A 115343-nucleotide genomic window follows, 5' to 3' on the forward strand; every position below is an offset into this window, starting at 1 on the left:
ACCGGCCATCTTTGCTGCAATGGCTTTGGCGTACTCTTTCGGGTGCGGCGGTGTTTCATCTTTGTAGGTAACACCCAGACCACCACCAACGTCGAGGTGACTGATTTCAATGCCCTTGGCCGACAGTTCATCCACCAGTTCCAGTAAGCGGTCCAGCGCATCCACAAAAGGGCCGGTTTCGGTAAGCTGTGAACCAATATGGCAGTCCATACCTACCACGTTAAGGTGTTCCAGGCTGGCTGCCAGGCTATATACCTCTACGGCACGCTCACGGGCAATGCCAAACTTATTGGCCTTTAAACCGGTAGAAATGTACGGGTGAGTTTTAGCATCCACATCGGGATTAATGCGCAGCGAGATAGGTGCCTTTTTGCCCAGCTTACCGGCTACCGCATTGATACGCTCAAGCTCCGGCTCCGATTCTACGTTAAAGCAGTGAATACCTTGTTGCAGGGCAAACTCGATCTCTTCCGGGGTTTTACCCACGCCAGAGAACACTACCTTGCTCATGTCGCCGCCGGCCTCAATAACACGGGCAAGTTCGCCGCCTGAAACGATATCGAATCCAGAACCCAGTTTAGCCAGTACGCTCAGCACACCAATATTGGAGTTGGCTTTTACCGCGTAGCAAATCAGGTGCGGATGATCGCCCAGCGCATCGTTAAAGGCGTGCCAGTGACGCTCGAGGGTGGCACGTGAATACACGTATAACGGGGTGCCGTACTGGGCGGCCAGCACCTTTACGTCAATGTCTTCAGCGTGCAGCGATTGGTTTTTGTAACTGAAGTAGTCCACTAGCGAGAATCTCCGGATGTATCAGGAGTCGAGTCGTCAGCAGGTTCACTATCACTGGCCGGCGGTTGCTCCGGTAAATATAAGACGCCGCGGTATCCACAGGCCGAAATACTCAGTAACAACACCAGTAATAATGCAACACGTTTTGCCACGCACTCACTCCCCAAATAAAAAGTGCCGATATCATCGCAGAGGGAGATTAAAATGCAAGTGACATCAAACGTTCACGGGTCTTTGGACCAAAATTTACCTGTTTCCACAGTGCTTCGCACAGCGGTTTGGTGTTGTGCCAGTCACCGGCCACAATCCAGTCGAGCATAGGGGTTGGATCGTCGGGGAACTGCAACCCTTCACTGGCCGGCTCCAGTAACCACTCTTCCACGGTATCCGTATCGAGTTGGTAAAGGGGCTGACAGAGGCCCAGTGACATCAGGGTTTTGAGGTTAGAGAGTTGTTCAAACTGGCCGTTCAGGGGTTTTACCAGCAGTTTCTTTTTCAGCTGCAGTGATTCACTGGCCAGTTCAAAACCGCCGTTGCTGATCACACCGGAGCAATGTTGCAGAGCATGGCGGAAGCCCGGCTTAGAAGGCGGGTGCCATTCGATGTGCCCTTGCGTGTGTTGCTGTTTCACCTTGGGGTGAAAGCACACAAAGTGTTGCTCGGTGAGCGGCTCCAGCAGCAACTGAATATCGTCGAGCTCTTCAAAAGGCAGGTATACCAGCGTGTGGCTGTTAGCCGGGTGCGGCGCCGGTTTATCTGTAATAAATGGCGGTACTATGGGTTTTTCAAAGTGAAACCAGTGCACGCCTAACTGAATGTCAGTGGGGGCAAAACTGCGCAAGATAAGCTTATCAGTAAAATGCTCACTGGCGCGGGGAATATCGTGACTGAAAGCCGCCTGATGACTCACCGAAATCGAGGGGAGCCCCTGACGCCGGGCGGCCCAGGCGGTAACGGGTTCAAAGTCGTTCAGCAACAGGTCGTAACTGCTCACATCAAGTTGTCGGATATCCCGGTATAACTGCAATGGTTTAGCGTTTTTCAGCGTTTCCCACTGACTAACCTGCCCCTTGCGGGTGGCAAAAGTCAGACCGCTGAACGTGCGATACTCACCAAAACATTCCATGTCGAAATAGTCATCGGCCGCGCGACCAGAAAAAACAAAATCTACGTCAATGTCATCACGCTCAGCCATGGCCGCAGCCATAATCCGGGCACGGGCAATGTGACCGTTGCCGGTACCTTGTACGCCATAGAGTATTTTCATGTTAAACCAGAATAGTCAGACTCAGTTGGGCAATGGTGAGGCCCAGCAAGGCACCAGCAATTACATCTGTAGGGTAGTGCACGCCCAGCAATATGCGGGACAAGCCAATCAGGCTCGCCCAGGTGTAGGCAAGCAGTGCGAAAGAAGGGTAGTAAAACGCGATGATAGTAGCCATTAACCAGGCCGCAGCGGTGTGACCGGACGGCAGGCTGAATTTATCAGACGGCGTTACGTGAGCGGTCAGGTTTGCCAGAAAGTCGCACGGGCGAGGACGTTTAAGCGCCTTTTTTAATACCACATAAATTGGTAGCTCAAGGCCGTACGCCATCAGTGCAGTGTAGAGAAAAATCTCACCGTGCTCAGGTTCGAAGCACATCAGCAGCAGGCCAATAACAAAATACAGGTAACCATCACCGGTGCGTGACAACCAGACAATAGCCCGGCAATCGCGGTGCTTGGTCAGATCGTACAACCAGTGAAAGATTGCAGTATCGTATTTGGTTAAATTTTTCAGGCCCATCCCACGCGGCTCCTTTTCATCAACGCTATCAGGTTAAAAAGTGTTCGTGAAACACAAGTGACAGTTTTGCTAAAGGTTTATGACAGCGGCTGGCAAAGGCAGGAGGTTAGAGCGAAATCAAATTTTTTGTGAGTAAAATCAATTTCTGCGCTAGGCGTTATCACTGTTAGAGTGCTATGCTAAAACCCGAAAACCTAGCTTACCAACAGGGTACAAACATGGACTATAACACTTCTGAGTTATGTGATTTATTCGCCGATAACGTGGATGTGGTCGATCCCATTTTCACCAGTTATGGCGGTCGATATTCCTTTGGTGGAGAAATTGCCACCGTGAAGTGTTTTGAAGACAGGGAATTAATCGACCGGGTACTCACCGAACCGGGCGATGGCAAAGTACTATTAATCGACGGTGGTGGCTCGCTGCGCCGGGCGTTGTTTGATGCTGAATCTGCGCAGTTGGCAGTAGAAAATAATTGGGAAGGCATCGTGTGCTATGGCTGTGTTCGCGAAGTCGACAGCCTGTCTGATTTTGACCTCGGTATTCTGGCGGTTAATTCTATTCCGGTGAATGCCGACAGCCAGGGCACTGGTGATATTGATGTGCCGGTTAATTTTGGTGGGGTAACCTTTCTGCCGGAGGATCATCTGTATGCCGACAGTACCGGCGTTATACTCTCACCAGAGCCGCTCGATATTGATTAAGCCGGTGGCATAGCCACCTCTACAGGCCGAGCTGCCTTACAGGTAATGTCCTCGTTCGGCGTGAAAAACTTCATTCTATAGAGCTGAAAAAACACCACATCCTGGGTGAATTCAGCTCGTTCACCCGGCTATCCGCTGCGGGCAAAAATCTTAACCTTTAGTATACTGTGGGTATCAATATAAATACCTAAATTCCGTTTGTCTTGCGATAACATACGGTTCACGGATGATGTCTCTGAGCTGTACAGGGAGCTGTAAATGATTATTGGTGGCTTTAACGCGCCACGACTACCATGTTGAAAGCAAAAACAAAATAAGGTTTACAGTGAGTAAGTTTGAACTCCCTGACAACAACTATACTCTGCAAGTTAAGCAGCTTATCGAAGAGGTTTATCCTAAAGACGATCGGCTGGAGTCGGTTTACAGTGACGCCAGACAATATTTTGCAGAGGGCAGTGCCCGGCAGTCAGCACTCGCAGAGTTACAGAAGCAGCTTACCCGTGCAGAACAGCAGAAAAAAGGTCAGGCAAAAGCCGAGCAACTGCGAAAGCAGATCAAAGACATATCCGCCTCCCACGAAGATGGTCGCTATCGGCGTGTAGAGCGACTGCATTCGGTGGCCAGTCAGCTGATTAGCCTGTGCGAAGGCGAAAGTTTTGAAGATACCCAGATGTTAAGCTCCAAATTTCTCGGTACCCTGATGCTCATCACCCGTGGACCAGAACGCAATTTTGCGAGCCTGCACCAACGTTTAAAGCCACTTTATAAAGCCGTTCTGGCTTTAAGGCTGGTGGATAAGGTGCACGACATGGATGTGCACAACAACCGTTATCTGCGTTATCTTAAAGATTCGGTATTACGCTTTAAGGGCGACCGTGAACATCATGAAAAGTGGCAGCAAGAAGTGGCCATTCCCATCATTAGCTGCGCCCTGTTGCAGGACATAGGCTTACAGTCACCTGAGGCCCTGTCTATTTTGCATGGCGAAGACAATAAACTGGATGAGTTTCGCGTGCTGGATGAGCCTAGCCGTAAACAGTTGCTTAAAATTAATTTTACCCAAACCCTGGAATACCTGAAAAATGGGTTGGGGATGCCGCGTTATATTGGCAACGACAAAGCCGAGCGGGATCGTTTTGTGCAGCGCCATACCGCCCTTAACGGCTTTATGCAGACCCTGATGAAAGACACTTATTTGTCTAAAAACGGGGTGGGGGAACTGATAAAAATACCGCAAATTTACACGTCTATTGTGTTATCAACCAAACCGGATTTTTCCAGGAAAAACCTGCCTAAAGGCTATGTGTTTATCGAACAGCTGGCCAAAAAGGGCGCACTTAACGCTGAGTTAGCCAAGGCATTTGTGCAGATTGTGGGATATTTCCCTCTTGGTTTTGGCGTGACCTATATTCCGCGCAATGAAAAGGGCATCGACCGGGAGCAGTACGAATGCGCTATTGTGACGCGTTTAAACCCGCCCCATCCTGCCGAGCCCGTAGGGCGCCCGGTCACCAGAAACCTTTCTTACATTAGCTCTGGTAGCGACGAAGTCATCAAAAAGTCCAGCAATCTGTTTTTCCCGGCGAATCGCAAAAAGTTAATGCGCATCGGTCGGGAGCGACTCATGGAAATTATGAGTCAGTTGTCCGGTAACTTCTCGCCGGAAGCTGTTGACGATCTGATCCCTGCCTTCTGGGAACCGGCAGACTATTTTTCGTTTAAGAAAAATCAAAATCTTTGGAATAAAGTCCGTTAGGTCGATTAGTCGGCTGGTCATTGCTTTACCTGGTGGTCAGTTTCGCCTGGCTACTCATCCGTTTTTCCCTACTTCTCACTTATTAGCGTTCCATTGAGTGCAACTCATTAGCAGCAGTAAATATTGATCTGAATCAAAGTTCGATCTAAATTTTCAGAAATTACTGAAACTTTAGAAGATAAAAATGAACATGTCACCGCTGGTCACTTCTGCTGTTATGCATTTTGGGGAAATGGGCAATCGTTGGGGATTTAACCGCACAGTTGGTCAAATTCTCGCGCTCATCGTATTAAATGAAGAGCCATTGTCTGCGCAGGAAATTGCTGACGCGTTAAGTATCTCAAGAGGGAACACCAGTATGGGTCTTAAAGAGCTGCAATCATGGCAGCTTATTAAGCAACATCATGTACCGGGTGAACGGAAGGAGTTTTTCGTTCCGGCGGGCACTATCTGGGTGCTGGCTAACCGGGTGTTCGAGGAACGCCGTAAGCGGGAGATCGACCCTACCATGTCGCTGCTGCGCGATTTGATGATGGACACACCAAGCGGTGAAAAAGACATTGCCGTTCAGGCCCGCTTAAATGAAATACACGATCTACTCGAGTCGGTGACAGCCTGGTCTCAGGAATTACAGAACCTGGGCCCGGAAAAGCTCGACACCTTAATGAAACTCGGCGCCGGGGTTGGCCGCATTCTTGAGCTTAAAGACAAGCTTCTGCCAGCCAAATCTAACTAACCAGGAGCCCATTGTGGATGCATTGTTACTGTCCAGGCTACAGTTTGCCCTGAACATCAGTTTTCATATTCTCTTTCCTACCATCACTATCGCGCTGGGGTGGTTCTTATTTTATTTTAAACTGCGCTCAAACCTGAGTGGGCATCCGGTATGGATGCGGATTTATCGTTTCTGGGTACGGGTATTTGCCCTTACCTTCGCATTAGGCGTTGTGTCGGGCGTGACCATGTCTTTTCAATTCGGCACCAACTGGCCGGGTTTTATGGAAAAAGCCGGTAATATCGCCGGCCCGCTGCTGGGCTATGAAGTGCTTACCGCATTTTTCCTGGAAGCGACTTTTCTGGGCATTATGCTGTTTGGTATGCGCCGGGTGCCTAACTGGTTACACACGCTGGCAACCTTTGTGGTGGCTGCAGGTACCACGTTATCAGCCTTCTGGATCCTGTCACTCAACAGCTGGTTGCACACCCCTCAGGGGCACGAAGTCATTGATGGGGTAATCTACGCTAAAGATTGGTCGGCCATCATTTTTAATCCTTCTTTCCCTTATCGGTTCAGCCATATGTTGCTGGCTTCCGGACTCACTGCCAGCTTTTTAATTGCGGGATTATCGGCCTATCGTTTACTTATCGGTGATAACAAGATTGCCCCGAAGCTGGCCCTTAAAACGGCCACCTATACAGCGGCAGTGTTAATTCCGTTACAAATTCTGGCCGGTGATATGCACGGCTTGAACACGCTTGAGCATCAGCCACAAAAAGTGGCAGCGATGGAAGGGGTTTGGGAAACCGAGCAAGGCGCACCGCTACTGTTATTTGCTATTCCCGACGAACAGGAGCGAACCAACCATGCCGAGCTTGCCATTCCTAATCTGGCCAGTTTCATCCTTACCCATGAGCTGGATGGTGAAATTAAAGGTTTAAATGAATTTCGCGGCGAGCATCCGCCTGTAGCGCCGGTGTTTTACTCTTTCAGGGTGATGGTTGGTATGGGCGTACTCATGCTGTTTGCCGCCTGGGCGGGTGCTTATTATCTGTTTCGTAGGGGTGAATTACCCGACTGGTTAGGCAAGCTGTTTATCGCTATGAGCTTTAGTGGCTGGGTGGCAACCCTGGCCGGCTGGTATGTCACCGAAGTAGGTCGTCAGCCCTACCTGGTCAGCGGCGTTTTGCGTACCGCTGATGCCGTCACGGGTTTGCCACCTCAGAATATCGGCTTGTCATTCACCCTTTACGCGGTGATCTATGCAGTGTTGATGGTCGCTTATATCCGCACGTTGACACTGATGTGTCGCAAGTCTGTGGGTATAGAGGAAATAAGCAAGGGAGATGCTGATGAACGACACACCAATAAACTCGATATAGCCAGCAGCAACGCCTAGGAGCCAGACATGCCATTTGAATCACTTTCTGTTACCGCGCTGGGCAATATCTATCTGGGATTGTTGGCACTCGCGGTATTGTTATATGCCATTCTCGACGGCTACGACCTGGGCGTAGGGGTATTGTTTCCACCTCGTAATGAACAGTTTAAAGACGACATGATAGCCTCCATCGGCCCCTACTGGGATGCCAACGAAACCTGGTTAGTGCTGGCGGTGGGCATTTTGCTGATTGCCTTTCCCGAGGCTCATAGCCAAATACTGCAAACACTGTATTTACCGGCCACCTTTATGTTACTGGGGCTTATTCTGCGTGGCGTCTCTTTTGATTTTCGCGCTAAAGTACCTCAGAACAAAAAGCCCAGGTGGGATACCTGCTTTAAATACGGCTCAATACTCACCACCTTATCCCAGGGCTACATGCTGGGTATCTGGGTTACCGGTTTGCGAACCGATATCTATGCCCAGGGCTTTGCCTTACTGGCCGCTTTTGGGGTCACTGCCGCTTATGCGTTTATCGGCGCCTGCTGGTTGATCCTCAAATCGGAAGGGGATTTACAGGCCAAAGCCTTTTACTGGGCTAAGCGCTGCCTGCTGGTGCTGGCCAGCGGTATACTGGCTGTCAGTTTGCTTAACCTTACCTTGCATGATGAAGTGCGGGTGCTGTGGCTGGAAAGCCCGGTAGGCTGGGTGTTAATGACTATCCCGCTGACCTGCTTTGCCCTGTTATTACTATGCAGTGTGGTACTTAAAAAACTGCCCGCCGCTGGCGGTAAAGGTGAATGGTTACCCTTTGCTATTGCCTTGTTGATTTTTGGCTTATGCTTCGCTGCGTTTGGGATCAGTTATTACCCTTACGTGGTGCCAGGAAAGCTGGCGTTTATGGATGTGCTCAGCGATGGCAACTCATTGCGTTTTCTGCTGGTGGGGGCGGTTGTGGTAGTGCCCTGCATTTTAGCCTATACCGTGCTGGTGTATCGCATTTTTGCCGGAAAATCGGAAAAGCTCTCCTATTATTAGGCGCTGTTATCTTCGGTTGATATTTACCACCGGCGCTCTTTTCAAGTCATAATGGCTCTATAGGGACAGGGCTATTTGAGAAGAAAGCCGGTGTGACAACTGCTAAACCGGACTAGTCTGGTAACTGACTGTTTTCAGGCGATTTGGATACCCTTGAATTCAATTAAATGGTACAGTTGTCAGCCATAATGATTTTAATTGTTATCACCTTCGATACAGTTAAAATACAGTACGACAGAAAATAATAAGTGCCAGGGAGGCAATTATGCGCTTATCTAAATTAGCGGCAGTCATCGTCGCAGCAATCTCGGTATCAGGATTATCAGCTTGCGGTGGCAGCTCCAATTCTTCGGGTCCAGCACCCACGCCAACACCTACACCGACCGGGCCATCCTGGCAACCAGGCGTTTTTGCATCAGCATCATCGCTGGAGGCGAAGTGCGAATCGCCACGAACCGGTGTTGATCCTTTTACCGGCCAACAGTACCCCGATGCGGCTGGCAGTAGTTTAGAGGAAAAACTCTGGCTGCGTAGCTGGACTAATGAAACCTACCTCTGGTACGACGAAGTAGAGGATAACAATCCGGCTAATTATTCGGTGTTGGGATATTTTGACCAGTTAAAGACGACCGCGACCACGCCAAGCGGTACGCCAAAAGATAATTTCCATTTTTATCAACCTACCGATGAATACAATGAACTGACCCAAAGTGGTGTTGCTTCAGGTTATGGATTCGACTGGGAGTTTGTGCGAAATACCTCGCCAAGAGAGTTAGTGGTCAGATTTGCCGAACCAGGCTCACCTGCTGATTTAGCTGGCATCCCAAGGGGCGCGTCAGTAAAGCTGGTGAATGGTATAGACTTTGTCAATACCAACAATAATTCCGATATCGAAGCGCTAAACGCAGCGCTATTCCCCAGTGATAATGGCACCACTACCCGTTTTGTGTTTGAACTCGTTAATGGTGATGAACTGGCAGTGGATGTGACTTCTGCAGATGTCGAGGTATCACCGGTGCAGCACGTTCAGGTATTGGATACGCCTGCCGGCAAAACCGGATATTTTCAGTTCAATACCTTTATCCGAACCGCCCAGTATGACCTGATTGACGCTTTTGATGGATTTATTGATGAGAACGTCACCGAACTGGTTATTGACCTGCGTTATAACGGCGGCGGCTTATTGGCGCTGGCATCTCAGCTGTCTTACATGGTGGCGGGGCCTGCCCAGACCAACAATGCTTATTTTGAAACCTTGCAATTCAATGATAAATCGCCAAACAGGGATCCGGTTACCGGCAGTGTTATTCAGCCCACGCCCTTTTACAGCAATGAAATAGACTATAATGCCGGCCGTTTACTCAGCGCGGTGCTACCCAGCCTGTCATTAACCCGGGTATTCGTATTGACCACCGGTGCGTCTTGCTCAGCGAGTGAGTCAGTTATCAATGCTCTGCGTGGGATCGACGTAGAAGTTGTCCAGATAGGCTCAACCACCTGCGGCAAGCCCTATGGCTTTTATCCGACTGACAACTGCGGTACTACCTATTTCTCCATTCAGTTTCAGGGTATAAATTACAAAGGGTTTGGTGATTATGCCGATGGCTTTATTCCTACCGAAACGCCTAACTATGGCTATGAGGTACCTGGTTGTGCTGTAGACGATGACTTTAGCCAGCCGTTGGGCGATCCTGCTGAAGGCATGCTTTCAACGGCACTGGCATATGCGGAAACCGGGTCCTGCCCTCAGCCTGTCAGTCCTGCACCGGTGTCACCTGATGCGGTTAATGCACAGAGTTCGGAGTCTTCACTGGCTATTGAAAATCCATTCGCCCTCAAGGAACGACTCATTTTGCAAAACAAAATCAATGAGCCGATTGTTACGGAGCAAGAGTAATGCAAAAGCTAATCCGGCTTTGGGCCTGTGCGTCACTGGTATTAGCCAGTGGCTGCGCACAAACGAGTGATAATGAGCTTTATCCTGCCACGGTGAAAAGCCTGACCAATCAGCAGAAAGTGCAGATAGAGAGGGTAATTAGTGATTGGTTTGGTGGAACCAAAGTCACGCTGGCTGACGATGTGTTCACAAACTCTTCGTTAGTGACCATCGAGCGACGAGAGCACCTGGATAGTTTGGGGAGACCCGTTGAAGGCCGCCATAACAATCAGGCTTACGCGTTCACCTTATATAAAAAAGGCACGCTGTGCCTGCTGAGTAATAATGCAACGGGCCAAAAGATTGTGCTTGATAATCTGGAGTGTGTGGCCACAGAGCGTTAATAAGACGCTCAGATAAGCATTAATTTGGCTTCTGAGCGCCTGCGTTTATTTGGCAAACACTTCATTCAGATAGTGCGCAATGCGGATGCCGGCCTGCTGCAGGCGACGTTTTGCGGTGGGGATATGATCGTAAAGATAATCATAGGCCATGCGGTTGGCATCTTCGGGATAGATGGTGTCACGGATTTTAGTGCTCTCGGTGATCCACACTTCTGGATCGGTTGAGTGCCAGGCTTCTATGTCTTGCGCTGTGATCTTTTTATCGAGCCAGTCAGTCCATTCGGTATAAGACAGCTCTTTCTGCCCAATCATTTGCGAATCCCACACGCGGTGGAGGTTGGAATCTTGCCAGAAGAACCGTACTTTGACATCGTTACCACCACGATCGGTGCCGTTCCCAGCATGAAGGGGCTGATGCAGGTCGCCAATGATATGCACAATAAAGCGCAATGCCAGCTGTTTGTCTGCTTTAGATGCCTTGCTGTCTTCAAGTGTTGCGCGGAATTTTGTTAAGGCAGTAAAAGCATCGCCTTCTTTGGGGGCTTCTACTTCATGGTAGTGCTTGCTCTCGGGAACGGTAACGTAATGCCAGGGGGAAGCGGTCTTCTGCCAGAACTCCGAAGGGTTCGATTTCATATCGTCAGGGTATGTGGAGGCTTCTGCGAGCGATTCGAGCGGTAGCAGCGCTGCTATCTGCTGTTTGGCTTCGGCAGAAAGGTGGCGCTCGGCAATGGCGCCGGTAACGCGGTGGCCGGTTTGGCCCCAGCCAAAAGCTGGCAGGCTTAATACTGATGAAGCTATGAGAAGCAGTGCAACAGGGGCGTTTTTAGCGCGTGTTATCATTTTAATTTTCCTTTGCAAATATAAATCCGTCGGGTTACTTGTTTTGATAGCCCCAGCGTTCCATCAATGACTGCTCTACGCCTAAATGGTCGAGTATACGCGCCACCACAAAATCAATTAAATCACTGATCTGTTGGGGCTGATGATAAAAGCCGGGCGAGGCGGGCATGATAGTAGCGCCCATTTGTGACAGTTTGAGCATGTTTTCCAGGTGAATGCTCGATAGCGGCATTTCCCGGGTTACCAGAATCAGCTGCCCGCGCTCTTTAAGTACTACATCTGCAGCACGCTCAATCAGATTGTCACAAGCGCCTACCGCGATGGAAGACAGTGAGCCGGTAGAGCATGGACATACCACCATCTGTTTGGGGGCTGCAGAACCAGACGCTACCGGTGAAAACCACTCCTCTTTCCCACAAACCCGAATTTGTCCGGGCGTAGCGTTGAAGCGCTCGGTAAAAAAGGCACTGGCTGCTTCGGGCTGAGTCGGAATCTTGAGGTCTTCTTCGGTAGCAAAAACCACTTTAGCCGCAGAAGATATCAGTACAAATACGTCATATTGAGCCGCAACCAGTTGCTCCAGTAAACGAAGTGCATAGGGCGCACCTGATGCGCCGGTGATTGCCAGGGTGATGGTTTTTTTCATGGTAACTCTCAGGCTTTACCCGCTAATACATCCAATAGCTTGTTATGGATCCCACCAAAACCGCCATTACTCATGATTAATACATGATCGCCGGGCTGGAGCATAGTCGCTAACTGATGAATGATAGCATCTACGCTACGAAATACCTGTGTGGGCGCACGACTGTGCTTGGCCAGCTGTGCCATAGACCAGCCCAGATTATCCGGTTCAAACAATAATATCTCGTTGGCTTCCTGCCAGGAGTCGACCAGCACATCTTTATGAATTCCCATTTTCATGGTGTTGGAACGGGGTTCCAGCACACCTATGATGCGGGCATCGCCGACTTTCTTACGCAGACCATCCAGGGTCGTTTTAATGGCGGTAGGATGATGGGCAAAGTCGTCGTAAACGGTGATATCTTTCACGCAGCCGCGCACTTCCATGCGCCGCTTAACATTCACAAATTCGCTCAATGCGGCAATGGCTTCCGGCAGTGTTACACCGGCATGATGGGCCGCCGCTATGGCCATCAGGGCATTATCAACGTTGTGCTGACCCAGCAGCGACCAGTTAACCGTGCCAACCTGCTCGTCCTGATAAAACACATTAAACGCTGAACCGTCTGCATTAATCAGCTCGGCATGCCAGTGGCGACCAAGATATTGCTGTTCACTCCAGCAGCCTTTGTCGAGTACGGCGGCAAGGTTGTCATCACTGTCGGGCGAAAGTACCAGGCCGGTGGCGGGTACAGTGCGTACTAAATGGTGAAACTGTGTTTGAATAGCAGCTAAATCGGCGAAAATGTCTGCATGATCGAACTCAAGATTGTTCATTACCAGAGTGCGTGGGCGATAATGAACAAACTTCGAACGCTTATCAAAGAATGCGCTGTCGTATTCATCTGCCTCAATCACAAAGAACGGGCTTTTGCCCACCCGGGCGGAGATACCGAAGTTTTGCGGAATTCCCCCAATTAAAAAGCCCGGTTCAAGCCCGGCGTATTCGAGTATCCAGGCCACCATGGAAGACGTGGTGGTTTTACCATGGGTGCCGGAAAGTCCGATTACCCAACGGTCGGTGAGAAGGTTATCCAGCAGCCATTGCGGGCCACTGGTATAAGGCAGGTTGCGGTCAAGCACGTATTCTACGGCCGGGTTGCCACGCGACATGGCGTTGCCGATGATCACCATGTCCGGTACCGGTTCAAACTGAGCCGGGTCATAGCCTTCGGTAAGGGTAATCCCGAGCGCCTCAAGCTGGGTGCTCATTGGCGGATAAACATTGCGGTCTGAGCCTGTGACAGTGTGTCCCAGCGATTTGGCAATTGCAGCGATACCGCCCATAAAACTGCCACAAATTCCCAAAATGTGTACGTGCATTAACTTTCCTGCGCTAATTTCATATCCGAACACTTTACCAGATGCGCACGGTGTTGCCTAAACATCTGATTTCCTTTCAGGGGTGAGTCAGTTTACAATCTAACCAGAGCATCATGCTCAAGGTTCAATTGCTGCCACGCGGCAACGGAGAGAACCAGCATTATCGACCCGTATAGTGCGACAATACCCTACATAGAAAAAAAGGCTTACATAAACCATGAAAAGACTTAATTCACAAATGCAACAAGATGGCGCTCCGCTTGAACTCATTTTGCTGATCCGTACACTGTTGGCGGGCTGTAAAGAGATTTCGTTTCGGGTGAGTCAGGGCGCTTTGGCGGGCGTTTTGGGTTCCACTCTGAGTGAAAACGTTCAGGGCGAAACGCAAAAAAAACTGGATGTGATTTCAAATCAAATTCTTAAGGATATTCTTAAGGAGTCGGGTTATGTAAAAGCGATTTCCTCAGAAGAGGAAGATGACGTGGTGCCCTGTCACCCGGATGGTAAATACCTGGTAAGCTTCGACCCGCTGGATGGCTCCTCAAACACCGAAATTAACAGCCTGATCGGCACCATCTTCTCCATTGCCCATGCGCCACAATGGATGGAGCCGGATGATCCTGCTGCGTTCCTGCAGCCTGGCAGTCAAATGGTGGCGGCCGGGTATGTACTGTATGGTCCGTCGACCATGCTGGCAATGACTACCGGTAAAGGCACGCATATCTACACGCTCGATAAAACCCACGGTGGTTTTCTGTTAACTCACCCGAATATTCAGGTGCCGGAGCAAACCGCCGAGTTCTCTATTAACGCTTCTAACCAGCGCCACTGGGAGCAGCCTATTCAAAACTACGTGGCAGATTTGCTGGCTGGTACCGAAGGACCGCGTGAGAAAAACTACAACATGCGCTGGGTAGCCGCCATGGTGGGCGATATTCACCGCCTGTTATGTCGTGGTGGTATTTTTATGTATCCGTACGATAAGCGCGACCCGGGCAAGCCAGGTAAACTGCGCCTGTTGTACGAAGCCAACCCCATGGCATTTCTGATGGAGCAGGCCGGCGGTCTGGCCTCAACCGGTGAAGGGCGTATCATGGAGGTGATGCCGGAGGAAATTCATCAGCGCGTACCGGTTATTATCGGTTCTAAGGACGAAGTTGAGGCCTGTCTGAGCTATTACGACTAATTGGTTAGGCAAAATAAATCCTAAGTATGCCCGATACGTCGGGCAACAGGTTTTTATTTTTTTCGGTTAGCCTTATACTTGACGCAATTTTACTATTAACGAAAGGACAATCCCGTATGAGCTTAAACGCCGTACCAGCAGGCAAGAAACTGCCTGACGAAGTGAACGTAATTATCGAAATCCCAGCGCACGCTGATCCGGTAAAGTACGAAGTAGACAAAGACACTGGTGCTATTTTCGTAGACCGCTTCATGGCCACCTGCATGCACTACCCAACTAACTACGGTTATGTAAACAACACCCTGTCTGAAGACGGTGACCCGGTTGACGTGCTGGTTATCACGCCTTTCCCTCTGCTGGCAGGTTCTGTGATTAAGTGTCGCCCTATCGGCGTATTAAACATGACTGACGAATCAGGTAAAGACGCAAAGGTACTGGCTGTGCCAATCGACAAGCTGTCTACCCTGTATCGCAAAGTGTTTGAAACCTCAGACGTAGAACCTCTGTTGCTTAAGCAAATTGAGCACTTCTTCGAGCATTACAAAGATCTGGAAGAGGGCAAGTGGGTGAAAATTGACGGTTGGGCCGATGCCGCTGCCGCTAAAGCTGAAATCGTATCGAGCGTTGAGCGTTACGAAGCTGAAAAGTAAGCACCACGCTTATTGATGAAGGGCTCGATTCGTCGGGCCTTTTTTATTTGGAGAACCTATGTTGCGATTGATACTACAACGTGCAGCTTCGCTGCTGTGCTGCCTGATACTCGTTTCTGGTATGGTAAATGCCCGTGAAGTCAAAGAAGTGTACTGGGAAGACCTGGTGCCGCCTGATTTCAATGAACTGGCACCGCAACAGGCTACCGATCACAACAACAAGATGGCTCAGTTACAACCCGATGCGCCGGTAGTGGATATTTACAACGGCGAACGGGTAAGAGTTCCGGGATTTATTGTGCCGTTAGAAGGCACGGCTGAACTGACTACCGAATTTTTGCTGGTGCCGTTTTTTGGTGCCTGTATCCATGTGCCGCCACCACCTTCCAATCAGATTGTGCATGTTAAAATGAACGAAGGGGTGCCGGTAGAGAACCTCTACGATGCGGTATGGGTTGAAGGTATTTTCTCCACCACGCGATATAGCAGTGATTTGGCTGCGGCGGGCTACAGTATGCAGGGCGAAGCAGTTCATCCCTATTAGAGAGTAATAACGCTAGATCTGTACAAAAAACGTGCTAATGTGAGAGTCTCACTCTTTCACATCAGTACAGTATGAAAAATCCCATCACGTGGTTCGAAATTTATGTTGATGATATGCCCCGGGCCACGGCGTTTTATAGCTCGGTGTTCGCCATCGAATTAAACGATTTGCTGGATCCCACCGGGCCACCTGATAACTCGCTGCAAATGAAAGCCTTCCCGTCTGACATGGAAAGCCATGGTGCTTCCGGGTCGCTGGTTTGTGTTGAAGGCATGCCGGCTGGCCAGAACAGCGTCCTGGTTTACTTTTCCTGTGAAGACTGCGAAGTGGAAGAATCGCGCATTGAACCTGCTGGTGGCAGCATAGTGCGGCCTAAATTTTCGATTGGCGATTACGGTTTTATCACACTGGCAAAAGACACCGAAGGGAATATGTTTGGCTTACATTCGTTAAGCTGAACAGCTTTTGTTTAGGGTGAGTAGTGGCGCTAACTTTAGCCAAATGCCAGCCACAAGCCAACGCCCGCCATTAACGTACCCGCAATACGGTTCATGATGCGCACGTTGCCGCTTTGCATTAGCAATGAACGTAAGGTTCTGCCGCCAGCGGCATAAATCAGCAGACAGCCAAATTCCAGGGTAAGAATGATGGCAATCAGGCTGGTTAATTGCGCGGCCAGCGGTTGACTGGCGTCCAGAAAGGGCGGTAGCAACGCAACAAAAAAAGCCCAGCCCTTCGGGTTGGCAATGGCAGTAATAAAGCCTTGTGCGATTAATTGAGCCCGGGTGGCTCCCGGACCATCCACAGCGTGCTTCAGAGCCATCCTGCCTTTGGACAGCCATAGCTGGGTGCCCAGATAGAGCAGGTACAGTCCGCCAGCATATTTAAACAGGGTAAACACGTTCGGGTAGTTTAACAGCAGCGCCGCTACGCCCACCGCCGAAAGAGTCGCCACCAGGCCAACGCCGGTGAGTTCACCAAGCATCATCCATAATGCGCGTTTTACGCCAATGCTCATGCCAAGTGTCATGGCCAGCGTCATACACATTCCCGGTGTCACAGACACAAAGAAAAAAGTCGGTACAAACACAGACAGTAGAGCCCAGCTCATGGAAGGTTTCCGGTTCAATAAATCGAGGCGGGAAATTGCCAGAAAAGTTATTAACTGGCAACCTTTCTGTTGCAGCAATTATGGTTTGATAAACGGGTAATTCGCCGGGCTGGTCAGGCGAATTACCCGCAGTGCTTATTCTTCGCTGGCTGCTTCAGCCTCGGTTTTCTTAGCCTTTTCTTCGGCTTCCTGCTGTTGTTTTAACTCGTCGATAAAGGTTTCGTATTGCGCCTGCATTTGCGCAATATCACGGTCGATATCGGTTTGCCAGGTTTCACCAAAGTCACTGGTGCTGACGATTTGGCCCTGATCGCAAAGGAAATACAGCGTATTGCCGGTAGTAAGTTGTGGCAGTAGCGAATGGCAATTGTCTTTGGCCACGCCATGCAGTTGCCAGCTACTGCTGTCATCTGCGTTGCTCAGTGCGGTGGTGGCAATACGGATTTGGCTCTTTTTGCCGCTGGACTTTCGGTTACGACTAAGTGTGATGACTTCATTGTTGTCGGTCAGTACCGGTAAACTTACATCTGCCTTAATATCACCAAATAAACTCAGGTTGCGGTTAATGGATTGCCAGGTCTGGCCGTCATCAACACTGATTAATTGTGAACCAACCCCATCCCACTGGCTTACCTCAACGGCTACCAGTGTGCCATTGGCAAGTTGTGCCATATTGCGCAGGGAGGTACTTTTGTCAGTCGACCAGCTATTATCTGCCGGATTATAGTCGTGACGCTTGTTATCGTTGAAAATGCGCAGGGTGCCTTGTTGGGTTATGGCCGCAAACAGACCACCATTCTGGATAAGCCAATCGTTAGGATCTTTTTTCACGTAACTACCAACTTTCTGCCAGGGCGTATTTAAGTTGTTAAACCTGTATACCTGATAGTGTTTGGCAGAACTGGTCAGGGCAAAGTAATTATCGGCTGTCTGGCCCATCCAGACAATCGCTTCATCGGCATCTACTGGCTTGGTTAACTGCCATTGTTGCCAGTCGGAAGACACAAAAAGCTGGCCTAACTCGCCCCCCACGGCTACCTTGCCGTCGATTTGAAGCGCCGCATAGAGCTGTGAGTTGGTTGGCAGATTATGGGTTGTCCAGCTACCGTCTTGCTGGATTGCCAGGCGACCAAATTTAGCCGCCAGAACGCGTTGTTGCGTTGTTGATAGTACAATGGGGCTGGCCGCCAGAGCATTTTCAGTTGCCAGAACACTGAGCTTTTCACGCAGTGGATCCAGTTCATCGGTTTTCCAGCTTTGGCTGGCTTTGCCACTTAGCTGTAGCTGAATTTGCGGATACTGGGGCAGCACGATACTGCCTAAATCTGACGCTTCAAATACCCGCGTTACGAAGGCTTTGGATGAGGTGGAAGTGCTCCAGAATGAGCTTTCTTTAATGCTAAGCAAAGGCTGAAACAGTACAGAGCCAAGGTCAGTGAGCGTGGTGTCACTTACCGCAAATTCACCGGCGGCAGAGAATACCGGCATAGAAATCCACGACGACATGTCACCACCATTATAATAGCTGTACAGGTTCGAAATCATATACTCGCCCGGCGGCATGCTGCCGATAAACAGCTGACTGTCTACCGTGCCCTGATAAACCGGCGTTAACTCATAGACTTCAGGATCCCAGTCGACCTTATCTTCGTCGATGGTTTTACCTTTCTTTTCGGCTTTCTCTTTGGCCTGGGCGATGGCAGCGGCTTTAATCGCGTCCATGTTATCTGTTCGAACCACAATCACTGCTGTCCAGCCTTTATGTAATGGCGCGAGCCGTTCGGCATTGTTGATAACCTGTAAGGCGACAACCCCGTGAGAGGCTGGTAATGGCTGATTTTTGGCGATAGCGGTGGAGCGAATGTCATAGGTGGCGCAACCGCTTAGCATGCTGACTAAAAATGCGGCAACAAGCAAAAAACTACGCATGATTTTATCCTGTTGAAATTATTGTTCCCTGGGTTATAGCTCAGGCCAATGACCGTAAAGAGACTCCCTTAACGTCATCCTTCTGAGCAATTGCAAGAATATACGGCAAAGTTATTGGTAAAAGCGAGTGAATCTGCATTCCCGGCAGAAAATTTTGATATGAGCGGGGCCTACTGCCATGGAGGATTTTCGGCTCCCTTAAGCTTTCCTTAAGGTTTGATTTTTACACTGCTTAGCAGTTAATCGAACACAGGGTTTTAAAATGGGTCGTATCCGAGCCTTGGCAGGCGTTATCAGTTTATCTGCTGGTCTGCTTTTCACTACTGCCAACCTGGCCGTTGCCGCACAACCAGCGCCTGAGCTGGTGCTCAATTTAACCAGCCAACAAGTAAATTTATCTGACTATCAGGGGCAGGTGATTTATCTGGATTTTTGGGCCAGCTGGTGCAAGCCATGTCAGCGCTCGTTCCCATGGATGAATGAAATGCAGGCCAAATACGGTGAGCAGGGTTTTACCGTTATTGCCATTAATCTAGATAGCGAGCGTAAGCTGGCCGATGAATTCCTCGCTAGATTGCCGGCGCATTTTCCGGTTGCCTTCGATCCTGATGGTAATTCTGCACAAACTTATAAATTAAAAGGTATGCCTACCAGTTATCTGATTGATAAAGCCGGTAATCTTCGAGTCGCCCATCAGGGCTTTCACGTTGAGAAGCAAGCCAGATACGAGCAGGAAGTTAAGGGCCTGTTGTTGGCCGAATAGGAGTTCAGTATGAAACGAAAATTAGCCGCTATTTTAGCCCTTGTGGCTGTCGCGCAGCTCAGTGGTTGTGCGTCCCTGGGAGTTCAGCCCTGGGAGCGTGATCTACTGGCCAAGGATGAAATGGCACTGGGCGCTGAAGGCGTTGATTTAGGTCTTGATGATCACATTTATTTCAGTAAGGAAGCCACCAGTGGCGGCCGTTCATTTGCCGGAGGCGGCTGCGGATGCAACTAACAAATAAAGCTTCGGTAGCAACAGCGCTGGCAGGAGCGGCCTGCGCATTACTTGGTACACCTGCGGTTCAGGCTGAAGAGGATATGCTCAAAGACTGGAAATTTGATACCGCTATTTTGTACTACGGTGAGACTGACCGGGTGAGTCTGGCTGAGGGCGTTGTCAACGCCACCAAAACCAACGACGATGACAGCATCTTTAACGTTAAACTGGTTATCGATACGCTGACGGGGGCTTCGGCCAATGGCGCGGTCGCTCAGCCTTATGCTCAGACCTTCTCACGTCCGTCTGGTAAAGATGGTTACGTAGTGAATGCCGGCGAAACGCCCCTCGATGATACGTTCCGCGATACCCGCGTACAGGTTTCCAGTTCCTGGATGCAGCCTTTTGCTGATACCTGGCGTGCGACGGGAGCGGTTAATGTATCAACCGAGTACGATTACTTGTCTTTGGGTTTAAGTGGTCTGTTGGAAAAAGATTTATTTATGCGTAATACCACGTTGTCGGCGGGGTTATCATTCCAGTTTGACTCCATCGACCCGGTAGGCGGCACGCCTGATGCTTTAACCAGTATGCTGGTCCCGACCTACATCGGCGACGACGTTGGTGAAGGTGAAGACGAGTTTGAATGGGATGATGATTAGGAGGAAGGCGAAAACAAAACCGGCTCTGAGTCGAAAACCACAACGGACTTAATTGTCGGTGTTACCCAGGTCATTAACCGTCGCATGCTGATGCAGTTTAACTATGGATTAAGTGTGGTCGACGGCTATATGACTGATCCTTACAAGCTGGTGAGTGTGGTAGATGGCGCCGGTATGACGCAGGATGTCATTTATGAAGGTCGCCCGGATTCGCGCACCAAGCACAGCTTTTTCTGGCAAACCAAATATGCCCTCGACAGTGGTGTTGTGGATGTTTCGTACCGTTTTGCTACCGATGACTGGGAAATTGATTCACACACCATCGATTCGCGTTTCCGGTTTAATTTGGGCGACAATAATTACATTCAGCCTCACTTGCGGTACTACCAGCAGAGCGCGGCGGAATTTTATCGTCCGTTCCTGAACCAAAACGATCCGATGCCGATGTATGCCAGTGCCGATTATCGGGTTGGCGAAATGACGGCGTATACCGTTGGGCTTAAGTACGGGCATAAAATGGAAAACGGCCATGAGTGGGCTGTGCGGGCAGAGTATTATCAGCAGGATCCGAAAAATGCCGGTTTTGATGAACCTGGTGTGCTGGCTGATTTAGACCTTTACCCCAGTGTGAAAGCCGTTATATTACAGTTTAACTACCATTTTTAAGGTAAGCAGACTGTTTTAATGGCCACTCAACAAGCCGATACCGCCAGAACCGGAGGGCATTCCGAGCTGGCGGTCTCCATTCAACCACAAGACGGCTTTATGCTTGGCACCTTCGATGCCATGGCCAGCCCTTGTGAAATCCTTATTGAAACTGGCGATAAGCATCTGGCCCGGCATATTACCCAACTGGCTTGTAACGAAGCGAAACGGATTGAATATAAGTACAGTCGATACCGAACCGACAGCGTGATTAGCGTCATCAATAGCAGTTATGGCAAGCCCGTCGCTATCGATGAAGAAACCTTCCGTTTGTTAAGTTTTGCCAATACCTGTTTTCAGCTCAGCGAGGGTATGTTTGATATTACGTCGGGGATACTGGGCAAGGTCTGGCACTTTGACGGTTCTGACCGTTTACCTTCGCAATCAGATATTGATGCACTGTTAATGCTTGTTGGCTGGCAACGGGTGGAACTGACCGCCGGTACCGTTACTCTCCCGGCAGGCGTGCAACTGGATGTTGGCGGGATTGGTAAAGAATATGCGGTGGATCGTGTTGCTGCACTGCTTTCTGAAAAGGCGCCTGAAGTGTCGGTGGTCGTCAATTTTGGCGGCGATATTCAGGTTACACGCCGGCGGATGAACGACGAGCCCTGGTATATCGGCATTGAAAACCCACTCAAGGATGAACAGGGTGAAACCTTGGTTAACCCCAATCCTGTTTAAGAAATTGAACTAAATGCCTGTTCCCAGATCGGATCTTTCGACCAAGAACGATTCAATCAAACAAAAGGAACAGGCATGAAGAAGTTAGTAGAATTATTTTGCGATGTCGATGATTTTTGCAAAGTGTTTATCCCTCAATGGCAAAAGCAGCTGCTGGAAGACGGTACTCGAAAAAGACAACGAGCTTGCCGTATGTCAATGAGTGAAATGATGACCATTATTATCGGTTTCCACATGTCACATCATCGTGATTTTAAGAATTATTACTTGGGGTATGTTCACGCTTTTTATCGTAAAGACTTCCCTGTTCTACTCAGTTACACGCGTTTTTTAGAAGTGATGCCTCGTACTATTGTCCCCATGTGTGCCTATTTTAGTTCGCTTAAGGGCAAGCCTACAGGCATCGAATTCATTGACTCAACGAGTTTAAAAGTCTGCCACAACATTCGCATTCCCAGACATAAAACCTTCGACGGAATTGCACAAAGAGGAAAAGGCACCATGGGCTGGTTTTATGGTTTCAAACTACACTTAATCGTCAATCATCACGGCGAAATAGTCGCAGCAAAAGTGACGACGGGTAATGTTCATGACACAAAACCTGTTGAGGAATTAGCTCAACATTTACCGGGTAAATTGTACGGAGACAAGGGCTATTTAAGCAAAGCACTTGAAGCTAATTTATTTGATAAAGGCGTCGAACTTATCACCACGGTTCGCAAAAATATGAAAGCAAAAGCGATGTCTTTATGGGACAGAGCAATGCTTTCAAAACGCTTCATTATTGAAACCATCAACGACCAATTGAAGAACATTTCATTCATTGAGCACTCAAGACATCGCAGTATGAACGGTTTTACGCTTAATCTGATGGCAGGCCTGGTTGCTTACTGCCTCAAGGAAAACAAGCCATCACTTGATATTACTGATGTTGAGCGTAATTCAATGGTCGTGGCTTAAGCCGATCTCGGGTTTGGTTAAAATTTTTCAGGGTGGGTTGGCGACCAGTGGTGATGCCCGTCGGTACCTGCTGCATGAAGGCAAGCGTTATAGCCATATACTCAACCCCAAAACCGGTTATCCGGTTGAGGAGCCGCCGCGTTCTGTTACGGTTGCGGCAGATTCATGCACGCAGGCGGGGCTGCTGGCAACCCTGGCACTGTTACAGGGGAAAGGGGCTGAAGACTTTTTAGCCAGTCAGGGCTTAACGCATTGGGTATACCGCTAAAAAGAAAGGAGCCTGAAGCTCCTTTCTGTGTATTGTAATATGCTTATATCCGCTAATCAGCGAGCCGAAGAAACATAAACAACAACAGGTTCGTCTGAACTGCTGGTTTGTGCCAGATCGTTTATCGTTACCGACGGTTTGGCTTTATTGCCATAAGCACTGCGATTGTTGAGGTACACGAAAGTGTCCTCAGCGCGATATTTATGCGCAAATTTTGCTACCGACATATCGTTACAGGTAATGCGATTAATATTCTTTCGTACTGCATCGCCCATCCCCATACGGAATAATCGCCCTTTCATTGCATCTAAGTCATTGTTAACTGCGCTGACGCAAAGTTTAGTTTCCGGGTTATTGTCGGCGGCGACAAACTGATAATCCTGTGCCTTGAGCTGGCTGGAAACCGACAGTACGGCTATCACCCCAGCTAATTTGAAGTAGTTCATTAGTTACCTCCAATAGAAAAAAATCCTGGTTACGATAGGCACCTTCGCATCCTGAATTATTTTTACATCGATAGGCAAAGTTAATGCGTAAGGTACTTACCCACACAGCTCCATCTGTGTTCTTCAACTATAGTTGTAAAACATTTGTTAATAAAGTTTTTGGTGGCGAAATTCCGGCAGCTCGTCTTATTGGTTCCCGACATGGATTAATTGAAACGAGTTCGGCTGTCGGGTGAGGCGGGAAGAGCAAAAGGACCTGTAATTTCAGCGGTAAATCTGCTCGGCGCGGTTAAAAAGAACCCAGGACGTTAAAATGTATTTATCATTACTCACCGGTACCTGGCCACGGTGGGTATGAGTAAAATAAGCCGGCGCTATCACCATGCGGCCCGCTTTTGGCTGAATGGATTTATTCTGATAATAAAAGTCAGTACTGCCGCCTTCTTCCACGTCATTGAGGTAAAACATAAAAAGCAATATGCGATGTAATGGTTCGTTGTGTGGAGCCTGAGGAAAGACTTCTGAGTGCCAGTAGGGATAACCGCCTTGTCCTTTTTCATAGCGTTGGGCGTTAATGTCGCCGGTACGAAACAGATGGCGCATTAATCCCGGCAGTGCAGGGACACCAAGTTCAGCAAAGTTATCGGCGGTGAGCTTAACCGGTTGACCGGTTTGCGGATCGGGCAGGGTAAGCCCCAGCGGACCAACAATCGCGAAATAGTATTTTTTCAGGTAATCGTGGATGGCATTGCCAACGGCTTGCATCACCTGAGCTCTCATCGGGGCAAACTCACTGGCCTGACTAAACGAGACATCCAGTGAACGCTTTTTATCGGTATCCACCCCTCCGCCAGTACGACCAGTTTGTAACTGCTTACTCTTATTGAAGGCATCTATTATCTGCTGGCATAGCGCCGGCGCTAACGCATCGTCGAGCACTTCAATAAAATCCGTCATGATTACTTTTCCTGATATAAGTGGCTGGCTAATTTGTCGCGTATGTCAGCAGGGATGGGTGACGCTTTGCCTGCCGCGTAATCAAAATGTACCATTGTGGTGGAGCCGGATGCACAGCATTGTTTATTTTGCCATGCCTCCTGGTAGGTTTCGAATGAACTATTACCAATGCGCTTTACCCAGGTTTTTATTGTTACCGGTTTGCCATAATAAAGTTGGGCGCGAAAATCGACCTGGTAACTGGCTAAAATCAAAGGCCAACCGTCCACTTCCAGGGTTGGCATAAACATTTTAAATAACGGCGCACGGGCTTCTTCAAACCAGACCACCATAACCGTATTACCTACATGGCCTGCGCCATCGGTTTCGCTAAAGCGAACCGTTAAATCCGTTTCAAACATGCGTCACCTATTTCAGCATGGGTTTTAAGAATCGCCCGGTATGGGAAACATCGCTGTTGGCAATATCTTCCGGCGTACCCTCAGCAATAATTTGTCCGCCTCCGGAGCCACCCTCCGGGCCAAGGTCAACAATATAGTCAGCGGTTTTAATCACATCCAGATTATGCTCAATCACCACCACGGTGTTACCGTGATCCCGCAGACGATGAAGTACTGCCAGTAACTGTTTGATGTCGTGGAAGTGCAGGCCGGTTGTCGGCTCATCCAGAATATACAGGGTTTGGCCAGTATCCCGTTTCGACAGTTCTTTGGCCAGTTTTACCCGCTGTGCCTCACCACCGGATAGCGTGGTAGCCGATTGGCCCAGACGCACATAGGATAACCCTACGTCCATTAGTGTTTGCAGTTTACGGGCGATGGCCGGAATAGCGTCGAAGAAATGCCGGGCATCCTCAATGGTCATTTCCAGCACTTCGTGGATATTTTTGTCTTTAAACTTAATTTCCAGGGTTTCGCGGTTATAGCGCTTGCCTTTACACACATCACAGGGCACGTATACGTCTGGCAGAAAGTGCATTTCTACCTTGATTACTCCGTCGCCCTGACAGGCTTCGCAACGTCCGCCTTTTACGTTAAAGCTAAAGCGGCCCGGCTTGTAACCCCGAGAGCGCGCTTCCTGGGTACCTGAGAAAATCTCCCGGATAGGGGTAAAAATACCGGCATAAGTGGCCGGGTTAGAACGGGGCGTGCGGCCAATAGGGGACTGGTCGATATCAACCACTTTATCGAGCAGATCCAGACCTTTCATCGACTTATACGGCGCGGGTTCACTGGTTGTGGCTTTATTTAACTCACGTTGGGCAATCTTATAGAAAGTATCATTCACCAGAGTCGACTTGCCCGAACCGGATACCCCGGTTATGCAGGTCATAACGCCTGTTGGTACCCGCAGCGTGACGTCTTTAAGATTGTTGCCGGTAGCGCCAGCTAATTCCAGCCACTGCCCGTCCTTAGCCGGATTGCGCACGGCCGGAATCTCAATTTTCTCTTTGCCGGATAAATATTTACCGGTAAGCGACTGTTCGTTACTGACGATATCCTCAAGGCTGCCCTGGGCAATGATTTCACCACCATGGACGCCGGCGCCAGGGCCAATATCAATGATAAAGTCGGCATCACGAATGGCGTCCTCGTCGTGCTCAACTACCAGTACGGTATTGCCCAAATCGCGCAGGTGCGTAAGGGTTTTCAGTAGTCGCTCATTGTCGCGCTGATGCAGGCCAATTGACGGCTCATCTAACACGTACATAACGCCAACCAGGCCCGCCCCAATCTGGCTGGCCAGACGAATGCGCTGGGCCTCACCACCAGATAAGGTTTCTGCACTGCGTGACAAACTCAGGTAGTTGAGTCCGACATTCACCAGAAAGCGCAGTCGGTCGAGGATTTCTTTCAGTATCTTATCGGCGATTTGTGCCCGTTGCCCGGAGAGTTCCAGGTTTTCGAAAAAATCAAACGCACCGGCAATCGACATATCGGCCACGGTCGGCAGGTTAGTCTGGCCGATAAACACATGACGGGCTTCGGTGCGTAAACGCGTTCCACCGCAGCTGTTACAGGGCTGTTGACTCAAAAATTTAGACAGCTCTTCGCGCACCGTATTTGACTCAGTTTCGCGATAACGGCGTTCCATGTTAGGGATAATCCCTTCAAAGGGGTGCTTACGCTCCATAATATCGCCGCGGTCGTTGATATAGCGGAAATTTATCGACTTGCCTTTTGAGCCGTACAGCACAATGTCACGGAACTCTTTGCTCAGCTCGCCAAAGGGCGCAGTGAGGCTGAATTCATAATGATCGGCAACGGCCTGGAGCATCTGAAAATAGTAATAGCTGCGTTTGTCCCATCCGCGAATGGCTCCCCCCGCCAGACTTAACTCATCATTAACCACCACTTTGAACGGGTCGAAGAATTGTTTGGTCCCTAAACCGTCGCAGGTACCACAGGCGCCCGCCGGGTTGTTGAACGAGAACATGCGAGGTTCCAGTTCACTGATACTGTAGCCACAGTGAGGGCAGGCGAAATTGGCCGAGAACACAATTTCCGGTTCGCTGCTGTCATCCATGTAGGCCACTTTGGCGTTGCCGTTGGCCAGTTGCAAGGCGGTTTCAAAAGACTCTGCCAGGCGCAACTGCAAATCTTCGCGCACTTTAAAACGGTCGATCACCACCTCGATGGTGTGTTTTTTATGTAAGTCGAGCTCTGGTGGATCCGACAAGTCGCACACTTCGCCGTCAATCCGGGCGCGAATGTAACCCTGGGCAGCGAGTGACTGCAGGGTTTTTACGTGTTCGCCTTTACGGTCCTGAACGATAGGCGCCAGCAGCATAAGCTTGGTGCCTTCCGGCATCGCCAGTACTTTATCGACCATCTGCGAAATGGTCTGGGCATCCAGTGGCACATCGTGATCCGGGCAGCGTGGCGTGCCCACTCGGGCGAACATTAAACGCAGGTAATCATATATTTCGGTAATAGTCCCCACGGTTGAACGGGGGTTATGTGAGGTGGATTTCTGTTCGATCGAAATCGCCGGAGACAGGCCTTCAATATGATCCACATCGGGCTTTTCCATCATCGATAAAAACTGGCGGGCGTAGGCTGATAAGGATTCCACGTAACGACGCTGACCTTCAGCGTAGAGCGTGTCGAATGCCAGGGAAGATTTACCCGAACCCGATAAACCGGTGATAACTACCAGTTTGTCGCGGGGAATGGTGATATCGATGTTTTTGAGATTGTGCGTACGTGCACCGCGAACTTCTATTTTATCCATTCGAACCAGTTCAGAATACAAAAGAAACAGTATGCCATATACCCATGTCGCGGGTATAGGCTGTGGTGGTATGAATATGGTGCATCGGATGTTTAAGATCAGTTGCAAGCATACCATTCACCGTATTGGCTCAATTTCGTACAAAGACCACCAGGCTCTAGAGGCTGTTGATCTTTGAACATTATTTGTTCAGCAGTACATTGGTAGCCACATCATCATGAATGCCAATGCGACTGTACTGCTATAGTTTCGAGCTAGCTTGTCGTATCTTGTTGATATTGCCCGGTACCTTTTTATCCTCAAAAACGCGTTTTCAACAAGATGCCTATATCGATACAGGCACCAGTCCATATCGTCATTACCTAATTTGTTATTTCGTTTGCGTGGAATATTGGCATCTGCTCCACTTTCTTCTACGTAAGCTCTAAAAGCTTCACTGTCATAGCCTTTATCAGCACAAACAATATCGGCTTGTGGGGAGTTTATTATCAGACTTTGTGCATGTACGATGTCGTTCACTTGACCACCGGATAGTTCAAAATAAACGGGCAGGCCACCGCTATCTACCGCAAGGTGAATTTTCGTTGAGTTACCACCTCGACTTTTTCCGATGGCCTCATCTTGTTTACCCGCTGCACCGCTACTATCCTGATGCGCTTTAACTATACTACCATCAAGAAACAACCATTCTGGGTCACCCTCGGAGGCTAAGCTTTCAAATAACTTTTGCAATATGCCTTTCTTCGACCATAAATTAAATCGTCGGTAGACCGTATTCCAGAGACCAAATTCAGATGGCAAATCCCGCCACTGAATGCCGGTACGCATTCGGTAAAGTATGCCCTCCAGGGTATTTCGGTGCTCATATTTGTTATAGACTCTGCCACTCTCCTTTAGCAGTACTTTTAGGATTTCCCACGCATCATCTGTTAACATCGTTCTTGGCATAGCAACATTACGGTTAATTATTTTTGGCGAAACAATTATACCTCGTTGCTATGCCGGCTGCTTTTCATACAAAGATCAACAACCTCTAGGGACAGGCACTTAAATTATGCTACAATTCGCGCCTTTTTTAACCCCCAGAACAGAGAAGAAAGTACCTTGAACGCCATTGAAGTCCGTGCCGCATTAACGCTTGCCGTTGTTTACGTACTGAGAATGCTAGGGTTATTTATGGTCATGCCGGTTTTGGCGGTGGCTGCAACTGAGTTTAAAGACTACTCGGTGATGCTGGTGGGCGTGGCTATTGGCGGGTATGGATTAACGCAGGCAGCGCTGCAAATTCCCATGGGCATGTTGTCGGATAAATGGGGGCGCAAACCGGTTATTTTGCTCGGGCTTTCGGTGTTCGCTCTGGGCAGTATTATCGCCGCCATGGCCGATTCAATGATGTGGCTTATTGTCGGGCGTATTCTGCAAGGGGCCGGTGCTATCGCTGGTGCCATTATGGCGTTGGCTACCGACGTTACCCGCGAGCAACAGCGAGCCAAAGTGATGGCGATTATTGGCATTGCCATTGGTTTTTCGTTTTATATTGCGGTGGTGATAGGGCCATTGATTGCAGAGAGCTGGGGACTGGCCGGGGTATTCTGGGTCACCGGCATTCTGGCATTGTGTTGTTTGCCGTTGGTGAAATGGGCAGTGCCTGACAGCCCTAAACAATTTAATGCCGATACCCTGCCGCGCATGGATCAGGTATGGCAACTGTTTACTTCTCGTGATTTATGGCGTCTGAATGTGAGCGTTATGCTGCTGCATATGATGATCACGCTGTTGTTTGTGCAGGTACCCACCACTATGGTGAAGCTAGGTATGCCGCTGGACAACCACTGGACAATCTATCTGCCGGTATTATTGGTATCGGTATTTTTACTGGCCATGATGATGCGCAGCAGTCGTGGCCGCACGCCACGTTCTATGTTGCTGGCGGCGGTAATCATGCTTGGCAGTGCCTTTGCACTGTTACCTTCGGCGGGGCAGAGCTGGTGGTTACTGGGCGTTGGCCTGCTGATATTTTTTACCGGTTTTAATTATCTCGAAGCGAATTTTCCGGCGCTGCTGTCGACCATTGCACCGGCTGGCCAGAAGGGCACCGCCATGGGCATTTATGCCAGCTTTCAGTTTTTCGGGGCGTTTCTGGGCGGCATTCTTTCCGGTGTTGTTACAGCGCAGGCAGGCCCCACTTCAGCCTACTATACCGGTGCCATCATTGCCGTAGTTTGGTGTGTGATAGTGGCGGGTATTCGCGCTGGCGAAAAGCTCAAGCGAGTGGCGCTTACCGTGCCGAACACTATTCAGCCTGAGGCTAGCCAGTTAGCCGAGCTGGACGGCTTAAACGGGGTTATGGAATATGTTTTTGATGCCAGCCAGAGCCAGTTATACCTGAAAGTAAACGGTGAGTTTGATGAGCTCAACGCCCGGGCTGTTATCAGGCAGTGGAGTTAACCGCTGCCACTCGGATGGCCGAATCGCTGCGGCTATTTTGCAACCGCGGGACGGACATGAAATATCCCCACCTCAGCATTGATTACTTCTACCTCAGTACCGGCAGCGATAGGCTCATCACATTGAACGGACCAACTGATACCCGAGTATTTATGGGTACCAGGGGCTTCGGGAGTGATTGCCTCTGACAGGCGAAACCGCAAGCCGTTGAAATCACCGTTCACTGTTTTCTTTTCTACCTGTTGCTGCATTTGCTTAAGCGGCTTGTAGAGCACCAGCGCAATAATAGCGGTTAGCACCGCACAACAGAAAAAGGCATTTATATAGGTTGCCTCCAGCACGCCGGTATAAAAAATGCCAGCGGTGATAAGTGCTGCCAAACCAACAAAAAACAGCACAAAAGTGGCAAAACCCAGTATCGCCACTTCAATGATTAACAACGCTAAACCGGTGACTACCAGTACCGTGGTGACATTTTCGTATATCCAGTCCATAGGCGTTAGTCTTTGTTGTTCATTTTATTGATGATAGCCATGGCCTGCGTTACCAGGCTGGCCGCTTCAGTATTACCGTCGGGTAGCAACACAATGGACGACTCTTTGGCAATCGCCTGCTTGGCTTCTATGGCTTTGGTAGCCAGATCGAGCTGAATAGCTTTTTGACCTTCTTCTGTATCGGCGGCTTCACCCACCTTACGTAATGCCTCGGCCTGGGCTTCGGCTACCGCCAGAATCGCCTGGGCTTCACCTTCGGCCTTGAGTACCTGTTCAGTTTTATCGGCTTCAGCAGCCAGTACCACTGACTGTTTAGCACCCTCCGCACGGTTAATTGCGGCCTGACGATCACCTTCTGACTCGAGGATTTGCGCGCGCTTCACCCGCTCGGCTTTCATCTGCGCTTCCATAGCTTCCATTACCGAGTTAGGCGGCACGATGTCTTTAATTTCGTAACGCAGCACCTGAATACCCCAGGGGCCACTGGCATCGTTAATGGAGGTAACTATGTTGGTATTAAGCTGGTCGCGCTCTTCAAAGGTTTTATCGAGCTCCATTTTGCCCAGTTCCGAACGCATGGTGGTTTGCGCCAACTGGGTAACGGCAAATACGTAATCGTCTACGCCGTAGGTAGCTTTATAAGGATCCAGCACCCGGAAATACAGCACACCGTCGACATGCAGTGAAATGTTGTCTTTGGTAATGGCGCTTTGTTCCGGTACGTCAACCGCCTGTTCTTTCAGTGAACGGTCGGCAGCAATACGGTCGATAAAGGGCACAATAAAGTTCAGGCCAGCTTCTTTAGTTGACTGGTATTTACCAAAACGTTCAACCAGATAGGCCCGGTTCTGTGGTACAAACTTGATGGATGATTTAAGTAAAATCACCACAAATATAAGAATGAACAGTTGCGGAGTGAGAATATAGTCCAGTAATACTTCCATGATTTACAGCCTCTAACTATTTTGACTTATGGAGCTTACCCCAATCCTGGCAAACAGGGTACTGGCTATTTGTATCAAGGCGTAACAACCGTGCTTTGGATCAGGCATCCTTTACCTGCAGCAGGTCCCACTTGTTGCCATACAGGTCCTCAAAAATGGCTACGGTGCCGTAGTCTTCATCGCGTGGCGCTTCTATGAACTCTACGCCCTGGCTTTGCATAAACTCGTAGTCGCGCCAGAAATCGTTGGTTTGCAGAACAAAGAGCACCTGATCGCCGGCCTGATTGCCCACAGCAATCTTATCCATTTTCGAACGGGCCAGGTTGAGCATGATGCCGGTGGAGGATAAACCGGGTGGGTGCAGCAATACCCAGCGTAAGCCGTTTTTATGTTTTTCGTTGGCGAGGAGCGTAAAATGGAGCACCTCAGTAAAATATGTGATAGCTTCATCATAGTCGTCTACCAGGATGCCAACGGCATTCAGGCTTTGTATGCGATCTGTCATGGCAATGTGCTCCGAAACGTTACATGCCTGATATAACGTGACAGATTTGCCCCAATATAACCAGACTTTGCCCTGAAAATGTGTTCATAAGCAGGCATTTGTTAACGATTAGTGTATTGAGGCTTCTTTTTTTTAACTTATAGGTTGTGTTAGACCACCAGTTCACTTTATTATTTATAATATAATAGTAACAAAGGGTCTTTACACTCATGTCAGTATCAACTCAAGTCGCTGCTAATGCTATTCGTATGCTTGCAGTGGAAGCAATTCAAAAAGCCAAGTCAGGTCACCCTGGTGCACCAATGGGTATGGCAGACATTGCTACCGTATTGTGGCAGCAATTTTTACAACACAATCCGGCCAATCCTAACTGGGCTAACCGTGACCGCTTCGTGCTGTCTAACGGCCATGCGTCTATGCTTCAGTATGCCTTACTGCATCTAAGTGGCTATGACCTGCCAATTGAAGAACTCAAACAGTTCCGTCAGCTGCATTCAAAAACCCCGGGTCACCCGGAGTATGGTTACACTGCCGGTGTTGAAACCACAACCGGGCCGTTAGGCGCTGGTATTGCCAATGCCGTAGGTATGGCTATCGCCGAGAAAACCCTGGCTGGCCAGTTTAACCGAGATGATTTCGACATCGTTAATCACTTCACCTATTGTTTCCTGGGTGACGGCTGTCTGATGGAAGGTATTTCTCACGAAGCCTGTTCACTGGCCGGCACATTGAAGCTGGGCAAACTGATTGCGTTCTGGGATGACAACGGTATTTCTATCGACGGTCATGTAGAAGGCTGGTTTACCGACAACACGCCAATGCGTTTTGAATCTTACGGCTGGCACGTGATTAAAGGTGTGGACGGCCACGACGAGGCGGCATTACAGGCAGCGATTGAAGAAGCGCAATCGGTTACCGACAAGCCGACTCTTATTTGCTGTAAAACCGTTATCGGTTTCGGCTCACCCAATAAATCGGGCAGCCACGACTGTCACGGCGCGCCGCTGGGGGATGATGAAATCGCTGAAGTGCGTAAGCAACTAGACTGGTCGCACGGGCCGTTTGAAGTGCCAGAAGATATCTATGCTAAGTGGGATGCTAAAGAAAAAGGGAATACCGCGGAGCAGCAATGGGAAGCTAAGTTCGCCGAGTACGCAGCGGCTTACCCACAACTGGCCGCTGAGTTTGAGCGTCGTGTAATCAAACAGCAGGTGCCTGCCGATCTGAACGAAAAGGCCGACACTTATATTCGTCAGTGCCAGGCTGATATGAAAGACATGGCTACCCGTAAAGCCTCGCAAAACGCGATTGGTTTCTTTGCTGGCCAGCTACCTGAAATCATTGGCGGCAGCGCCGACCTGGCGGGTTCTAACCTTACCCTGTGGCCTGAAGCAAAAGGCATTCAGGATGATGCAGCCGGCAACTACGTGTTTTACGGTGTGCGTGAGTTTGGCATGAGCGCCATTATGAATGGTATTGCCCTGCATGGTGGTTTTGTGCCGTTTGGTGCAACCTTCCTGATGTTTATGGAATATGCGCGTAATGCTGTGCGCATGGCTTCATTAATGAAAGCGAAGTCGATTTTCGTTTATACCCACGACTCTATTGGTCAGGGTGAAGACGGCCCGACTCACCAGCCTATCGAACAGCTGGCTAACCTGCGCCTGACTCCAAACCTGACTACATGGCGCCCATGTGATGCAGTGGAAACGGCCGAAGCCTGGCGCCAGGCGCTGATCAAAGAAGCGGGTCCAAGTGCGCTGGTATTTACTCGGCAGGGCACCAGAACCATGGCGCGCAGCGAGAGCCAGTTAGCCGATGTCGCCAAAGGCGGTTACGTGCTGAAAGACTGTGCAGGTACCCCGCAACTCGTGCTGATTGCTACCGGGTCAGAAGTCGCTTTAGCTGTGGATGCCGCGGCTAAGCTGGCAGATGACGGCGTGGCAGTACGAGTCGTATCTATGCCTAGTACTGAACAGTTTGATGCGCAGGATGCGGCCTACAAACAGTCACTGCTACCAGCTGGTGTACCAAAGCTGGCTATCGAAGCCGCCCATACTGACTTCTGGTACAAGTATGTTGGTATCGAAGGTGATGTAGTAGGTATGCAAACCTTCGGTGAATCTGCACCGGGCGGCGTACTGTTAGAGCACTTCGGTTTCACCGTAGAAAACGTAGTAGCCAAAGCCACTGCATTGTTAAATTAACTATCCTCTGCTGCCAACAGGCCTGAGCCTGTTGGCATCCCGGTTTCGCTTCGCGAAGACCGGTACATTCCAAACAGTCTTACTATTTTAAAAAATCCAGTCATTCCGGCCCCCGAGCCGTGATCTCCCAATAGTTCTGAACCAGCTTAGACAACCTTTTCAGGGGATCCCCGCTCAGACGCATGCGGGGATGACGGAGGGTGCACTAATTTGTGGATGTAATTTGTGGACAGTCACTTTATGCACCCTAATTTGTGGACAGTCACTTTATGCACCCTCCTTCCGACTCTGACGCCGGGATCTTCTTATAGCTCTGAATCAGCTTAGACAACCTTTTCAGGAGATCCCCGCTCAGAGGCATGCGGGGATGACGGAGGGTGTGCGTGCGGGGATGACGGAGGAGTTGTGTGCGGGATGACGGAAGAGGAGCTGTGGGAGTGACAGAGGAGGTGGTGCTGGGGTGACGGAGGAGGTGCGTGCGGGGGATGACGGAGGAGGTGCGTGCGGGGGATGACGTAGGAGGTGCGTGCGGGGATGACGGAGGAGGTGCGTGCGGGGGATGACGTAGGAGGTGCGTGCGGGGATGACGGAGGAGGTGCGTGCGGGGGATGACGGAGGAAATGTGTGCAGGGATGACGTAGGATGCGTCTGCCTGATGGGTAGACGTGAATACGGGCGCGTTAGCGCTTTTTAGCTTTTCATTTGGTTCTTTGTATCGCGAAATATTGTTACCGGTCAGAACAAGTAAAAGCGTAGAGCCATCATGGATGATGGCTCCGGTCAGGAGGGCAGGACGCCCTCTCTGACCGATAGGTTTTACCTGACCGGTGACAGTATGCTCCTTCGCGATTAACGAACTGGAGGAAAGCTGTTGTGAAGAGCAAAGGGGAGCCATCTCCCCTTTGGGTGCAGTCGGCACCCCGACAAGATGTGGAGACTGCTAGCGGTATCAATCAGTATTTTTTAATGAGGAAACACCGGAATAACGGACAATAGATAAATCATACAAATGAGCTGGTTATTTTTTAGTCGTATTCAACTGATGCATATCAATGTTAACTACCGTCAATAGCGCTACAGTTGTACCCCTGACTGAACTTTGTTATACCTAAAAGAGACCCTGCAACCTAAAATAAAAATAATAAGTTCAGCGTTGCCTTTAGAAAAGTTTTCTAATTTAATTTTCAACCGTTCACGGAGGAAAAGGCAATGGCCATTTCTGTCGAAACCTTAGCGAAATACGGCATCAACGATGCCGCCGAAATTATATACAACCCCAGTTACGAGCAATTGTTTGCCGAGGAAACCCGTGATGATCTAAGCGGTTATGAGCGTGGTGTGGTGACCGAGTCTGGTGCCGTGGCAGTAAGCACTGGTGTCTTTACCGGTCGTTCTCCCAAAGACAAATACATTGTTGAAGACGAAGTCAGTAAAGAACACATGTGGTGGGACAGCCCAGCTGCCCGCAACGATAACAAACCCATTAGCCCGGAAGTCTGGGCCGACCTGAAAGCGTTGGTGGGAGAACAGTTATCCGGCAAGCGTTTGTTTGTAGTTGACACGTTTTGTGGTGCCAATGAAAGCTCCCGCTTAAAAGTACGATTTGTGATGGAAGTGGCCTGGCAGGCGCATTTCGTTAAGAACATGTTTATCCGCCCGACAGAAGAAGAACTGGCCAACTTTGGCGAACCCGACTTCGTAGTGCTTAATGGTTCTAAAACCAGCAATCCCAAGTGGGAAGAGCACGGTATGAACTCAGAAGTGTTCACCGTGTTTAACATGACCGAAAAAATGCAGGTCATCGGCGGTACCTGGTACGGTGGTGAAATGAAAAAAGGTATGTTCGCGATGATGAACTACTACCTGCCACTGAACAACATGGCTTCTATGCATTGCTCTGCCAATATGGGCGAAGAGGGCGATGTGGCAATCTTCTTTGGTCTGTCTGGTACTGGTAAAACTACCCTGTCTACCGATCCTCACCGCCGTTTAATTGGTGATGATGAGCATGGTTGGGATGAAAACGGCGTGTTTAATTTTGAAGGTGGCTGCTATGCCAAAACCATCAACTTAGACCCGGAAAGCGAGCCGGATATTTACCATGCTATCCGCCGTGATGCGTTGCTGGAAAACGTTACCGTTGATGACAATGGCGTAGTGGATTATGACGATAACTCGGTAACTGAAAACACCCGTGTTTCTTATCCTATTCACCACATCGAAAATATAGTGAAGCCGGTATCCAAAGGCGGTCATGCCAAGAAAGTGATTTTCTTAACCGCTGACGCGTTTGGTGTGTTACCGCCGGTTTCGAAACTGGATCATGCGCAAACTCAGTATCACTTCCTGTCGGGCTTTACGGCTAAACTGGCGGGTACTGAGCGCGGTATCACCGAACCCACACCCACCTTCTCGGCCTGTTTTGGTAAAGCGTTCTTAACCCTTCATCCAACCAAGTACGGCGAAGAGTTAGTCGCGAAAATGGACGCGGTTGGCGCTCAGGCATATCTGGTTAACACCGGTTGGAATGGCACCGGCAAACGGATCTCCATTAAGGATACCCGCGCTATCATCGACCGTATTCTGGATGGCTCTATTGAAGAGGCAGAGTGCCATACACTGCCTATTTTCAATCTGCAGGTTCCTGCGTCGCTGCCAGGGGTCGACCAGGATATTCTGGATCCGCGTGATACTTATGAAAGTGCTGATGAGTGGTACGAAAAGGCCTCGCATCTCGCAGAGTTGTTTATTGATAACTTTGAGCAATTTGCGGTGAATGATAAAGGCCGGGAGTTGGTAAAAGCCGGTCCTCAGCTTGAGCCGGTTGCCGAACAGGCATAACCACAGCCAGAAAGAAAAAAGGCCGCTATTTTTGAAGCGGCCTTTTTGTTTTTTAATACTGCCAGTTTACTGACAACATATAGTTACGGGGGGCACCGTAATAACCTTGTTCCCAATACAGCGACTTCAGATACTTTTCGTCGGTGACATTATTCACGTTAGCAATAATGGTAATACTATCGTTAACGGTGTAACTGGCCATCATGTTCACCAATGCGTAAGCATCCTGTTCAATCACGATGTCCTGACCGGCATTCGCATAAGCGGCAGGTACCTGGCCCACATTGCGCGAGGTGGCTTCCTGCCAGCGAATAGACGTACCGATTTTGAGTGCCGGTAATGTCTGGAATTGATAGGTGGCATTTACGTTAACCAGTTTCTCAGGGGTATAATCGGCAACAAGCTGGTCACCATCGAGGTCGAAAAACGTCAGGCCCAGGCTGGTTTGCAGGCCGGGCAGAATTTCACCGGCTAAGTCGACTTCCCAGCCTTTAGAGCTCAGGCCATCTGCTTCGCGGTAAACCTGCTCTTCCACACCGGATACCGGGTTGGCGGCAAAGCCATCGTCAACCGCAACATTTACCTGATCAATATCGAAATACGCTACGGTAAGCAATGCATTACCGTCCATCAGAGACGCTTTAACCCCTAACTCTTTTGACTCACCGGTAATTGGATCGAGGCGGTCAAAGTTGGCATCCCGTTCGGTTTGTGGGGTAAATACCTCGGTGTAGCTAAAGTAGGTGTTGATGTCGTCATTAATGGCGTAAACCAGACCACCGTAAGGAACAAACGCGTTTTCATGGAGGGTCTCGTCGATGCCATAGGAGATACCGGTGACTTCCACCTGGTTAAAGCGTCCGCCGGCTAATAGTGACAAGCTGTCGGTTAAAGCAAAGTTACCACCAAAATATACCGCGGTTTGTTCTTCTTCTACATCACTGCCGGTAGCACCATCGGTAAATTCTGGCAGCGGCGTGTTACCAGTCCAGTCTTCCATGGCTGGCAGTAACGGAAAGCCGTTGCCGGTATGGAAGTCATAAAGAGACTGATCGGTGTAAGCGACTTTGGCATAACTCGCTCCCATCATTACCTGATGTGTCTGGCCAAAAGCATCGAAGAGGCCGTTCAGATAGATATCGGCATAATCGTGCTCATCATCCAGAGTATATTCGCTGCCATAGCCAATCAGGCCCAGACCGGTTTCAGGATCCAGCAGCGTAACACCGGTATCCGCATCGCGAGATACGTAAGTGTAAAACAACTGTGTGTCTTCGTCGGTCTCTATGTGCGTGTAATCCGCTTTAAGTGACCAGCCCTCGGCCAGTTGCTGTTCCAGAAACGCGAAATAGCGGGTGTCGGTCACATCCCATTGCGACCAGTCGGCAGAAGTGCTGGTACTGGTGTCGAAGTTGGTTGGTGTACCATCGGCGTAATACAGGGTTAACGCGCCCCACATGTTGCCTTTGGCATCGCTGGTTTGCTGACTGGCGCCAACCGTTAACTGAGTGGTGTCGGTAAGGGCAGCACTGATAACGCCGTAAGCCACGGTTTTATCTAACTCGTAGCGGTCGAGGTATGATTCTTTGTCTTCTTTAACTACCACCACGCGGGCGCCTACTGAGTCTGATAAAGGTGCTGATGCATCAATGTCGAGGCGCTTGGCATTCCAGCTACCCAGTTGGCCGCGGGCTGAGATTTGCGTGTTCTCGGTGGGCTTTTTGCGCACGTAGTTGATAGTAGCAGAAGGGCTGCCGGTGCCTGTCATCAGGCCATTAGCGCCGCGTAACACCTCAACCCTATCATAAATGGCGGTGTCGATATCACCATGCACGTTGCCGCTTAATACCGGTAATCCCAGACCGTCGACCTGAAAGTTGGTCACGTCGAAGCCGCGGGCAGTAAAGTAAGTACGGTCAGTTTCGACTTCCTCTACGTTGAGTCCGGTGACGGTATCGAGTACCGCATTGATGTTATTTAACGCGAAATCATCAATCATTTCCTCGCCAATTACACTGATCGACTGAGGTAGGTCCTTAATATCTAAATCCAGTCGCGACAGGCTATCGGCTTTTTCATACAGGTAATTATTTAAGCGCTCGCCGCTAACCGTGAGCTTTTCAATATCCTCATCGTCAGGTACTGCGTTTGCGTTGGCAACGCCGGCTGGCAAAGTAAGAGAAGTAAGCAGGGCGAGACTAATCGCGTTGTATTTCATTAATAAACCTAATGTAAATGATAATAGTTCGCATTATTATATTTGTATCAGGATAAAATGCAACCATCCCACCTGGAAAATACTGGAGAGGATGAGCGCTGAGGTTGTGCGTAGCCCGGCCTTTCGGGCGACTCAGGCTGGCGCCGGTGCTTACACGTCGGGTGGGATGGCCAGCATAACGTTGTCGACCAGCGTACGATTTTAGTAACATAGTGTGTGCGCATCTGCCCGAACAGATGCGCTGCGCTAGTTACCACTTATTGCAGGTTTTGTACATTTTCCAGGCGGTTGGGAAACAAAGAAGATGCCATCATTAAAGACATGGCAAAACCGGGTCCTTCATTGTCGAGTATGCCGGTAGGCAGATAGTAAAACTGCTGCCCTTCAGCCCCGTACAGCGCGGCATCAATAATCTGCCATTTACCTTTATACCAGACTTCGGTCCAGGCATGACCAAACGCATCAGCTGATTCAGCATAAGCGGTGATCACCGTGCCTATGGTTAATCGTGCAGGCATGCCTAAACCTCTCGCCAAAGCCGTTGTCAGGGTGGCAAACTCAGTGCAGTCGCCAGAACGTTGCGTAGCTACCGTAGAGGCCAGATTGAACCCATGAATATAGGTCGGCTCATTAATGTACTCACTCACATAGGCGGTGATTGCTTCCAGCTCGTCGGTATTCGTGCGGGTTTTGGTAAACCCCTCGATAAATGCCCGGGTTGCCGGTTCGTTGGTATCAATAACAAAACTGGGCTGCGCATATTTACTCTGAATCGCGCCGGTAAACATCGGCTGATGGGCTAATCCGACCGCCACGGTGTTATTACTCAACTGTTCTGTGGTCACACCGCTGTAGTTGCTCAGATGTTTTACCAGCGAGGCGGCCTGGCGCGTTTCTACCTCCAGGTAAATAGCGTTCGTTAAAGCGCCCGACTGGCTGGCACTCATTGTCAGCGGTATCTCAGCCAGTGAAGGCACTGACTGTGCACTAACGTTTATTGAAAACGTTAGTGCCAGGGTGGTCAGGAGTTTTTTCATGGCATTACCGGCTGGCCTTTGCTGTACACTTTTTCAAGTTTCAGCTCGGCACCGCCCTGAGCAATGGAGCCTTTTTCAAAGGAACCATTCTCTGTGGCCAGGTATTTAAGGGTAAGCGGGCCAAGATCAAATTGTAAATTGGCGTCGGGCAGTTCGTCGATTTTGGTAAAGGTAACTGAAAAGGCTGAGGTTGGGTCGGCATCAGAAAGCCAGATATGATAATCGGCTGATGGTGCATCGCTGGCCAGCAATAGCGCCGTTTCAGTGTAATTACCGAAACTCGACAATAACCAGCTGTTGTATTCCAGAGTCGCGCTGACTTCTTTACCCTGCATCTGGCCTGTTACCTGCCAGGCATCTTCGGCAGAACTAATAGCAAACTGTGAAGCCAGCTGGCCATTTTCAATGGTATATTCCTGAACGTTAATAAGTGAGCCATCGGGGCGGCTCCATTCCAGTGTTTGCGAATCTGAGCGTGATACCGCTACCTGGTCCACCGGGGTAATCATGGCATCGCGCAACACGGTTGCAATATCGCCGTCCTGATCAATGGTGTGCTTTTCCTGAGAGTACCCCACCGGAATACCATTAATGGTCATTCGGTAGGTGGCTTCATACAATTCTGGTTGCTTATCGTTAGCCGTAAAAGCCTCTACAAAACTGGCGAATACGTCGTGGAAGGCCTGCTGATAGCCCATTTCATTATGCACACAAATTTGCAGGCTCTGGCTGGTCTGTGCTGATAACCCTTTTAATACGCCGGCAACCTTTTCGCTGCCTTCGCCTAAGTTATACAAAGTGTCTAATTGCAGGAAAGGCGTGTCTCCAATCATACCCATATCCAGACCCAGCGTGAAACGCCCGGATAAGGGTTTTCCGTTAATCTGCTCCGCGCCGCCAAGGCTGTGTTCCACAATGGCATGCAGGGAGTTGGCTGCGCCATCAAACTCTAAAAAGGCGTAACATTCCACCGGTGAGTCAGAGCCGATATCCATAGTGTAATACCATACGTCGGTGCTACCGCTGTCTTGTAACACGGGTTTGCCTTTTACCTGGGCGTCGACATTCAACCGTTCGATAACCATTTTTCCGCTGGTTTCGACACTGGTTTCTCTGGCCATGGATTGTTGGAACCAGTCAGGAAAATCGGCCAGGTTAATCAGGTATTCAGCATTGGCATTAACCGAGACGGTAGCAGGTAACAGAAAAAGGGCGGCAGACTTTAATAACTTCATAAAGCTCATTCCTTGTTAATGGTGGGACATCCTAAAACGGAATTAACATACTCATTTATTGATGGTTTGACCACCTTATTTTTCACCCGGCTAAGCCGGATGTTCATCATCGGTTTGGATGAGCTCGTCGTTTGTGGCCTGTATTGTGGTTTAATCGCTATATACTTAAATGGCAATAAATCTAAAAAACAGGTGGAGCAACTATGCGGTTTGGATTAGGGACTAAGTACTGGTTACTGGTAATTGGCTTGTTGATGACATCGGCACAGGCTGAGGATGAAAAGCACACTGTCGAAGCACCGCAGGCATTCATCACTGATCACAGTGGTAAGTTTAACGGTCAGAAAGTTGCTTTCAGGGCTACTGCGGGCGAGACCTATCTGCGCGATTTAAAAGGCGAACCCAAGGCCAGCATTTTTTCCTTTGCATATACGAAGCATAAAACCGAAACAGCCAAACGGCCGGTTACCTTCGTGTGGAATGGCGGGCCGGGGTCGGCTTCGGTATGGCTGCATATGAGTGGCCTGGGACCGGCTTTTGCTGAAGTGCCTTCGAACGCATCCCATCCAGGGTTACCGCCTTATTTACCTAAGAGCTCAAGCAACTCAATCATCGACGTCACGGATTTGGTCTTTATCGACCCGGTCGGCACCGGATATTCCCGGGCTCTCGGTGAGTATGAAGGTAAAGCGTTCTGGGGACTTAAAGAAGATGCGCAGTCGATGGCTGAGTTTATCCGTACCTGGATGACTGAGAATAACCGATGGGGATCGCCGATTTTCATTCTTGGTGAAAGTTACGGTACCACCCGCGCTGCTTATGTGGCCAACATACTGCAAAAAAACATGAAGATTAGTATTAACGGGCTGGTGTTTGTTTCACAGGCGCTGGACTATCAGGGCTCATCGCCGTATATCCCGGATAATATTATCTCCTATGTTACCTATGTGCCGACCATGGCTGCATCCGCTTTGTATCACGGTAAAGTCACTCCGGTACCGCAAGATAAACAGGCTTTTCTGACGCAGGCGCGTCAGTTTGCCAGTAACGAATTGTTGCCTGGTTTGTTTGCTGGCAATCGGTTAAAGCCTGAACAAAAACGCCAGCTGGTTGAGCGCCTGGCTTACTTTACCGGCTTAAGTCCTCAATACGTTGAACGCGCTGATTTGAGGATCAGCGCGCGCCGCTTCGCTAAACAGTTATTGCGGGATGAAAGCAAAACCGTTGGCTTACTGGATGCGCGTTACTTAGGCGAAGAGCGCGACGATCTGGAAGACAGCACCAAGCGTGATGCAGCATCAGATACCATCTCGGCTGCCTTTAACAGCGCCCTGCAGGTGTATATGCGTAACTCACTCAATGTCGACTGGGAACGTCAGTACCTGTCGCCGGCAGACCCGGATCTCAGACGTTACTGGCGTTATCGTACCAGCAAAGACGGTAGTGCCTGGGAGCCAACTTACGTTACTACGGCGGGTTACTTGTCTGAGGTATTACGGATTAACCCACAGTTGGATGTGTTGGTAGCTTCGGGGTATTACGATCTGGTCACGCCATTTTTTGATGCCGAATATACCCTTAATCGCCATGCAATCAACGCAGAGCAAATCTGGTATAGCTATTATGAAGGTGGGCACATGATGTACGTGAACGGCGAGGCGAAGGTTGAATTGTTTAACGATGTTCGTCGCTTTATTGAGGGGCATACACTCACTAATAAATAATATATATTTATTGGGATTCGTATAATAAAAAGCGACTAACAGTTACCTGTCAGCCGCTTTTTTTTAATGAGTACGACTGATTATTTGGCCAGGTCAGTCAGCATCGTTTCCAGTGTTACCTGGTCTTTAGCAAACTGGCGAATACCCTGAGACAGTTTATCCGTTGCCATGGCCTCTTCGTTCATATCCCAACGGAAAGTTTGCTCGGTTAACGCTGCCGGTGCCGCTTTAGGTGAATCAACCGGTGTCAGCTTACGCGGCAGGTCCGCATCAGTGTTGGCCAGTTCATCCAGTAAGCCCGGGCTGATCGTCAGACGGTCGCAGCCAGCCAGTTCCTGAATTTCACTGATATTACGGAAGCTGGCGCCCATTACGATGGTGTCATAACCGTTTTCTTTGAAGTAGTTATAGATACGGGTAACCGACTGCACGCCCGGATCCTTAGCACCGCTAAAGTCAGCATCTGGCTGATCGGCTTTATACCAGTCAAGAATACGGCCAACAAAAGGTGAGATAAGGAAAGCGCCGGCTTCAGCTGATGCGCGGGCCTGAGCAAAAGAAAATACCAGAGTGACATTGGTTTTAATGCCCTGGGCTTCCAGAATGCGCGCGGCCTGGATACCTTCCCAGGTAGCGGCAATTTTAATCAGCACGCGGCTGGTATCAATGCCCTGATCACGGTACAGCGCCAGCAGGTGATTGGCTTTTTCAACAGTGGCCATGGTATCAAAGGATAACCGCGCGTCCACTTCGGTAGAAACATAACCCGGTACCTGTTCCATGAGCTTAGCGCCAATCAGTACCGCCAGTTTGTCTGCTGCAACTGCAGCAACGTCATTGGTAGCGCCCTGATCTTTCGCCCATTTTACCGCTTCGATAGCCAGCGGACGGTACTTTTCAATTTGCACGGCTTTTAACAATAGCGAGGGGTTAGTCGTCGCATCCTGTGGTTGATACAAAGCAATCGCTTCAAAGTCACCGGTATCGGCAACCACAGTAGTCATAGATTTAAGCTGTTCTAACTGGGTAGTCATAGTTCTTTCCACTCTTAAAAATTCAACGGTTTGTAAGTTTTTTCAGGCCTTGGAAGTTGCGCTTAACAGCCGTAAGTCGGCAACTGTACCAACTTCTGCGCTGGCTATTTATTCACCAGCTATACTGTTAATATTAATTTTATATTACCTTTACATTTGCCTATTATTGATATTATCATACAATTAAAATTTATTGGCTAATTTTGTTAGCAGTGAGTGGAATTAAAATATTATGTCTCGTTATACATTAGGGCTGGATTATGGCTCTGATTCGGTCAGAGCCTTATTGGTAGATGTAACAACCGGCGAAGAGCTGGCCAGCCATATGGTAAATTACCCGCGTTGGGCACAGGGCCGTTATTGCGAGCCTGCCAAAGATCAGTATCGTCAGCACCCTCAGGACTATGTGGATAGCCTGGTCGAAGTGGTGAATGCGCTGTGGTCTAAAGTACCTGCCGGTACGGCTGATAAAGTGGTTGGCATGAGCTTCGATACTACCGGGTCTACACCTGTGGCAATTAATGCGGAAGGCGTGCCACTGGCATTAACCGAAGAGTTTAAAGAAAACCCCAATGCGATGTTCGTATTGTGGAAAGATCACACGTCGTTGCGAGAAGCCGGCGAAATCACTAAGGCTGCCAACAACAACGATGTTAACTACCTGGCCTATATGGGCGGTATTTATTCGTCAGAATGGTACTGGGCCAAAGCCTTGCACATTTTCCGTCAGGATCCGGCAGTTAAAGCGGCTACCTATAGCTGGGTTGAGCATTGCGACTGGATGACTGCATTGATGTGTGGCACTACTCATCCTTCACAATTACAGATGGGCCGTTGTGCAACCGGTCATAAATTGATGTGGAACGAAGCCTGGAACGGCTTCCCGCCAAATGACTTTTTTACGTCGGTTGATCCGCTGCTGGATGGCCTGGTGGATACCCTGAACCCGGCAACTCAAACCAGCGATCAGGTCGCCGGTGAGTTAACGGCCGAATGGTCTGAAAAACTGGGACTGCCTGTGGGGATTAAAGTGGGTTATGGCGCATTCGACTGCCATATGGGCGCGGTTGCTGCCAATGTTCGCGAAGGCGTGCTAACGAAAGTGATGGGGACATCGACCTGTGACATCACGGTAACCTCTTACGAAACCATTGGTGAAACCTGTGTACGCGGTATCTGCGGACAGGTAGATGGTTCGGTGATTCCTGGCCTGGTAGGCCTTGAAGCCGGTCAGTCAGCGTTTGGCGACCTGTATGCCTGGTTTAAAAACCTGGTGCTGTGGCCAACCAATAATTTACTCCACGAGCTGGTGGAATCCGGAGCAGATGAACTGGTAGATAAGATTGAATCGCTGACCTTACAGCGCTTGTCTGCTGCAGCCGCTAACCTGCCGGTCAGTGCCAAAGATATTACTGCGCTGGATTGGGTTAACGGCCGCCGTACACCGGATGCCGACCAAACTGTGTCCATGGCATTAACTGGTATCAAAATGGGTGCCGATGCCCCGCAATTATTTAAAGCGCTGGTGGAGGCTACTGCGTTTGGTGCGCGGGCGATTACCGAACGCTTCCGTGAGGAAGGTGTACCCATTAACTCGGTAGTCGTGATTGGCGGCATTTCGAAAAAATCAGATTACGTAATGCAAACCTGCGCCGATGTGTGGAATTGCCCCATCGACGTACTGGAAAGTGAACAGAGTTGTGCCCTGGGCGGGGCCATTATGGCTGCTGTAGCGGCTGGCGAATACCCAACCGTCGCCGAAGCTCAGCAGGTAATGGCGTCGCCTGTTTGCAAACAATATCTGCCGGATGCATCGAAAGTCGGTATTTACGACGAGTTGTACCAAAACTATCAAACGCTGGGCGACTATGTCAGTGGAGGTAAAGCATGAGCTACACCGAATTAAAACGGGAAGTGTATGAAGCCAATATGGAGCTTCAGCGCCGTAATCTGGTGATTTACACCTTTGGTAATGTGTCACAGGTTGATCGGGATAAGGGTGTGGTGGCTATAAAGCCCAGCGGCGTGTCTTACGATCAGATGAAGCCGGAAGACATTGTTATCGTGGATATGGAAAATAACATCGTGGAAGGCACCATGCGTCCTTCTTCTGATACCAAAACCCATACCCACCTTTACCGTGCATTTGACTCGATTGGTGGTGTAACACACACCCACTCAACCTATGCCACAGCGTGGGCACAGGCGCGCCAGAGCATTCCTTGCCTGGGCACCACTCATGCTGATTATGTACATGGTGAAATTACCTGTACCCGTGACCTGACCGATGAACAGGTAAACGGTGACTACGAAGAAGAAACCGGGGTTCAGATTACTGATGCCTATGTGGATCGCGACCCGGCCGCAGCACCGATGGTAATCGTTGCCGGCCATGCGCCATTCACCTGGGGTAAGGATGCAGCACAATCGGTATATCATGCCGCGCTGCTCGAAGAGATTGCCAAAATGGCTTATCTCACAAGGACTTTAGATCCCAATGCCGCTGTGCTCAAGCAAGCCGTATTGGACAAACATTATTTACGCAAGCACGGTAAAAACGCCTACTACGGCCAAGAGTAACTCTACCTGCAAGCCCTTTATTAATAGAGGACAGATTTATGACTACAGCACAAAAAGAAGTATGGTTTATTACCGGCTCTCAGCATCTGTATGGCCCACGCGTACTTGAAGAAGTCGCAGGTAACAGCCAGGCGCTGGCCGCAGGACTGAACGAAAACAACCTGCCGGTTAAAGTTGTTTACAAAGACACCGTAAAATCAGCAGCTGAAATCCATCAGGTTTGCCAGGCGGCAAACAGCGATGCCAACTGTGTTGGTTTGATCCTGTGGATGCACACCTTCTCGCCGGCCAAAATGTGGATTGCCGGCCTGAACGAACTGCAAAAGCCATGGTTACACCTGCATACTCAGTTTAACGCCGGTCTGCCGTGGAGCAGCATCGACATGAACTACATGAACACCCACCAGAGTGCCCACGGTGACCGTGAATTTGGTTTCATCGGCAGCCGTATGCGTAAAGAGCGTAAGGTAGTGGTTGGTCACTGGCAAAACCCTAAAACCGTCGCGCAGATTGACGGCTGGTGCCGTGCAGCATTAGGTTGGGCAGAAAGCAAGTCACTGAAAGTGGTGCGCTTTGGCGACAACATGCGTAACGTAGCGGTAACTGAGGGCGACAAGGTTGCAGCACAAATTACCTTTGGTTACGAAGTGCATGCTTACGGCCTGCAGGACTTAGCGGATGTGGTTAACAGCATTAGCGACGGCGACGTAGCAGCGCAACTGGACGCTTACTATCAGGAATACGACGTTAGCAAAGAACTGCTGACTGACGATTATCAGCGCGATCGCCTGATGAAAGAAGCCCGCCTGGAACTGGGTATGGAGAAATTCTTCATCGACGGTGGTTTCGGTGCTTTCACTAACTGTTTTGAAAACCTTGCTGGTCTGACTGGTCTGCCTGGTCTGGCCACTCAGCGCTTAATGGCCAAAGGTTATGGTTACGGCGGTGAGGGTGACTGGAAAACAGCGGCTATGGTACGCACCATGAAAGCGATGGCGCAGGGCCTTGAGGGTGGTTGTTCTTTCATGGAAGACTACACCTATAACTTCACTGATTCAGTGGATCAGGTACTGGGTGCTCACATGCTGGAAATCTGCCCGTCAATTGCCGGTAAGAAGCCTCGTCTGGAACTGCACCGCCATACCATTGGCGTGAAGTGTGACGTGCCGCGTCTGTTGTTTGCAGCCAAAGCGGGTCCTTCTATCAACGTATCGCCAATCGATATGGGTAACCGTTTCCGTATTCTGATCAACGAAGTAGAAACCGTTGAGCAACCAGAAACTACACCACACCTGCCGGTTGCTTCAGCGCTGTGGGAGCCTAAGCCAAATCTGGAAGTAGCAGCTGCTGCCTGGATCCATGCTGGTGGTGCGCACCACGCTGCGTACAGCCAGGCATTAAGCTCAGAAGTCATTGAAGACTTTGCTGATATGGCTGGTGTTGAAACTGTCGTTATCGACAGCGATACCAACCTGCGCAACTTCAAGTCGGAACTGCGCTACAACGCGGCTTACTATCAGCTTAAGCAAGGTATCTAATCGACCTGTTGGCTCATTGCAAAGATGAGCCAACATCATTGTCATACCAGTCATAGTAATATAATCGCAAGTAGCGCATGTTACATTGCGATTTTATTTTATGACTTGTACAGATTGATTAGGAGTACTCATGGTCGACTTAAGCTCTTATAAGGGCATTGTGTTTGATATGGATGGCACGTTGGTAGACTCTATGCCAGCGCACATGGAAGCGTGGCGGGTGACCTGTGAAAACTACGGTTATCCCTTTGATCTAGATTACATGTATTCACTGGGTGGCGTACCGACAAGACAAACTGTGGTGATTCTGAATGACAAATTCAATATGGATCATGATCCTACGGAAGTAGCCCGTTATAAGCGCGAAAGCTGGGAAGCAATGAAACTGGAGCCGGTGATCATTGAGTCAACCATGGCTGTGTTTGAGCACTATCGCCCTAAAATGGCAATTGGTATCGGTACCGGTGCCGAGCGCCCCCATGCCGAGCATCTGCTTACGGCCCATGGCCTTCTTGAGCGCATCGATTCGTTAGTCACGGCGACTGATGTTACCCATGGCAAACCTCATCCGGAAACCTTTTTAACCGTTGCGCAGCAAATGGGTGTTGAGCCGTCTGAGTGCGTGGTGTTTGAAGATACCGAGATTGGTCGCCAGGCAGCCGAGGATGCGGGAATGGACTGTATTATGGTTAACAACGGCGAAATTCAGGTCTGATAGACTTGCATTTCCTATGTTAATTGTAATATAAAAGTATAAAAATTATTATGGGAATGTAAATTATGCCATCGTTATCTTTCTCCGGGGTTCGCCCTGCGTTTTTCTCCCGCTCCGGTAAACAGGCCAAATGGCTGCTGGCCGGAGTACTAACACTGACATTTGGCTGTGCCAACCAGGTTATGGCCGACAAGCAAGGACAATCTATGACTACCACTCCCAGTGCTACCGTTAGCGCGTTTGGTTCGCTGAGCGACGCGACCCCGGTTGAAAAAGTCATTCTTAAGAACAGCAATAATGTGGAAGTTGAAGTGATCAGCTTCGGCGGCATTATTACCCGTATCGTTACCCCGGATGCCAATGGCGAGCTGGGAAACATTGTATACGGCATGGAAACCATTGAAGAATATGAAAATGGCAACCCATATTTTGGCGCGCTGATCGGCCGCTATGGTAACCGTATCAAAGATGGCAAATTTACCTTAAACGGTACCAAGTATCAGCTTGCTACCAATGATGGCGACAACCATCTGCACGGTGGTGTGCAGGGTTTTGATAAGAAAGTCTGGAAAATGGCCCCGTTTGCAACTGCTAACAGTGCTGGTGTTACGCTGACGCTGGTAAGCCCGGACGGCGATCAGGGCTACCCGGGTGAGCTGACTACCGAAGTCACTTACACGCTGACCAACAACAATACGCTGGATATGCAATTTATCGCTACCACCGATAAACCAACCGTAGTGAATCTCACCCAGCACTCGTATTTCAATCTGGCTGGCAAAGGCACCATCTTAGATCACGAACTACAAATCAACGGTAAATATATCACGCCGGTAGACGGTGGCCTGATCCCCACGGGCGAGCTTGCTCCGGTGGCAGGAACCCCTTTCGACTTTACCTCACCTAAAGCCATTGGCCGCGATATTGAAGCCGACAACGAGCAACTGGCGCTGGGTAAAGGCTACGACCATAACTACGTGTTAAAAGAACAGGTAGACAATGAGCTAATCGAAGCGGCTACCGTTTACGAGCCTACCTCAGGCCGGGTTCTGCGGGTACTCACCGAAGAGCCAGCAGTACAGTTTTATTCAGGGAACTTCCTGGAAGGGGCTACCGAAGGCTTTGGCCAGCAGCATATTTTCCGTGGTGCTCTGTGTCTGGAGCCGCAACATTATCCCGACTCGCCGAATCAGGCTGACTTCCCAAGCACCACTTTATTGCCGGGCGAAGTTTACTCAACGCGAATCGTTTACGCCTTTGACACAAAGTAAGTCAGCGTTAAGTCATTAATCGTAACACCCGCTCCCTGGCGGGTGTGGTAACCCAGATAGAGAGAGCAATCATGATTTCAAAGTCGCTTAAACGACTTGGTATTGGTCTGTTGGTCATGTCTTCCCTTGCCGGTTGTAACAGCACAGACAACGAAGAGGTCACAGAAACCAAGGTGAATGTCGCGACTGAAGCATCGGGCATTTTCACTAACCCCTTGTTTCCTAATGGCGCCGATCCCTGGCTGGAATACTGGGATGGTAACTATTACCTGACCACGACTACCTGGACCTCGCAGTTAGTGATGCGTAAATCGCCAACGCTGGCAGGTTTAGCTGATGCGACGCCGGTAAATGTGTGGTCATCTACCGACCCTGAGCGTTGCTGTAACTTCTGGGCGTTCGAATTCCACCGCTTAAAAGGGCCAAACGGCTATCGCTGGTACATGATGTACACCGCCGGACAGGACGGCACGCTGGATTATCAGCACCTCAACGTGCTGGAAAGTGTAGGTGATGATCCTATGGGGCCTTATCAGTACAAAGGCGCACTGATGCCTGAAGTGTGGAATATCGATGGGAACTATCTGGAACACGACGGCAAGCTCTACGTGATCTATTCACAGTGGCGTGGTGATACACAGCTGAACATTATTGCTGAAATGGAAAACCCGTGGACGCTGAAAGACCAGGAACATATGGTGCTGACCACACCAGAGCTGGACTGGGAAATCAGTGGCCGTAAGGTTACCGAAGGGGCTGAAATTCTGCAGCACAACGGCCGTACTTTTATGACCTACTCAGCCAGTTTTTGTAATACACCGGATTATAAGCTCGGCTTACTGGAGTTAACCGGTAACGACCCGATGAATCCTGACCACTGGACCAAATCGCCTGAACCAGTTTTCAGCCGCACCGAAACGGTATTCGGTCCTGGCCATAACGGTTTCTTTACCTCACCGGATGGTAGTGAAGACTGGCTGGTGTATCACGGCAATGACTCTGTTGAGCATGGCTGTAGTGCTACCCGGTCATTACGCGCCCAGAAATTTACCTGGTCTGAGACCGGCGAGCCTGAATTTGGTGAGCCTTTAACGCCGGGCGTAGAAGTTGCGCCGCCATCGGGTGAGAACGGCCCATTGGTAACCCGTGTACAAGGTCAGCGTTATCAGTTGGAGAATGCAACCAGTGAGCTGTGTCTGGATATCTCTGCCGACCCGGAAGATAACCGCGCAGTGCAACGTCAGTGCGCCGGGACTAACGGCCAGTGGGTGCTGGACTCGACCACCGACGGTTTCATTCGTCTGGCTAACCGCGAAGACAGTAAATTCCTGGAGGTGGCCAATTGCGCTACGAGCGACAATGCCCGCGTGCAATCGGCGGCCTGGCGTAACAACTACTGCCAGCAATGGAAGGTGGAAGCCGGTATCGATGGCAATGTTACGCTGAGTAACCGTTATTCGGGTAAACCTCTGGCAGTTGCCGGGTGTTCTGCGTCGGCCAATCAGGCAGTGCTGCAGCACAATACCGACAGTGCCTGTAATCAATGGCAGCTGCGCCCCATGGGTGAAGTGGCCCTGATGAGCCAGCAAAGTGGTAAGGCGCTGGCGTTGAATGGCGATAATATTGAACAGCAGGCCTTTGATTATCAGGCAGAGCAAAGCTGGTTATTTGTGTCAACCGATACGGGCTATCTGTCGCTGAAGCAGGACGCTGACAGTGAGTTATGTGTGGGTGTGGATGCCAACCAGGTCGTCCCGGGTGCCAACATCAGTATGGTGAACTGCGAAGAGAAAACGGCGCAGTGGCGTTTAACGCCGAAAGACGGCGGCGGCATGATGCTGTTTAACCGCTATACGCGCTTGCCGCTTGGCTTAACCGACTGTGGTCTGGCTGAAGGAACCAATATTGCGCAGCAGCCTGATCTGGCCACACGCTGTCAGATTTTCCATCTGCGCGAACCACAGTAAGTCATTACTTTTTAAGTACCTTGTTGTTCAAAGGGGGAGTACCGAGTAGGGCGGTGCTCTCCCTTCTTTCTTTGGAACTCCTTAAACCACGAAGCAAATGCATGACCCTGCATGATTTTTTACGGTTTTACTGGTACGCTTAAAGCAGTTAAGAGTTATCCAGGGAAAGGCATGCGTCGTTTTATCAAAGCCTCCATCATTACCGTCATCGCAGTGGTTATTACCGGTTGTGTGATCAACGTCACACCGGGCAATCTTATTTATCAGTCCACTAAAACCGAAAAACTCAATCTTACTCGCTTCCAGGAGCAGGCCTTTAAGGATGATATGTCGGTGGCACTTAAAGCCGTAAGTCTGAAAAGCGAGCAGGGGCATACCCTGCGGGGCATTCAGGCACTTTACCATGGCGCGAAAGCCAATATTCTGTTGTTTGGTGGTAACGGCATGACCATTAATCAGTCAGCCAATATCGTGCATCGGTTTGGTGCCATACCGGCCAACGTAATCTGGTTTGATTACCCTGGGGCGGGGATCAGTGATAAACCAGCTAAACTCGACCCTGAAGCCATGATGGCTGATGCGCTGGCAATATATGACTTTGCTGCCGATAAACTGCGTAACGATAAGCCGTTTATTGTTCACGGCATTGAGCTGGGGAGCGCCGTGGCCGCCAATATTGCATTGCAGCGCAGCCCGGATGCGCTGGTGTTAGAAAAACCCATTGTTAACCTCTCTCAGCTTATCAATGACAATTCACCGGGCTGGTCTGGCTGGTTTACCCGGATCAAACTGTCTCCCAAACTGGCGGCGGTGGATAATGCCTATCAGGTTGGTAGTTACCAGGGCCCCTTGCTGATTTTGGTTGGTGAAAAAGACCTCACCACGCCACCCAAATACAGTCAGATATTGTACCGGGTATCGCCATCGGACAATAAAAATCTGGTGGTTGTGGAGGGCGTTGGCCATGACAAACTTATGCGGAGTCCTATCGCTGTTGATGCCTACAAAGCCTTTGTTGCCGGTTTGTAACTATTTAGGCGGATTAACACTGCGGGTGAAAACCTGACGGGAAACATGGATAACACCCAATAGTGGTCGCACAGCCATACATTAGCTGATAATCTAACCGCCAGGTAAGTAATTAGCGCCGGTCTGCAAAGACCGGGGCGCGCGTTGGAATATGGAAATAACACATGGCATTTACTGGCAAAGTCGAAGTGACGCCATCACAATTTGTCACAGGTAACGCAGATATGCGTTCAGAGGAAGAAGCCAAAAAGCTGCAAAAGCAAAAGTGGTTAGTGTTAAGCTTAACCTTTCTGGTGGTATTTGCTGCCGCGCTGGCGTGGATTTGGTCTCGGCCAGAAATTTATCAGAGTCAGGCCATCGTCCATTTTAGTTATGCTCAGCAGCATAACACCGAGCAAAGCACCGTACCGGTCGAGCAAATCACCCTCAACAACCAGCGCCTTAGCAGTAATCGTGTGTTTAATGATTTGAGCGCCCGCTTACTGGCCTACGATTCACTGTCTCTTTCCCCCGAGCAACTGGCTGGTATGCTGAGCACCGAAGCCAATACCAGCAGCCGTATAATCAGCCTGTATGCCAACGGAGAAGATAAAACCCTGTTAAAACCGGTTCTGGAGCAATGGTTAAATCTGTACCTTGAACAACTGTCGGCCGAAACCATCGCTAACACCGAAGAAACCATCAGTGTCGAACAGGAAAAACTCCTCGCGCTGGAAGAAAAGATTAATGCACAACGGGCTGTGGTACAGGCCTTTGGTGAAGAAAATAATATTGTTTCGCTGGAGCGTGATGAAAACCGCGTGCTGGCGAAAATTAAAAGCAAAGGTGCGGCCCTGGATGAGGCCGAATCTATGCAGGCTGAAGCCGAGGCAGAGCTGGCTACCGTACGCCAGAGTATTGCCAACGGCGAAATGGTCTTTCACCCTAATGATAAAGCACGCATGGATAGTCTCTATGCCGTGATTGCCGAAGTAGAATCTGAGCTGGCCGAACTGGCCGAAAATTTTACCCCCACTTACATGAACATGGACCCGGAAATCGTTGGCAAAAAGCGCAAGCTGGAGGAACTCAGGGGTAACTATGACAAGACGGTAGCCGAAAGTCAGCAGCGCTACCTGGAGGAGCTCAAACGAACGGTAACCTCTTCCCAGCAAAAGCAACAGCAGTTGGATAGCGAACTTAAACAACTGTCGCTTGATGCCCAGGCCTTCAATCAAAAGCTAGAAGAATATGCCCGTCTCGACGGTGCTCTGGAACAGTTACAATTACAATCGCAGACGCTGCGGGATCAACTGGTACAGGCAGAGGTGCAAAAACCTATGCAGCCTACCATCAATATTCTGGAGCAGCCCTTTGAACCGGACTTCCCCATAGCGCCACATTACTGGCGGGATTCTGCCATCGCGCTGGTGGTAGCAATTATTCTTGGTTTGCTGGCATTGCAGCTGTTCAGTTCGATTCATCGCCAGCAAACTCCTGCGCCGACCTTTACCAGCTATAACGTGGTGCCTAATCAGGGACTGACCCTGGAACAGCAAATGGCAGCCCATCAGGCGCTTGAAAAACAAAAGGTCTCTCAGTTAGGACACCAGCAGGCGCCAATGCAACTTGGTCATGAGGCGCCGGCGAGTAATGCCCGGTTACTGAGTGAAAAAGACTGTCTGGGGCTATACAAAGCCGCTAATCGTGACGGCAAACTGGTTATCGCGCTGTTGCTCAGCGGGGTAGCACCAGAGGAATTACCTGAAGTACGTTATCAGGACGTGCTGGTGGAAAAAGGCGCGCTTAAGATCCATGGTGATTTTGCCCGGACTCTTGACCTCTCCAATGAATGCGTAGGCCTATTGTGCGAGTCAGAAGGCGACCCTGAAGCTACCGTATTGAGCAGCCGTCTGGATGCCAGTCAGTTAGATCAGATGATCATAAACGTGGCACACGACGCCGGGCTGCCATACCCGGATCAGTTTTCAGTGGCAGCGTTAAGGCATACTTATCTGACATTCCTGGTCGCTCAGGGGGCACGCCTCAACGATATTGAACAGGCCGCGGGGTTTGTACCGCCGGCTGAGCTGGGCCTTTACCGGCAGGTAAACCGCAACGGTAATGTGGTAGATATCGACAGTCTGGAAACCCGCTACCCACTGGCTAACCCGTAAACCATGCTTACTGCTGGCAGCTGATGGTAAAATACCTACCAAGCAGTGCTGGCAGTGTCGGGCAGGGCTCATATACAATATGGCCCTGTTCGTTTTATTCCGGCAATGCTTTGCATAATTCCGTTTTAGCTCTGCGCCAGCGAGAGCTGGTTCATTCAACCCGCCCGTTTCTGGCCCGTGGGGGCAAGGTCGTTCGCTGTGACGACTGCTTGCTACCAACTGCCAATTGTATTTGTGAGTATGTGCCAGAGCCGCAGGCTAACAGTGCTTTTGTGTTCCTGATGTACAAAGGCGAATGCTACAAACCAACTAATACCGGGCGACTGATTGCCGATGTGGCAAAGGTGAATCACGCCTTTACCTGGCATCGCACCGAACCATCCCCGGAGTTTTTGGCGTTGCTAAACAACCCGGTCTATCAGCCGTTTATCATCTTTCCCCACGAATATGCTGAGCCTGAGCGACGCACTCACGCTGTAGCGGATAACGGTAAAGTGCCCTTGTTTATTATGCTTGATGGGACCTGGCGTGAGGCGCGAAAAATGTTTCGTAAAAGTGAGTACCTTCAGCACCTGCCAGTGTTGGGGATAAAGCCGCAAGTCAACTCTGAGTATAAATTACGCGAGGCCGCTCATGCTCATCAGTTATGTACCGCAGAAGTTGGCGTGGAAGTATTAAAACTGGCCGGGGAAGCGAGTGCAGCTCAAACGCTGGCGCATTACTTCAACGTTTTCCGCCACTTTTATGTGAAGGGTAAGCCCCATCTGACCGACCACTTAAGTGCCTGTGAACTGGGCCTGAGTGAATAAAAAAACGCGGCCACTTAGGACCGCGCTTTTATCCTCTGCGAAGCCGCTTATTTCAGCTCTGCAACAACAATCGACTTGGCTGGCAATACCAGTTCGTCGAGATCACTGCTGAATGACGCAGGTTTTACAACCTCCTTGGCGTCAAAGGTATTTTTGGCAGTAATGGCATCTGCAGTAAGGATCTGACCAACCAGAGAGGAATAATCACCGTTGTCAAAATCCAGTGCCACCTCGGCTTCATTGGCCGGATCTAAATTAACCAGGGCAATATACACCTTGCCATCCTGACCCTTAGCAATAGAGGCAGTGACCGCAGGTAACGACTGGTCACCCTGTTTATACTCGCCACCGTTGATGGTGAAAGGGATCGACGTGGCATCCTGAAACACCTTATACATGCCGTACACATGGTAGGTGGGCGTCAGTAGCATGTCGCCACCATCAGTGAGGATCATGGCCTGCAGCACGTTAACCATCTGCGCGATATTGGTCATGTGTACGCGTTCGGCATAATGGTGGAACAGGTTAAAGTTCACCGCGGTTAAGACCGCATCACGCAGGGTATTTTGCTGATACAGAAAGCCCGGCTCACGGCCTGGCTCGGGGTCGTACCAGGTGCCCCATTCATCCACATAAAAGCCCAGTTTGCCCTCAGGATCGTTGGCATCGAGTTTAGCGATATTGTCCTTGAGGTACTTATCCATGCGATAGGTACGTTCCATGGTTTTAAACCAGTCGGTTTCGGTAAACTCGGTGGCGTGACCTTTGTTCGACCAATCGCTGTTAGGCAGCGTGTAGAAATGGTAACTAATGCCATCCATGTTGCGTTCAATACTGGCGCTTAACACATCAGTCCATTCGGTATCTTCAGTATGACCGCCACTGGCCACCAGTTTTGGCTTTTTGCCCGGTGGGGTTTTGATAAAGGTGGCAAACTGGTTATACAGGTCAACGTAGTACGCCGGTGACATATGACCACCACAGCCCCAGCTTTCGTTACCAATACCAAAATAAGCGATGTCCCAGGGTTCCTCGCGTCCATTGGCCCGGCGTTGATTGGCCAGCGTGGAGTTTTTGTCTGAGGTCATGTATTCAACCCACTCAGCCATTTCACGCACGGTGCCGCTGCCCAGGTTACCATTGATGTAAGCATCCGCCCCGAGCAGTTCAACAAAGTCGAAAAATTCATGGGTGCCTACGGCATTATCTTCTTCTACACCACCCCAGTGAGTATTTACCTTAACCGGGCGTTCCGCCGGGTTGCCGATACCATCACGCCAGTGATATTCGTCGGCAAAACAACCGCCGGGCCAGCGCACCAGAGGTACCTGAATATCGCGCAGGGCGTTGAGCACGTCATTGCGGAAGCCTTTGGTATTGGGAATATCTGAGTCATGGCCAACCCAGATACCTTCGTAAATGCCCCGTCCAAGATGCTCGGCAAACTGGCCGTAGATATCCTTGTTAATGGTGGCGCCTTCTTTACTGAGGTCGGCAGTGATGCTCACATCATGCTGTTTGGAAACACAGCCAAATGATAGGCCAACCCCGAGCAGGCCACAGGCAACTAGTTTTAACTTCATCATTACTCCTTGTTATTTCTGCACGCCTTCAGTGGTCATAATGACCCGTTTCAGAGTGCCGTCTTGGTTGTAATATAAAGGTTCAATGGCCACTGAGCGACGGAAACGACCGCCGCTAGCCTGGCCGTCTTTAGGCGGCAATGCGCCGGTGTGATAAATGAAATAGCTCTTGCCCTGGTACTCAATGATGGACTGGTGATTGGTCTCTGAGTTACCGGCAACTTCGTTAAGGATACCCTTGTATTCCCATGGGCCATGAATGCTTTTACTCATGGCATAGCAGATCTTCTCCGGGAATTCACAGGCGTAGCTGAAGTAATAATTATCGCCTTTTTTATGCACCCATGAGGCTTCGGTATAATTGGGTACGTCGATGGTTTTTATCTCGCCATCAAGTTCCAGCATGTTGTCTTTGAGTTTGACGTACTTAGGCATCAGGTTGCCAAAGAACATGTAGGCATCGCCGTTTTCTTCAATAAAGATTGCCGGGTCGATATCGTCCCAGTCATTTGGCGTATGGGTTGTCATATCATCGGTAATGAGGGCTTTGCCGATAGCGTCTTTAAACGGGCCGGTAGGAGAGTCTGAAGTGGCCACACCGATTGCGAAACCGGGTTTGGTTTCATCGTGCCGTACTGTGGTGTAAAAATAAAATGTGCCGTCTTTTTCCACCATGTGGGAGGCCCAGGCAAAGCCGGGTACTGCCCACTCAAAGTCAACGCCTTTCATAATCGGCCCATGAGCTTTCCAGTTCACCATGTCGGTGGAGCTATAGGCCAGCCAGTCATGCATTTCAAAAAATTTGTCGTTATTAGGCGCTTCGTCATGGCCGGTGTACAGGTAAACGGTGTCGTTGTAAACCATGGCTGCCGGGTCGGCAGTGAATACGTCGGTAATGATAGGGTTATCAGCGTGAACAAATGCAGAAGCAACAATAAGGCTGACGGCGGATAATGATTTACGTAACATAAAAATTCCTTGCAGAAAAAAGAGGCGAGCAGGCCGCCCCGTAGCTAAGTATTATGGGTTAGAGAACAGCTCGAACACTTCATCACCAGTGAGAGTTTTATCGTAAACGCGCAGTTCGTCTACCTGTCCCTCAAAAAGTGCATCCTGTTCAAAATAATTAATACCAAACAGAAAGTTACCAGGATTACCGGTAAACAGGTCCGGGAAGTCAGTACCGGTAAATTTAGCTTGACCGTCAATGTACACAACTACATCACCGTTGTTCACACTAAAAACCAGATGCGACCAGGTATCCAGTGGGATCTTCTCGCTGGTGGTTCCGTCAAACCAACTGCCATTGTTGTTACTCCACAGCATGGTATTGTTATCCCAGCTTACTGGCACCAGGCTGAGCCAGCTATCATCGTCAGTACCGGCAAAAAAGGTCGGCGTAAACTGACTGTCTGCCGCCGGGTTGACCCATAGTGATACGGTGTACTGGTTGCCGGTTATTAACTGACCAGGAAATCTAATGCCGCTGGTGCCATCCAGTATCGCAGCACTACCATTAACGCCGTCTACATAGTCGATATTGGCACCAGAACCGGTGTATACCGAACCGGTACCTGAGGCGTCTTCAAATACATTATTGCTGTCAGACAGTGAATTGTCGAAAGCGTAATGAGCCAGTAAACCTGAACCTGAGTCGGCTCGGACCGTGATCTCAAATGTACTTGTTTCGGTGATTGTATCCAGTGAAACAGTCACAGTAAGGCTAACCGTTACGTCACCGTCAGCGGCTGTTGGCCGGGTGACCGTGCCGTCTGTAGCGATGTATTCAGGGTGCGATGAGCTCCAGTTTAATGTAGCACCCAATAACCCTTCTGTGGGCAGCGTAACACTGGATGTAACGACTTCTGTAAACTCAAAACTATCAATAATGGCCGTTACTGCCTGGTCATAATCAAAGACCGGCATTCTTGTTCCCCACAAGGCGTTACCGTTGTCAGAGACAAGCGTGAACGCAGGCACCAATAGTTCTTCCTGCTCATGCCATTGCCACAGGGTTTTGCCCGTGAAAGACGTAGATGAAGACTGTATTGTTAATGTGTTATTTTCGAGTGTGTAAGTACCTTCTATTGCACCTGTTACATTGCCCTCGTTGTCTATAGTCAGATATTCAGCTTCATTGACGGTACGATTAATGCTTTTACCGTGGTTTATGACCTGGTAAATCCCCAGAATATCTTCCTCATCGACAATATTTTCACCTTCTACCGGTGAGTAACGGTGTGGGGCAATTAGTGGCCAGCCATCGTCGCTAAATAACATCTCATGCACGCGTACTTCATGGAATTCACCAGAGTTAGGGAATCGGGTATGGAAAAAAGTCAGATAAGTGTCCAGTTCTTCGGCATAAATTGCAGAGCCGTGGCCCGGAGCCATGTAGCCATAATCAGTACCTGACAAGCCCAGTTCTGACGCAAATTCAAAGCCTCCGATAACCTTGTTGCCATAAGGAGCAATAGCTTCATATCCGCCAATAGCACTGATCATGCCTTGTCCAAGAGAGTCGACAAACGGGCCATCAGGCGCACGAGAGCGCGCCACTCGCATGTTATAACCACCGTTCTGGTCGAAACCGCCGTAAGACGTAAACAGATAATAATAGTCATGCTCGGCGTTATAGAGCATAAACGGCCCCTCAATGGAGGAGTAGTTACCGCCGGTTAACTTAGTACCATAGCTGGTTGGATCTAATGGCAGGCCTGTTTCTGGACTCAGCTCCATAATAAAAATACCGCCGGAATAAGAACCATACACCATCCATAAACGGCCTTCCTTGTCGAAGAATACATCCGGATCGATTGCATTTGGGTGAATATTACCGTTGTAAGTTTCACCATTAATGCCGGGGCCTTCACCATCACGTTGGCCGCTTCTCAGGATTAATTGGATGTTTTCATAGGGGCCTTCCACGCTGGACGATTTTGCCACACCAAGATATGAACGGGAAATACAGTTGCCTTCTGGCGCCTGCGCGCAATGGTTATAGTAAAAATAGAAATTACCGTCTTCAAGTTGAATGACATCTGCCGCCCAAGAGCCTGCATAGCCGTCGGTCCATGCAATACCTTCAGCCGCTTGTTCAGCGTAGGTGTCAAATAATGGATTTGCATCATTCACCAAATCCGCAACGCGGGTCCAGCGGGTTAAATCTGACGTTCTGGCTGAGGATAAATGAGAGCCGAAAACATAGTACTGATCGTCAGCTTTTACCACAGAAGGGTCGTGCACCCCGATATCAAAAAAAACGGGCGCTTCGCTGACAGTTGGATTGGGTGTAGGGCCTTCATCACTGCTCCCTCCACCCGTTGATGGGGGATTTGAGCCTCCACCTGAGTTATCTGGCTCAGCGGCTGGCGAACCACCAGAGCCGGAACCTCCGCCACAGCCAGCCAGCACCGACAATATAATCAAAGATAGAATTGATTTACGCAACATTCCAAGTCCTCATAATTTAATACTATTGTAATATAAAAATTCTACACAGAGAATATCACAGTTAAATCGGGTGTAAATAGTATGTTAAGGCTTTAAGGGTTTTGGATTTGCTAACATTATAAGTGTGCGCTTTTTAGCCAAACTATTCCTCTGACTAATAATAGTTATAAAATTATAAGTATTTGAATAATATTTATTTTTATTGTTTTTGTTGACCGGTGGTCATGCGCATTTGCCATGGTAAGTTAGGTGCTGAACACAACGTAAAGACATAGTTCTGATGCAATTATTGTTAAATTGTTAACATTATCACGTTGACAGCGCATATATCATACAATACTATTATTGTTAATAACATTAAGTTAACACATGCTCGACAACATAATTGGAAGCCAATGCATTTCAGCAATGGCGATTTCAGTACTGACATCTGTTATTTGATTAAGCGGATGATAATAAACTCGGAGAATACACATATGTTCAAGCGCTCGCACATTGCTTCAGCCATTGTAATGGCAATGTCATGGCAAGCTTCATACGCTCAGGACACCAATAGTCAGGAAGAAGATACTGTAGAAGTCATCGAAGTGTCTGGTGTAAGAAGCAGCCTTAACAAAGCTATTGCTATTAAACGTCAGGAAAAACAGATCGTTGATTCTATTGTTGCAGTTGATATTGGTAAGTTTCCAGACAACAACGTGGTAGAAGCCCTACAGCGTGTTACGGGGATTCAGGTCACTGACCGCGGTGCTGGTGAGGTTAATACGGTAACTATTCGCGGTTTATCCGATGTAACAACAACCGTTAACGGGCGTAACATTTTCACCTCAGCAGGTCGGGCAGTTGCACTTGCTGATATTCCGGCTGCATTGCTGGAAAGTGTCAACGTATACAAGACGCGGTCAGCATCACAAATTGGTAGTGGTATTGCCGGTCAAATTGATGTGAATACACAGCGTCCGTTTAACTTCGATGGCGCTGCGGTCGTGCTGGCTGGCCGGATGATAAATCAGAACCAGGCGGATAAAACTGATCCGCAGTTCAGCGCACTGGTCTCCAACCGCTGGGAGCTTGATGGTGGCGGCGAGTTTGGTGCATTATTAAACGTGGCTTACACCCGCACTAACTTCCGTGACCAATCCATTACGGCGGGTGCCATGGTACCCTTTATGACTGAAGATCCGGCAGATGGTTTTACGCCACTGCAACGAATCTTCCCGGATGCCTGCGCCGGTGGGTGTTGGGAACCCGGGCTTGAAGAAGGCCTCCCTTTCGCAGACGGTTCAACACTGGATATCAATGGCGTAGATACGCCTTACTATCTTGCCCGGGATGCGGTTTTTGGTTTTGACGGTAGAGGGAAGCGTGAGCGTCCAGCGGTCAATCTTTCATTACAATATGCGCCAAACAGTTCTTCGGAGTATACCTTTGAAGCGTTTTACAACGGCTTCCGTACTGAGAACTTTACCAGCCTGAACTTCTTTTTCGTTGATTGGTGGGGCAACGTAGACCCGAACGATCCGATTGAAACGATCCCTGGTACTAATATTATTCAGTCACGTTTTATCAATGATGCCTTTAACTTCAACTCTGCTGACTATGTAGAGTCCAGCACTGACAGCTACCTGTTTGCACTCGGTGGTAAATGGTACATCAATGATGATTTTACCCTTGAGTCAGAGATCTATTATCAGGATTCTGAGTTTGAGACCGATTTTCTTGCGTTACGAACTAATGCCGGTCAGGCGCGTCTGTTCCATAACATCAACCCAACTGGCAACGGGATCCCTGCCGTTGAGGTTATTGATGGCAGTGTAACCAACCCGGCGCAATATTCAGTTGCGGAAATGTACGACAACGGCGGTGCTTCCCAGGGCGATTCTCTGACGTTCACGGTTGACGGTGAGTATGTTTTATATGGTGATTTCTTCCAGTCTTTAGACTTCGGTTTGTTTTATGACAAGCGGACTGCTACTGAAGGAAGCCGGGAAATCAGTGGTAACGCTGGTGGCGCACCGATGACTGACTTTGATGAATCCTATTACCGTAGCAACAGTGGTTTCTTTGATGGCAAGGCCAATTACCCGGATTCATGGGTACTGATGGATGCTGCCAGAGCCTTTGATGAGCGCGAAGTATGGCGGGACCGTTACGGCTTCACTGGTAATCCATTGCTTGAAATGTTTTACAACTTTGATATCGAAGAAACAACAATATCACTATATGTCGAGTCGGACTTCGAGACTCAGCTAGCAGGTTACAAAGTCGATGGTCAATTGGGTTTACGATACGAAACCTCAGAAGCAGATATGACTTTCTTTGACCGTGCACTTGATCCAACATCAGCTGATCGTGACGATTCCGCACTGTTACCCAGTGCGATGGTTCGCTTCCACATTACCGACGATCTGATTGCTCGTTTCTCTTACACCGAAACCATTCGCCGTCCAGCGTTTGGACAGCTTAATTCGTATATTACTTACTTCCCTGACGTAACTAACATTGGTTATGGCACAGCGGCGAGTGGTAACCCTGATTTGGATCCGGTTGAGTCGGTGAATCTGGATTTCTCACTGGAGTATTACTTCGGGGAAGGAAATACTGTTTACGCAACGTACTTTAACCGTGATATCGAAGGCCTGGTTTACGACTCGGTACGTAATATTGTGGCCCAGGGTCCGCAGGATGATTCACCTTATCCGTATATCCTGAGTCAGCCTGATAATACGTCGAACGCAACGTTAAGTGGTTTGGAACTGGGTACGGTGTACTTCCCGGAAGGCCTGCCAGATGTGCTTGATGGTTTAGGTGTCCAGGCAAGTTACACGATGCTGGATTCAGATCAGGATATCCCTATCTTTGACCGTACTACGGGTGAGTTAGAGCGCTATATTTCACAACCAGTATTTGGTGTGTCCGACAGCTCTTACTCGGCAGTACTGATCTATGACAAAGGGCCGTTCGATATGCGTTTGTCGTATGTATGGCGTGAGAACTTCTTACGTAACTACGAAGCGCGTTCATTCGCTAACCCGTTACCTATCTGGTCGCAGCCTGAAAAATCACTGGATCTGCAGTTAACTTATGACGTTACTGACGAAGTTACACTGACCTTTGATGCAACCAACATTACTGAAGAAGTGTTCTCTCAATACTACCAGTATGAAGATACGCATAACTTCTCTAATGCCCTCTATAGCCGCACCTTTGCACTGGGTGTACGTTACAGAATGTAATGCTTATCAGTAGCTAAAATATTGAAAAAGCCCGATAATGACGTCGGGCTTTTTTTGTTAACAGGTTGCGCAGATAGAATGTTAACAAATTCCAATGCTTACAAATTCCCTTTCCTGAATATCACAATACGGCTTGTTTAAATTGTATGATGATAGTATATTTGCTGTTAACATTTGGTTTGCAAATGCAGCGAATCAGGGGCTAATAAATTGCTCTTAGTCTATTATTAACAGTCCGTGCTATAAGGGCTGCAAGTCGGAAGCGTGGTGGTATGGTTTCACAAAAATTAACCCGGTTAGAGAAGATAGGCTTCGGCGCCGGTGATATGGCGGTAAACGTCGTTATTTCTTCGATGATGTTAATCATCACATTTTTCTACACTGACGTGTTTGGCTTAAAACCCTCAGATATGGCATTGATGTTTTTACTGGTGCGTATTCTGGATGCGGTAAGCGATCCGCTAATGGGCATGGTAACTGACCGATATACCAGTCGTTGGGGGCGTTATCGCCCGTATTTCCTGTTTCTGTCGGTGCCCTTTGGTATCTCGGTATTTCTGACTTTCAGTACGCCCGATGTGGATTATAACGCCAAGCTGGTGTGGGCTTATTCAACCTATATTTTCGTTACCCTGATGTTTACTGCAGTAACGATCCCCTATATTTCCCTGATTGGCGTAATGACCTCCGATCCTAAAGAAAAGCTATCGGCAAACGGTTATCGCCTGTTCTTTGCTAAGGTCGCCGCCTTTCTGGTCACCATTATTGTGCCCTGGATGGCTGGCGCTGATTACTGGGAAGGCAATCTGGCGGCTGGCTATCAAACCGCCATGGGCTTAATGGCGGGTTTAGCCGTTGTAATGTTCCTGTTTTGTTTCTTTGCGACCACTGAGCGCCTTGAGCATGAAGTAGAAGAGAAACCCTTCTCAGAGCAACTATCGCTATTACTTAAAAATGATCAGTGGTTAATTTTGTGCGGTGTTTGTGTGCTTGGGACAACCGGGTACGTTGTGCGTGGCTCGGTAGCACTGTACTACGCCAAATACTACCTTGGAGGTGATGCCGGCTTACAGTCTATGTTCCTGTCTACCGGCGTGGGTGCCGCTATTCTGGCCATGGTTGCCTCAACCTGGATCACCAAACGCTATTGTAAAGTGAAGTTGTTCCGGTTCAGCCAGATGGCTGTTGGCGTGCTGAGCCTGCTTATGTATTTCGTGGTTGGTCCTAATGATGTGGCGCTGGCTTTCATTTTATTTTTCTTAATCAGCTTCGTGGTTGATTTACACGCGCCCATCTTCTGGTCAGCCATTGCTGAGGTGGTTGACTACGGCGAAAGCAAAACCGGTAAACGAGTGGCTGGTCTGGCTTTTGGCGGCATTTCATTTTGCCAGAAAGCCGGTATGGGTGTTGCCGGTGCGCTGGTGGGCTGGTTGCTGGCTTACTTCGAGTACGAAGCCTCTGCCCAGCAGAGTGAGTTTACGTTAATGGGGATCGTGCTCATGCTGACCATTATCCCGGGTGTGTTTCATTATCTGGTGGGCTGGTTAATGAACCGCTATAAGATCACCGATGACGAATACAAATCACTGTCGGCTGTAGTTCAGGCAAACCGCAAAGCGGCATTAGCCAATGGCGAAGCGCAGCTTAACAGCAATGATCAACACAATGCCGATATGGCATCTGGTGTCAAGTAACGTCGCAAGACATGCAACGATTACCCAAACGCTTACAGAAGCGACGCCGGGTCTGGCTGGTGCTTAATCAGCCCCCGGCGATCGCAGCCTCTTCAGTCAGGCGGAAAGGGATTAAACGATATAAAAATGGCGAAGCGCTATGAAGATAAATACAGTTAAACACTGGGGTCTGGCGCTTTGCGTCAGTGCCGCCCTGGCAAGCCTTAATGGTTGTAGCCAACCTGCTAATCAGCAAACTTCCGATGCAACCAATGTCACAAGTGTGGCAGAGCCAACTTACTTATCCGCGGCCGATAGCAGCCTGTTTGATTTGCAGCAGGTGAGGGTAACGGATGGTCCGTTTGCCCATGCGATGCACACCAACGTAAATTACCTGCTGGCCATGGAGCCTGACAGGTTGCTCGCACCTTATTTACGTGAAGGTGGTCTGGAGCCGAAAACCGATTCTTATGGCAACTGGGAGAATTCAGGGCTCGACGGGCACATTGGCGGACATTACGTGTCGGCACTCAGTCTGGCCTATGCTGCCACCGGCGATCAGGCGTTATTAAGTCGCCTCGAGTACATGCTTGACGAGCTAAAGCGAGCTCAGGATGCAGGCAATGGCTATTTAGGCGGTATCCCGAACAGTGCGGCCATGTGGGCAGAAATCAAAGCAGGTACGATAAAAGCCGGCACCTTTAGTCTGAATGACCGCTGGGTCCCGTTGTACAACATTGATAAAATTTTCCATGGTTTACGGGATGCCTATGAAATTGCTCATCAGGAACAGGCGAAAACCATGCTACTGGCCCTGGGCGAGTGGATGCTGGATATCACGGCCGGGTTAACCGACGAGCAAATTCAGCAAATGCTAATTTCTGAACATGGTGGTTTAAATGAAGTGTTTGCCGATATGGCCGCCATCAGCGGTGATGAGCGTTACCTGACGCTGGCGCGCAAATTTACTCATCAAAGCGTTTTACAACCCCTTACTAAGTACCAGGACAAACTCACTGGTATGCATGCTAACACGCAAATCCCTAAAATCATTGGTACTTTGCGGGTGGCAGAATTAGACGATGATCAGGTTTGGGCTGATGCCGCGAAGTTTTTCTGGAACACGGTGAGTCAACACCGCAGTGTCAGTATTGGCGGCAACAGCGTGCGCGAGCATTTTCATGATGATGACAATTTTACTGCCATGGTAGAAGATGCTCAGGGGCCTGAAACCTGCAATACTTACTAATTCGAAATAAAGTAAGCGAACATTACCCGGAGATATAAGCCAAATCCGGATGGCCAAAAAACGATTTCAATAGTCGTGGCAATTTTTGCAAACGTCGAAGCTGCCGGTAAACAGTGCTCCGAAGTTGTTCTTTGCTGTTAATGATCTTTTTACCGACGTGATGGTATTTGATATAGCCCCAAACAGACTCGTCAGGATTCAGCTCCGGCGAGTACGGCGGCAGGAAGAACAACCTGAGCTTGCCGTCGAGACTCTCAACATAGTCTCGAACCCGACGAGCATGATGAACCGGGTGGTTATCGAGGATCAGGAAAACCGGCTTGTCAACGTCTTGCACCAGAGCCTTGAGGAAACCAAGAAACGCATCGGTGTTCATGTTGCCCTGAATGGTCTTAAAGCGAAGCTCGCCGCGAGGCGAGATGGCCGAGATCAGATTGATGCTGAAGCGACTGCCCGTATTACGGATGATCGGAGTTTCACCCCTGGGTGCCCAGGTGGTGCCACTGTGATAATCAGACCGAATGCTGGCTTCATCGCCGAAATAGATGGTGGCGCCGACTTTTTTTGCTTCCTTGCGAATTTCCGGGTAGGTCTCTTCTTTCCATTGTTTCACGGCCTCTGGCTTTTGCTGGTAGGCCCGATGCAGGGGTTTCTGAGGCGTCAGCCCCAGGTTTCGAAGCAGACGACCGACCGAGACATCGCTTAACCGGACGTTGAACTTTTGCCGGATGAGCTCACGCACTCGGCCCCGAGTCCACAGGGCAAAATCAAACTTCAACTGGTCCGGCGTAAAGGTCGTTATCCAGATATACAGCTCCCGGATCTGAGCACCGCTCAGTTTCTTGGGACGACCGGAAATCTGCTTGGCCTTGAGCGCGTCAAAGCCACCCTCGCGGTAGGCAGCCAGCCATTCATAGATTCGTGCTCGGCTCATCCCCAGCGCTTTGATGACGACTTCTGGACTCTCGCCATCCATGACCCGTTGAACGGCGCGAACGCGAATGGCTTCTAATGTTTTGTGATCAAGTTTACGACCGTCATCGTGGCGCATGTGTGTAAATATCCGATAAGCTTGGCGAACGGAGCCTACATTATAAATGATGTTCGCTTACTTTCGAACCCATTAGTATAACATGATGAAGCTCAGTAAAATGCTGTTTCTGAAAACCGGAGAACAGCGCTATCTTGAGTTTTATGAGCGCGCTAGCTACAACCATATCTTGTCCAGTCAGCACCCTGAACACGGCGGCCTGGTGTATTTTACTTCCATGCGCCCGGGTCATTATCGCATGTACTCCTCGGTGCATGATTCCATGTGGTGTTGTGTGGGATCAGGGATTGAAAACCACAGTAAGTATGGTGAGTTGGTGTTTACTCATAAAGATGATGCAGTATGGGTTAACCTGTTTATGCCAGCCACTCTTAACTGGCAGGATAAAGGCGTTATTATTCAGCAACGCACCCGCTTCCCGGATGCTGACGGCGTGACGATTGAGGTCAATCCTGGTGACCAGGCGACAACTTTTGCCCTCAATATTCGTCAACCGGAATGGGCCACTGACGACCTGACAGTAGCGGTTAACGGCAAGCCGGTAGATGCGCCGCTAAGTAATGGATACCACCAGATAAGCCGTGAGTGGCAAGCGGGCGATAAAGTCTCGTTTTCGTTAAATCCGGATCTGCATGTTGAACAGCTACCGGACGGTCAGGATTACTACTCGGTACTGTATGGCCCGGTTGTGATGGCTACTCCGGTAACCGCTTTTGCCAATGAGCAGCTCAATTTTGTGTCAGATGACAGCCGCATGGGTCATGTAGCTGCCGGGCCGGTATGTCCGCCGGAAGCGTTACCCATGATGCTTGGTGAACCACAGGCATTCCTGTCAGCCTTGCAGCGTCAGGATAGTAAGGCCCTTGCTTTTACGGCTACGGGTCATGTGGGCATTGCCGATCCGATTGATGCCGCAGCGCCAACCACCTTGATACCGTTTTTCCGTCTGCACGATTCCCGCTATCAGGTATACTGGCCACAGATGAATGAATCTGGCTTTAATGAGTTTGTTACTGAAGCCAAGTCCAGGACGGCCCTGGCTGCCGAGCTGCAGGCCAAAACGGTAGATCAGATCACCCCGGGAGAGCAGCAACCGGAAGTCGAGCATGATTTTAAGAGTGAGAGCTCTGAATCAGGCGTTTATAAGGGGCGGCACTGGCGTCATGCCCATGCCAACGGCTACTTTCAGTATCGGTTAGCCAATCCCGAATTGCGCGCTAAGACTTTACAAATCAGTTATTCAAAAGACGACACTAATCGCCAGTTCAACATTCTAATCAATGGTGAAACGCTGGCTCAGGTATCCTTACCCGTAGGTGCGCCGGATAGCGACTTCTATCATGTCGACTACCCGTTAACCGCAGCGATGAAAGCGGCAGAATCCTTGGTGATCCGCTTTGAAGCGGCGCCGGACTCGATGGCTGGCGGGATTTATGGTATCCGCTTACTCGCGGAGTAAGCGAGGGGTTAGACAATAGCAAAGCCGGTCGTTCAGATCGGCTTTTCAGGTTTTATTATGGCAAAAAGAAAACAATCCAAAGGGTCCCGTGGCAGCAATAAAAACCTCACCGAGGAAGTGCTGACTAAATTTCAGCAGCGACAAGACGTTATCGCCCTGTCATCGGGTTTGCTGTATCGCATTATTGAAGACGCCGAGGGTGCACAGCCATCGATGCAAGACCGGGTAAAGGTTCATCAACGCATCAAACTGGGTGATGGAAGCGTTATTGATGATACGTACAAAAAAGGGTTACCTGAAGAGTATGCGGTAAGCGAAGCTATCGAAGGCTTGCAGGAAGGCTTTCAGCTTATGCACGTGGGCGCTCGTTATGAGTTTGTCATTCCCCCGGAGCTGGCCTGGGGGAAGCGCGGTAATAGTGGTGCAATTGGCCCTAATGCGGTGATGATTGTGGATGCGAGAATCATTGCTATTGAATAACGATAGTCAGCGATTCATCGCTAGCTATCAAACCTACATCATCTATCAGGCATTCAAGGCCCCCCTTGTCTGCTAAGTCCTTCACACTTTATAAATACGGCGACTGACTCAAACAATAAATATAACTAGACTAAATAAAGGGATGAGCAAAATTGACTGATAAGTTAACTACTTGTTAATTTTTCTTAGCTGGTGTATGGTTGAAATGCTACCGGTGGCATAAGGTGTAGCAAAGCTGGTTGAAAAGCACAGGCGAGCCCTGTGACGGTGAATTTTTACCTGATAAAAGGCAGGAGGTAACAGGATGAAGGTTGTTATCGGGATACTCTCTATCATGATTCTGCTGAGTCAGGTTGATGCCTGCCGGGCGCAAACTGACGTCGCTTTCGATGGCGCGCTGGGATTTGGCCAGTTCACCCAGGGCGGTAAGGGAGGAGAGCGCTATATTGTGACCTCGCTGGCAGATGATCCGGATTCACCCCAACCAGGAACTTTACGTCATGCGTTCAAGCAGAAAGGGCCGCGTATTGTTGAGTTTGCCGTATCCGGTGTTATTCACCTCAAAGCGGAGCTGGAAATCCAGCAGGGTTATCTGACGGTACTGGGACAAACGTCCCCCGGCGGAATCGTGATTACCGGCGCGCAGACCTCCATTAAAGCTAACCAGGTGATCCTGCGTTACCTGCGTTTCAGGCCCGGACATTTGCAGGGCGAGGGCGATGCCCTTACCGCACGCAACCAGCATCACATAATCATTGATCACTGCTCGCTGAGCTGGGCCAATGATGAAGTGGCTTCTTTTTATAATAATCAGCAGTTTACCCTACAGCATTCAATCATCGCCGAGAGTTTAAGAAATGCTGGGCATCATAAAGGCAGCCATGGTTACGGGGGGATTTGGGGCGGTGCTAAAGCGAGCTTTTTACGTAATGTAGTCGCCCATCATGACAGTCGAAACCCGCGAATTAATGGTTACCGACTCAAGCCAGAATATCCCCAGCAAGAGGCGTTAACCGATATTCGCAATAATGTGTTCTTCAACTGGGGAGACAATAGTGGCTACGGAGCGGAAGGCACGCGTTTTAACCTGGTAAATAATTATTATAAACCCGGACCTGCCAGCGAGGACATTCGCTTTTTCGAACTCTGGACCAAACCCGAATTACCCCCGACCCGCGCCTTCATCAATGGTAATGTCATGGCTGGTTACGCCACAATAAGCCAGCACAATGAACAGGGTATAGCGCTTAAAAATCAAAAGAAACTAAATCGTTCAGACGTTACTGCGTTTTTTAAGGCAACCCTTGCGGATAATCCCTTCGCCATCGAGCCGTCACAAACGCTGACTGCAGAGGCCGCTTATCAACGCCTGATCATTGATGGTGATGTGGGCGCTAATAAAAACGCTGGTGGCCGCTTCAGCGACTCGGTGGATACCCGCTTGCTTAGTGAAATTCGCACCGGCCAACCTGGTTTTGGTACCGGATTGATTGATTCAGAACTCACCGTTCTGGCACTCGGTGGCTGGGCAACCTATCAACAGGAGTTTACTGCTCAAAACTAACTGGTTGTCTTCCTTCCTCCTCGCAGAGGCACTGACACGCAGTGCCTCTAAGCAATTCCGTAAAATACTCTTGAGCCTCAAAAAGTTTTAACAAGATGTGAATAAAATGTTGATAGCATGTTTTTATTGGTGCTATATTGCCACCGGTGGCAATGGTTTGGTGTGTTATGCCTGTTTTACGTGTCATTGACGAAAATTATATCGCACTCGTTTACACGACTTACCCATCGTGTCTGGAGAAAGAACATGAGAACATTTCGATTAAACGCGGTAATGGCCTGTCTGGCGTTAAGTTTGCCCGTTTATGCTCAGCAAGCAGAACAACAAAATAAAGCCGCTGACACGCAACCAGCTTCCACCGAAACGGAACAAGCTGCCAGTACCGAACAACAGGATCTAGAAATTATTCAGGTCAAAGGGGTGAAAACCGCTGACCTGAAAGCGCGGGATCTGGAACGCATGAAAGATGGCTTCAGCTCCGTCATCTCTACTGACGAACTGGGCAACTTTGTTGACCAGAATGTGGCAGAGTCATTGCGCCGGTTGCCCGGCGTAACCCTTCAACGCAGTGAAGGCGAAGGTAAATTTGTCGCCGTCCGTGGTCTGGGCCCGAGCTTTGTAACGGTTAATATGAATGGGGCGGAAATGGCCGGCGCCGGTGAAGACCGCGCGGTTGGCCTTGATGCCATACCCGCTGACTTGTTGGGTACCATTGAGGTATTAAAATCACTGACCCCGGATCAAAACCTTAACTCAATTGGCGGTACCGTAAACGTAAAAGCTATTTCAGCCTTTGACCGTGGCAAGAGTACTCTGAACCTGAAAGTACAGGATGCGTACAACGAACTACGTGAGTCCCATTCACCGCGATTTAGTTTAAACGGCACCCAATTATTATTTGATAATACTATAGGACTGGGCTTCGCTCTGTCCTATGAAGACCGCGAAACGCTGGTTGACGAAACCCGCCATCACAGCTCCAATGAAATGAAATTTTATCAGGCCGATTTCGGGGTTAGCGATGAAGACATCGATGCCGGTAATCTCGGCCCTGAAATCCTCGGCCCTGCACAGCTGGAATACCGTCGTGAAATTGCTGATCGCACGCGTACTGCGGGGGCATTAAACGTTGAATATCAGCCATCAGAGAACGCTTATTATTATGCCAAAGGTACCTACACTAAATATGAGGATGGGGACTTCGCATTACGTGAATTCTACGATTTTCAGGATGCAGGTTCTTTTGGTAACGAAGAGATCCTGTTTGTAAATGGCGATACCAAAGAGTTTATTCTGTCGGATATTGATGTCTTTCATCAGCATTTTATTCAGGAGAGTAGTAACGAAACCACTACGTTCAGCCTGGGCGGCAGGAATACATTTAATGATACCTGGGTTCTGGATTACGAATACGCTAAATCTAAGTCAGAAGAAGATTCCCGTGGTGACCGCCGGGTACAATTTCGCGAACGCGACCTAATCGTTTACGGTCAGGGCGGCCGCCGCAACATCAATGCCCGGGTAATGAGCCCTGAAGAGGCCGCAGCGTTTGCTGGCTTGCCTTATTCCGAAGGTATGTTTGGCAATGCTGCGCGCGGCGATGCCAGCGACCTGAATAACTGGGACTTCGACAACCTGTTCCTGGAAGGCGGCTTACGCATCGATGACCTGGAAAGCTGGCAGGTGAATCTGCGTAAGGATGTGTACAACGAATACATAAACTACGTGAAAGTGGGTGGATTGTTTACCACTCGTTATTACGCCCGGGATAAGAACCGCTGGAGTTTTGACCCGTCGCCAGAGGACTGTAACGACGACCAGGCATGTATTGATGCAGTGAATTCAAGTCTTGCTGACTACCCAAGCGCGGTACCGGCGGGCAGCGACTTCCAGTATCCCTTTGAAAGTGCCGCCATCGTTGATGCTATTGTAGACGTAACGCGTCAAACCGTAGAGTCAGCCACTAATGGTGAAGAATCGATTGAAAGCACCAAGGGTGACTACACCATCGATGAAGACACCAAAGCGTTGTACGCCATGACAGAGTTCCCATTAGGCATGGACGCCACCATCATTACCGGCGTGCGCTGGGTAGAGACAGAGTTTGCGTCCACCGGGTTTATGTCGCTGGAAAATGATGATTTTGAATTTAACGGCGCTGGCAACGGTGAGCTGGATATTGCCATTCCACTGCCGGAAGCCTCGATAAAATACTCTGAATTTTTCCCCAGCGTGCACCTGCGTTATGAACCCACTGAGAACATTCTGGTGCGCGGTGCTATCTGGAGCAGCTTTACCCGCCCGTCATTTAGCCAGGCCCGTGCCTATGCAACCTTCGACAGCGACATTGAGTTGTGTCCGCCCGGTACCGATAACTGTGACGATTCTCAGGGCGGCGCGAGCATTCGTCAGCTACAGGACTACATTCTCGCTTCCGACAACACCCTGGATGTGGGTAACCCCAACCTGACGGCCATGACATCGATAAACTATGATGCGTCGTTAAGCTGGTATGCCAGCGAAGACTTGTTTATGGAAATCGGCCTGTTCTACAAGGATATTGAAAACTTCATCATTGAAGTCAACGGTATCGGCATGTCTATCGCCGATCTGCCGGTGCGGCTACCAGTCAATCAGGTCACGGAATTTGTTATTCCTCAGGACCTGTTCATGGATGAAATCAATATCACCTTAAACGGTGATAAAGCCAAGGTATACGGCGTTGAGCTGAGCTATAGCCAGTACTTTGAAAATGGCTTGTTTATTCAGTCTAATGCCACTTTCCTCGACAGTGACGCCAGGCTCGACGACACCGTGCGTCAGGGCAGTATGCCGCTGCCAGACCAGGCCGATCAAACCTTCAACCTCACCGTTGGCTGGGAAAACGAAGTCTTTTCTGCACGGTTGATCACCAATTACCGCTCGGAAATTCTCGAGCAAATCGGCTCATGCCCGCTGTCAGCACAACTGGATGATGTGAAGGGCTGTAAAATCTGGGGCGATCAGTATCAGGCCGGCTACACCAGTTTGGATGCCAAATTTAAATACGATCTGACCGAAAACGTTCAGTTGTATTTTGATGCGCTTAATCTGACCTCACAGGAAGATTTACGCTTCTTTAAAGGCAATGAATACAGCGGTGGCAACATCCTGTATCAAAAAGAAGTGTACGGCCAGACCTATCAGTTAGGTGCCACGATCAAGTTCTATTAAACGATAACGAGGCTTTGCCTCTGCACAGTTAATTGAAACGGGAACGTGGCATCAGGGTCGGACACTGCTTTGGTGCCGCCAGGCCGCACTCCCGCACTATCATCCTGGGAGGGTGAACATGAAAAAGCTCAATCGCATTGCTGCTCTGGTGGGTAGCGCCGTATTGGTAACCGGTTGCGGATTTGAACAAACCATCAATGTAAAGGAAGAGCCGGCACCCGCGCTGACCGGCCAGTTTGTTGACGCCCCGGTAGGGGGCTTAAGTTATAGCTCAGAGTCTTTTCCCGACGGCACCACTAATGAAAATGGTGAATTTTCTTACTTTCGTGGTGATCAGATAACGTTTTCAATCGGTGACTTTACATTTCCTACCGTGCCGGCATCCAGTTTACTAACGCCGCTGGCACTGTTTCAGACCGATAACCCGTTTAATCCGGCAGTCGTTAACACCCTGCGGTTGTTGCAGGCGCTGGATACCGATGCCGATCCCACTAACGGTATCAGCATTTCTGCTAATGCCGCGGCCGCAGCGCAAATGTTACTGGAGGAAGGCGAAACTGTTGAGTCATTCTTCGCTCAGGATAGCGATGACTTTGCTGCCGATGTAGAGCCTTGGCTTGCCACCGCGGGGGGCAGCACCACGTTAACAGACTATGATGATGCGGTAGCGCATTTTGTTAACTATCTCGAAACCGAGTATGGCACCCTGCTGACCAATGCCATTAACGTTGAGCTGATAACCGGCACCTTATACAACACTTATATTCAGGGCAGTAGTGCGGTGAAGTCGGCTATTACGTTTACACCGGACGACGCTGTCGGCCTGACAGGTTCGTTTAGTTACGCGGAAGGCGAAGTGACTACAACCGGTACCTATGGCTTCGCTTTTGGTCGCCGGGCGCTGGTACTGACCACCGATACCAGCACTCACTACCTGGTTTCGCGTTCGTACAATACGGTTAACCAGGTATACAGTTTATGCTGGTTTGATGATCCTACCCAGGCAGTAGCCAGTTTAGTGCGGGCCTGTGATGCCGGCGAGGACCCGCAGGATAACCTGTTGGTTCTCACTGAAGAACAGGCCGATCTGGAACTGATTGCATTAGAAGAACAAGCGTCTAATGTTGAGCCTGCTTTGGCGGAAAGCTTTGATACCGACATTACCACTTTCTTCTCGTCGGGTTATAAGCGTTTAACCGATGATCCGAATAGCAGCGCTATGTACTTTAAAACTGGCGGTAGTCCGGTCATCGACCCGGAGCTGGGCCAGCTTAATTTGTCTGGTGCGCGCTTCACTATAGGTAATACTACGCCTGGTGTTGAAACGACCTCATCAGATACGGTGGGAACCGGTATTTTTAATATCAGCGAAGGCTTTACCATTAGCTTTGATGTGATTTCCCATACCAGTGCAGGCAGCCTGAATGTATACGTGGATAACAACACCACCAGTCAGGGCAACTCCGTACATGGCGGCGCCAGTAAGTTTATTGGGATGAGCATCAGCGAAGAAAACTTCCCGATTGGTCAGCGTTTTACATACACCTATGAGCCCGGCACCGATGTCACAGGATTACCTGCAGATGACCCGGATGCGCGCATTTTAGACTCGGCTATCACAAACTCGTTCTTTCAGTTACGTACCGACAGTTCCGGTAATATCACCATTGATAACCTGACCATCGAGACGGTGGCCGATGCTGTGGATGCACCTGAAGTACCGGAGGAGCCGGAAGAACCCGAAGTGCCTGAGCAGCCTGACATTCCGCAGGTGGATTTACCGCTCACCTATAACTACATTGGCGTGACGGAGGATATCTTCTCTGATGCCTTTGCCAGCCTGGTTAACAGTACTGGTGAAACCCTGCCACTTTACTACCGTACCGGCGGCACCGTGATGGTCGTGAGCGATGGTCTGCAAATCGATTCAGGTCGCTTCACCATTGGTAATTCCGTACCGGATACAGAAACCACTGCCGATGACACCATTTTCACCGGTGTGCTTGATTTGAGTCGCCCTTATAAAGTCGTGATGGACATTGTGTCGGTAAACGATACCGAAGGTAACAACAAGTTCCAGATTTATGTGGATAACAACACCAGTAGCAGCAGTAAGTCGGTACATGGTGGTGAGTCACGTTTTTATAGTGAACTGATCAATACCCTGGAGCCGGGCACCACGCTGGAAGTAGAAGGGTTGGTGGCATCGGAAAATTCCTTCCTGCAACTGCGCACTGAAAGTGGTGGTATTGTGGTGATTAACAATCTGCGCATTGAGTATATTGAAGATGCCAGCATGTTTTCCTGCGAAGATGATCCGAGCCTGTATTTTTGTGATGACTTCAGCAGTGGTAATACCGATAACTGGAACCTGCTGGCCCAGCCGGATAATACCGAAGGCGCTATCGGCAGCTTTGATATTTATACCAGCGATACCGGTAACGACATGCTGCGCTATACCGCAGGTGGTGCCGGTGGTGAAATTATTCAGCTCACCGATGAAGCTATGGCGCAGATTCCGGAGACGGCCGACTACTTTGTGGAAGCCCGCATTCGTCCGCGTCAAAACAGCACTACCGCCAATAAACAGCTTTACTTTACCGCTCGCTATGACAGCGCCGGTAACTGGTACGGCGGCGGTTTAAATCTGCAGAACTCATCAAGCAGCACCCGGGTGGAAATTGCCATCAGTACAGATGGTTCAATTAATCGTCCGGTTCAGGCCAGTACGCCTTTGTTACTGGGCGAAAAAGACGGCACCGACGGCGTTTGGTACCGCGTACGTTTCGACCTGGTGAGTGACACCCTAACGGTTTACCTGGACGGCGAGGAAATGGGTTCAATCAGTGATACAACCTTTACGGCTAAAGGACTGATTGGCATGTTTACCAATAACCGTTCCTTTGAAATGGATGATTTCAAGGTAGGCGATCCGAGCGTGAAGCCGGTGCAACTTACCCTGGACTATAAAGACACAGAATGGAACGCCACAACCACAACCGACCCGCTGATCGTGTATGTCACTGCCGTGCAAAATGATGGCATTACCGATGATACCTTTACGGTCACATCGTCAGATGAGAGCGTGGTGAGTGTGGCTATTGACGGCCCCAACGTCACCCTTACACCTGCCGCTGCAGGGAGTGCCACGGTAACCTTTACGTCAGGTTCCGATCCTACCCTGGTGCGCAGTGTTGAGGCATTGGTGACCGAAGGCTTCGTTATGCCAACCGGTGATTACGGCGACCTCACGGGCAGAACTTCTCCTGCAATTGCAGCAACCAATGCCTATGTAGACGGCCGCTTGTTGATTACCTTTGATAGTGCACCAGTGCTGGCTGAGGTTGGCGAAGTACGCATCTACGATGCGGCCGACGACACGGTGGCCGATGTTATTACCCTGGGTGGTGATATTGATGCACTGGGCTACGCCGGACAGGATCGACTGCGCCGGGTAAATTACCGCCCATTTAAGGTGGATGGTAACACCCTGACTATCGTACCGCACACCAACGCCCTGGATTACGATAAAACCTATTATGTGGCCATTGGTGAGGGTGTGGTTACGGGAACCCAGCTTAACGGCAGTGATTTTACCGGTATGGGTAAAACGGCTGGCTGGCAGTTTACCACCCAGAAAATAGGGCCGTCAGGCAGCGAGGTGACCGTAGATGATGACGGAATGGCAGATTTCAGAACCGTACAGGGCGCACTTAACTACGTAATGGAAAATGTGGCAAAAGACACTGCGGCTACGATTACCGTTAAGGCCGGTATGTACAATGAGCTGCTGTACGTGCGTAGTAAGAATAACCTGACCATTGAAGGCGAGGATCGCGACAATACGGTTATTTACTATGACAACTACGAGTCCTTTAACGGTGGCACCGGCGGCAGCGAAGCGCCGGGAACCGGCACACCAAACGGTGGGCGTAGCGTATTCCTGGTAGAAAGTGCCGATAATCTGGTGCTGAATAACTTTACCCTGAAGAACAGCCATACCCGCAATAACGTAGACTCGAATCAGGCCGAAACGATTTACTTCAACAGTAGTCATCGCCTGATTGCCAATAATATGAACTTTATCAGTGAGCAGGATACGCTGCTGCTGAAGGGCTACAGCTGGTTCTACAACACGCTGGTGGCCGGTAACGTTGATTTCATCTGGGGCTATGCAACAGCTGCCTTATTTGAAGATAGCGAAATCCGCACTATTGGCGACTCGAAGTACGGCAGCGATGCCACTTCACCAGGCGGCTATGTGCTGCAGGCGCGGGTACAAAATGCCGATGATCCGGGCTTTGTGTTCTTAAACAGTGACTTTACCCATGGCCCGGGGCCGCTCGGTACAACCGTTGAAGCCGGTTCTACCTATATTGCCCGTAGTGGTGGTAACAGTAACTACTACGACAACATTACCTTGGTTAATAACTCCTTTGGTGAACATATTGCTGCAGTGGGCTGGGCCTATAATGGCATTAATGGGCAGCCACAACCTACCCCGGATCCTGCTACGGCAAATGCCGGCTGGCGTGAATACGGCAGTATGGACAGCCAGGGTAATGCGCTGGATCTGTCTGCCCGGTCGGGTGGTTACCTTCTGTCGGAGACAGAAGTGGCTGATTACAGCACTCGTGCCAGCGTTTTTGCCGGCTACAATGACGGTGCTGGCTGGGAGCCTCAGCCGCTGGATGCGCCGGTCATCATCGAAGAAGTCACCGATAAAGGTTTTGCCAGCCATAACTTCGATATTACCGGTGGCGCTGGTGGTATGGTGGTCACAGTTGATACCGGGGCGAAATTAACCGCTGCGCTTGAAGAAGCCAGCAACGCCAATACCCCGGTGACCATTTATGTGGATGGTGTTATTACCGATGCCAACAATGATGGCAGCGGTCGCTCCATCGAAATTAAGGATATGGACAATGTTTCCATTATTGGTGTGGCCGATCGCGGTGAGTTTGACGGCATTGGGATTTCGATTCGCCGGGCCAACAATATCATTATCCAGAATCTTAAGATCCATCATGTCTTAACCGGCGGTAAGGATGCTATTTCCATTGAAGGTGATGATGATGGCTCAACCACCAGTCATATCTGGATTGACCATAACGATCTCTACAGTACTTTAGATGTGGATAAAGATTTTTATGACGGTCTGATTGACTCCAAGTCTGGCGCGAAGAACATCACTATTTCCTATAACTACCTGCACGATCACTGGAAAGCCTCGTTACATGGCCATACCGATGATGAAAGTAGCAGTAATGACAGAGACCGGTTGATTACCTTCCACCATAACCGCTTTGAGAACATTGAATCGCGTTTACCACTGTTCCGCTTTGGCTATGGTCATCTGTACAACAACTACTACAACAACATCAGTTCTACCGGTATGAATTCGCGTATGGGGGCAGAGCTACAGATTGAGAATAACGTGTTTGAAAATACCCAAAATCCAATCGTGTCGTTCTACTCAGCAGAGATAGGCTACTGGAATACCTCGGGTAACCTGTTTGGTACCGGCGTTACCTGGACGTCACCGTCAGGCAGTGACGTGGTAGCCGGGCCGGATGCCACACCAACCAGTAGCTACGAAGTGCCATATACTTACACGCTGGATGAAACCAGTATTGTGAAAAGTAAGGTTATAAACCATGCGGGCGTGGGCAAAATTGACCAGAGTGATTTAGATATCCCGGCCATCGAAGATGATAACGGTGGCGGTAACGGGGGTGGCAGTAATGAAGGCACCGATGTCACGCTACCTTACAGCGAAGACTTCAGTGCGGCAGACGAAGATACGTTCTTCAGTGCCGATTACAAGTCACTTCCGGAAGACAGCTCAATGCCACTGCATAATGTGACCGGCGGCGGCAGCGGTATCGTGGTGGCCGATGGCCAGATTACCCTGACCAGTGCACGCTTTACGATTGGCGATACCATGCCTGAGACCGACACCGCCGACAGCGATACCACCGGTCGTGGTGTGTTTGATCTGAGCCGCCCTTACAAGGTGCTGGTGGATATCGTCAGCGTAAGCGACCCCGACGGTGATAACAACTTCCAGATCTACGTGGATAACAACACCAGTAGCAGCAGTAAATCCTGGTTAGGCGGCAGTTCTAAGTTCTATGCCACTCTGATTAATGAACTGACTATCGGTACCCTGGAAGTGGAAGGCCCTGTGGCTGGCGAGAATGCGTTTATTCAACTGCGTACAGAAAGTGGTGGAACGGTTACGCTGGATAACTTCCGTATCGAATATATCGATTAATCAGCCTACGGGGGAAACCCGTGATTAATTAAAGCAATCCGCAGTGCTGTTCCAGCCTGCGGATTTTTTTGTATCCGGATTATTAGCCGTAAAAAAAGATTGATAACCCGTCTTGTCAGACGTTTGTGGTGTGGCCCGAAGCTATTCGATATAAATCTATATATTTCAGTAATTTAAATTGCTTTTGGGCGTACCGTAGAGGAGCTCTGAAATCGACATAAAAACAAAATAGTATACGATTTTGAAATTGTACTGGCAATTATTACAGTATTGTCATATAGTTAATAAGGCAACACAAAACGGAGGATGTCATATGAAAGCTTTTAAACGATTCTTCAAGCGCTCACATCCATACACTGTTGCCTGGTATTTAGGCCGGAAGAATACCCAGAAAATCTTCAATTGTAAGATTAAGAAAAAGTCTGAACTACTCGACGAACAGCATGGATAATGCTTGAAGGCATAAAGGCTCCCGTACAGGAGCCTTTTTTGCGGATAGAAGCAGGCTTTCTCAGCACTGCTTTTTAGTTAGAGCACACCTTTATTCAGCACAAACTTTAGCGCCGTGACCGGATGTCCATTTCAGGGCATCTTTGATCAGGGTGATATTTTCCGGTACGTCATACATTTCTTCGCGGTGACCAATCGCGGTATACATCGCGCGGCCCTCATTTACGCAATGTTTCCAGGCGATAGGATGAACGCCGCCCATGGCCAGATCGCCCGGTGCATAGCTGTCTTCATCAATGGTGATCACGTATTCAACCCCCTCTAAATCGGGCTCAGCCGCAAACGAGTACCACTCGTCTTTAATTGACCAGGTGTCTGGCAGTGACTCAGCAATATGCGCCGAATTCTCGTGAGTGGTGAGTTCGGCTAACTGGAACTGGGGATCCATAGGGTGGCCTATAAACTGTACGCCAAGCAGGGCATCGCGATACCAGTCCCAGAAATAAATGGAGTCGCCCCCTGAGGCATGAACGCCAAGGAAACCGCCACCGTTATTCATATAGTCTTCGAATGCAGCACGCTGCGACAAGGTAAGCGTGTCACCGCTCACGTTGTTCCATACCACTACATCAAACTGAGACAGGTTTTTCGCGTTAAACGCGCCGCCGTTAGCGGTAACGGTAACGCCATAGCCCATTTCTTTTGACATACGCGTGAGCGCTTCGGTAGCGGCAGTCACGGAACGACCGTGGTCGTAGCCGTTGATCTTTTGATACACCAGTACCTGCACCGCGGCATCATCAACGCTGAAATACTGCGGCTCAGCATCAAAACGGGCGCAACGAGCAGCTTTAACGGCTTCGGTTACCGGCAACGCGCGAAGCTCGGCATCCAGTTCAGCCAGGCGCGGCTTAGCCGGATCGGCTCTGGCGATAAGTTGCTCCAGTGTCAGTATGGTGGCAAAAGAAGGCATCTTTTCGCTGAGTAACCAGGCTGGCAGAGTTTCAAACAGTCCCGGGTAGTATTTTTCGGCAATAGCCCGCGCTTCCGGGCGGGTCATTACATCATAAGCAGGCAGTTGCACGCTAAATGCCGTATCGCGTAACACACAGTCTGCGACGGCGGTTTCTGCCATGGTGACATTCGCATTAAGCAAACCGGCAGTCAGCACGGCGGCTCTGGTTAGCGGATGTTTGATAAGCTTGTTTAATTTCATTGTGGTTTACCAGGGCCAGGGTGTTGTCCAGGCTTTATCGCCTTCGTTATAAGGAATGTCGTAATAGCCGCCGGGCACATCTGAGTGGCGCAGTACCTGGGTACCGCCCACTTTGGATGAGAAGAAGCCAAAAATAACCAGTTGTTTCATCAGCGTGAAGTAGTGTGGCTGCTCTGTAAAACCAGCGCCACCCCATTGAGTTTCTTCGCCTTTGTTAAACGCCATGGCTTCAACATCAATGGCCGTGATCAAATCGGACTTTTGCACTGCTGTCAGGGTCGCAAAGGGTTTGCCGTATAGCGTTTTACTGCGTGATTCAATGTCGGCAAAGCCTGCTTCAAACAGTTTTTGTTGCTGCTCGTTGTAGCACTCGCGCACCATGCCAATGAAAAATGGCGGTACGCCGGCGTCTTTAGCTCCGGGGGTGTCGGTGCGCGGAATAACCACTTCACACAGCTCGGTAATGAGCGCCACCGTGGCGTCATCAAAGCCAGCTTTGCTTACCGGTAGCAGGTCGGGTTGTTCCTCCCAGACTGCCAGTGCCGGAGCATTAATCAGGCCGGCGCCGGTTGAGGCGGCAATCAGCTTTAACAGCGTGCGGCGGTCCATGGTTGATGATGAGTTTGCCATTACAGGTTCCCCCGTTTTAATTCTTCAACGGCAAAGTCTGCTGCCCGGGCGGTTAACGCCATGTAGGTCAGAGACGGATTGACGCAGGATGATGATGTCATACAGGCACCGTCGGTGACGAAAACGTTCGGCGCGTCCCATACCTGATTGTGTTTATTCAGTACTGAGGTTTTTGGATCCCGGCCCATACGAGCGGTACCCATTTCATGGATCCCTTTACCCATATGGTAGGTACTTTCCCACGCCTGTGCATTTTCCAAACCGATGCTATCAAACATTTCTACAATGTCTTCTTTCATGGCTTTACGCATTTTGATTTCGTTATCACGGATTTTGGCATCCATTTCCAGTACTGGCAGGCCCCAGGCATCAGTGACTGTCTTACTCAGGCTGACCTTGTTACGGTGATCCGGCAGTATTTCGCCGAATCCCACGGTGCTCATTGTCCACTTACCCGGCTCGCTCAGCGTCTGTTTCAGGGTTGCGCCAATGCCAAGGCCATCGGCGTCACGATTAAAGCTTTGACGTACAGCGTTACCCTGGAAGCCAAAGCCGCGCAGGAAGTCTCGCTTGTCACTACCCCAGTTGGCGAAACGAGGAATGTAAATACCGGTAGGGCGTCGGCCATAAACATATTTGTCTAAATGGCCCGGAATATCCGCCGTGCCACCTAACATATAGTGGTGATCCATGACGTTGTGGCCAAGCTCACCAGAGCTTGAACCCAGACCGTTGTCCCACACATCACGGGCGGAGTTCATCAGAACCCAGGCTGAGTTGAGGGTCGACGCATTCAGAAAAACAATCTTACTCTTATAAACAATGGTTTCTTTGGTTTCCGCATCGATGATTTCGACACCGGTAACGCGTTTTTTGTCTTTGTCGTAGATGAGCTCTTTTACAATCGACATTGGACGCAGAGTAAGATTACCGGTTTTCAGTGCCGCCGGCAGGGTAGCCGACTGAGTACTGAAGTAGCCGCCCCAGGGACAACCTGACCAGCATTTATCCCGGTTCTGACATCTACCGCGGCCCTGTTCCGGGCGGTGCTCGGTAATGTGGGCGGTACGGCCCATGATCATGTGACGCTCGCCTTTGTATTGCTTTTTCAGGCGCGCAGCCAGGTCTTTCTCTACGGCGTTCATTTCAAACGCGGGCAGGAAGTCACCGTCGGGCAAAACGTCCAGACCGTCTTTGTTACCAGAGATACCGGCAAACTTTTCTACGTAGCTGTACCAGGGAGCAATGTCGTCGTAACGAATTGGCCAGTCAATGGCTACGCCTTCTTTGGCGTTGGCTTCAAAGTCCTCCGGGTTAAGACGATAAGACTGACGCCCCCATAACAATGAACGGCCACCCACCTGGTAAGCGCGGAACCACTGGAAAGGCTCTTTTTCAACGTATGGCGAAGTTTTAGGGTCCGCCCAGGCGCCCATAGTAACTTCGTTAAAGGGATAACCCTTACCGCGAGCCATCACCGGTTTAGACGCCAGTGCTTCTTGACTTGGGCGACCATGGTGAGGGTAATCCCACAGGTTTTTATGGGTATTGGTGTAGTCCTTTACGTGCTCAACGTTTTCGCCACGCTCCAGCATTAATACCTTCAGGCCTTTCTCGGTGAGCTCTTTGGCTGCCCAACCGCCGCTTATTCCGGAGCCAACAACGATGGCATCATAAGTGTTATTAACCATTACTACCTCAGTGCTTATAACAGCGAAGTGAGGCTCGTCGTCAATTGTTAGGGGGCTTAACTAATTGGCCAAAGATACTCCTGCTGTAAGCATATTTGAAGCAAAAAAATAAAAAAATTAACATTTGTTTATCTTTTTATGTGCTGCAGGGCAGGTAAAACCTGGTCTGCGCCACTGCGCCGACCATAAATAGCGATTCGTTAACATTCGCTGTTAATGAATCACTACCAGGGAAAAAAGAAGGGAATAAGAAAATAACAGCAGGCAAATACCCAGAGCAGCATAGGACTGCCGAGTTTAATGAAGTCGACAAACCGATACTTGCCCGGCTCCACAATCAACGTAATGATGGGCGAAGCAATAGGCGTCATAAAGGCCGCTGATGCAGCAAATAGCACGGTCATCGCCAGCGGGTACGGCGATACGCCCAACTGCTGGGCCACGCTGATTGCGATAGGCGCCATGAGGACTGCTGAGGCAGTATTGGATAAAATATTGGTCAGCAAAGCAGTAATGGCGAATAACAGGACCAACAGGGTTTGCGGGGATGCGTCACCCGCTGAGCCTATCATACTGCTAACAATTATATCGGTACCGCCGGTTTGTTGCAGGGCGTCAGCCAGGGGTAACATACCGGCCAGTAATACCAGGCTTTGCCAGTGAATGGCCCGGTAAGCGTCTGCGGCGGTAAGGCAACGGGTAATGACTGCCGCGATTACTGAGATTAACACGGCTGCCACCAGCGGCATCCAGTTAAAAACCGAGCTTAGTACCATAAAGGTCGTGATGGCCAGTGCTACCGGCATGCGCCGGAATGCCGGTACTACATCGGCAGCTTCGGCGGGCGTTTCCAGCACCACAAAATCGTGGTTTTGCTGTTGAAGCTGCATAATTTTAGCCCAGGGGCCGGTCACCAACAGACAGTCAGATGCTTGCAGCTTTTGATTCTGGTAGTCATCCAGGGACTGGCGGTTACGTCTCACGCCAAATACATCCAGGCCGTAGTGATCGCGGAATTTGGCCTCCCGCACCGACTTGCCAATAAGCTTTGATTCCGGGTGAACCAGCACGCTTTCAGCGCCGAACTCCCAGCTGCGATACTGGGTTTCCAGTTGTGAGGGGTGAAATGGCATAAGCATGACCTGGCTTTCCACCGGTGCCAGTTGCTCGGGCGGAATAGCGACATGCAGCACATCCCCGGCATGCAGTACAATATCCGGCGATACACCGGCCTTTAACTCCCGCCAACCCCGAACACGCTGGGACAGGTCAAGAATGCGCAGGCCGTAATTATCGTACAAGCCGCTTTGGGCAATGGTTTTTCCGTGCAGAGGGGATGCTTCGTCGATGCGCAGGTATACCAGTTCGCGGTTAACCCGGTAGTCGTCCCACAGGGCTTTAATTGAGCGCTGGGCAGATTGACGCTCGGTTTTACCGTTGTTTGGTAGCCACTTACGACCGACCAGCAGCATATACAGCATCAGGCCAGCAAGCACGACCAGCCCCGGCATCGTGAAAGTGAAAAAGCGCAAGGGCTCATAGCCCTGAGCACCTAACTCGCCGCTGATCACCAGGTTAGGCGGTGTTGCAATGAGGGTGAGCATACCGCTCACCAGTGCCGCGTAAGACATGGGCAGCAGTAACTGACTGGCACTATTGCCGGTTTGTTTGGCGATACGCATAACGATAGGAATAAAAATGGCCACTACCGCCGTAGAGCTCATTACGGCACTTAAAATGGCGCTGGCAAGCATAAGCATGATTAACAATTTATTGGTAGAGCTATGACTGTGCCTGCCTATCCAGTCACCGACAAAACGGGCCACACCGGTGCGGTCGAGCATTTCGCCGACAATCAGCAGCGCGCCAATAAGCACTACCACCGGGTTACCAAAGCCGGCCAGTGACTCCTTTACCGACAATACGCCGCCTAACATAAGGGCCAGCACTACCGTGATAGCTATCATATCGTAACGCACGCGATTGCTGGCCATTAACAGCGCGGCCAGACCAATAACCAGAAATACATAATGAGCATGCCAGGCATGCGGAATAGAAAGCATGGGAACTCCCGCGACACAAACCCTGTGAAACCGAGAACAGAGAAGAAAATTTGTACCATCAGAATACTGAAATAACGTATGGAAAAACAGTGGGCTGGATCAATAGAGTAGGAAAAACTCCCGTGCGCGTGGATCTGTCATATCCATTGACAACGCACGGGAAGCTGAAGAAAGATTATTTTGTCAGAAGTTCAGTGGTGCGTTTGTTGAGGTCGGCCGGGTCAACTACTGGCCAGTCATTATCCCAACTAATCGGCAGAATACGCAGCTTTTGCAACCCGTTATCGGCTGTTTCATAGGCGTGTAACACCAGGTAGTCCTTACCATCGAAGGTGTACGCCGCATTGTGCCCCAGGGCTACCCAGTCGTCGTTACCTTCAATTACCATGGTGCCGCCGCCTTCCATTAACGACTTGCCATCACGGTCGAGGTACGGACCGGTAACTGATTTGCTGCGTCCTACGCGTACGTTATAGGTGCTGTCCATACCGCGACAACATTTATCAAACGACACAAACAAATAGTAATAACCGTTTTGTTTAAAAATATAGGGAGCCTCGATAGCGCCTTCGCCCGGATCTGCACTGTCGGCAACATTGGAACCGGGGCGGCTGGCAATGGAGTACCACTCCTGCGGCTCTGCCAGACGCACTAAATCATCATCGAGCTTAACCAGTTTGAGACCATCCCAGAACGAGCCGAAGCTCATCCATGCATTGCCTTCGTCGTCTTCAACAATTGCCGGGTCGATGGCATTCCAGTGATCACGATGCGGCACCGATTCCACCACGATACCGTAGTCTATCCATTTGTAGTCTGGTGACTGTGGATCGAGACTTTCATTTACGGTTACGCCAATGGCCGAAGTGTTTTTACCAAATGCCGAAACTGAGTAGTACAGATAAAATTTACCGTCTTTCTGGTAAATGTCTGGAGCCCATAGGTGACCGTCGAAACTCGGTGAGATACGTTTGGCCCAACTCGGCTCATCGGGAAACACGCGCCCGGTCAGGGTCCAGTTTTGCATATCCTTGGATTCGTAATAGGTGATCCCCGGCCCGGTACTGAACACATAGTAAGTATCACCGGCTTTGGTCATTACCGGATCATGAACCTCCACCTGTTTTGCCTGGGCACCACAACCCATTAAAAAGGCAGCACTGAGTAAGCTTGCTAAAGCTACGCGCAATCTGGTTGCACTGGTTTTCCGTTTACGGCTTTGAATCATTTTTACCTCTGAAAGCACCTGTAAAAGAACTTGCTTAGTGTAGCAATAATCATGTTAAATATGTAATACAATATTAATAATTGATTAGCAACTGCGCAACCGCAATTGCCCGTTCATTTTTAAATTAAGGACTCGCTATGTTGTTTGATTTTAAAACCATACTGCGCACCAGCCTGAGCATTGCCTGTACCGCCTTTGTAGCGTTAAGCGCCGCACCGGTGGTGGCAGCTCCGCTTGAGCCTATTGATAATCCTATCGTGGTCCAGCGGGCCGATCCCTGGATTGTACAACACGAGGACGGTTGTTATACGTTTATCGGCACCTCACCTAAGTTTGACGAAATAGAGCTGCGCGCTGCCTGCCGGCTCAATGATTTGAAAATTGCCGAGCCGAAAGTCATCTGGCGCAAGAATGACAAGGGGCCGATGAGCGTAAATATCTGGGCGCCGGAATTACACGAGGTGGACGGCGACTGGTATATCTATTTTACCGCCGGCGATGTGGATGCGCCCTGGAGTATTAGAATGTATGCGCTAAAAAATACCGCAGCGAACCCAATGGACGGAGAATGGACCGAAGCCGGTCGCATTCAGACCCCGGTTGATTCTTTCTCGCTGGATGCCACAACCTTTGAACATGGCGGCAAACGGTATCTGGTTTGGGCCCAGCAGGATGCTAAGCGCAGTTACAATTCGGCGCTGTGGATAGCCGAAATGGACTCGCCTACCTCAATTAAGTTCGACACAGTCACCTTGTTGAGTGAGCCTACTCTGGATTGGGAGGTGGCCGGTTATAAGGTTAACGAAGGAGCCGCAGTGCTTGTTCGCCACGGCCGGGTGCTTATTACCTATTCGGCCAGTGCCACCGATCACCGCTATGCTATGGGATTGCTGTGGGCCGATGAAGACGCGGATCTACTCGATCCTGTCAGCTGGCATAAAAAAGCTGAGCCGGTATTTACCACCAATGCAGCGGTGGGCCGCTATGGCCCCGGCCACAATAGTTTTGTAAAAGCCGAGGATGGCGAAACCGACCTGATGATTTACCACAGCCGTGATTATAAAACCCTGCGCGGGACGCCACTTACCGACCCTAACCGTCACGCCAGAGCCCGGGTAATTTACTGGGATGCGGAAGGATTTCCGGTATTTTTCAGCGATAAAACTGACTAATCGAGCACAAAGAATAGTGCCACCGGCACTACTACCAGACTGGCAATATTGCCGAGTAAAACAATCGACGCCACCGTGTGTGGCGCCTGTTTGTAGCGCTCTGCCAGCATAAAATTGAGTACGGCCGGCGGCAGTACAGAAAACAACACAAAATACGCCGTATGTTCGCTAGATAGCCCTGCCAGCAGGGCAAACGGGTAAGCGACCATAAAGCCGGTTAGTGGCCCGTATAACCCCCAGAACAAGCCGGAACGCCAGTCGGCAAAGTCCACATCGGTCATGCGAACCCCCAGTGCAAACAACATCAGCGGAATGGAAATCTGCCCCAGCATGTCGATGGGTGTGCTTATCCACATCGGCAATGACCAGCCGGATAAACTCCATACCAGCCCGGCTGCGGTAGCCATTACCATTGGGTTGGTTGCCAGCGTCTTTAGCTGAGCTTTGTCATGCAGGATGTAAACGCCCAGCGAGAAATGCAGCAGCGTACTGACCAGAAACATGGCAATAGCCGCACTTAATCCGGCTTCACCAAAGGCCAGTAAGGCCAGGGGCAAGCCCAGGTTGCCGCAGTTGTTAAACATAGTGGGCGGAGCAAAAATTTTGGGCGACACCCCCAGCCATTTACACATCGGCAGCGCCAGTAAGCCGGAGCCGATCACCATCAGCAAAGTCCCCAGCATTAGGTCGAGATAACTAAATAAATCAAAAGACTTAGATGCCATGACAGAAAAAATCAGTGCGGGCACAAAAATATCGATGTTGATGCGATTGGCCACCCCCATGTCTGAGTCGGTTTTGCGGGCATAAAGAAATCCCACCATCACCATGGCAAATAACGGAAAAACGGTGGCAAAGATGCGCTCAATAATGGGCAGTAAAGCAAAGCTGTCTGACATGACAATCCTGTCTGAAAATAGCGAGACTAACCGTAAACAAAAACACGGAAATTCAGAGTAACGTTATTACCCGGTGGATACCAACAGATTGCGACAGATACCGAAGGATAGTCGTTAGCTCCCCAAAACGCCCGGCGTCGTAAGCAATACGTCGACCGACCTGTATGGATGGATTGCGAAAAGCGAGCGCACTGCACCAAAAAGTTCCATTGGCTAAGAGTAATGGGCAATTTTTGTCGCTTTTTTTTACAGCTTCCCCCGGCCTGAATTTTAACTATATGAAATTTCTTATGTAAAAAACTGGCCCTTTCCTTGCTGTGTAAAAAATGTACAGCAAAAATAACTTTTCTATTTTTCCGGTTTAGTCCACATAAACCGCCATTAAAAGGAATTAATGATGAAATTAAACTCCTCACTGCTCTGCGTAAGTGCATTATTTCTCAGTGTTGTTCATAGTGGCCTGGCGGAAGACCTGCCATCCCCGGTGGTTGATTCGGATTACCATTATAATGGCGCGCCGGATGAAGAACTGGTTGAGCTGGGTCGCATGTTATTTTTCGATAAAATCATGAGTGGCAATCAGAATATTTCCTGTGCAACCTGCCACAACCCCCTGACATTCAGTGCTGATGGTTTGTCACTTGGCGTAGGTGAGGGAGGTAAAGGGCTGGGGCGTTATCGCGATACCGGTGAGGGAGATGATGCGGTTGAGGGGCGAATTGGCCGTCATGCGCCACATCTATACAACCTTGGCGCTAAAGAGTTTACTCATATGAACTGGAATGGCATTCACTTTGAAGAGAATGGGGTGGTGAATACCGCTGCCAATCGCGATACGCCACCAGACTTGCATAACGTGCTGGCGGGCCAGGCATTGTTTCCTATTCTTAATCAAAACGAAATGCTTGGCGACCCGATTGAGAATGAAATCGTCGCCCGTTTGATTCTCTCCCGTAACAATAGTTTCCCACCGCTTTGGAATGCTTATATGGAGCGGCTGCGGGTCAATCCGGATTATGTTCGTTTATTTGATGCGGCTTTCGATGATGTCCGTCGTCCGGCAGATATCAAGATTCAGCACTATGCGAATGCGGTGGCCGCGTTTCAGACCGTCGCTTTCAGAAGTGATAACAGCCCCTTTGATGCTTACCTGCGCGGTGATTCTGAGGCAATGACCGCTCAGCAGGTGCGTGGTATGGATTTATTTTACGGTGCAGCTAACTGCAGCAGTTGCCATAGCGGTAAATTTCAGACTGACCACCAGTTTTACGGTATTGCTATTCCACAGGTAGGGCCGGGCGGTGAGGGGCGCACGCCTCATCAGGACCGTGGCCGAGCAGAAGCAACCCGAATGGATGAAGACTGGGGTAAATTCAGAACGCCGTCGCTGCGTAATGTGGCCTTAACTGCGCCCTATGGTCATACCGGAGCTTATGCCACGCTGCGTGGGATAGTAATGCATCATCTTGATCCACTCACAGCACTGGAAAACTATGATCCCAGTCAGTTGGTAAAACCTTCCCGTGAAGATCTGGATGAAGGTGATTTGATTGGCCACGATGACCTCAGTCTACGTCAGATAGTGATTGATGCTAACGACTTGCAACCGGTCTCGCTCACCGCAGCCGAAGTTGATGATTTACTGGCATTTCTTGAAGCATTAACTGACTTAAGTGTTATGGAAGATCTTGAGTTGATTCCACAAAGTGTTCCCAGTGGATTGCCGGTGAAAGACTAGATCTTCGATTTCTTCAGCTACTCGCTCAGCAAATTGGCGCCCTAATGTCAGGTAATCCGCGGATGTATAGTGCCAGCCGTCATCAAGGTGGGTAAAGCTTTCAGTGACGGTAACCAGGGCTGCGCAGCTATCCTGCTCAACAAAGTCGAGCTGTGCCTGCTGAACCAGACTGCCCCAGTTCATTCGCAAACCGTCTTCGGGATCCAGTCCTGAATCAGTAATTTTGCCTAATACCACCGGTAAATCCGGGTTGCGAAGAGCGGCTCTGAACAGCGCCATCATCGTTTTCAGATTTTCCAGATAGCGATTGGCGGTTATTTCGCTGTCGTAGGCATCTGACTCGCCCTGCATCCAGATAATCCCTGCGGGGATAAGAGTGTCAGGCTCACCGTCGCCATCGATATCCCGGCTGGCAAAAGCATTGCTGAGTGTGGATAAAAAGTGATCATACTGGTTTATGCCATTGCCACGGCGATAGTCTGGGTACCAGTTGTTACCCACCCCATAACCGAGGGCAGAGCCGCCCAGTGCATACTTAATCAGAGCCACCTTTTGTTGAGGATTCAGTTTGGCAATCTGATGGCCAAAACTCAGTTCCGGGCCGAAATAGTCTGAATGCTGATTGGTGTTGCCATCGGAATAAAACTGTCGGCCGAAGCCCGGTTGCAGTGTATCCCAGAGGCCAAGGCCGCCACCAGGTTTAAAGTCGGCTACCGGATTGCCCTGGAAAACGGGCACTGATTTAAGTGGTGCCCGATAATTGGCTGGCAAATCGACATTTTCACCAAAGCCTTCCATGTTTGATTGGCCGCCAAGGTAGTAAACCTTATACGTGGTTGCTGTAGCAGGAAATGTTACCAGTAACATTAAGGTGAGTATCTTCAGCATGGCGTCAGTCCGGGGAGTTTTTGCTAGTTTGGTGTAGATAAAGAAAAGCCGGTGACGATGGCACCGGCTTGGTCGTTTACCAGAAGCGGATATAAATAAAAGCTGTGATACCCAATATACCCACGGTATGGATGTAATCCCACTTATCCAGACCATCGACCACTTCTTTCATGGTACCTTTGCCCAGTGTTCTGAACGTAAGGCCCTGCAGTTTCTCTTCACTGGCCGCTTTGGTGAACATACTCACCACAATCATGATGACAGTCACCAGGACGAACAACAGGATACAGTAGTACAGCCAGTTCATCTCCACAATCCAGGCAAAGCTGGTGTTGGCCAGGCTGTCTTTGAATGGCAGCATGACCAGTCTGATCATACCCAGTACAAAGCCCGAAACCAGGCCGGCATAACCAGCGGCCGGCGTAATACGACGGCTTACCAGGCCAAGCAGGAACACTGCTGCAATCCCTGGGGCAATAAGCGACTGTACGCTCTGCAGATACTCATACAACACATCGGCGATTAAGCTCATCACCGGGATCCACAGGATACCCAGAATAACAATTACGATAGTGGCGAGACGGCCCACTTTAAGCAGGTGCTTTTCGCTGGATTCAGGTTTGAACTTCTTATAGAAATCGATGGTAAACAGCGTAGCAGAAGAGTTGAACAGTGATGCCAGTGAACTCATCAGCGCGGCAACCAGACCGCCGATAACAATCCCTTTAACGCCTGAAGGCAGCAGTTCAGCAACCAGTGTCGGGAATGCCTGGTCGGCGCTGGCGTAATTGATAATGCCTTTTTCCTTAAGGGCCACAGCAATCATGCCCGGGAACAGAAAAATAAACACGGGTAATAACTTCAGGTAACCGGCAAACATGGTACCGCGACGGGCTTCCTTAATGCCTTTAGCAGATAGTACACGCTGTACGATGTATTGGTCGGTACACCAGTACCAGAAACCAATGATGAATGAGCCGAAAATGATGCCAGGCCATGGGAAGTCAACATCGCTGGCTGAGCGAATCAGATGCAGATTAGCGTCGTTAATACGTTCTACTTCAGACCAGCCGCCAACCTGATCGAGGCCAACGACCAGGATTACCACCGAACCGATGATCAGTACCGGTGTTTGTAATACCGAGGTCCACATGATGGCTTTCATGCCACCGAGTACGGTGTAAATACCGGTAATGATGACCAGGCCCAGCGCCGATATCCAGAAGAAGTCGATTCCCCAGATACTGTCAATGCCAAGGATAGTTTTAAACGCAATACCGCCGGCATAAACCGTTACTGCAACCTTGGTTAACACGTAACTGACCAGTGAAATCACCGACAGGAAGGTACGTGAAGCAGAGTTGTAGCGGCGTTCCAGGAACTCCGGCATGGTGTAAACTTTACTGCTCCAGTAGAAGGGCACAAAAACCCAACCAAGCAGCAGGATGATCCACGACTGCAATTCCCAGTGAGCGAGCGCCATCCCCGACTGGGCACCGGAACCAGACAGGCCAACCAAATGCTCAGAGCCAATATTTGAGGCAAAGATTGAGGCACCAATCACCAGCCAGCTTGCATTACGACCGGCAAGAAAATAATCAGCCGTATCTTCTTCTTTTTGCCGCATGGACATCCCGACCACGCCAAGTAACAAAATAAAAAAACCAGCCAGAACCAGCCAGTCGAGTGTACTTAATTCAACCATGTAATAACCCTGATACCATGATGTCAGCTCAAAATAATTAAAAAAATATTATATTACAATATGGGTAATGAAAAGCTTTTTGTTAAAACAGCGTTAAATTCCATAATGGCGTTAGTAGATTGTTTTTAGTGCTGGATCAATTTTAAACGCTTGCACGTTGGGGGCTTACAACTCTATGATGTGAACAACTATATTAACAATAAAGCCAACAGGTACCACCGATAAATATGATATTATCCGTGGTTATGGCCGTAAGCAGAAAGATTATAATCCATGGCGCGAATTGAGAATTTAAACCTGTCGCAACGCGTTACCAATGAATTGGGTAAAGCGATTATTGCAGGAGTCTATGGCGAGGGCTCTGGCCTTCCAACTGAAGCTCAGCTTTGTACCGAGTATGGCATTAGCCGTACAGCAGTGCGCGAAGCAGTGAAAATGCTGGCAGCTAAGGGGTTAATATCGTCCCGGCCGCGCCAGGGGATTCGGGTTGAACCACCAGAAAACTGGAACTTATACGATACCAGTGTACTGGGGTGGATGTTTGAGAGCAGCCCTTCATTGCTGGTATTAAAAGAGTTTTTGCAAATGCGCCTGGCCATTGAACCACAGGCGGCAGCACTGGCAGCTAAACACGGCTCACCGGAAGCCATCGCGCAAATCGAGGTGGCCTTAAATGCCATGGATAACGCTGCACAAACCGACGGTTCTATCCATCAGCCCGATGTAGAGTTTCATACGGCCATATTACTTGCCAGTGGTAATCGTTTTTTCTACCAGCTTCGGGATTTCATCAGTACCGCTTTAAATGTAAGCTTCCAGTATACGACTAATGCCAAGGACAGCCTGCAAACCATCGCCGACGAACATCGCAAGATTTATCAGGCAATCAAAAATGGTGAAGCAGAGCGAGCCAAAAACATGATGGCGTATCTGATAGATGAAGCAATGGCTTATATTGAATTGAAAATTGCTGAATCTGAACTGTCAGCGTAACGAATTTTTATTTAACAACGAAAGTTGGTGTTTACTGAGCCATCATCTATGGTGATTTTTTTATGACCCAGTCGTCTGATACTTCGGCCTGTTATCCAAGCCTGAACAACCGCAGCGTATTTATTACCGGCGGTGGAACAGGTATTGGCGAGGTTATGGTGGAACGATTTTGTGCACAGGGAGCCCGGGTGTGTTTTGTTGATGTCAATGTAGACAAAAGCCAGGCATTGGTAGAACGAATAGCGCAAGCCGGAAAAGGCCAGGCCACTTTTATAGAGTGCGACTTGCGCGACCTCAAAGCCCTTAAAGGGGCTATCAGTGAGGCCGCAAGACTGCATGGCGACATTAGCGTGCTGATTAACAATGCGGCCGATGATACCCGTCACGAATTTGAAGAGGTGGACGAGGAATACTGGAATGATCGCATTAACGTAAACCTGCGTCCGAGCTTTTTTGCTGCCCAGGCGGTTGTCGAGCAAATGCGCCGCTGCGGTGGTGGCAGTATTGTCAATATGGGGTCGGTAAGCTGGCGCCAGAAGCAAACCTGCATGCCCGTTTACACGACGGCTAAAGCAGCAATTGATGGCCTGACCCGTACCCTGGCTGCCAAGCTAGGACCTGAGCATATTCGGGTGAACACGCTGGTACCGGGCTGGGTGATGACCGAGAGACAGATGACCCGTTGGGCTGGTCCTGAAATTGTACAGGAAGTACAACAGGCGCAGTGTATTCATGAAACCCTGTTACCCATCGATATTGCCAACGCAGCATTATTTCTCGCCGCTGACGATAGCAAAATGATGACAGCGCAAACGCTGATTATCGATGCGGGCTGGGTATAACGCTATTCTAACGCCTGCCGGCACTGCGCCGGCATGCCTAATCCGCTGAATTTTTCCTTTTCTCTGGACTGGTCTGCAGCCCCTGCTGCGGCTGCAAACAACTATTCCGACTAATTGTTATGTTGCAAAAATGTTTACATTCTGGCACTGTGCACAAATCATATGTAATATAATATGTAAATTGCATGTTACGCATAACAGTTAAGTTTTAGTTGAAGGATTGTTTGTTTGACCGACTATATCCTGGTGTACCTGGTCCTGATCATCGGTTCATGCTTGCAGAGTGTTATAGGCTTTGGGCTTGGCTTGTTGGGTGCACCGCTTATCTTTTTGATCATGCCCGAACTGGTGCCTGGTCCCATGATCCTCAATGCTTTACTGTTAACCACGCTGTTGGCAGTTAAACATCAGTACGATATCAACTTGAAACAAACCGGCTTCTCAATTCTTGGCGGCACGGCCGGTGTGCTGGTGGCCGGTAGTGTGCTGCTTTACATAGACGCCCATCAGTACCAGATGTTGTTAGGCGTGTGTATTATTGCCGCAGTAATATTGTCTATGGTGGGCGTTACGCCGCGGATCAGCGTCATTTCCAATTTAATCGCGGCCATGATTTCGGGCTTTATGGGTACCACAACATCGGCAGGCGGAGCGCCTATGGGCTTGCTTTATCAGGCGGAAGATAAAGATAAAATCAAAGCCAATCTGAGCGTCTTTTTTGTTTATATCAACATGTTTGGCATCGCGGTATTGTGGTTTACCGACGCAGCGGGGCATGATGATCTTGAGCTTTTCTTAAAATGTATTCCGGCTATTCTGATTGGCTGGTTTGCGTCGTTTTTCATTAACCGGCGTATCAACGAAATACTGGTGAGAAAACTGATCCTGGTGGTAGCAGCGTTTGCCGGTACCGTGCTGATTGTTGCCAGTTAAACTGGCTTGATAAAACCTCATCATAAACTGCTCTGAACCTGTCCTTAGGTTCTACAGACCCAGCGTGCATTTACAATTACATTGGTTTTTGTCAAATGACGGTTACGCGGGGAGATCGATATGGAACGAATATATATTTACTCAAGCCTGGTGCTGATGACTGTGGCGGTTTATCACGGCTTTAGCGAAGGATACATCTGGTTACCCGTTATCCTGACGCCCATCGCGCTTGTCGTTGCGGCAAAGCTTTATGCCCACACGCAGGGCAAACAACTAAGTCAGTGGCAAAAAGACTTACCGGTGCTGAAATTCATGGCCTGTGTTTTAAGAGACCAGCGATTGCGCCAGCAACAAAACAGTCAGTCACTGTTTGCTTTACTGTTTTTTGGTAGCTTTTTCCTTGGCGCAGATATCTCAATGATCTTATTCTTAAATGACATTCACTACTCGATTCTGTTTACAGGTTGTGTAAGCTTTGCCTTTTTCTATTCGGCTTTGATGGTGAATTATCGGGCGGCTAACTGACGAAGGCAGTTGGTGAGAGCAGGGTTCACCTGTAGGGCTTTTTAACAGTGAAAGGATGTAATGCCGGTTAAAATTTTAAATGTAAGTCATCACAGATGCAGTCTCGGCGAGGGTATTTATTACAGTACCCGGTATAACAGCGTATTTTGGGTCGATATTAAACAGCAACTGTTATACCGCATGGATTACGCCACAAAGGCCGTGATCGCTATCCCAATGCCAGAACAAACTGGCTGGGTGAAGGAAACCCGTTCCGGCCGTTTTATTGTTGGGCTGCAGTCGGGCATATACTGGCTAAACGACAATCTGAGCTGTGGCGAGTGCTGTTTGTTGCTGAGCGAAGAACCGGTAGGCAATCGCTTAAATGATGCAAAAACCGACCAAGCTGGTCGGTTGTATTTTGGTACCATGGATGACAGTGAAACGGCCCCCTGCGGGAGTCTCTATCAACTGGCCAGTCTTAACGATACCAGCACGCTGCATAAAGTAGACCGTGGCTATACCGTATCCAATGGCCCGGCATTTAACCTTGCCGGCGATCGGCTTTATTCAGTGAGCTCTGCCACCCGAACCATCTACGCTTTTACCGTTGATGGCCATGGACAGCTATCCCATAAGCGCCAACACATTGTTTTACCTGAGCACCACGGTTATCCGGACGGTATTACGGTGGATAGCCATGACAACCTTTGGGTGGCCTGCTGGCAAGGCCATGGGCTATGTTGCTTTGATCCGGCAGGAAAGCTCATCGAGCGAATTGTGTTGCCTGCGCCACAAATTACTAATATCACTTTCGGCGGGCCAGAATATTCAACACTGTTTGTTACCTCAGCTTGCATCGGTATGGATGATGACGCGTTAAATCAGTATCCGTTGGCTGGTAGCGTGTTTGAACTCGACGTGGGCGTAACAGGTGTGGCTGAACCGCGGGTTAATGATAACTAGCCCCGGTTTTATTCACCTCTTGTATACTGCCGTAAGGTAAACGTATACCCTGCCTGAGGGCTCTCCACAGTTCATACTAGGCAAGCCTAGTTTATGTTAATTAGCTGAGCAGTGCAAAGATGTTTGCTCAGAGTTATTTACATCTACGTAAAAAAATATGAGAATGGGGAAAACGTTTACCCTTTAAATTAAACAGGAATTAACCATGTCTGTTCCTTTTGAGCCGTCTGATCATCCGCATCGACGTTACAATCCGTTACTGCAAGAATGGGTACTGGTATCGCCACACCGGGCCAAGCGCCCCTGGCAGGGGCAGCAGGATGAACCCGACCAATCCGTCTTACCAGCGTACGACGAGAGTTGTTACTTGTGCCCGGGAAACACCCGGATCAACGGGGAAGTGAACCCGGCATATAAAGGCACTTTCGTGTTTACTAATGATTTCGCCGCACTGCAAGCGGACACGCCGGATAGTACCAGCAGCGATCCATTGTTTCGCTATGAGTCTGAACAGGGATGTAGCCGGGTGATTTGCTTTTCGCCGGATCACAGTAAAACGCTACCATTACTGACCGATGAGGAAAGAGTCCGCGTAGTGAAATGCTGGATGGCGCAAACCGCAGAGTTAGGCAAAAGTTATCAGTGGGTACAGGTTTTTGAGAACAAAGGCGCCATGATGGGCTGCTCCAATCCGCATCCTCATGGACAAGTCTGGGCTCAACGTCATTTACCAACGCAGGCGGCCAGGAAACTGGCAAGCTTCGCTGAGTACTATCAGCAGCATCAGCGAGCCCTGCTGCTCGATTATGCAGAACGCGAAATAGCGCTCAAAGAGCGGGTAGTATGCAGTAATGAAGACTGGCTGGTTGTCGTTCCGTACTGGGCCGCCTGGCCGTTCGAAACTCTGCTATTACCGCGCTTTAGTGTGAGTTCGCTGGCTGATCTGAGTGAGATTCAGGCACGAAACCTTGCCATCATTGTGGGCGAAATTACCAGTAAGTATGACAACCTGTTTAACACGTCTTTCCCTTATTCAATGGGTTGGCACAGTCAGCCCTTTGATGACAAAGTACATCCAGAATGGGGGCTCCACGCACACTTCTTTCCGCCATTGTTGCGCTCTGCCAGCATTCGAAAGTTTATGGTTGGCTATGAGATGATGGCGGAAGCTCAGCGCGACCTCACACCTGAACAAGCTGCCCGGCAGCTGCAGGCGCTTTCTGCCACACACTATAAAAAGGCCGGCCAATGACGCTTGCAGATATTTCTTCGCTTTTCTCTGCCTATTTTAACATCACGCCAGAGGTAACCAGCCACGCCCCCGGCCGGGTCAATCTGATTGGTGAGCATACTGACTATAATCAGGGCTTTGTTTTTCCGGTTGCGATCAACTTTGGCACCGAGATTGCCACGGCAAAGCGAGATGACGACATTGTTAAGGTGGTAGCCGTTGACTACGATAACGAATGCGCGTCATTTTCCCTGGATAACATTGAGCACCAGCCACAGCCAGGCTGGCTCAACTATGTAAAAGGAGTGTGTCAGGTTGTCAAAGCGAAGTATCCACAACTGGGCGGGGCAAACCTGGTGGTTACCGGTAACGTGCCACAAGGCGCGGGGCTGAGTTCATCTGCTTCTTTTGAAATTGCGATTATCAGTGCCCTAACGCAGCTTTACGAGCTGAATATCGAAGGCATTGAGGCTGCCTTGCTGGGTCAGCAGGCCGAAAATGAATTTGTCGGCTGTTCCTGCGGCATTATGGATCAACTGATATCGGCACTCGGCAAACGTGGTAAAGCGATGTTGTTGGATTGTCGCGACCTGTCTCAGCGTTTTATCGATTTACCCGAAGATTCCGCCATTATGATCATCGACTCCAACGTGAAGCGGGGATTGGTCGACAGCGAATACAATTTGCGTCGTCAGCAATGCGAGGCAGCAGCCCGCAAACTTGGCGTGGCCAGTTTACGGGATGCCGACACTGAGCTGCTGGAAGCCGCCAAAAATACGCTTAGTGAGAATGAGTACAAGCGCGCACGCCATATCATCGGCGAAAACGCACGCACCACTGCCATGTTTGATGCATTGGCAAAGGATGACATTGCTAAAGTGAGTCAGCTGATGGCCGAGTCGCATATTTCAATGCGCGATGACTTCGAAATAACCGTACCACCTATTGATTTTCTTGTAGAAATTATCCAACAGGAAATAGGCGAAACCGGCGGGGTTAGGATGACGGGAGGCGGATTTGGCGGTTGTGTTGTTGCTTTATTACGAAAAAATTTACTTTTAGGGGTGACTAAACAGGTAGAAGACAAGTATTATGCGCGAACTGGGTTGAAACAAAAAGTTTACATTTGTACTACAAATCAGGGCGCTTTTGACGAAAATACTTGATTTCGTTACTTACTTACGAATAAAAATTACAATCTATTGGGTCGCATAATGAAAATTGAAACACTCGACATAGCGTTATTCGCTATCTATGTGATTGCCTTAATCGGCATAGCATGGAGGGTTTCTCGTGAAGAAAAGGGACACGAGAAAGACACAAACGATTACTTTCTGGCGGGTTCCAGTTTGCCATGGTGGGCCATCGGTGCGTCACTGATTGCAGCCAATATTTCGGCAGAGCAGATCATCGGGATGTCTGGTTCTGGTTATATGGTGGGGCTGGCGATAGCATCCTACGAGTGGATGGCAGCTATCACACTGATTATTGTAGGTAAATATTTCCTGCCTATTTTCCTGAAGCACAAAATCTACACCATGCCGCAATTCCTGGAGCAGCGCTACGACCATCGTGTGCGCATGGTAATGGCGGTGTTCTGGTTGGGCGTTTATGTGTTTGTAAACCTCACAGCAGTATTATGGCTGGGTGCACTGGCAATTAATACCATCGCCGGTGTCGACCTGATGTACGGCATGATTTTCCTCGCTGTGTTCTCCCTGGCTTACTCTTTATACGGTGGTCTGAAAGCCGTGGCCATGACCGATATTATTCAGGTCGTGTTGTTAGTGTTAGGCGGTCTCTTCCTATCTTATACTGCACTGAACATTATCGGTGACGGGGCTGGATTCTGGGCTGGTTTCAATACCGTCACTACTGAGTTGCCGGGTAAATTCGATATGATCCTTAGCGAAGAAAATCCGCATTATATGGATCTGCCGGGCCTATCGGTACTGATTGGTGGTTTGTGGATCATGAACCTGTCTTACTGGGGCTTCAACCAGTACATTATCCAAAGAACGCTGGCGGCGAAAAGTGTTAATGAAGCGCAGAAAGGGATTGTGTTTGCTGCATTCCTGAAGGTGTTGATGCCGTTGATTGTAGTATTACCTGGTATTGCTGCAGTGCTGCTGGTGCCGGATTTGGAAAAGGCCGACCAGGCCTACCCGTCGCTGATGACCCTGATGCCAGTTGGTCTTAAAGGCATTATCTTTGCTGCCCTGGTTGCGGCAATCGTGTCGTCTCTGGCGTCGATGACCAACAGTGTGTCGACTATCTTTACCATGGATATTTATAAGGACCGTAACCCTGATAAGAGCCAGCATCACTATGTAAAAGTAGGCCGTATTGTGAGCTTACTGGCGCTGATTATTGCCATGATTGTGGCTAAACCATTACTCGGTCAGTTTGATCAGGCGTTCCAGTATATTCAGGAATTCACCGGCTTCTTCACACCCGGTATCGTTGCGCTGTTTGCGCTGGGTATGTTCTGGAAGAAAACCACGGCTAATGGTGGTCTGGTAGCGGCCGTTGGCTCTGCGGTATTCAGTCTGGCATTTAAACTGATGCTACCTGCACTGCCATTTATGGACCGCGTGGGAATTGTATTTTTACTGTGTGTTGGCCTGGCCGTTGTTGTTAGCCTGTTCGAAGGTAAAGGGGACCATGAGCACGCAGTACAACTCAACGACATCAATTTCAAAACCTCATCAGTGTTTAATATGGCTTCCTTGGCATTAACCATTGTTGTTGCGGCGTTTTATATCACCTGGTGGTAAGCGCCGTCTGTAAATCTATGTCGCTTAACGTATAAAGCTGAAAGCCTCAACGCCGGTTGAGGCTTTTTTTTACCTGTGTTTTACCTGTCGGTGTTTAGTCTGTCGGTATTGAATTAACCGGAGACAAATCATGCATAACAAAATTACCTGGCTGCTGCTGATATCGGCGCTGCTGCTGATTACGCTGGTGCCGGGAGGCCCCATAGAAAACCGGGACTTTTCCCATCTTTCGCCATTGTTGCTCAGTACCTTTAATCTGTTTTTAACCACCCTTGGGCTGGGGAGTCTGATGGCGGCCTACTTTGTCAGACTACATGCCCGCTGGGCGATAGTTGCCGGGATGCTGGCAGGCATAAGCTATTTCATCGTTTACCTGTTGGATCTGGCCCGCATGTTTCCGGTATCACCATCGCCCACGCCGCTGCTATTGGAACTGATTGAGATTGTCGGGCTTATCTTATCCTTACCTACCATGTATTGGTGTCTGAAGGTGTTAACAAAGACGTCATTGATGAATGAAGAGCCGGTCATGGAGTACCACACGGGTTCGCCTTTAACGGTATTTTTGCTGTTTTGTTGTATTGTCATTGTAGGTTTGATGGTGGTTGTTTTTGCCACACTGGCCGCAATGGGGCGTTTACCCGGCTGGGTTATGTGAAACAACCGGTTGCAAGAACAGGTGAAAGTCGCGCTAATTTGCCGTAGTCTAATTGGTAAAACAACGAGTTAGTATTTTGTCACTGGGGATTTTTATTTAACCTCAAAAAGGCGCTGAGCGAGCGCAAAAAATGCGTTATAATGGCAAGCTTTACAAACGACGACGAAGCGCTGCATGCGCTTATATTATTATAAAAGCGTAAACAGATTTTAGGAGACATCATGGCAACTCGAGGCGTTAACAAAGTCATTCTGGTCGGTAATTTAGGTAACGACCCGGAAGTACGTTACATGCCCAACGGCAACGCCGTTGCCAATCTGAGCCTGGCAACCAGTGAAAGCTGGAAAGATCAGCAGGGGCAGGTGCAGGAACGAACTGAATGGCACCGTTTAACCATGTACCGTCGGTTAGCAGAAATTGCCGGTGAATACCTTAAAAAAGGTTCGCAAATTTACGTTGAAGGTAAACTGCAAACCCGCAAATGGCAGGATCAACAGGGGCAGGATCGTTACACCACAGAAATCATCGTCGACCAGATGCAAATGCTCGGTGGCCGTGAAGGTGGTCAGGGCGGACAGGGCGGCGGCTATCAACAGCGTCCACAAGGCGGTCAGCAGGGCGGTGGTTACGGCGGCGGCAACCAGAATTATGGTGGTGGCAATCAGGGCGGAAACTACCAGCAACCACCTCAGCAGCAACGTCCGCAGGGCGGCCAGAATCAGCAAAAGCCTCCTATGGCTGAGCCTGACTTCGACTTTGACGACGACATCCCGTTCTAGATCTAAGGTATGGTTGTTTTACAAACCCCGCATCAGCGGGGTTTTTTATTGGCAATGACAGCACCGCCAAAAATGCATATAGTAGAATTCTGTCAGTTTCACTTCTGCAGGAAGTTAGATGGATTGTCCCAAGTGTCATGGTCGTTTTGAGCATATCAATACGCCTGCCGGCGTGGTTGAGCGTTGCAGCACCTGCCACGGCTTATGGTTTGATGTGATGGAGCATAAGGCGCTAAAGGATTTTGCCCGCGCTCTGGACACCGGCGATAAGAAAATGGGCACGCTTTATAGTGAAATAAGCGATATTCAATGCCCGGTGTGTCCGAATAGTAAAATGCTCGAGATGACCGACAGCGCGCAGCGACATATTCATTTTGAAAGCTGTCCCCATTGCCATGGCCGGTTTTACGATGCCGGTGAATATGTTGATTACGCCACGATTTCTGTGAGTGACTTTCTGAAACGTTTCGGATTGCGAAAGTAAAGCTCAGCGGGAAACCGCTCTTTAAACGGGCTAATAGGCTTTTGTGTTTGCGAAAAAAAGCCCCGCTTGTGCAGGGCCTTTGGCTTTAAAGGCTTACAGGCGCAAAGACTTCTTAAAATCTGCCTACAACTGTCAGCATCGCGTTAAGTGGCGCCGCTACCGTTGCCTGATTGGTGGCTTGGGCATTCGGGAAGTACAGTTCGTCGGTCAGGTTTTCGATGTTCAGCTGCACACGCAGGTCTTCGCTGATATCGTAATACGCCGAGGCATCCCAACGGGTATAGCTGGGTAATACCGCCGAATTTCCGTTGTTAATAAAGCTCTCATCCTGAAAGGTGGCGCCCAGGCCAACACCAAATACGTCATTCACCTGATAAGTGCTCCATACCGAGAAGGTGTTTTTCGGCAACTCGCGAGGAGTGCGGCCGGTGGGGCCACTACGGTCCACAATTTCGCCTTCAAGGTGGCTGTAATTAGCGGTAATACGCCAGTCATCATTCACATAGCCGGTGAGTTGCAGCTCGTAGCCAGAGATATCTGAATTAATCACATCCAGGGTTTCCGGGTTATCATCGGCCACCTGAGGAGAGCTTTGCTCGTTTTCAAACACGGCGGCGGTGAAGCTCAGACCCTGGGCAAAATCCCACTTAATACCAATTTCCTGATTGCTGTAGGTATCAGGATCCAGTTGGTTGTCACTGCCGTTAATATCGGTATATTGCTCGCCACTGCGCGGCAGGAAAGACTCGCTGTAACTGGCATAAAGCGAGATGTTTTCTTGCGGCTTATAAATAAGCCCGGCACGAGGAGAAACCTGTTCGTCGGTGCGGCTGCGGGTTTCCACTGCCTTAGCGTTAAAAACCTCAATATCGAAACGGTCAAAACGGGCACCAAGGACCAGGTCCAGGTGTTCAGATAGCTCAATCTAATCCTGCACAAAGAACGAGGCAACATCCAGGGTGACCCGCGTATCATCATTGAGTGCCGTAAAAGCGGTGGTTACCTGATCACCTGCAGCGTTGATGCCGCTGAAACCGCTAAAGGCCAACGGGCGCTGGGTGAAAAACGTTTCGCGGTCATTGCCGGTGCTGTCAAATACCGGATTCAGGCGGAACTGATCTGAATTCGTGCGAATAATCTCTGTACCTGCGATCACCATATGGCCAATGCCGCCGGTGCTGAATTCGCTGATCAGGTTACCCGATACAATCAGATTGTCGCGGGCTGTTTCATCAATATAACCGTCCAGCTCAATAATGTTGGTGTCGGCGTCATAGCCACTGGCGTAAAAGTTTGAGTAAACCTTGTCGTAGTCGCCGTAAAACACGTTAACGTTGGCTTTAGTATAATCGTTAAACTGGTGCGACAGGTTAACGCGGAATACGTGGGCCTCGAGTTCGTGGTAGTTATTCTCCGGGTCGCCAAACACCACATTTTTCAGTGACTCTACCGGACGACCATCGGCGCCGGTGGGAATACCACGGTCGATAAATCGCTCGTGGTTGATGTATTCGTAAGACACATCCAGCACGCTGTCGTCGCTTAATTCAAACCTGGCGGTGGGATTAAATCCAATGCGCTCGCCGTCGAAGAAGTCACGGTGGTTGTCCAGCGATTCGTACATCGCATTAATACGCAGCGCTGAGGTGCTGCTCATATCGGTGTTGGTGTCGATTTCTATGCCATAGCCGCCAAAGGTGTTGAGTGTGGCTTTGTAACCGGTAAAGGTTTCATCTAATTTCGCTTTCTTTGAGACCCGGTTCAGGATTCCGCCGGTGCCACCGCGGCCGAAGAGCAGGGCGTTGGGCCCGCGCAGGATTTCCACCTGTTCCACATTGTACAGCGAGCGATAGTACTGCACGTCATCGCGGTTACCATCAATGTAAAAATCTGCTGTCGAGCGAACGCCGCGGAACACCACTGAATCGCGGTGTCCCTCGCCCTGAGAGGTATTAACGCCTGGCGTGTAGTCGATGATTTCACCAATACTGGTGATCCCGCGCTCGGTAATGTCCTCGGCCGTCAAAATCGACAGGCTCTGTGGCACATCAATAATCGGTGTGGGCGTTTTTACTGAATTGGACTCATTGATCGATAAATACTGGCCTTCAATAGTAATGCGTTCGGGGTCATCTGCCGTGCTGGCTGATACTGAGGTATTAAAGGTAAGCGCTGCGGCAACTACTGATAGTGCAAATTTCAAACTAAAATCTCCAGGTATGCTGAGCTGAAATATCGGTCAACAGCCCCACCAATCTGGGTTGGTTGAGGAATGATCGACTGCAAAATTTGAGCGAATAGTAATGCGAATAATTCTTGATTACAACCAGAGTTTTAATTTAGATTAAAGTCTATGTTTAGTTTTACTTAATCTTTAGGGCTTGATTGGCGGGCTTATTGAGAGAGTAAGCGCTATTAGTGAGCCGGTTGTTTAGCCGGTTAATAGCCAGATAAAACGTCCTGTCAGCGCGGGTTGATAGACCAGATTTGAAAGGCGCAGTTCACAGCGACAAGCGCTTTACGAATTAAGCGCCTGCTGCATGTAGTGGGCAATCATCCATTCTTCATTGGTGGGGATCACTCGCACAGTGACAGTTGATGATGACGTGCTGATTATGGGGCGGTTGTCCTGGTTGGCGGTATTATCTAACTCAACGCCAAGCCAGCAGAGCTGCTCGCACACCCTGCGGCGGATATCCGGAGCGTTTTCTCCCACTCCTGCGGTAAAAATCAACGTATCCAGGCCTTGTAACTCGGCGGTCAGGCTACCAATGGCTCGTACGATGTAGCGGCAATACAGGGTAAGTGCATGAGTCACAGCAGGCTCATCATCATGTTGCTCCAGAATTCGCATGTCACCAGAATAACCGGAAACCCCCAGCAGCCCCGACGATTTATACAATGCACTGGTCACTTCTGAGGCCGACATCCCCAAGTGGGTTATGCAGTGTAATACCAGCCCCGGATCCAAAGTGCCGCAGCGAGTTGCCATCATCAGACCATCAAGGGCGGTAAAGCCCATGGTTGAGCTAACGCTTTTACCTTTATACATAGCGCAACCACTGGCGCCGCTGCCCAAGTGCAACACAATACATCTACCGCCCGCTGAAGGATCTGAAGCGGCAAGCTGATGACTGATGTAATCGTAAGATAAACCGTGGAAACCATAACGGCGAAGCCCTTGATGGCGCAAGGAGTCAGGCAAAGCATAATCGGTTGACACTCTAGGTTGCGTAGCGTGAAAAGCGGTGTCGAAGCAGGCCACCTGAGGTAATTCCGGGTGCAGCTCGCGCAGTACTCTCACGGCATGCAGATTATGCGGCTGGTGTAAGGGGGCCAGATCGCACTGTTTATTGAGTGATGCGAGTGAGCTATCATCAATGAGTAGTGGTTGCGTATAGGCGGTACCGCCATGCACCACCCGGTGCCCCACAGCCCTGACATAGCCGCCATGGTGCAATACTTCTTCCAGCGTTTCGGCATAGTTATCTTCATTAAGTTCGAATAGGCCCCGTTCTACTACCGCCAGGCTGATGGCGTCAAATACGGCGTATTTTAAGGTGGAAGAGCCGCTGTTTAATACCAGGTAATGGGGGCTATCGGTTTGCTTGCTCATAACGGCAGATCCCCGCGTTTACGCTGATAAACCAATGCCATGGCACAAGACACTTTGCGGGTTAGCGGCCCGCCGGCACGACTGGTCAGAATAATCGGTGCTCTGGCCCCCAGTACAATGCCTGCTCCTTCGATGCCGGACAGGTAACGCATTTGTTTAAACAACATATTGCCCGATTCTAAATCCGGTGCGACCAGAATGTCAGCGTCGCCGGCCACCTGCGATAATATTCCCTTGGCTTTCGCCGCCTCAGCCGAAATGGCATTATCCATTGCCAGCGGTCCGTCGAGGAGTCCTCCCACTATCTGACCACGCTCGGCCATTTTACAAAGTGCAGTGGCATCAAGTGTTGAAGGTATTTTTTCTTCCACCGTTTCCACCGCAGATAATATCGCGACCTTGGGAGTGCGGTTTGTCAGGGTATACACCAGTTCGATGGCGTTTTGAATAATATCCTTTTTAGCGGCCAGGTTAGGGCGGATATTTATCGCGGCATCGGTGAGAAAAAGCGTCTTGTGGTAACTGGGGGCATCAAGCGCAAATATATGACTCATCACCCGCCCGGTTCTTAATCCGTAATCCTTATTGAGTACTTCATGCATCATTTCATCGGTGTGTAAATGGCCTTTCATCAGTGCTTCGGCCTTACCACTGCTTACCAGTTTTACCGCCGTTTCAGCCGCGGCATGGCTATGCGGTGTATCAACCAGTTCAAATGAGGATATGTCGAGTTTATTTTCCCGCGCGACTTGTTCGATGCGGGCTGTGGGGCCCACCAGAATAGGGGTAATAAGGTTATCTGCAGCGGCTTCTACAGCGCCGGCCAGTGAATTGAGATCCACCGGATGAATAACACAGGTTTTGAGCGGAGACATATCTTTTGCCATGTCCATAAACTGCTGATAGCGCTCACTGCTTTGTTCTTTGAGTTCAACCGCCGGCAACACTGCTCTGGGCCTATCGATTTGTTCGGTAGGCGCTTTTACCAGTGCCTGACCGTCAATAACAACTTCACCGTCCTGATTAGTACAGGCACAGCCGAGCAGGATTTGATAATGCTCACGTTTTTCTAACACGGTTACCGTGACGGTGAGGTTATCGCCCAGGCAAACCGGGCGGCGGAAGGTGAAATCCTGCTTAAGATAAATGGTGCCCGGGCCTGGAAGTTGGGTACCCAGCACGGTTGAAATTAATGCTCCTCCCCACATCCCATGGGCGATAATGTGATGAAACTGAGAGCTGTTAGCGTACTCCTCGTCTACGTGGGCCGGGTTTACATCGCCCGACATAATGGCAAACAACTGAATATCTTTACGGGTCAGTGTGCGGCTAAGCGAGGCTTTATCGCCCACCGTAATGTTGTTGTAGGGTTTATTGCGGATCATTTCCATATTGATTCTCCGGCCAGAGGCGCCAAATTGTGAATGCTGTAACTCGCTTTGTAATATTACATGGTTACACTACAGGTTGATGAATAAATGTGTATTGATACCTATCAAGATCAAGCTTTTTAAGCGCTGAAGCTGTTATGCTGAACAAAACAGTCTGGGAGACTTGTTGTGATAAACCACGAAAGTAACGTTATTGAATATACTTACACCGATCAGCATGCGGTACCCTACGATGTTAGTGAACCGCTTAATCCTGATTATGCCATTAATCAACTCCTCGCGCAGTTCACCGGAGGCATCGATCCGGTGGCTTATTCGCTGGCTTTTACCGATTGGTTTATTCATTTGCTGCTGTCACTGGGTAAACAGCAGGCACTACTGGACTTAAGTCTGACTAATGCCAGTACGCTCAATAAAAACCTCGAAAAAGCCGCAGACGACAACCGGCTATCCGGTCCCGAATGGCAAACCTGGCCCTATGCCGTGTATCGGCAAAATTACCTGGCCATGCGCCAGTGGTGGCAACTGGCCACCCGCGATGTGCAGGGCGTTGAAAAACACCATACTGATATGGTGAACTTTTCCGTGCGGCAGTGGCTGGAAGCTTTGTCACCGGCTAACTACATGACTACTAACCCGCAGGTTATTCATAAAACCCTGGAGTCTGCCGGGGCGAACCTGGTGAAAGGCGTTGATAATTTTATCGAGGACTTCCAGCAACAGTACTTCAGGGAACCTGAGCTTCAACGCCAGGAAACCTACCGTGTAGGCGAAAATATTGCCGTCACACCTGGCCAGGTAGTATTCAAAAACAACCTGCTGGAGCTTATTCAGTACAGCCCGGACACCGAAGAGGTGTGCGCTGAGCCCGTGCTGGTAGTGCCGGCGTGGATTATGAAATACTACATTCTGGATCTGTCTGAGCACAACTCGTTGATAAGGTATTTAGTGCAGCAGGGCCATACGGTATTTATGATTTCCTGGAAAAATCCTCAACAAGAGGATCATAACGTTGGCCTGATCGATTACCTGAAGAAAGGCCTTGGTGAGGCAATAGAAGCCGTTCAGCAACGGGTACCCGGGGAACAAATCAATGGGGTTGGCTACTGTCTGGGGGGCACCCTGCTGACGATGGCTGCGGCCTGGCTGGCCCGGGAAAAGCGTAATCCATTTTGTGCGCTAACGTTATTGGCTGCACAGACCGATTTCAGTGATGCCGGCGACCTCAGGTTATTCATTGACGAAAGCCAGTTGTCGATGTTGGAGGCGGTGATGGCTAAAAACGGTTTCCTGCCCAAAGAAAGCATGGCTGGCACTTTTACTCTGCTGAGGGCGAATTATTTACTGTGGTCGCGATGGGTAAAAGAATATCTGCTAGGTGAACGCCAGCACCCTAACGACCTGTTGACCTGGAATAAAGACGCTACTCGCATGCCAGCGCGCATGCATGCCGAATATTTGCGCCAGTTTTATTTACATAATTCGCTGGCGAGCGGTCAGTTTATGGTGGATGACAGGCCCATTGCGCTGGCCGATATTCAGGTACCGTTGTTTGTAGTCGGTACCGCCAAGGATCATGTCGCGCCATGGCAATCGGTGTATAAAATTAACTTTTTGATTGATAAAGATATTACATTCTTACTGACCAATGGTGGGCATAATGCCGGGATTATCAGTGAACCTGGTCATGCCCATCGGGTTTATCAGATGGCTACCCGCAAGGAAGACGGGGCTTATCTGCCACCCCAGGCATGGCTTGATGAAGTGCCATTACAGGAAGGTTCCTGGTGGCCGGTCTGGCAGCAATGGCTAACCTCACAGTCAAGCCGTAAGGTCAGCGCCAGACCGGTGGAAGCCATTAAGACGTTACCGGCCGCTCCCGGCGATTATGTGCTGGCGCAATAGCGTTGGAGGTTACTCGAGAAGATTGGTGCGCACCAGCCGTAGGTAGACTGCCCGTTGCTTTTCTTTAATGGAATAACTGGCATTAAAGAAGGCCACGGTCCAGACCCTTTCCGGGTCGTTCAGGCTTGGCGTGGACGACCAGAAGCTGTCTTGCGGTGTCGCCGGGAAAAACGCGGTATTCACCGACGGTCTTACGCAGTTTTTCTCGGTCAGAGAGGCCAGTTCTTTGACATTGGGAACACGCCAGCCTTCCAGTAATTCAGCGTCATAATCCCGGGCATATACCAGCGCCTGCTGCCAGGTCAGCTGTTCTGCTTCGCCGCTGCAGGTCTCGCCGGTCCAGGTTTGCCCTACCGCACAGCGCTGCCAGATCAGGCCGGTGCGAATATGTAAAACGGTGCCCGTAACGAATGGGCTGAATTCTTCATCCGGAGTGGATTCAACCGCATTGGTAAGGCATTCCTGAGCTGAGAGCTGGGCCATTACTCCCAGGCTAAACAGTAAAGTGATTAGGCGTTTCATGATTATCGTCCCGCTCTGACCAGTCGGATGCTGACGGCATCTGACTTATTAAGAAAGTTATCCACCCCTCTGATGAAGTCGATGGCCCAGGCGTTCTGTGCCGCATCATTGCTTACGCCATCGGCGCTGGGCTGAGCAGTCCAGTACCAGAGAGTAGCGGCGCTATCGGCTCCGGTGTTGGGAAAGTACTGCGTGTCAATGCGGGGCAGGGCGGTACGGCCAAAATGCACCAGCGACATTAACTCCTGATGATTGGGCAGACGCCAGTCATAGAAACCGCATAATCCGGCGCTGTTTACCGCGTCGATGTAAGCACTGGTATTGCAGCTCGCCAGCGTGCAACTGGTATTTGTGCTATTCAGGTTGCCGGACGCGCCGCCGTTGTTTTCTTCGGCATACCAGCTGTAGCGGTGATCAAGGTCGCGCAGGCCGCCATCGGTAGTTTTTACTTCCCACACCAGCCCGGTAACATTATCCCGTACACAGCTGAACTGCGGTGCATCCACATCCTCTTCATCGCCATTGGCATTGAGCTTGGTAAAATCGAAGCCGTTTTCGCCGCGCCCCGCTTTTTCCAGTGCATTACTGTCGGCCAGCGCATCGGCGCCGCGCTGACCATCCTGACCAGGAAATGCGTTTTGCTGAGTGGCCGATAACGTTGTATTGGTTGCCTGTTGCGTCATGCCGGTATCATTGAGTACCCGCACCGGAAATGGGCGTACCAACACCCGAAGATGGTCGGTTACTTCGTTACCGAACATATCTTCCCCGGTGAGGTAAAAATCCAGGGTGGTGGCACTGTCTACCAGCGGCGCAATAGCATAGGTGTCGGCAGTATTGGGGTTGATGATTTGCGGCGCTGCATCACCGCTGTAAGTCCACAAGGTGGCAATCGGCGCGGCTGCCGGTACTGTGCTGGTGGCAGTGCCGGCCAGTACAATTCGTTCACCGCCAAACAATGCCTGGTCGATACCAGCATCTACCTCGGGCGGCGTATCTGCGTCGGATAATACGGTAATCGAATGGGTGGTTGTATCCTCGGCCCCTTCATCGTCTGTTACCGTCAGGCTGAATGTCAGGGTTTGCCTGGCATCGGTAACGGGCGTGTCGATCACCAGTGTCGACTGGTCGGTTTCAATGCCGGTTAGCACATCGTCACCAGCGGTTTGTTGCCATGCCCAGGCACTGATTGCTTCGCTGCTGGTGCCGTCGCTGTCAGTGCTGTTGCGCCCGTCAAAGGTCAGGGACACGCCAGCCGGGTAGGTGCCGGGCGGTAAATCGGGCCAGTCGCTAAGAGTGATAATAGCTGTGGGAGGCAGGTTGTCCGGGGTTACGGTAAGTGTGAAGCTATCTGAAGCCGACTGACCTGCACTGTCGGTGGCACTTACAGTGACCACATACTGCGTGTCGGCGGTAACAACCGGGGTGGTCAGCCTGGCCGAGGCTACACTGGTGTCATCATGGGTGATGGTAAGCGCCGGTGTTGACGACCAGTTGTAAACTACGGCCCCGGATGGGAAAGACACCTGTGCCGATAAACTCACTTCGCTTTGTTCTGCTGCCGCGCGATCGCGACCGGCATTGACGGCAAAGGCTTCGTCCGAGTCATCCTTACTCAGCCCACCGCCGCATGCACTCAACAGCAGGGCTAGCGTCAACAGGGCAGCCCGCATCATCAAATGACGGGTACGTAAAGGCAACAGGCTCATTATTCCTTTCATCAGACGTTATCACTCTTTTTGGCACAACACTGTGAGTGTTATCGGCCACCCCGGGCTGATTATTGAGTACTTTGTGTAATATTACGCTGTACAGTGGCAGGAACGCCGTAGGCGACGGCATTGGCAGGGATGTCGCTGGTCACCAGGCTGCCCGCGCCAATCACCGCGTTATCGCCAATCGTTACGCCGGCACAGATAGTGGCGTTAGCACCAATCCATACCCGGTGACCAATTGAAACCGGCAGGCCGGCCTCCTCTGGCGGATAATGCTCTGGCCAAATCTGTGTTCTCCCCACTGCGCTGGAGATAATACAATTGGGGCCGACAAGTACCTGATTACCCAGTTTGATCGGGCAGACATCAAGAAAGGTCGCGTTATGATTGATAAAGCAGCCTTTGCCAATGGAGCAGTTAAGGGCATATTCGATTTGAAAGGTTGATTCAATCTGTACCGACCCCGGGCACTTTAGATGTGATATCAGCACGGCCTGGCGCTGGCGGGCATCGGTTAGCTGGTTATAGTCGTGACACCATTGCCGGGAAGCCTGCCTTGCCTGCTCAAAAGGCACATCAGCCGGGGCGTAGGTCGCTCCGCCTGCCATTTCGAAAACGCTTTTAGCGGGGGCCTTTGGGGAGGCTTGGCTGGTCAAAAATGTACCCTGATGTCAGAGAGTTAAGCTTTAATTATAAAGGGTGACGGGCATTTGGTACATTGTTCGACAAAAGT

Annotated in this window: 90 protein-coding genes and 2 pseudogenes (1 of these 92 running past the window's edge); 52 read left to right on the forward strand and 40 right to left on the reverse strand. The window is 49.8% G+C overall.

The features are described from left to right. The 4 genes in view from lysA to AC566Q_RS02650 are tightly spaced (at most 47 nt apart) and all read right to left on the reverse strand, a layout consistent with a single transcriptional unit that may run on beyond the window. Nucleotides 1-795 carry the 5' portion of a diaminopimelate decarboxylase gene (gene lysA, locus AC566Q_RS02635; RefSeq protein ID WP_499613325.1) on the reverse strand. The gene continues 456 nt to the left of window position 1, outside the view, so the window shows 795 of its 1251 coding nt (coding positions 1-795); it begins with the start codon at nt 793-795; the stop codon falls past the left edge of the window. Continuing rightward, nucleotides 795-947, reverse strand: coding sequence for an LPS translocon maturation chaperone LptM (lptM, locus tag AC566Q_RS02640; RefSeq protein WP_499613327.1), 153 nt, complete (start codon nt 945-947; stop codon nt 795-797). Before lptM ends, lysA begins: the two co-directional genes overlap by 1 nt. 47 nt (nt 948-994) lie before the next feature. After that, complete coding sequence (locus tag AC566Q_RS02645; protein ID WP_499613330.1) at nt 995-2062, reverse strand: MJ1255/VC2487 family glycosyltransferase; 1068 nt, start codon at nt 2060-2062, stop codon at nt 995-997. Between the two features lies 1 nt (nt 2063). Then, nucleotides 2064-2582 carry a phosphatase PAP2 family protein gene (locus AC566Q_RS02650; protein WP_499613333.1) on the reverse strand — a complete coding sequence of 173 codons (519 nt, stop codon included), beginning with the start codon at nt 2580-2582 and terminating at the stop codon, nt 2064-2066. A gap of 218 nt (nt 2583-2800) precedes the next feature. Between AC566Q_RS02650 and rraA the strand changes: the two genes are divergently transcribed. From rraA to AC566Q_RS02685, 7 genes are all read left to right on the forward strand, one after another. After that, complete coding sequence (gene rraA, locus AC566Q_RS02655) at nt 2801-3286, forward strand: ribonuclease E activity regulator RraA (protein WP_499613336.1); 486 nt, start codon at nt 2801-2803, stop codon at nt 3284-3286. 325 nt (nt 3287-3611) lie between these two features. After that, nucleotides 3612-5042, forward strand: coding sequence for a hypothetical protein (locus AC566Q_RS02660; protein WP_499613339.1), 1431 nt, complete (start codon nt 3612-3614; stop codon nt 5040-5042). A gap of 184 nt (nt 5043-5226) precedes the next feature. After that, nucleotides 5227-5778, forward strand: a complete 552-nt coding sequence (locus AC566Q_RS02665; protein WP_499613341.1) for a GbsR/MarR family transcriptional regulator — start codon at nt 5227-5229, stop codon at nt 5776-5778. A 13-nt stretch (nt 5779-5791) separates the two neighbouring features. Beyond that, a complete protein-coding gene (locus tag AC566Q_RS02670) occupies nt 5792-7159 on the forward strand; it encodes a cytochrome ubiquinol oxidase subunit I (RefSeq protein ID WP_499613344.1) in 1368 nt (455 codons plus the stop codon). A gap of 9 nt (nt 7160-7168) precedes the next feature. Beyond that, nucleotides 7169-8179: a cytochrome d ubiquinol oxidase subunit II gene (locus AC566Q_RS02675; protein ID WP_499613346.1), complete on the forward strand. Its 1011-nt coding sequence runs from the start codon at nt 7169-7171 to the stop codon at nt 8177-8179. 265 nt (nt 8180-8444) lie between these two features. Continuing rightward, nucleotides 8445-10076 (forward strand): S41 family peptidase, encoded by a 1632-nt coding sequence (locus AC566Q_RS02680; protein WP_499613349.1) that lies wholly within the window; start codon nt 8445-8447, stop codon nt 10074-10076. Continuing rightward, nucleotides 10076-10459 (forward strand): hypothetical protein, encoded by a 384-nt coding sequence (locus AC566Q_RS02685; protein ID WP_499613352.1) that lies wholly within the window; start codon nt 10076-10078, stop codon nt 10457-10459. The genes AC566Q_RS02680 and AC566Q_RS02685 overlap by 1 nt, the downstream gene beginning before the upstream one ends. A gap of 45 nt (nt 10460-10504) precedes the next feature. On the opposite strand, the gene AC566Q_RS02690 is transcribed toward AC566Q_RS02685, so the two are convergent. From AC566Q_RS02690 to mpl, 3 genes are read right to left on the reverse strand one after another with little or no spacing between them, the layout of a single operon-like run. After that, a complete protein-coding gene (locus tag AC566Q_RS02690; RefSeq protein WP_499613354.1) occupies nt 10505-11302 on the reverse strand; it encodes a S1/P1 nuclease in 798 nt (265 codons plus the stop codon). A 34-nt stretch (nt 11303-11336) separates the two neighbouring features. Then, nucleotides 11337-11948 (reverse strand): flavin prenyltransferase UbiX, encoded by a 612-nt coding sequence (locus tag AC566Q_RS02695; protein ID WP_499613357.1) that lies wholly within the window; start codon nt 11946-11948, stop codon nt 11337-11339. Between the two features lie 8 nt (nt 11949-11956). Continuing rightward, complete coding sequence (mpl, locus tag AC566Q_RS02700) at nt 11957-13309, reverse strand: UDP-N-acetylmuramate:L-alanyl-gamma-D-glutamyl-meso-diaminopimelate ligase (protein ID WP_499613359.1); 1353 nt, start codon at nt 13307-13309, stop codon at nt 11957-11959. 217 nt (nt 13310-13526) lie between these two features. Here mpl and AC566Q_RS02705 point away from each other — a divergent pair, with 217 nt between their 5' ends. The 4 genes from AC566Q_RS02705 to AC566Q_RS02720 all read left to right on the forward strand — a co-directional run bounded on the left by AC566Q_RS02705 (nt 13527) and on the right by AC566Q_RS02720 (nt 16147). Then, nucleotides 13527-14495, forward strand: coding sequence for a class 1 fructose-bisphosphatase (locus AC566Q_RS02705; protein ID WP_105934624.1), 969 nt, complete (start codon nt 13527-13529; stop codon nt 14493-14495). A gap of 116 nt (nt 14496-14611) precedes the next feature. After that, nucleotides 14612-15145: an inorganic diphosphatase gene (gene ppa, locus AC566Q_RS02710; RefSeq protein WP_105934623.1), complete on the forward strand. Its 534-nt coding sequence runs from the start codon at nt 14612-14614 to the stop codon at nt 15143-15145. A 58-nt stretch (nt 15146-15203) separates the two neighbouring features. After that, nucleotides 15204-15689 carry a DUF3299 domain-containing protein gene (locus AC566Q_RS02715; protein ID WP_105934622.1) on the forward strand — a complete coding sequence of 162 codons (486 nt, stop codon included), beginning with the start codon at nt 15204-15206 and terminating at the stop codon, nt 15687-15689. Nucleotides 15690-15760: 71 nt separating this feature from the next. Beyond that, nucleotides 15761-16147 carry a VOC family protein gene (locus AC566Q_RS02720; RefSeq protein ID WP_499613364.1) on the forward strand — a complete coding sequence of 129 codons (387 nt, stop codon included), beginning with the start codon at nt 15761-15763 and terminating at the stop codon, nt 16145-16147. A 35-nt stretch (nt 16148-16182) separates the two neighbouring features. Here AC566Q_RS02720 and AC566Q_RS02725 read toward each other — a convergent pair whose 3' ends face one another. Further along, complete coding sequence (locus AC566Q_RS02725; protein WP_499613365.1) at nt 16183-16800, reverse strand: LysE family translocator; 618 nt, start codon at nt 16798-16800, stop codon at nt 16183-16185. A gap of 135 nt (nt 16801-16935) precedes the next feature. Beyond that, entirely contained in the window at nt 16936-18729 is a 1794-nt protein-coding gene (locus tag AC566Q_RS02730; RefSeq protein ID WP_499613368.1) for a hypothetical protein, read from the reverse strand. 262 nt (nt 18730-18991) lie between these two features. Here AC566Q_RS02730 and AC566Q_RS02735 point away from each other — a divergent pair, with 262 nt between their 5' ends. The 6 genes and pseudogenes from AC566Q_RS02735 to AC566Q_RS02760 all read left to right on the forward strand — a co-directional run. Then, nucleotides 18992-19492, forward strand: a complete 501-nt coding sequence (locus AC566Q_RS02735; protein WP_499613370.1) for a TlpA disulfide reductase family protein — start codon at nt 18992-18994, stop codon at nt 19490-19492. 9 nt (nt 19493-19501) lie between these two features. Further along, nucleotides 19502-19726, forward strand: a complete 225-nt coding sequence (locus tag AC566Q_RS02740; RefSeq protein ID WP_499613373.1) for a DUF4266 domain-containing protein — start codon at nt 19502-19504, stop codon at nt 19724-19726. Next, a pseudogene (locus AC566Q_RS02745) lies at nt 19717-21036 on the forward strand (DUF3570 domain-containing protein). The gene AC566Q_RS02740 and the pseudogene AC566Q_RS02745 overlap by 10 nt, the downstream one beginning before the upstream one ends. Nucleotides 21037-21054: 18 nt before the next feature. Then, on the forward strand, nt 21055-21759 hold the full coding sequence (locus tag AC566Q_RS02750) for an FAD:protein FMN transferase (RefSeq protein WP_499613375.1): 705 nt from the start codon (nt 21055-21057) through the stop codon (nt 21757-21759). 75 nt (nt 21760-21834) lie between these two features. Beyond that, nucleotides 21835-22719 (forward strand): IS982 family transposase, encoded by an 885-nt coding sequence (locus tag AC566Q_RS02755; RefSeq protein ID WP_105932938.1) that lies wholly within the window; start codon nt 21835-21837, stop codon nt 22717-22719. Between the two features lie 13 nt (nt 22720-22732). Next, a pseudogene (locus tag AC566Q_RS02760) lies at nt 22733-22987 on the forward strand (FAD:protein FMN transferase); the annotation flags it as partial. A gap of 56 nt (nt 22988-23043) precedes the next feature. Here AC566Q_RS02760 and AC566Q_RS02765 read toward each other — a convergent pair. The 5 genes from AC566Q_RS02765 to AC566Q_RS02785 all read right to left on the reverse strand — a co-directional run bounded on the left by AC566Q_RS02765 (nt 23044) and on the right by AC566Q_RS02785 (nt 28572). Then, nucleotides 23044-23433, reverse strand: coding sequence for a hypothetical protein (locus AC566Q_RS02765; protein WP_499613377.1), 390 nt, complete (start codon nt 23431-23433; stop codon nt 23044-23046). 264 nt (nt 23434-23697) lie between these two features. After that, nucleotides 23698-24390: a 2OG-Fe(II) oxygenase gene (locus AC566Q_RS02770; protein WP_499613380.1), complete on the reverse strand. Its 693-nt coding sequence runs from the start codon at nt 24388-24390 to the stop codon at nt 23698-23700. A gap of 2 nt (nt 24391-24392) precedes the next feature. Further along, on the reverse strand, nt 24393-24791 hold the full coding sequence (locus tag AC566Q_RS02775) for an acyl-CoA thioesterase (protein ID WP_499613381.1): 399 nt from the start codon (nt 24789-24791) through the stop codon (nt 24393-24395). Between the two features lie 7 nt (nt 24792-24798). Further along, nucleotides 24799-27624 (reverse strand): excinuclease ABC subunit UvrA, encoded by a 2826-nt coding sequence (gene uvrA / locus AC566Q_RS02780; protein ID WP_499613384.1) that lies wholly within the window; start codon nt 27622-27624, stop codon nt 24799-24801. Nucleotides 27625-27813: 189 nt separating this feature from the next. Beyond that, the gene (locus AC566Q_RS02785) at nt 27814-28572 is read right to left on the reverse strand and encodes an IS5 family transposase (RefSeq protein WP_123325976.1); all 759 of its coding nucleotides are present in this window, start codon (nt 28570-28572) and stop codon (nt 27814-27816) included. A gap of 156 nt (nt 28573-28728) precedes the next feature. On the opposite strand from AC566Q_RS02785, the gene AC566Q_RS02790 reads away from it, so the two are divergent. Then, nucleotides 28729-30072, forward strand: coding sequence for an MFS transporter (locus tag AC566Q_RS02790; RefSeq protein ID WP_499613387.1), 1344 nt, complete (start codon nt 28729-28731; stop codon nt 30070-30072). A gap of 32 nt (nt 30073-30104) precedes the next feature. Here AC566Q_RS02790 and AC566Q_RS02795 read toward each other — a convergent pair whose 3' ends face one another. The 3 genes from AC566Q_RS02795 to AC566Q_RS02805 all read right to left on the reverse strand — a co-directional run bounded on the left by AC566Q_RS02795 (nt 30105) and on the right by AC566Q_RS02805 (nt 32015). Next, entirely contained in the window at nt 30105-30566 is a 462-nt protein-coding gene (locus tag AC566Q_RS02795) for an NfeD family protein (RefSeq protein WP_499613390.1), read from the reverse strand. 5 nt (nt 30567-30571) lie between these two features. Continuing rightward, nucleotides 30572-31510 (reverse strand): SPFH domain-containing protein, encoded by a 939-nt coding sequence (locus AC566Q_RS02800; RefSeq protein WP_499613395.1) that lies wholly within the window; start codon nt 31508-31510, stop codon nt 30572-30574. 100 nt (nt 31511-31610) lie between these two features. Beyond that, nucleotides 31611-32015: a VOC family protein gene (locus AC566Q_RS02805; RefSeq protein WP_499613397.1), complete on the reverse strand. Its 405-nt coding sequence runs from the start codon at nt 32013-32015 to the stop codon at nt 31611-31613. A gap of 209 nt (nt 32016-32224) precedes the next feature. Here AC566Q_RS02805 and tkt point away from each other — a divergent pair, with 209 nt between their 5' ends. Both tkt and pckA read left to right on the forward strand, forming a co-directional pair. Further along, nucleotides 32225-34222, forward strand: coding sequence for a transketolase (tkt, locus tag AC566Q_RS02810; protein WP_499613400.1), 1998 nt, complete (start codon nt 32225-32227; stop codon nt 34220-34222). A gap of 1209 nt (nt 34223-35431) precedes the next feature. After that, nucleotides 35432-37063: a phosphoenolpyruvate carboxykinase (ATP) gene (pckA, locus tag AC566Q_RS02815; protein ID WP_499613405.1), complete on the forward strand. Its 1632-nt coding sequence runs from the start codon at nt 35432-35434 to the stop codon at nt 37061-37063. Nucleotides 37064-37115: 52 nt separating this feature from the next. On the opposite strand, the gene AC566Q_RS02820 is transcribed toward pckA, so the two are convergent. The 3 genes from AC566Q_RS02820 to AC566Q_RS02830 all read right to left on the reverse strand — a co-directional run bounded on the left by AC566Q_RS02820 (nt 37116) and on the right by AC566Q_RS02830 (nt 41553). Next, complete coding sequence (locus tag AC566Q_RS02820; protein WP_499613411.1) at nt 37116-39281, reverse strand: TonB-dependent siderophore receptor; 2166 nt, start codon at nt 39279-39281, stop codon at nt 37116-37118. A 257-nt stretch (nt 39282-39538) separates the two neighbouring features. Further along, nucleotides 39539-40318 carry a transglutaminase-like domain-containing protein gene (locus AC566Q_RS02825; protein ID WP_499613414.1) on the reverse strand — a complete coding sequence of 260 codons (780 nt, stop codon included), beginning with the start codon at nt 40316-40318 and terminating at the stop codon, nt 39539-39541. Beyond that, nucleotides 40315-41553, reverse strand: a complete 1239-nt coding sequence (locus AC566Q_RS02830) for a hypothetical protein (protein ID WP_499613418.1) — start codon at nt 41551-41553, stop codon at nt 40315-40317. The genes AC566Q_RS02825 and AC566Q_RS02830 overlap by 4 nt, the downstream gene beginning before the upstream one ends. A gap of 203 nt (nt 41554-41756) precedes the next feature. On the opposite strand from AC566Q_RS02830, the gene AC566Q_RS02835 reads away from it, so the two are divergent. Continuing rightward, the gene (locus AC566Q_RS02835; protein ID WP_499613421.1) at nt 41757-43277 is read left to right on the forward strand and encodes a S10 family peptidase; all 1521 of its coding nucleotides are present in this window, start codon (nt 41757-41759) and stop codon (nt 43275-43277) included. An 80-nt stretch (nt 43278-43357) separates the two neighbouring features. Here the strand turns inward: AC566Q_RS02835 and tal are convergent, their stop codons facing one another. Beyond that, nucleotides 43358-44311: a transaldolase gene (tal, locus tag AC566Q_RS02840; protein ID WP_499613423.1), complete on the reverse strand. Its 954-nt coding sequence runs from the start codon at nt 44309-44311 to the stop codon at nt 43358-43360. 232 nt (nt 44312-44543) lie between these two features. Between tal and AC566Q_RS02845 the strand changes: the two genes are divergently transcribed. The 9 genes from AC566Q_RS02845 to AC566Q_RS02885 all read left to right on the forward strand — a co-directional run bounded on the left by AC566Q_RS02845 (nt 44544) and on the right by AC566Q_RS02885 (nt 56376). After that, nucleotides 44544-46202, forward strand: coding sequence for a ribulokinase (locus tag AC566Q_RS02845; protein WP_499613426.1), 1659 nt, complete (start codon nt 44544-44546; stop codon nt 46200-46202). Continuing rightward, nucleotides 46199-46891, forward strand: coding sequence for an L-ribulose-5-phosphate 4-epimerase (locus AC566Q_RS02850; RefSeq protein WP_105933752.1), 693 nt, complete (start codon nt 46199-46201; stop codon nt 46889-46891). Before AC566Q_RS02845 ends, AC566Q_RS02850 begins: the two co-directional genes overlap by 4 nt. A gap of 38 nt (nt 46892-46929) precedes the next feature. Continuing rightward, nucleotides 46930-48429, forward strand: coding sequence for an L-arabinose isomerase (gene araA / locus AC566Q_RS02855; RefSeq protein WP_499613429.1), 1500 nt, complete (start codon nt 46930-46932; stop codon nt 48427-48429). A gap of 130 nt (nt 48430-48559) precedes the next feature. Beyond that, the gene (locus AC566Q_RS02860) at nt 48560-49144 is read left to right on the forward strand and encodes an HAD family hydrolase (protein ID WP_499613433.1); all 585 of its coding nucleotides are present in this window, start codon (nt 48560-48562) and stop codon (nt 49142-49144) included. 65 nt (nt 49145-49209) lie between these two features. Further along, a complete protein-coding gene (locus AC566Q_RS02865; RefSeq protein ID WP_499613435.1) occupies nt 49210-50415 on the forward strand; it encodes an aldose epimerase family protein in 1206 nt (401 codons plus the stop codon). Between the two features lie 71 nt (nt 50416-50486). Next, a complete protein-coding gene (locus tag AC566Q_RS02870; protein ID WP_499613438.1) occupies nt 50487-52382 on the forward strand; it encodes a family 43 glycosylhydrolase in 1896 nt (631 codons plus the stop codon). Nucleotides 52383-52553: 171 nt separating this feature from the next. Continuing rightward, nucleotides 52554-53411: an alpha/beta hydrolase gene (locus tag AC566Q_RS02875; RefSeq protein ID WP_499613444.1), complete on the forward strand. Its 858-nt coding sequence runs from the start codon at nt 52554-52556 to the stop codon at nt 53409-53411. Nucleotides 53412-53575: 164 nt separating this feature from the next. After that, the gene (locus AC566Q_RS02880; protein WP_499613450.1) at nt 53576-55567 is read left to right on the forward strand and encodes a hypothetical protein; all 1992 of its coding nucleotides are present in this window, start codon (nt 53576-53578) and stop codon (nt 55565-55567) included. 110 nt (nt 55568-55677) lie between these two features. Beyond that, a complete protein-coding gene (locus AC566Q_RS02885; RefSeq protein WP_105933746.1) occupies nt 55678-56376 on the forward strand; it encodes a tRNA-uridine aminocarboxypropyltransferase in 699 nt (232 codons plus the stop codon). A 47-nt stretch (nt 56377-56423) separates the two neighbouring features. Here the strand turns inward: AC566Q_RS02885 and AC566Q_RS02890 are convergent, their stop codons facing one another. Genes AC566Q_RS02890 through AC566Q_RS02900 form a run of 3 tightly spaced genes read right to left on the reverse strand, consistent with a single transcriptional unit; the run spans nt 56424 to nt 61412 of the window. Next, complete coding sequence (locus AC566Q_RS02890; RefSeq protein ID WP_499613453.1) at nt 56424-57959, reverse strand: alpha-N-arabinofuranosidase; 1536 nt, start codon at nt 57957-57959, stop codon at nt 56424-56426. Between the two features lie 12 nt (nt 57960-57971). Continuing rightward, complete coding sequence (locus AC566Q_RS02895) at nt 57972-58928, reverse strand: glycoside hydrolase family 43 protein (protein ID WP_499613455.1); 957 nt, start codon at nt 58926-58928, stop codon at nt 57972-57974. Between the two features lie 51 nt (nt 58929-58979). Beyond that, entirely contained in the window at nt 58980-61412 is a 2433-nt protein-coding gene (locus AC566Q_RS02900; RefSeq protein ID WP_499613458.1) for a family 43 glycosylhydrolase, read from the reverse strand. A 476-nt stretch (nt 61413-61888) separates the two neighbouring features. Here AC566Q_RS02900 and AC566Q_RS02905 point away from each other — a divergent pair, with 476 nt between their 5' ends. From AC566Q_RS02905 to AC566Q_RS02915, 3 genes are all read left to right on the forward strand, one after another. After that, nucleotides 61889-64648 (forward strand): TonB-dependent receptor, encoded by a 2760-nt coding sequence (locus AC566Q_RS02905; protein ID WP_499613461.1) that lies wholly within the window; start codon nt 61889-61891, stop codon nt 64646-64648. Between the two features lie 272 nt (nt 64649-64920). Further along, nucleotides 64921-66342, forward strand: coding sequence for an MFS transporter (locus tag AC566Q_RS02910; RefSeq protein ID WP_499613464.1), 1422 nt, complete (start codon nt 64921-64923; stop codon nt 66340-66342). Nucleotides 66343-66481: 139 nt separating this feature from the next. Continuing rightward, nucleotides 66482-67570: a beta-L-arabinofuranosidase domain-containing protein gene (locus AC566Q_RS02915; protein WP_499613468.1), complete on the forward strand. Its 1089-nt coding sequence runs from the start codon at nt 66482-66484 to the stop codon at nt 67568-67570. 22 nt (nt 67571-67592) lie between these two features. Here AC566Q_RS02915 and AC566Q_RS02920 read toward each other — a convergent pair whose 3' ends face one another. Then, entirely contained in the window at nt 67593-68621 is a 1029-nt protein-coding gene (locus AC566Q_RS02920) for an IS630 family transposase (RefSeq protein ID WP_054645368.1), read from the reverse strand. Nucleotides 68622-68703: 82 nt separating this feature from the next. Between AC566Q_RS02920 and AC566Q_RS02925 the strand changes: the two genes are divergently transcribed. The 5 genes from AC566Q_RS02925 to AC566Q_RS02945 all read left to right on the forward strand — a co-directional run bounded on the left by AC566Q_RS02925 (nt 68704) and on the right by AC566Q_RS02945 (nt 81614). Continuing rightward, nucleotides 68704-70080 (forward strand): DUF6805 domain-containing protein, encoded by a 1377-nt coding sequence (locus tag AC566Q_RS02925; RefSeq protein WP_499613471.1) that lies wholly within the window; start codon nt 68704-68706, stop codon nt 70078-70080. 57 nt (nt 70081-70137) lie between these two features. Next, nucleotides 70138-70560, forward strand: a complete 423-nt coding sequence (locus AC566Q_RS02930) for an FKBP-type peptidyl-prolyl cis-trans isomerase (protein WP_499613474.1) — start codon at nt 70138-70140, stop codon at nt 70558-70560. A gap of 304 nt (nt 70561-70864) precedes the next feature. Then, the gene (locus AC566Q_RS02935) at nt 70865-72124 is read left to right on the forward strand and encodes a pectate lyase family protein (RefSeq protein ID WP_499613476.1); all 1260 of its coding nucleotides are present in this window, start codon (nt 70865-70867) and stop codon (nt 72122-72124) included. 246 nt (nt 72125-72370) lie between these two features. After that, nucleotides 72371-75337 (forward strand): TonB-dependent receptor, encoded by a 2967-nt coding sequence (locus AC566Q_RS02940; protein ID WP_499613478.1) that lies wholly within the window; start codon nt 72371-72373, stop codon nt 75335-75337. Nucleotides 75338-75455: 118 nt separating this feature from the next. Next, nucleotides 75456-81614 (forward strand): pectinesterase family protein, encoded by a 6159-nt coding sequence (locus AC566Q_RS02945; RefSeq protein WP_499613480.1) that lies wholly within the window; start codon nt 75456-75458, stop codon nt 81612-81614. 541 nt (nt 81615-82155) lie between these two features. Here the strand turns inward: AC566Q_RS02945 and AC566Q_RS02950 are convergent. The 5 genes from AC566Q_RS02950 to AC566Q_RS02970 form a co-directional block, all read right to left on the reverse strand. Then, nucleotides 82156-83280 (reverse strand): ThuA domain-containing protein, encoded by a 1125-nt coding sequence (locus tag AC566Q_RS02950; protein WP_499613482.1) that lies wholly within the window; start codon nt 83278-83280, stop codon nt 82156-82158. A 6-nt stretch (nt 83281-83286) separates the two neighbouring features. Next, nucleotides 83287-83910: a gluconate 2-dehydrogenase subunit 3 family protein gene (locus AC566Q_RS02955; protein WP_499613485.1), complete on the reverse strand. Its 624-nt coding sequence runs from the start codon at nt 83908-83910 to the stop codon at nt 83287-83289. Next, the gene (locus AC566Q_RS02960) at nt 83910-85601 is read right to left on the reverse strand and encodes a GMC oxidoreductase (RefSeq protein WP_499613488.1); all 1692 of its coding nucleotides are present in this window, start codon (nt 85599-85601) and stop codon (nt 83910-83912) included. The genes AC566Q_RS02955 and AC566Q_RS02960 overlap by 1 nt, the downstream gene beginning before the upstream one ends. A 224-nt stretch (nt 85602-85825) precedes the next feature. Further along, nucleotides 85826-87664: an SLC13 family permease gene (locus AC566Q_RS02965; protein WP_499613491.1), complete on the reverse strand. Its 1839-nt coding sequence runs from the start codon at nt 87662-87664 to the stop codon at nt 85826-85828. 175 nt (nt 87665-87839) lie between these two features. Continuing rightward, nucleotides 87840-88811: an arabinan endo-1,5-alpha-L-arabinosidase gene (locus tag AC566Q_RS02970; RefSeq protein ID WP_499617343.1), complete on the reverse strand. Its 972-nt coding sequence runs from the start codon at nt 88809-88811 to the stop codon at nt 87840-87842. A gap of 218 nt (nt 88812-89029) precedes the next feature. Here AC566Q_RS02970 and AC566Q_RS02975 point away from each other — a divergent pair, with 218 nt between their 5' ends. Continuing rightward, entirely contained in the window at nt 89030-90064 is a 1035-nt protein-coding gene (locus AC566Q_RS02975) for a glycoside hydrolase family 43 protein (protein ID WP_499613493.1), read from the forward strand. Here AC566Q_RS02975 and AC566Q_RS02980 read toward each other — a convergent pair. After that, a complete protein-coding gene (locus AC566Q_RS02980) occupies nt 90061-90963 on the reverse strand; it encodes an AEC family transporter (RefSeq protein WP_499613496.1) in 903 nt (300 codons plus the stop codon). The genes AC566Q_RS02975 and AC566Q_RS02980 overlap by 4 nt on opposite strands. A gap of 394 nt (nt 90964-91357) precedes the next feature. Here AC566Q_RS02980 and AC566Q_RS02985 point away from each other — a divergent pair, with 394 nt between their 5' ends. Then, nucleotides 91358-92701, forward strand: a complete 1344-nt coding sequence (locus tag AC566Q_RS02985; protein WP_105933737.1) for a cytochrome-c peroxidase — start codon at nt 91358-91360, stop codon at nt 92699-92701. Here AC566Q_RS02985 and AC566Q_RS02990 read toward each other — a convergent pair. Further along, complete coding sequence (locus tag AC566Q_RS02990) at nt 92633-93589, reverse strand: sialate O-acetylesterase (protein ID WP_499613501.1); 957 nt, start codon at nt 93587-93589, stop codon at nt 92633-92635. The two genes, AC566Q_RS02985 and AC566Q_RS02990, sit on opposite strands and share 69 nt — an antisense overlap. A gap of 76 nt (nt 93590-93665) precedes the next feature. Next, a complete protein-coding gene (locus AC566Q_RS02995) occupies nt 93666-95294 on the reverse strand; it encodes a sodium:solute symporter (RefSeq protein ID WP_499613504.1) in 1629 nt (542 codons plus the stop codon). Nucleotides 95295-95567: 273 nt separating this feature from the next. Between AC566Q_RS02995 and AC566Q_RS03000 the strand changes: the two genes are divergently transcribed. The 11 genes from AC566Q_RS03000 to AC566Q_RS03050 all read left to right on the forward strand — a co-directional run bounded on the left by AC566Q_RS03000 (nt 95568) and on the right by AC566Q_RS03050 (nt 105461). Next, on the forward strand, nt 95568-96287 hold the full coding sequence (locus AC566Q_RS03000) for a FadR/GntR family transcriptional regulator (protein WP_105933734.1): 720 nt from the start codon (nt 95568-95570) through the stop codon (nt 96285-96287). Between the two features lie 62 nt (nt 96288-96349). After that, nucleotides 96350-97129 (forward strand): SDR family NAD(P)-dependent oxidoreductase, encoded by a 780-nt coding sequence (locus AC566Q_RS03005; protein WP_105933733.1) that lies wholly within the window; start codon nt 96350-96352, stop codon nt 97127-97129. Between the two features lie 228 nt (nt 97130-97357). Continuing rightward, complete coding sequence (locus tag AC566Q_RS03010; RefSeq protein ID WP_499613506.1) at nt 97358-98062, forward strand: sulfite exporter TauE/SafE family protein; 705 nt, start codon at nt 97358-97360, stop codon at nt 98060-98062. Between the two features lie 120 nt (nt 98063-98182). After that, on the forward strand, nt 98183-98587 hold the full coding sequence (locus tag AC566Q_RS03015) for a hypothetical protein (RefSeq protein WP_499613509.1): 405 nt from the start codon (nt 98183-98185) through the stop codon (nt 98585-98587). A 60-nt stretch (nt 98588-98647) separates the two neighbouring features. Next, a complete protein-coding gene (locus tag AC566Q_RS03020; protein ID WP_499613511.1) occupies nt 98648-99532 on the forward strand; it encodes an SMP-30/gluconolactonase/LRE family protein in 885 nt (294 codons plus the stop codon). Between the two features lie 205 nt (nt 99533-99737). Continuing rightward, nucleotides 99738-100784, forward strand: coding sequence for a UDP-glucose--hexose-1-phosphate uridylyltransferase (locus AC566Q_RS03025; protein WP_499613513.1), 1047 nt, complete (start codon nt 99738-99740; stop codon nt 100782-100784). Further along, complete coding sequence (gene galK, locus AC566Q_RS03030) at nt 100781-101929, forward strand: galactokinase (RefSeq protein ID WP_499613518.1); 1149 nt, start codon at nt 100781-100783, stop codon at nt 101927-101929. The genes AC566Q_RS03025 and galK overlap by 4 nt, the downstream gene beginning before the upstream one ends. 48 nt (nt 101930-101977) lie before the next feature. Then, a complete protein-coding gene (locus AC566Q_RS03035; RefSeq protein WP_499613521.1) occupies nt 101978-103540 on the forward strand; it encodes a sodium/sugar symporter in 1563 nt (520 codons plus the stop codon). A 130-nt stretch (nt 103541-103670) separates the two neighbouring features. Next, the gene (locus AC566Q_RS03040) at nt 103671-104198 is read left to right on the forward strand and encodes a DUF8051 family protein (RefSeq protein ID WP_499613523.1); all 528 of its coding nucleotides are present in this window, start codon (nt 103671-103673) and stop codon (nt 104196-104198) included. A gap of 221 nt (nt 104199-104419) precedes the next feature. Next, on the forward strand, nt 104420-104977 hold the full coding sequence (locus AC566Q_RS03045; protein ID WP_105933724.1) for a single-stranded DNA-binding protein: 558 nt from the start codon (nt 104420-104422) through the stop codon (nt 104975-104977). 118 nt (nt 104978-105095) lie between these two features. Beyond that, a complete protein-coding gene (locus AC566Q_RS03050; RefSeq protein ID WP_105933723.1) occupies nt 105096-105461 on the forward strand; it encodes a zf-TFIIB domain-containing protein in 366 nt (121 codons plus the stop codon). Nucleotides 105462-105573: 112 nt separating this feature from the next. On the opposite strand, the gene AC566Q_RS03055 is transcribed toward AC566Q_RS03050, so the two are convergent. The 4 genes from AC566Q_RS03055 to AC566Q_RS03070 form a co-directional block, all read right to left on the reverse strand. Further along, a complete protein-coding gene (locus AC566Q_RS03055; RefSeq protein WP_499617346.1) occupies nt 105574-106386 on the reverse strand; it encodes a TonB-dependent receptor in 813 nt (270 codons plus the stop codon). Further along, nucleotides 106387-107664 carry a TonB-dependent receptor gene (locus tag AC566Q_RS03060; RefSeq protein ID WP_499613533.1) on the reverse strand — a complete coding sequence of 426 codons (1278 nt, stop codon included), beginning with the start codon at nt 107662-107664 and terminating at the stop codon, nt 106387-106389. It abuts the gene before it with no gap. A 315-nt stretch (nt 107665-107979) separates the two neighbouring features. Then, nucleotides 107980-109077, reverse strand: coding sequence for an acetate/propionate family kinase (locus AC566Q_RS03065; RefSeq protein WP_105933721.1), 1098 nt, complete (start codon nt 109075-109077; stop codon nt 107980-107982). Beyond that, nucleotides 109074-110468, reverse strand: a complete 1395-nt coding sequence (locus AC566Q_RS03070; protein ID WP_105933720.1) for a bifunctional enoyl-CoA hydratase/phosphate acetyltransferase — start codon at nt 110466-110468, stop codon at nt 109074-109076. The genes AC566Q_RS03065 and AC566Q_RS03070 overlap by 4 nt, the downstream gene beginning before the upstream one ends. A 168-nt stretch (nt 110469-110636) precedes the next feature. Here AC566Q_RS03070 and AC566Q_RS03075 point away from each other — a divergent pair, with 168 nt between their 5' ends. Further along, a complete protein-coding gene (locus AC566Q_RS03075; RefSeq protein WP_499613543.1) occupies nt 110637-112373 on the forward strand; it encodes a PHA/PHB synthase family protein in 1737 nt (578 codons plus the stop codon). A gap of 9 nt (nt 112374-112382) precedes the next feature. Here AC566Q_RS03075 and AC566Q_RS03080 read toward each other — a convergent pair whose 3' ends face one another. Genes AC566Q_RS03080 through AC566Q_RS03090 form a run of 3 tightly spaced genes read right to left on the reverse strand, consistent with a single transcriptional unit; the run spans nt 112383 to nt 115266 of the window. Next, on the reverse strand, nt 112383-112895 hold the full coding sequence (locus tag AC566Q_RS03080; protein WP_105933718.1) for an Lcl C-terminal domain-containing protein: 513 nt from the start codon (nt 112893-112895) through the stop codon (nt 112383-112385). Nucleotides 112896-112897: 2 nt separating this feature from the next. Continuing rightward, a complete protein-coding gene (locus AC566Q_RS03085) occupies nt 112898-114616 on the reverse strand; it encodes an Lcl C-terminal domain-containing protein (protein WP_499613547.1) in 1719 nt (572 codons plus the stop codon). Nucleotides 114617-114675: 59 nt separating this feature from the next. After that, nucleotides 114676-115266 carry a sugar O-acetyltransferase gene (locus AC566Q_RS03090; RefSeq protein WP_105933716.1) on the reverse strand — a complete coding sequence of 197 codons (591 nt, stop codon included), beginning with the start codon at nt 115264-115266 and terminating at the stop codon, nt 114676-114678. Between the last annotated feature and the right edge of the window lie 77 nt (nt 115267-115343).

The sequence above is a fragment of the Alteromonas sp. H02 genome, from assembly GCF_059682525.1.

Excerpts from the sequence above, each read along its gene's own strand:
- AC566Q_RS02645 (WP_499613330.1), bottom strand. The coding sequence starts at position 2,062 with ATGAAAATACTCTATGGCGTACAAGGTACCGGCAACGGTCACATTGCC.
- AC566Q_RS02650 (WP_499613333.1), bottom strand. The coding sequence starts at position 2,582 with ATGGGCCTGAAAAATTTAACCAAATACGATACTGCAATCTTTCACTGG.
- rraA (WP_499613336.1), top strand. The coding sequence starts at position 2,801 with ATGGACTATAACACTTCTGAGTTATGTGATTTATTCGCCGATAACGTG.
- AC566Q_RS02665 (WP_499613341.1), top strand. The coding sequence starts at position 5,227 with ATGAACATGTCACCGCTGGTCACTTCTGCTGTTATGCATTTTGGGGAA.
- AC566Q_RS02675 (WP_499613346.1), top strand. The coding sequence starts at position 7,169 with ATGCCATTTGAATCACTTTCTGTTACCGCGCTGGGCAATATCTATCTG.
- AC566Q_RS02680 (WP_499613349.1), top strand. The coding sequence starts at position 8,445 with ATGCGCTTATCTAAATTAGCGGCAGTCATCGTCGCAGCAATCTCGGTA.
- AC566Q_RS02685 (WP_499613352.1), top strand. The coding sequence starts at position 10,076 with ATGCAAAAGCTAATCCGGCTTTGGGCCTGTGCGTCACTGGTATTAGCC.
- AC566Q_RS02690 (WP_499613354.1), bottom strand. The coding sequence starts at position 11,302 with ATGATAACACGCGCTAAAAACGCCCCTGTTGCACTGCTTCTCATAGCT.
- AC566Q_RS02695 (WP_499613357.1), bottom strand. The coding sequence starts at position 11,948 with ATGAAAAAAACCATCACCCTGGCAATCACCGGCGCATCAGGTGCGCCC.
- mpl (WP_499613359.1), bottom strand. The coding sequence starts at position 13,309 with ATGCACGTACACATTTTGGGAATTTGTGGCAGTTTTATGGGCGGTATC.
- AC566Q_RS02705 (WP_105934624.1), top strand. The coding sequence starts at position 13,527 with ATGAAAAGACTTAATTCACAAATGCAACAAGATGGCGCTCCGCTTGAA.
- ppa (WP_105934623.1), top strand. The coding sequence starts at position 14,612 with ATGAGCTTAAACGCCGTACCAGCAGGCAAGAAACTGCCTGACGAAGTG.
- AC566Q_RS02715 (WP_105934622.1), top strand. The coding sequence starts at position 15,204 with ATGTTGCGATTGATACTACAACGTGCAGCTTCGCTGCTGTGCTGCCTG.
- AC566Q_RS02720 (WP_499613364.1), top strand. The coding sequence starts at position 15,761 with ATGAAAAATCCCATCACGTGGTTCGAAATTTATGTTGATGATATGCCC.
- AC566Q_RS02725 (WP_499613365.1), bottom strand. The coding sequence starts at position 16,800 with ATGAGCTGGGCTCTACTGTCTGTGTTTGTACCGACTTTTTTCTTTGTG.
- AC566Q_RS02730 (WP_499613368.1), bottom strand. The coding sequence starts at position 18,729 with ATGCGTAGTTTTTTGCTTGTTGCCGCATTTTTAGTCAGCATGCTAAGC.
- AC566Q_RS02735 (WP_499613370.1), top strand. The coding sequence starts at position 18,992 with ATGGGTCGTATCCGAGCCTTGGCAGGCGTTATCAGTTTATCTGCTGGT.
- AC566Q_RS02740 (WP_499613373.1), top strand. The coding sequence starts at position 19,502 with ATGAAACGAAAATTAGCCGCTATTTTAGCCCTTGTGGCTGTCGCGCAG.
- AC566Q_RS02750 (WP_499613375.1), top strand. The coding sequence starts at position 21,055 with ATGGCCACTCAACAAGCCGATACCGCCAGAACCGGAGGGCATTCCGAG.
- AC566Q_RS02755 (WP_105932938.1), top strand. The coding sequence starts at position 21,835 with ATGAAGAAGTTAGTAGAATTATTTTGCGATGTCGATGATTTTTGCAAA.
- AC566Q_RS02765 (WP_499613377.1), bottom strand. The coding sequence starts at position 23,433 with ATGAACTACTTCAAATTAGCTGGGGTGATAGCCGTACTGTCGGTTTCC.
- AC566Q_RS02770 (WP_499613380.1), bottom strand. The coding sequence starts at position 24,390 with ATGACGGATTTTATTGAAGTGCTCGACGATGCGTTAGCGCCGGCGCTA.
- AC566Q_RS02775 (WP_499613381.1), bottom strand. The coding sequence starts at position 24,791 with ATGTTTGAAACGGATTTAACGGTTCGCTTTAGCGAAACCGATGGCGCA.
- uvrA (WP_499613384.1), bottom strand. The coding sequence starts at position 27,624 with ATGGATAAAATAGAAGTTCGCGGTGCACGTACGCACAATCTCAAAAAC.
- AC566Q_RS02785 (WP_123325976.1), bottom strand. The coding sequence starts at position 28,572 with ATGCCAAGAACGATGTTAACAGATGATGCGTGGGAAATCCTAAAAGTA.
- AC566Q_RS02795 (WP_499613390.1), bottom strand. The coding sequence starts at position 30,566 with ATGGACTGGATATACGAAAATGTCACCACGGTACTGGTAGTCACCGGT.
- AC566Q_RS02800 (WP_499613395.1), bottom strand. The coding sequence starts at position 31,510 with ATGGAAGTATTACTGGACTATATTCTCACTCCGCAACTGTTCATTCTT.
- AC566Q_RS02805 (WP_499613397.1), bottom strand. The coding sequence starts at position 32,015 with ATGACAGATCGCATACAAAGCCTGAATGCCGTTGGCATCCTGGTAGAC.
- tkt (WP_499613400.1), top strand. The coding sequence starts at position 32,225 with ATGTCAGTATCAACTCAAGTCGCTGCTAATGCTATTCGTATGCTTGCA.
- pckA (WP_499613405.1), top strand. The coding sequence starts at position 35,432 with ATGGCCATTTCTGTCGAAACCTTAGCGAAATACGGCATCAACGATGCC.
- AC566Q_RS02820 (WP_499613411.1), bottom strand. The coding sequence starts at position 39,281 with ATGAAATACAACGCGATTAGTCTCGCCCTGCTTACTTCTCTTACTTTG.
- AC566Q_RS02825 (WP_499613414.1), bottom strand. The coding sequence starts at position 40,318 with ATGAAAAAACTCCTGACCACCCTGGCACTAACGTTTTCAATAAACGTT.
- AC566Q_RS02830 (WP_499613418.1), bottom strand. The coding sequence starts at position 41,553 with ATGAAGTTATTAAAGTCTGCCGCCCTTTTTCTGTTACCTGCTACCGTC.
- AC566Q_RS02835 (WP_499613421.1), top strand. The coding sequence starts at position 41,757 with ATGCGGTTTGGATTAGGGACTAAGTACTGGTTACTGGTAATTGGCTTG.
- tal (WP_499613423.1), bottom strand. The coding sequence starts at position 44,311 with ATGACTACCCAGTTAGAACAGCTTAAATCTATGACTACTGTGGTTGCC.
- AC566Q_RS02845 (WP_499613426.1), top strand. The coding sequence starts at position 44,544 with ATGTCTCGTTATACATTAGGGCTGGATTATGGCTCTGATTCGGTCAGA.
- AC566Q_RS02850 (WP_105933752.1), top strand. The coding sequence starts at position 46,199 with ATGAGCTACACCGAATTAAAACGGGAAGTGTATGAAGCCAATATGGAG.
- araA (WP_499613429.1), top strand. The coding sequence starts at position 46,930 with ATGACTACAGCACAAAAAGAAGTATGGTTTATTACCGGCTCTCAGCAT.
- AC566Q_RS02860 (WP_499613433.1), top strand. The coding sequence starts at position 48,560 with ATGGTCGACTTAAGCTCTTATAAGGGCATTGTGTTTGATATGGATGGC.
- AC566Q_RS02865 (WP_499613435.1), top strand. The coding sequence starts at position 49,210 with ATGCCATCGTTATCTTTCTCCGGGGTTCGCCCTGCGTTTTTCTCCCGC.
- AC566Q_RS02870 (WP_499613438.1), top strand. The coding sequence starts at position 50,487 with ATGATTTCAAAGTCGCTTAAACGACTTGGTATTGGTCTGTTGGTCATG.
- AC566Q_RS02875 (WP_499613444.1), top strand. The coding sequence starts at position 52,554 with ATGCGTCGTTTTATCAAAGCCTCCATCATTACCGTCATCGCAGTGGTT.
- AC566Q_RS02880 (WP_499613450.1), top strand. The coding sequence starts at position 53,576 with ATGGCATTTACTGGCAAAGTCGAAGTGACGCCATCACAATTTGTCACA.
- AC566Q_RS02890 (WP_499613453.1), bottom strand. The coding sequence starts at position 57,959 with ATGAAGTTAAAACTAGTTGCCTGTGGCCTGCTCGGGGTTGGCCTATCA.
- AC566Q_RS02895 (WP_499613455.1), bottom strand. The coding sequence starts at position 58,928 with ATGTTACGTAAATCATTATCCGCCGTCAGCCTTATTGTTGCTTCTGCA.
- AC566Q_RS02900 (WP_499613458.1), bottom strand. The coding sequence starts at position 61,412 with ATGTTGCGTAAATCAATTCTATCTTTGATTATATTGTCGGTGCTGGCT.
- AC566Q_RS02905 (WP_499613461.1), top strand. The coding sequence starts at position 61,889 with ATGTTCAAGCGCTCGCACATTGCTTCAGCCATTGTAATGGCAATGTCA.
- AC566Q_RS02910 (WP_499613464.1), top strand. The coding sequence starts at position 64,921 with ATGGTTTCACAAAAATTAACCCGGTTAGAGAAGATAGGCTTCGGCGCC.
- AC566Q_RS02915 (WP_499613468.1), top strand. The coding sequence starts at position 66,482 with ATGAAGATAAATACAGTTAAACACTGGGGTCTGGCGCTTTGCGTCAGT.
- AC566Q_RS02920 (WP_054645368.1), bottom strand. The coding sequence starts at position 68,621 with ATGCGCCACGATGACGGTCGTAAACTTGATCACAAAACATTAGAAGCC.
- AC566Q_RS02925 (WP_499613471.1), top strand. The coding sequence starts at position 68,704 with ATGATGAAGCTCAGTAAAATGCTGTTTCTGAAAACCGGAGAACAGCGC.
- AC566Q_RS02930 (WP_499613474.1), top strand. The coding sequence starts at position 70,138 with ATGGCAAAAAGAAAACAATCCAAAGGGTCCCGTGGCAGCAATAAAAAC.
- AC566Q_RS02935 (WP_499613476.1), top strand. The coding sequence starts at position 70,865 with ATGAAGGTTGTTATCGGGATACTCTCTATCATGATTCTGCTGAGTCAG.
- AC566Q_RS02940 (WP_499613478.1), top strand. The coding sequence starts at position 72,371 with ATGAGAACATTTCGATTAAACGCGGTAATGGCCTGTCTGGCGTTAAGT.
- AC566Q_RS02945 (WP_499613480.1), top strand. The coding sequence starts at position 75,456 with ATGAAAAAGCTCAATCGCATTGCTGCTCTGGTGGGTAGCGCCGTATTG.
- AC566Q_RS02950 (WP_499613482.1), bottom strand. The coding sequence starts at position 83,280 with ATGAAATTAAACAAGCTTATCAAACATCCGCTAACCAGAGCCGCCGTG.
- AC566Q_RS02955 (WP_499613485.1), bottom strand. The coding sequence starts at position 83,910 with ATGGCAAACTCATCATCAACCATGGACCGCCGCACGCTGTTAAAGCTG.
- AC566Q_RS02960 (WP_499613488.1), bottom strand. The coding sequence starts at position 85,601 with ATGGTTAATAACACTTATGATGCCATCGTTGTTGGCTCCGGAATAAGC.
- AC566Q_RS02965 (WP_499613491.1), bottom strand. The coding sequence starts at position 87,664 with ATGCTTTCTATTCCGCATGCCTGGCATGCTCATTATGTATTTCTGGTT.
- AC566Q_RS02970 (WP_499617343.1), bottom strand. The coding sequence starts at position 88,811 with ATGGGTTGTGGTGCCCAGGCAAAACAGGTGGAGGTTCATGATCCGGTA.
- AC566Q_RS02975 (WP_499613493.1), top strand. The coding sequence starts at position 89,030 with ATGTTGTTTGATTTTAAAACCATACTGCGCACCAGCCTGAGCATTGCC.
- AC566Q_RS02980 (WP_499613496.1), bottom strand. The coding sequence starts at position 90,963 with ATGTCAGACAGCTTTGCTTTACTGCCCATTATTGAGCGCATCTTTGCC.
- AC566Q_RS02985 (WP_105933737.1), top strand. The coding sequence starts at position 91,358 with ATGATGAAATTAAACTCCTCACTGCTCTGCGTAAGTGCATTATTTCTC.
- AC566Q_RS02990 (WP_499613501.1), bottom strand. The coding sequence starts at position 93,589 with ATGCTGAAGATACTCACCTTAATGTTACTGGTAACATTTCCTGCTACA.
- AC566Q_RS02995 (WP_499613504.1), bottom strand. The coding sequence starts at position 95,294 with ATGGTTGAATTAAGTACACTCGACTGGCTGGTTCTGGCTGGTTTTTTT.
- AC566Q_RS03000 (WP_105933734.1), top strand. The coding sequence starts at position 95,568 with ATGGCGCGAATTGAGAATTTAAACCTGTCGCAACGCGTTACCAATGAA.
- AC566Q_RS03005 (WP_105933733.1), top strand. The coding sequence starts at position 96,350 with ATGACCCAGTCGTCTGATACTTCGGCCTGTTATCCAAGCCTGAACAAC.
- AC566Q_RS03015 (WP_499613509.1), top strand. The coding sequence starts at position 98,183 with ATGGAACGAATATATATTTACTCAAGCCTGGTGCTGATGACTGTGGCG.
- AC566Q_RS03020 (WP_499613511.1), top strand. The coding sequence starts at position 98,648 with ATGCCGGTTAAAATTTTAAATGTAAGTCATCACAGATGCAGTCTCGGC.
- AC566Q_RS03025 (WP_499613513.1), top strand. The coding sequence starts at position 99,738 with ATGTCTGTTCCTTTTGAGCCGTCTGATCATCCGCATCGACGTTACAAT.
- galK (WP_499613518.1), top strand. The coding sequence starts at position 100,781 with ATGACGCTTGCAGATATTTCTTCGCTTTTCTCTGCCTATTTTAACATC.
- AC566Q_RS03035 (WP_499613521.1), top strand. The coding sequence starts at position 101,978 with ATGAAAATTGAAACACTCGACATAGCGTTATTCGCTATCTATGTGATT.
- AC566Q_RS03040 (WP_499613523.1), top strand. The coding sequence starts at position 103,671 with ATGCATAACAAAATTACCTGGCTGCTGCTGATATCGGCGCTGCTGCTG.
- AC566Q_RS03045 (WP_105933724.1), top strand. The coding sequence starts at position 104,420 with ATGGCAACTCGAGGCGTTAACAAAGTCATTCTGGTCGGTAATTTAGGT.
- AC566Q_RS03050 (WP_105933723.1), top strand. The coding sequence starts at position 105,096 with ATGGATTGTCCCAAGTGTCATGGTCGTTTTGAGCATATCAATACGCCT.
- AC566Q_RS03065 (WP_105933721.1), bottom strand. The coding sequence starts at position 109,077 with ATGAGCAAGCAAACCGATAGCCCCCATTACCTGGTATTAAACAGCGGC.
- AC566Q_RS03070 (WP_105933720.1), bottom strand. The coding sequence starts at position 110,468 with ATGGAAATGATCCGCAATAAACCCTACAACAACATTACGGTGGGCGAT.
- AC566Q_RS03080 (WP_105933718.1), bottom strand. The coding sequence starts at position 112,895 with ATGAAACGCCTAATCACTTTACTGTTTAGCCTGGGAGTAATGGCCCAG.
- AC566Q_RS03085 (WP_499613547.1), bottom strand. The coding sequence starts at position 114,616 with ATGAAAGGAATAATGAGCCTGTTGCCTTTACGTACCCGTCATTTGATG.